Origin of the sequence: Pseudomonas sp. NFACC56-3 (assembly GCF_900100025.1) — a bacterium.
Taxonomy (GTDB): domain Bacteria; phylum Pseudomonadota; class Gammaproteobacteria; order Pseudomonadales; family Pseudomonadaceae; genus Aquipseudomonas; species Aquipseudomonas fluorescens_AA.
In genome coordinates this window covers 57672-140478 of record NZ_FMTK01000016.1, presented here as the reverse complement: position 1 = coordinate 140478, position 82807 = coordinate 57672, and the positions used below count along the sequence as shown (strand labels likewise).

Annotated in this window: 79 protein-coding genes and 1 pseudogene (1 of these 80 running past the window's edge); 44 read left to right on the top strand and 36 right to left on the bottom strand. The window is 61.6% G+C overall.

Annotated elements, in window-relative coordinates; all coding sequences use genetic code 11:
* The 3 genes and pseudogenes from BLO80_RS30345 to BLO80_RS20570 all read right to left on the bottom strand — a co-directional run.
* Window positions 1-117, bottom strand: a pseudogene (locus tag BLO80_RS30345) (IS110 family transposase); the annotation flags it as partial.
* A 232-nt stretch (window positions 118-349) separates the two neighbouring features.
* On the bottom strand, window positions 350-1000 hold the full coding sequence (locus BLO80_RS20575; RefSeq protein ID WP_060739818.1) for an HAD family hydrolase: 651 nt from the start codon (window positions 998-1000) through the stop codon (window positions 350-352).
* An 88-nt stretch (window positions 1001-1088) separates the two neighbouring features.
* The gene (locus tag BLO80_RS20570; protein ID WP_092334373.1) at window positions 1089-1634 is read right to left on the bottom strand and encodes a gamma carbonic anhydrase family protein; all 546 of its coding nucleotides are present in this window, start codon (window positions 1632-1634) and stop codon (window positions 1089-1091) included.
* Window positions 1635-1733: 99 nt separating this feature from the next.
* Here BLO80_RS20570 and prlC point away from each other — a divergent pair, with 99 nt between their 5' ends.
* The 3 genes from prlC to BLO80_RS20555 all read left to right on the top strand — a co-directional run bounded on the left by prlC (window position 1734) and on the right by BLO80_RS20555 (window position 6228).
* The gene (gene prlC / locus BLO80_RS20565) at window positions 1734-3785 is read left to right on the top strand and encodes an oligopeptidase A (protein WP_092258364.1); all 2052 of its coding nucleotides are present in this window, start codon (window positions 1734-1736) and stop codon (window positions 3783-3785) included.
* Window positions 3782-4060 carry a YheV family putative zinc ribbon protein gene (locus BLO80_RS20560; RefSeq protein WP_092204877.1) on the top strand — a complete coding sequence of 93 codons (279 nt, stop codon included), beginning with the start codon at window positions 3782-3784 and terminating at the stop codon, window positions 4058-4060. Before prlC ends, BLO80_RS20560 begins: the two co-directional genes overlap by 4 nt.
* Before the next feature lie 116 nt (window positions 4061-4176).
* Complete coding sequence (locus BLO80_RS20555) at window positions 4177-6228, top strand: M3 family metallopeptidase (RefSeq protein ID WP_092334375.1); 2052 nt, start codon at window positions 4177-4179, stop codon at window positions 6226-6228.
* Here the strand turns inward: BLO80_RS20555 and BLO80_RS20550 are convergent.
* Window positions 6170-6850 carry a phosphatase domain-containing protein gene (locus BLO80_RS20550; RefSeq protein ID WP_092334377.1) on the bottom strand — a complete coding sequence of 227 codons (681 nt, stop codon included), beginning with the start codon at window positions 6848-6850 and terminating at the stop codon, window positions 6170-6172. The genes BLO80_RS20555 and BLO80_RS20550 overlap by 59 nt on opposite strands.
* A gap of 182 nt (window positions 6851-7032) precedes the next feature.
* Here BLO80_RS20550 and BLO80_RS20545 point away from each other — a divergent pair, with 182 nt between their 5' ends.
* The 3 genes from BLO80_RS20545 to BLO80_RS20535 all read left to right on the top strand — a co-directional run bounded on the left by BLO80_RS20545 (window position 7033) and on the right by BLO80_RS20535 (window position 10638).
* Entirely contained in the window at window positions 7033-8091 is a 1059-nt protein-coding gene (locus BLO80_RS20545; RefSeq protein WP_092334379.1) for a PA0069 family radical SAM protein, read from the top strand.
* Window positions 8092-8288: 197 nt separating this feature from the next.
* Entirely contained in the window at window positions 8289-9020 is a 732-nt protein-coding gene (locus BLO80_RS20540) for a carbonic anhydrase (protein WP_092204874.1), read from the top strand.
* Between the two features lie 88 nt (window positions 9021-9108).
* On the top strand, window positions 9109-10638 hold the full coding sequence (locus tag BLO80_RS20535) for a SulP family inorganic anion transporter (protein WP_092334381.1): 1530 nt from the start codon (window positions 9109-9111) through the stop codon (window positions 10636-10638).
* A 391-nt stretch (window positions 10639-11029) separates the two neighbouring features.
* On the opposite strand, the gene BLO80_RS20530 is transcribed toward BLO80_RS20535, so the two are convergent.
* Window positions 11030-11680 (bottom strand): hypothetical protein, encoded by a 651-nt coding sequence (locus BLO80_RS20530; RefSeq protein WP_025211149.1) that lies wholly within the window; start codon window positions 11678-11680, stop codon window positions 11030-11032.
* Window positions 11681-12054: 374 nt separating this feature from the next.
* Between BLO80_RS20530 and coxB the strand changes: the two genes are divergently transcribed.
* The 4 genes from coxB to BLO80_RS20510 all read left to right on the top strand — a co-directional run bounded on the left by coxB (window position 12055) and on the right by BLO80_RS20510 (window position 16452).
* A complete protein-coding gene (coxB, locus tag BLO80_RS20525) occupies window positions 12055-13182 on the top strand; it encodes a cytochrome c oxidase subunit II (protein ID WP_092334156.1) in 1128 nt (375 codons plus the stop codon).
* Between the two features lie 82 nt (window positions 13183-13264).
* Window positions 13265-14857 carry a cytochrome c oxidase subunit I gene (gene ctaD / locus BLO80_RS20520; RefSeq protein WP_092334158.1) on the top strand — a complete coding sequence of 531 codons (1593 nt, stop codon included), beginning with the start codon at window positions 13265-13267 and terminating at the stop codon, window positions 14855-14857.
* A gap of 131 nt (window positions 14858-14988) precedes the next feature.
* The gene (locus tag BLO80_RS20515) at window positions 14989-15540 is read left to right on the top strand and encodes a cytochrome c oxidase assembly protein (protein WP_092334160.1); all 552 of its coding nucleotides are present in this window, start codon (window positions 14989-14991) and stop codon (window positions 15538-15540) included.
* Between the two features lie 24 nt (window positions 15541-15564).
* Window positions 15565-16452, top strand: a complete 888-nt coding sequence (locus BLO80_RS20510; protein ID WP_092334162.1) for a cytochrome c oxidase subunit 3 — start codon at window positions 15565-15567, stop codon at window positions 16450-16452.
* Between the two features lie 7 nt (window positions 16453-16459).
* Here BLO80_RS20510 and BLO80_RS20505 read toward each other — a convergent pair whose 3' ends face one another.
* Window positions 16460-16663, bottom strand: coding sequence for a twin transmembrane helix small protein (locus BLO80_RS20505; RefSeq protein WP_092334164.1), 204 nt, complete (start codon window positions 16661-16663; stop codon window positions 16460-16462).
* A 70-nt stretch (window positions 16664-16733) separates the two neighbouring features.
* On the opposite strand from BLO80_RS20505, the gene BLO80_RS20500 reads away from it, so the two are divergent.
* The 6 genes from BLO80_RS20500 to BLO80_RS20470 all read left to right on the top strand — a co-directional run bounded on the left by BLO80_RS20500 (window position 16734) and on the right by BLO80_RS20470 (window position 21738).
* Window positions 16734-17471, top strand: a complete 738-nt coding sequence (locus tag BLO80_RS20500; RefSeq protein ID WP_092334166.1) for an SURF1 family protein — start codon at window positions 16734-16736, stop codon at window positions 17469-17471.
* Window positions 17437-18030, top strand: a complete 594-nt coding sequence (locus tag BLO80_RS20495; RefSeq protein WP_092334196.1) for a hypothetical protein — start codon at window positions 17437-17439, stop codon at window positions 18028-18030. Before BLO80_RS20500 ends, BLO80_RS20495 begins: the two co-directional genes overlap by 35 nt.
* Window positions 18031-18040: 10 nt before the next feature.
* Window positions 18041-19120: a COX15/CtaA family protein gene (locus BLO80_RS20490; protein WP_092334168.1), complete on the top strand. Its 1080-nt coding sequence runs from the start codon at window positions 18041-18043 to the stop codon at window positions 19118-19120.
* Window positions 19108-20007, top strand: coding sequence for a heme o synthase (cyoE, locus tag BLO80_RS20485; RefSeq protein ID WP_072347596.1), 900 nt, complete (start codon window positions 19108-19110; stop codon window positions 20005-20007). Before BLO80_RS20490 ends, cyoE begins: the two co-directional genes overlap by 13 nt.
* Entirely contained in the window at window positions 20004-20639 is a 636-nt protein-coding gene (locus tag BLO80_RS20480) for an SCO family protein (RefSeq protein ID WP_025211139.1), read from the top strand. The genes cyoE and BLO80_RS20480 overlap by 4 nt, the downstream gene beginning before the upstream one ends.
* Before the next feature lie 736 nt (window positions 20640-21375).
* Window positions 21376-21738 carry a DUF6124 family protein gene (locus tag BLO80_RS20470; protein ID WP_092334172.1) on the top strand — a complete coding sequence of 121 codons (363 nt, stop codon included), beginning with the start codon at window positions 21376-21378 and terminating at the stop codon, window positions 21736-21738.
* A 121-nt stretch (window positions 21739-21859) separates the two neighbouring features.
* On the opposite strand, the gene BLO80_RS20465 is transcribed toward BLO80_RS20470, so the two are convergent.
* Entirely contained in the window at window positions 21860-22048 is a 189-nt protein-coding gene (locus BLO80_RS20465) for a hypothetical protein (RefSeq protein WP_092334174.1), read from the bottom strand.
* Window positions 22049-22334: 286 nt separating this feature from the next.
* Here BLO80_RS20465 and BLO80_RS20460 point away from each other — a divergent pair, with 286 nt between their 5' ends.
* Window positions 22335-22907 carry an AAA family ATPase gene (locus BLO80_RS20460; protein ID WP_092334176.1) on the top strand — a complete coding sequence of 191 codons (573 nt, stop codon included), beginning with the start codon at window positions 22335-22337 and terminating at the stop codon, window positions 22905-22907.
* Window positions 22908-23101: 194 nt separating this feature from the next.
* On the opposite strand, the gene BLO80_RS20455 is transcribed toward BLO80_RS20460, so the two are convergent.
* Window positions 23102-23713, bottom strand: coding sequence for a hypothetical protein (locus BLO80_RS20455; RefSeq protein WP_139197072.1), 612 nt, complete (start codon window positions 23711-23713; stop codon window positions 23102-23104).
* Window positions 23714-24287: 574 nt separating this feature from the next.
* On the opposite strand from BLO80_RS20455, the gene BLO80_RS20450 reads away from it, so the two are divergent.
* Window positions 24288-24983 (top strand): DUF1963 domain-containing protein, encoded by a 696-nt coding sequence (locus BLO80_RS20450; RefSeq protein ID WP_092334180.1) that lies wholly within the window; start codon window positions 24288-24290, stop codon window positions 24981-24983.
* A gap of 44 nt (window positions 24984-25027) precedes the next feature.
* Here the strand turns inward: BLO80_RS20450 and BLO80_RS20445 are convergent, their stop codons facing one another.
* The 3 genes from BLO80_RS20445 to BLO80_RS20435 all read right to left on the bottom strand — a co-directional run bounded on the left by BLO80_RS20445 (window position 25028) and on the right by BLO80_RS20435 (window position 26694).
* The gene (locus tag BLO80_RS20445) at window positions 25028-25321 is read right to left on the bottom strand and encodes an antibiotic biosynthesis monooxygenase family protein (protein ID WP_092259436.1); all 294 of its coding nucleotides are present in this window, start codon (window positions 25319-25321) and stop codon (window positions 25028-25030) included.
* A 31-nt stretch (window positions 25322-25352) separates the two neighbouring features.
* Complete coding sequence (locus BLO80_RS20440; protein ID WP_092334182.1) at window positions 25353-26327, bottom strand: zinc-dependent alcohol dehydrogenase family protein; 975 nt, start codon at window positions 26325-26327, stop codon at window positions 25353-25355.
* Window positions 26328-26391: 64 nt separating this feature from the next.
* On the bottom strand, window positions 26392-26694 hold the full coding sequence (locus BLO80_RS20435) for an ArsR/SmtB family transcription factor (RefSeq protein WP_003177098.1): 303 nt from the start codon (window positions 26692-26694) through the stop codon (window positions 26392-26394).
* A 735-nt stretch (window positions 26695-27429) separates the two neighbouring features.
* Here BLO80_RS20435 and BLO80_RS29535 point away from each other — a divergent pair.
* Complete coding sequence (locus BLO80_RS29535; RefSeq protein WP_139197070.1) at window positions 27430-27636, top strand: hypothetical protein; 207 nt, start codon at window positions 27430-27432, stop codon at window positions 27634-27636.
* A gap of 178 nt (window positions 27637-27814) precedes the next feature.
* On the opposite strand, the gene BLO80_RS20430 is transcribed toward BLO80_RS29535, so the two are convergent.
* The 5 genes from BLO80_RS20430 to def all read right to left on the bottom strand — a co-directional run bounded on the left by BLO80_RS20430 (window position 27815) and on the right by def (window position 32546).
* Window positions 27815-28126 (bottom strand): tetratricopeptide repeat protein, encoded by a 312-nt coding sequence (locus BLO80_RS20430; RefSeq protein ID WP_092334184.1) that lies wholly within the window; start codon window positions 28124-28126, stop codon window positions 27815-27817.
* Window positions 28127-28303: 177 nt separating this feature from the next.
* Window positions 28304-29677, bottom strand: a complete 1374-nt coding sequence (gene trkA, locus BLO80_RS20425; protein ID WP_092334186.1) for a Trk system potassium transporter TrkA — start codon at window positions 29675-29677, stop codon at window positions 28304-28306.
* A 24-nt stretch (window positions 29678-29701) separates the two neighbouring features.
* Window positions 29702-31012: a 16S rRNA (cytosine(967)-C(5))-methyltransferase RsmB gene (gene rsmB, locus BLO80_RS20420; RefSeq protein WP_092334188.1), complete on the bottom strand. Its 1311-nt coding sequence runs from the start codon at window positions 31010-31012 to the stop codon at window positions 29702-29704.
* Window positions 31009-31968, bottom strand: a complete 960-nt coding sequence (fmt, locus tag BLO80_RS20415; RefSeq protein WP_092334190.1) for a methionyl-tRNA formyltransferase — start codon at window positions 31966-31968, stop codon at window positions 31009-31011. The genes rsmB and fmt overlap by 4 nt, the downstream gene beginning before the upstream one ends.
* A gap of 71 nt (window positions 31969-32039) precedes the next feature.
* Window positions 32040-32546 (bottom strand): peptide deformylase, encoded by a 507-nt coding sequence (def, locus tag BLO80_RS20410; RefSeq protein ID WP_003196300.1) that lies wholly within the window; start codon window positions 32544-32546, stop codon window positions 32040-32042.
* Window positions 32547-32715: 169 nt separating this feature from the next.
* Between def and BLO80_RS20405 the strand changes: the two genes are divergently transcribed.
* The 3 genes from BLO80_RS20405 to BLO80_RS20395 all read left to right on the top strand — a co-directional run bounded on the left by BLO80_RS20405 (window position 32716) and on the right by BLO80_RS20395 (window position 35535).
* On the top strand, window positions 32716-33741 hold the full coding sequence (locus BLO80_RS20405; RefSeq protein ID WP_092334192.1) for a LysM peptidoglycan-binding domain-containing protein: 1026 nt from the start codon (window positions 32716-32718) through the stop codon (window positions 33739-33741).
* A gap of 80 nt (window positions 33742-33821) precedes the next feature.
* The gene (gene dprA / locus BLO80_RS20400) at window positions 33822-34916 is read left to right on the top strand and encodes a DNA-processing protein DprA (protein ID WP_092334194.1); all 1095 of its coding nucleotides are present in this window, start codon (window positions 33822-33824) and stop codon (window positions 34914-34916) included.
* A 61-nt stretch (window positions 34917-34977) separates the two neighbouring features.
* The gene (locus tag BLO80_RS20395) at window positions 34978-35535 is read left to right on the top strand and encodes an L-threonylcarbamoyladenylate synthase type 1 TsaC (RefSeq protein ID WP_092205588.1); all 558 of its coding nucleotides are present in this window, start codon (window positions 34978-34980) and stop codon (window positions 35533-35535) included.
* A 671-nt stretch (window positions 35536-36206) separates the two neighbouring features.
* Here BLO80_RS20395 and BLO80_RS20390 read toward each other — a convergent pair.
* Window positions 36207-37184 carry an NADPH:quinone reductase gene (locus tag BLO80_RS20390; protein ID WP_092333409.1) on the bottom strand — a complete coding sequence of 326 codons (978 nt, stop codon included), beginning with the start codon at window positions 37182-37184 and terminating at the stop codon, window positions 36207-36209.
* A gap of 163 nt (window positions 37185-37347) precedes the next feature.
* Between BLO80_RS20390 and hemF the strand changes: the two genes are divergently transcribed.
* The gene (gene hemF / locus BLO80_RS20385; protein WP_092333411.1) at window positions 37348-38262 is read left to right on the top strand and encodes an oxygen-dependent coproporphyrinogen oxidase; all 915 of its coding nucleotides are present in this window, start codon (window positions 37348-37350) and stop codon (window positions 38260-38262) included.
* A 13-nt stretch (window positions 38263-38275) separates the two neighbouring features.
* Window positions 38276-39097: a shikimate dehydrogenase gene (gene aroE, locus BLO80_RS20380; RefSeq protein ID WP_092333413.1), complete on the top strand. Its 822-nt coding sequence runs from the start codon at window positions 38276-38278 to the stop codon at window positions 39095-39097.
* 47 nt (window positions 39098-39144) lie between these two features.
* Here aroE and BLO80_RS20375 read toward each other — a convergent pair whose 3' ends face one another.
* The 3 genes from BLO80_RS20375 to betC all read right to left on the bottom strand — a co-directional run bounded on the left by BLO80_RS20375 (window position 39145) and on the right by betC (window position 43329).
* The gene (locus BLO80_RS20375; RefSeq protein ID WP_092259477.1) at window positions 39145-40713 is read right to left on the bottom strand and encodes a SulP family inorganic anion transporter; all 1569 of its coding nucleotides are present in this window, start codon (window positions 40711-40713) and stop codon (window positions 39145-39147) included.
* Between the two features lie 165 nt (window positions 40714-40878).
* The gene (gene choX / locus BLO80_RS20370) at window positions 40879-41799 is read right to left on the bottom strand and encodes a choline ABC transporter substrate-binding protein (RefSeq protein ID WP_092333415.1); all 921 of its coding nucleotides are present in this window, start codon (window positions 41797-41799) and stop codon (window positions 40879-40881) included.
* Window positions 41800-41814: 15 nt separating this feature from the next.
* Window positions 41815-43329 carry a choline-sulfatase gene (betC, locus tag BLO80_RS20365; RefSeq protein WP_092333417.1) on the bottom strand — a complete coding sequence of 505 codons (1515 nt, stop codon included), beginning with the start codon at window positions 43327-43329 and terminating at the stop codon, window positions 41815-41817.
* A 114-nt stretch (window positions 43330-43443) separates the two neighbouring features.
* Here betC and BLO80_RS20360 point away from each other — a divergent pair, with 114 nt between their 5' ends.
* Entirely contained in the window at window positions 43444-44394 is a 951-nt protein-coding gene (locus tag BLO80_RS20360; RefSeq protein ID WP_092333419.1) for a choline sulfate utilization transcriptional regulator, read from the top strand.
* Between the two features lie 84 nt (window positions 44395-44478).
* Here the strand turns inward: BLO80_RS20360 and BLO80_RS20355 are convergent, their stop codons facing one another.
* Window positions 44479-45138 (bottom strand): NAD(P)-dependent oxidoreductase, encoded by a 660-nt coding sequence (locus BLO80_RS20355; protein ID WP_092200055.1) that lies wholly within the window; start codon window positions 45136-45138, stop codon window positions 44479-44481.
* A gap of 84 nt (window positions 45139-45222) precedes the next feature.
* Here BLO80_RS20355 and BLO80_RS20350 point away from each other — a divergent pair, with 84 nt between their 5' ends.
* From BLO80_RS20350 to BLO80_RS20305, 10 genes are all read left to right on the top strand, one after another.
* Window positions 45223-45561 (top strand): DOPA 4,5-dioxygenase family protein, encoded by a 339-nt coding sequence (locus BLO80_RS20350; RefSeq protein ID WP_092333421.1) that lies wholly within the window; start codon window positions 45223-45225, stop codon window positions 45559-45561.
* Window positions 45562-46011: 450 nt separating this feature from the next.
* Window positions 46012-47319, top strand: a complete 1308-nt coding sequence (locus BLO80_RS20345; RefSeq protein ID WP_092167797.1) for a CitMHS family transporter — start codon at window positions 46012-46014, stop codon at window positions 47317-47319.
* A gap of 75 nt (window positions 47320-47394) precedes the next feature.
* Complete coding sequence (locus tag BLO80_RS20340) at window positions 47395-48162, top strand: TerC family protein (protein WP_092333423.1); 768 nt, start codon at window positions 47395-47397, stop codon at window positions 48160-48162.
* A gap of 357 nt (window positions 48163-48519) precedes the next feature.
* A complete protein-coding gene (locus BLO80_RS20335) occupies window positions 48520-50178 on the top strand; it encodes a Na/Pi cotransporter family protein (RefSeq protein WP_092333425.1) in 1659 nt (552 codons plus the stop codon).
* 185 nt (window positions 50179-50363) lie between these two features.
* The gene (locus BLO80_RS20330) at window positions 50364-51755 is read left to right on the top strand and encodes a M16 family metallopeptidase (protein WP_092333427.1); all 1392 of its coding nucleotides are present in this window, start codon (window positions 50364-50366) and stop codon (window positions 51753-51755) included.
* A gap of 135 nt (window positions 51756-51890) precedes the next feature.
* Complete coding sequence (locus tag BLO80_RS20325) at window positions 51891-52916, top strand: DUF5924 family protein (protein WP_092333429.1); 1026 nt, start codon at window positions 51891-51893, stop codon at window positions 52914-52916.
* A 52-nt stretch (window positions 52917-52968) separates the two neighbouring features.
* Window positions 52969-54117: an ABC transporter permease gene (locus BLO80_RS20320; RefSeq protein WP_092333431.1), complete on the top strand. Its 1149-nt coding sequence runs from the start codon at window positions 52969-52971 to the stop codon at window positions 54115-54117.
* Window positions 54111-54917, top strand: coding sequence for an ABC transporter ATP-binding protein (locus tag BLO80_RS20315; protein WP_092256950.1), 807 nt, complete (start codon window positions 54111-54113; stop codon window positions 54915-54917). Before BLO80_RS20320 ends, BLO80_RS20315 begins: the two co-directional genes overlap by 7 nt.
* 1 nt (window position 54918) lies before the next feature.
* A complete protein-coding gene (locus BLO80_RS20310) occupies window positions 54919-55857 on the top strand; it encodes an MlaD family protein (protein ID WP_092333433.1) in 939 nt (312 codons plus the stop codon).
* Entirely contained in the window at window positions 55854-56486 is a 633-nt protein-coding gene (locus BLO80_RS20305; RefSeq protein ID WP_092333435.1) for an ABC-type transport auxiliary lipoprotein family protein, read from the top strand. Before BLO80_RS20310 ends, BLO80_RS20305 begins: the two co-directional genes overlap by 4 nt.
* Before the next feature lie 5 nt (window positions 56487-56491).
* Here the strand turns inward: BLO80_RS20305 and BLO80_RS20300 are convergent, their stop codons facing one another.
* The 5 genes from BLO80_RS20300 to BLO80_RS20280 all read right to left on the bottom strand — a co-directional run bounded on the left by BLO80_RS20300 (window position 56492) and on the right by BLO80_RS20280 (window position 61025).
* Window positions 56492-57721, bottom strand: a complete 1230-nt coding sequence (locus BLO80_RS20300) for a nucleoside recognition domain-containing protein (RefSeq protein ID WP_072407729.1) — start codon at window positions 57719-57721, stop codon at window positions 56492-56494.
* Between the two features lie 272 nt (window positions 57722-57993).
* Complete coding sequence (gene gltP, locus BLO80_RS20295; RefSeq protein WP_092333437.1) at window positions 57994-59325, bottom strand: glutamate/aspartate:proton symporter GltP; 1332 nt, start codon at window positions 59323-59325, stop codon at window positions 57994-57996.
* Window positions 59326-60028: 703 nt separating this feature from the next.
* Window positions 60029-60493: an inhibitor of vertebrate lysozyme family protein gene (locus BLO80_RS20290; RefSeq protein ID WP_092333439.1), complete on the bottom strand. Its 465-nt coding sequence runs from the start codon at window positions 60491-60493 to the stop codon at window positions 60029-60031.
* Between the two features lie 2 nt (window positions 60494-60495).
* Window positions 60496-60660: a DUF1328 domain-containing protein gene (locus tag BLO80_RS20285; RefSeq protein WP_003177151.1), complete on the bottom strand. Its 165-nt coding sequence runs from the start codon at window positions 60658-60660 to the stop codon at window positions 60496-60498.
* 80 nt (window positions 60661-60740) lie between these two features.
* Window positions 60741-61025: a hypothetical protein gene (locus BLO80_RS20280; RefSeq protein WP_092333441.1), complete on the bottom strand. Its 285-nt coding sequence runs from the start codon at window positions 61023-61025 to the stop codon at window positions 60741-60743.
* 438 nt (window positions 61026-61463) lie between these two features.
* On the opposite strand from BLO80_RS20280, the gene algB reads away from it, so the two are divergent.
* Both algB and BLO80_RS20270 read left to right on the top strand, forming a co-directional pair.
* Window positions 61464-62810, top strand: coding sequence for a sigma-54-dependent response regulator transcription factor AlgB (gene algB / locus BLO80_RS20275; protein WP_053126909.1), 1347 nt, complete (start codon window positions 61464-61466; stop codon window positions 62808-62810).
* A gap of 10 nt (window positions 62811-62820) precedes the next feature.
* Complete coding sequence (locus tag BLO80_RS20270; protein WP_092333443.1) at window positions 62821-64611, top strand: ATP-binding protein; 1791 nt, start codon at window positions 62821-62823, stop codon at window positions 64609-64611.
* Window positions 64612-64628: 17 nt separating this feature from the next.
* Here BLO80_RS20270 and BLO80_RS20265 read toward each other — a convergent pair whose 3' ends face one another.
* The 7 genes from BLO80_RS20265 to BLO80_RS20235 all read right to left on the bottom strand — a co-directional run bounded on the left by BLO80_RS20265 (window position 64629) and on the right by BLO80_RS20235 (window position 71932).
* Entirely contained in the window at window positions 64629-66242 is a 1614-nt protein-coding gene (locus BLO80_RS20265) for an EAL domain-containing protein (protein ID WP_092333485.1), read from the bottom strand.
* Window positions 66243-66317: 75 nt separating this feature from the next.
* Window positions 66318-67097 (bottom strand): N-acetylmuramoyl-L-alanine amidase, encoded by a 780-nt coding sequence (locus BLO80_RS20260; RefSeq protein WP_092333445.1) that lies wholly within the window; start codon window positions 67095-67097, stop codon window positions 66318-66320.
* 103 nt (window positions 67098-67200) lie between these two features.
* Window positions 67201-69264 (bottom strand): GGDEF domain-containing protein, encoded by a 2064-nt coding sequence (locus BLO80_RS20255; protein ID WP_092333447.1) that lies wholly within the window; start codon window positions 69262-69264, stop codon window positions 67201-67203.
* Entirely contained in the window at window positions 69261-70139 is an 879-nt protein-coding gene (locus tag BLO80_RS20250) for an endonuclease/exonuclease/phosphatase family protein (protein ID WP_092333449.1), read from the bottom strand. The genes BLO80_RS20255 and BLO80_RS20250 overlap by 4 nt, the downstream gene beginning before the upstream one ends.
* A 15-nt stretch (window positions 70140-70154) precedes the next feature.
* Window positions 70155-70796 (bottom strand): thiol:disulfide interchange protein DsbA/DsbL, encoded by a 642-nt coding sequence (locus tag BLO80_RS20245; protein ID WP_092333451.1) that lies wholly within the window; start codon window positions 70794-70796, stop codon window positions 70155-70157.
* 187 nt (window positions 70797-70983) lie between these two features.
* The gene (locus BLO80_RS20240) at window positions 70984-71595 is read right to left on the bottom strand and encodes a c-type cytochrome (RefSeq protein WP_092333453.1); all 612 of its coding nucleotides are present in this window, start codon (window positions 71593-71595) and stop codon (window positions 70984-70986) included.
* 46 nt (window positions 71596-71641) lie between these two features.
* Complete coding sequence (locus BLO80_RS20235) at window positions 71642-71932, bottom strand: c-type cytochrome (protein WP_092333455.1); 291 nt, start codon at window positions 71930-71932, stop codon at window positions 71642-71644.
* A gap of 191 nt (window positions 71933-72123) precedes the next feature.
* On the opposite strand from BLO80_RS20235, the gene yihA reads away from it, so the two are divergent.
* Window positions 72124-72765, top strand: coding sequence for a ribosome biogenesis GTP-binding protein YihA/YsxC (gene yihA / locus BLO80_RS20230; protein WP_003196227.1), 642 nt, complete (start codon window positions 72124-72126; stop codon window positions 72763-72765).
* A 436-nt stretch (window positions 72766-73201) separates the two neighbouring features.
* On the opposite strand, the gene polA is transcribed toward yihA, so the two are convergent.
* Complete coding sequence (gene polA / locus BLO80_RS20225; protein ID WP_092333457.1) at window positions 73202-75970, bottom strand: DNA polymerase I; 2769 nt, start codon at window positions 75968-75970, stop codon at window positions 73202-73204.
* Window positions 75971-76044: 74 nt separating this feature from the next.
* Between polA and BLO80_RS20220 the strand changes: the two genes are divergently transcribed.
* Window positions 76045-76332, top strand: a complete 288-nt coding sequence (locus BLO80_RS20220; RefSeq protein ID WP_018602771.1) for a DUF2782 domain-containing protein — start codon at window positions 76045-76047, stop codon at window positions 76330-76332.
* Window positions 76333-76392: 60 nt separating this feature from the next.
* Window positions 76393-77343, top strand: coding sequence for a homoserine kinase (locus BLO80_RS20215; protein WP_092167876.1), 951 nt, complete (start codon window positions 76393-76395; stop codon window positions 77341-77343).
* 156 nt (window positions 77344-77499) lie between these two features.
* On the opposite strand, the gene znuA is transcribed toward BLO80_RS20215, so the two are convergent.
* A complete protein-coding gene (gene znuA, locus BLO80_RS20210) occupies window positions 77500-78429 on the bottom strand; it encodes a zinc ABC transporter substrate-binding protein ZnuA (RefSeq protein WP_092333459.1) in 930 nt (309 codons plus the stop codon).
* Between the two features lie 66 nt (window positions 78430-78495).
* Between znuA and zur the strand changes: the two genes are divergently transcribed.
* Genes zur through BLO80_RS20190 form a run of 4 tightly spaced genes read left to right on the top strand, consistent with a single transcriptional unit; the run spans window position 78496 to window position 81292 of the window.
* Window positions 78496-78978 (top strand): zinc uptake transcriptional repressor Zur, encoded by a 483-nt coding sequence (gene zur / locus BLO80_RS20205; RefSeq protein WP_092200115.1) that lies wholly within the window; start codon window positions 78496-78498, stop codon window positions 78976-78978.
* Window positions 78978-79760 carry a zinc ABC transporter ATP-binding protein ZnuC gene (gene znuC / locus BLO80_RS20200; protein WP_060739886.1) on the top strand — a complete coding sequence of 261 codons (783 nt, stop codon included), beginning with the start codon at window positions 78978-78980 and terminating at the stop codon, window positions 79758-79760. Before zur ends, znuC begins: the two co-directional genes overlap by 1 nt.
* Window positions 79753-80541, top strand: a complete 789-nt coding sequence (gene znuB, locus BLO80_RS20195) for a zinc ABC transporter permease subunit ZnuB (protein WP_092200121.1) — start codon at window positions 79753-79755, stop codon at window positions 80539-80541. The genes znuC and znuB overlap by 8 nt, the downstream gene beginning before the upstream one ends.
* A gap of 37 nt (window positions 80542-80578) precedes the next feature.
* Window positions 80579-81292, top strand: coding sequence for a PA5502 family lipoprotein (locus BLO80_RS20190; protein WP_092333461.1), 714 nt, complete (start codon window positions 80579-80581; stop codon window positions 81290-81292).
* Window positions 81293-81425: 133 nt separating this feature from the next.
* Here the strand turns inward: BLO80_RS20190 and katE are convergent, their stop codons facing one another.
* On the bottom strand, window positions 81426-82807 hold the 3' portion of the coding sequence (gene katE / locus BLO80_RS20185; protein WP_092333463.1) for a catalase HPII. The gene runs 757 nt beyond the window's last position; 1382 of the gene's 2139 nt are visible here — the last part of the coding sequence; its start codon lies beyond the right edge, outside the window; it ends in the stop codon at window positions 81426-81428.

The window sequence follows — 82807 nt, the reverse complement described above, 5'->3', positions numbered from 1 at the left end:
TGCCTTGGTGTTGGGGAGCGCTTCCAGTCGATCTGTTTCTGCGTGATAAATCACCAACTCATCTTTGGCGACATCAACACCCACGATCGGCTTTGCGACAGAAACCGGCATTGCCATTGAAAATCCTCCGGGCTAAGGTTTGAACACTTGAAGGGTTCACCCAGAGGCGCAGGCTTGTTCCTATCGTCGGTCTAGGCCAGATGCATTCTTTATCGGCGCTTGGGTGAAAGGAGGAGGGGTGAAATCTCCCACGGTCTGTACTGCGGCTAACAGTCAGAATCGAGCTTTGTCCCTCCTCCCCCCTTCAAGTCCTACCATACAAGCGAGCTTGCTCGCGATGACGACCCAGTCAGCGCCGCAAAAAAGCCTGATGCAACGCCTCCACCGTCTGGAAGTGATACGCCGGGCGCTCGGTGCTGAGTTCTTCGTGGCTGCCAAACCCATACCCGACCGCTGCCGCATCCAGACCATTGCTGTGGGCGCCGATCAGGTCGTGTTTGCGGTCGCCGATCATCAGGGTGCTGGCCGGGTCGAGGCCTTCTTCGGCCAGCAGGTGGGCGATCAGCTCGACCTTGTTGGTACGGGTGCCGTCCAGTTCGCTGCCGTAGATCACCTTGAAGTGCCGGGCGAAGTCGAAGTGGCGGGCGATTTCCCGGGCGAAGACCCAGGGTTTGGACGTGGCGATGTACAACTGGCGCCCCTGGCCGCCCAAGGTTTCCAGCAGCGGCATCACGCCGTCGAAGACCCGGTTCTCATAAAGGCCGGTGACCTTGAAGCGCTCACGGTAGAAATTCACCGCTTCCCAGGCCTTGGCTTCGTCGAAGTCGTAGAACTGCATGAAGGCCTGCAACAGCGGCGGGCCGATGAAGTGCTCGAGGCGGGTGAGGTCGGGCTCGTCGATGCCCAATTTGCTCAGGGCGAACTGGATCGAACGGGTGATGCCTTCGCGCGGGTCGGTGAGGGTGCCGTCGAGGTCGAAGAGTACAGTCTGGTAATGCATTGCAGTTCCTGGGAGTAGTGGGGCTGCTGTGCAGCCCAGCGGGAGCAAGCTCCCTCGCCACAATGAATAGCGGTGGCAGGCGAACCCGTCAGGCCTGGTCGTAGCCTTCGGCCAGATGCAGGTCCTTGAGCTTCACGTAGTTCGCCGCGCTGTAGGTGAAAAACGCACGTTCCTTGTCCGTCAGCGGCCGAACCTGCTTCACCGGACTGCCCACATACAAAAAGCCGCTCTCCAGCCGTTTGCCCGGCGGTACCAGGCTGCCGGCACCGATGATCACGTCGTCCTCGACCACCGCGCCATCCATCACGATGCTGCCCATGCCGATCAGCACACGGCTGCCCACCGAGCAACCATGGAGCATGACCTTGTGGGCGATGGTCACGTCGTCGCCGACCAGCAACGGGAAGCCATCCGGGTTGAAGGGCCCGGCGTGGGTGATGTGCAGCACACAACCATCCTGGACACTGGTACGCGCACCGATACGGATGCGGTGCATGTCGCCGCGAATGACCGTCAGCGGCCAGACGGAGCTGTCTTTGCCGATTTCGACGTCGCCGATCACCACCGCGGTGCTGTCGACAAAAGCGCCACGGGCTAGCCGCGGGCTGTGGTTCTGGTACGTGCGAAGGGTCACGATAGACTCTCTCTTATCCGGTGATAGGCGCTGCTAGCTGCGGTGAACGCCGATTGTAATTAAGATGGGCCGATGTTTCTTCCAGCCAAGGTGTCGACCGTGAGCGTGAACAACCCTCTTTTGCAGCCCTATGACCTGCCGCCATTCTCGGCGATCCGTGCCGAGCACGTGCAACCGGCCATCGAGCAGATCCTGGCTGATAACCGTGCGGCCATTGCCGAAATCCTCAAGACCCAAGTCCAGCAGCCTACCTGGGCCGGCCTGGTATTGGCGATGGACGAACTCAATGATCGCCTGGGCGCCGCCTGGAGCCCGGTCAGTCATTTGAACGCCGTGCGCAACAGCCCGGAACTGCGCGAAGCCTACGAGGCCTGCCTGCCGGCGCTGAGTGCCTACTCCACCGAACTGGGCCAGAACCGCGAATTGTTCCAGGCCTTCGAAGCCCTGGCGAACAGCCCGGAAGCCGCCGGTTTCGACGTGGCGCAGAAAACCATCCTCGAACATTCCCTGCGTGATTTCCGCCTGTCGGGCATCGACCTGCCGCCCGAGCAGCAGAAGCGCTACGCCGAGGTGCAGAGCAAACTGTCCGAGCTGGGCAGCCGCTTCTCCAATCAACTGCTGGACGCGACCCAGGCCTGGACCAAGCATGTCACCGACGAGGCTGCCCTCGCCGGCCTGACCGATTCGGCCAAGGCGCAAATGGCTGCCGCTGCCCAGGCCAAGGAGCTGGACGGCTGGCTGATCAACCTGGAATTCCCCAGCTACTACGCGGTGATGACCTACGCCGAAGACCGCGCCCTGCGCGAAGAAGTCTACGCCGCCTACTGCACCCGCGCCTCGGACCAGGGCCCGAACGCCGGCCAGAACGACAACGGCCCGGTGATGGAACAGATCCTCGACCTGCGCCAGGAACTGGCCCAATTGCTCGGTTTCGCCAACTTCGCCGAGTTGAGCCTGGCGACCAAGATGGCCGAATCCAGCGATCAGGTCCTCAGTTTCCTGCGTGACCTGGCCAAGCGCAGCAAGCCGTTCGCGGCCCAGGACCTGGAACAGCTCAAGGCCTATGCCGCCGAACAGGGCTGCCCCGACCTGCAAAGCTGGGACAGCGGTTTCTACGGTGAAAAACTGCGCCAGCAGCGTTACAGCGTGGCCCAGGAAGCCCTGCGCGCCTACTTCCCGATCGACAAGGTTCTGAGCGGCCTGTTCGCCATCGTCCAGCGTCTCTACGGCATCGAGATCGCCGAACTGAAAGGCTTCGACAGCTGGCACCCGGACGTGCGCCTGTTCGAAATCAAGGAAAACGGCCAGCACGTCGGCCGCTTCTTCTTCGACCTCTATGCCCGCGCCAACAAGCGTGGCGGCGCCTGGATGGACGGTGCCCGCGACCGTCGTCGCACCTTCGAAGGCGTCCTGCAAAGCCCGGTCGCGAACCTGGTGTGCAACTTCACCCCGGCCGACAGTGGCAAGCCGGCGCTGTTGACCCACGATGAAGTCACCACCCTGTTCCACGAGTTCGGCCATGGCCTGCATCACCTGCTGACCCGCGTCGAACACGCTGGCGTGTCCGGCATCAACGGCGTGGCCTGGGATGCCGTGGAACTGCCAAGCCAGTTCATGGAGAACTGGTGCTGGGAACCCGAAGGCCTGGCGCTGATTTCCGGCCACTACGAAACCGGCGAACCACTGCCCCAGGACCTGCTGGAAAAAATGCTCGCGGCGAAAAACTTCCAGTCCGGCCTGATGATGGTCCGTCAGCTGGAGTTCTCGCTGTTCGACTTCGAGTTGCATGCCACCCACGGCGATGGCCGCAGCGTGCTGCAAGTGCTCGAAGGCGTACGCGACGAGGTGTCGGTCATGCGTCCGCCGGCCTACAACCGTTTCCCCAACAGCTTCGCCCACATCTTCGCCGGCGGGTATGCGGCGGGCTACTACAGCTACAAGTGGGCGGAAGTGCTGTCGGCCGATGCGTTCTCCAAGTTCGAAGAGGACGGCGTGCTCAACGCAGCCACCGGTCGCGCCTTCCGCGAGGCGATCCTGGCCCGTGGTGGCTCCCAGGAACCGATGGTGCTGTTCGTCGACTTCCGTGGCCGTGAGCCGTCGATTGACGCACTCTTGCGCCATAGCGGCCTGACCGAGGACGCGGCAGCATGAGCGAGGGGCCTGTGATTACCAAACGACGCTTCATCGCCGGGGCGGTCTGCCCGGCGTGCAGTGAGCCGGACAAGTTGATGATGTGGAACGAAGACGGCGTGCCGCACCGCGAATGTGTGGCCTGCGGTTATTCCGACACCCTCAACGAGCAGGGCCTGTCGGTGCCCAAGGAACTGGGCACCCGCGTGAACACCCCGGCGCCCAAGGTGCCGGACGCCAAGGTCCAGGCGGTGCAGTTTTTCCCCAACCCCAAGTTGAAGAAAAAAACCGACTGACATCTGCGGCATCACCTTCCGGGCCGCCCGGCCCGGAAGCGATACATATTTACCACCGGGCCCGGGCCCTTCCTTTACAGACTGTCCAGCATGTACAGACTGACAGGAAGGTTCCCATGCTCGACGCTGACAATCCGCTGTTGCAGGCCTATGACCTGCCCCCGTTTGCCCACATCCAGGCCCGGCATTTCGCGCCGGCCCTGGACCGGATCCTGGTGGAAAGTCGAGCCCAAGTGGCCGATATCATCAAGACCCAGACCCCCTTTCCCACCTGGGATGACCTGGTGCTGGCCATGGACGAAATCCATGGGCGCCTGGAGAGCTTCGGCTATCTGCTGCATCTCCTGACCACGACCAGGCCAGGGGCGGCCTGGGCGCAGGCGTCCCTGGAATGCACTGAACGGCTGCATGACTTCCAGGTTGAACTCCAACAACACCCGACGCTGTTCACGCTTTACCAGCGCTTGTCAGACAGCCAGATCGCCGAGCATTTCGCCCCGGCTCGCAAACGGGTCCTGAAGAAAATCCTCGGCCAGTTCCACCAGAACAGGTCGGCAGAGCACCTGTCGGCCGACCTGAATCTGTTGAAGTTGCGCATCGACGAACTCCAGGGGTTATTCCTGGAGAACCTGCACATGGCCAATCAGGCCTGGAGCAAAGCGTTTGACGATGAAGCCCGGTTGAGCGGACTGCCGTCGCGCTTCAAACAACAGATGGCCCAGCGGGCACGTGACGCCGGGCGCCCGGGATGGTTGCTGACGCTCAGCGAAGAATCGTTTGGCATCGTCACTCAATACGCTGACAACCGCGCCCTACGTCAGCAGATGTACGAGGCCTACAGCACGCGCGCATCGGATCAAGGCCCCCAGGCGGGCCATTTCGACAACAGCGACATCCTCAGGCAGCTGCTGGAAGACCGTCATCGGTACGCCACCGCCCTGGGCTATTCGGATTTCGCTCAAATGGCGATCGAGCCCGAGCAAGCCGTGTCCACCGAAGAAGTCCTGGCGTTCCTGCGGGCCCAACTCAAACGACAGCACGGCGCTTTCGAGCGGGACGCGCGCCAGCTCAAGGCCTTTGCCACGCAACAGGGCTTCAACGAACTCCAGCCGTGGGATTACCCCTACCTGGCGAATCAACTTCGCCAGCAGGCCGCGGGCCTTTCCAAGGAGGCGCTGAGCGTCTGGTTCCCCTTGGAGTCCACCTTCGCACAACTATTGCTGATGGCGACGGAGCTGTTCGGGGTGAGCTTCGCTGAGCGACATGACGTGGCGACCTGGCACCCGGATGTGCGCCTTTTCGAAGTCAGCGAATGGGGATCGGTCATTGGCTACCTCTATTTCGATCCGTTTTCGGATGCAAGCCGAGACGGTTACCCCAATACCACCACCCTGCGCAGCCGCCGCATCACCGCCGAGGGCCGCCCGCGACATCCCATTGCGACGCTGCATGCCTGGCTACCGCGCAGCGTAGGGGCGGCCCCGGTCCTGCTCGATCATCTGCAACTGCGCATTCTTTTCCATGAGTTCGGTCATTGCCTGCAGCATGTCCTGACCCGTGCCGAATACCGTGACCTGTCGGGCATCTCTGGCCTGTCCCGCGACACCGCCGAATTTGCCGGGGTGTTGTTCGAGCAATGGTGCTTCTCCAGGCAATGCCTGGTGCGGGTCTCCAGGCACTATCAAACCGGGGCGACGATGCCCGACAAAGTCGCCGGCCAACTGCTGGCCTTTGCCACCACCCAGGCCAGTTGGGAAACCGCCGTCCTGTTGCGCAACGCGTTATTCGATATGGAGCTGCACCGCACCCACGGCGATGGGCGGACCGTCCAGCAGGTGTTCGATCAAGCCAGTGCGCAGGTGGGGCATTTGCCGGTGTCCGCGAACGAGCGCTGGCCCAATGGCCTGGATTACCTGGTGACCGGCTATGGCGCGCGGATCTACGCCTATGCCTGGTCGAAGGCACTGGCCGCCAAGGTGTTCCAGCGATTCCAGCGTGACGGGCTGTTCAACCCGGCAACAGGCCGGGCACTGCGCGAAACCATTTTTGCCCCGGGCGACTTGCGACCATTGGCCGAATCCATCGCCGCCTTTACCGGCACGCCGCCGATCAATGCTGCGGCAGCGCCACCTGGGGGTCGAGGTGCTGCGCCGGCGTCGTTGAATTGACCCAGCTTTCCAGGGAGCAAAGGGCAAAGACGCTGGTGCTGCAATCGCCGTTCGCCAGCGCCGTGCGGAGTTTGTCGATGTCGGCCTGCATCATGTAGCGCACCCCGTCCTTGAAGTGATGACTGTCACCGAAGCCACCTTCGGTCATTTCGTTCAGGGCGTCTTCTTTGCTCCAGCCCTGGACCAACACCCGGTACATGGCGGCCACCAGCCCGGTGCGGTCCGAGCCGTGCTTGCAGTGCATCAGCACCGGCCCCTTGGCTTCGGCCGCCTGGACGGCGCGCAAGGCCCTGAGTATGTCGCTGTCATCGACGTGATTGGTGCGATAGGGCAACTGCACCTGCTCGATGCCGGGGGTGGACAGCCAGCGCTTGTCCGACTCCGGCAGGAAGCTGATGACCGTGCCGATCCTGAGCTTCGTCAGCAAGGGCACCGCCCCGCCGTCCGGCAGGGAGCTGCGGTAGAGCGTGGGGGACATCTGATAGAGGTTGTAGTCCTTTTCCACTGGCTGCGCCCATTCGGCGGGTCTCGTCTCAGGGGAATCGGCCGCTTGGGCGGGCGCTTCGGCCAGCGCGGTGAGCAAGGCCAGGCAGAGCAACGAACGGGAGCAGAACTTGAGCATGCACGGACGACCGAAAATGAAGAAACACGGGAGGCTCAGTCTCGGCTCGCTGCGGTTAAAAGCCTGTGAGCAGAACGTCAAAGCGTTGTGAACGCCGATCCGTTATTTGGGCTGCTGAATGGCACTGGCCTTAATCGAACACAGCGAATACTGTATGCACATACAGCTTTCGGAGTATTCCCATGCCAGCCACCCTTCCACCGCGCGGCCGCGGCACCGCGACCAACCCGCACAACCGCTTCGCCCCGAGTCGCTCGGTGGCCGAAGATGACGGCTGGTATCAGGAAGTCCCGCAGACCCAGGGCACCGAAGTGCGCATCGAAACGGCGAAGACCATCATTACCCGCAACACCTCGTCCGATATCCCGTTCGACCGCTCGATCAACCCGTACCGAGGCTGCGAGCACGGCTGCATCTACTGCTATGCACGACCCAGCCATGCCTATTGGGACCTGTCGCCGGGGCTGGATTTCGAAACGAAGCTGATCGCCAAGACCAATGCCGCCGATGTGCTGGAAGAGCAATTGTCCCGGCGCGGCTATCAATGCGCACCGATCGCGTTGGGGTCCAACACCGATCCCTATCAGCCTATCGAGCGCGAACAACGGATAACCCGCAGGATTCTCGAGGTGCTGCTGCGTTATCGGCATCCGGTGACCATCGTCACCAAGGGTTCGCTGATCCTGCGCGACCTGGACCTGCTGACCGAGCTGGCGCAACAACGCCTGGTGCACGTGATGATCAGCCTCACCACCCTGGACGATGAACTCAAGCGCATTCTCGAACCCCGCGCGGCGGCGCCCAAGGCACGGTTGCGGGCGATCAAGGTCATGCGCGAGGCGGGGATTGCCGTGGGGGTGCTGTGCGCACCGATGATCCCGATGATCAACGACAGCGAGATCGAGAGCCTGCTGGCCGAAGCCCACGCCGCCGGCGCGCAGAATGCCGCCTACGTCATGCTGCGCCTGCCGCTGGAAGTCGCGCCGCTGTTCGAGCAGTGGTTGCAGGCGCATTACCCGCAACGCGCCGCTCACGTACTGAGCCTGGTGCGCCAGAGCCGCGGTGGCGAACTGTATGACAGCCGCTTCGGGGCGCGGATGCGCGGAGAAGGCCCGTTCGCCGACCTGCTGGCCCAGCGATTCGCCAAGGCACTCAAGCGCCTGGGACTGGACCGCCGCGACGGCTACAATCTTGACTGCGATGCCTTCTGTCCGCCGGGCCGACAGATGTCGTTGATTTGATTAAAGTTGAACCTGGAATGGCTCTGGACATGATCTGCGCCAGCGTTTCGCCACCTCTGAAATCATTGTCCTAGAGCCTTCGATTTCAGTTTGAGTTAAGTTTCGGCCGCTACCTTGTTCAGCAAGTGACTGACAGGTCGAACACCCGACCTGGACGTATTTTAACCAGCCACTGGCGTCTCAAAAGAGGATGAATCATGAGTGACAAGGATAAACAGCCGTTGGCTGCGTCGGCTTCAGCCCAACCCGAGGCGGAAACCGCCGATGCAGCGCTGCAGCATATTGTTGACGGCTTTTTGCATTTCCATCACGAGATCTTTCCGCAACAGGAAGAACTCTTCAAGAAACTCGCCACCGCCCAGGCACCCCGGGCGATGTTCATCACCTGCGCCGATTCGCGCATCGTGCCCGAGTTGATCACCCATAGTTCCCCCGGCGACCTGTTCGTGACCCGTAACGTCGGCAACGTCGTACCGCCTTACGGGCAGATGAACGGCGGCGTCTCCACCGCCATCGAATACGCCGTGCTGGCCCTCGGTGTGCAACACATCATTGTCTGTGGCCATTCCGACTGCGGCGCCATGCGTGCCGTGCTCAACCCCGACACCCTGGAAAAAATGCCCACGGTCAAGGCCTGGCTGCGCCACGCCGAAGTGGCCAAGACCATGGTCCATGACAACTGTCCGTGCGGCGACGAAAAACAGACCATGCCCGTCCTCACCGAAGAAAACGTGATCGCGCAGCTGCAGCATTTGCGAACGCATCCCTCGGTAGCGTCGCGCATGGCCAGCGGTCAGTTGTTCATCCATGGCTGGGTGTACAACATCGAGACCAGCGAGATCAAAGCCTTTGACGCGGACCAGGGACGTTTCCTGCCGCTCGATGGCAGCCATCCGATACCGGTGGCGACGCCCAAAGCGCGCTTCTAACCACTCTTAAACTTGTGTGGTTCAAGCCTTGCCGCCATTTGCGCGGCAGGGCCTCGCCATGCCTGAAGAAAACTTCGGGAGAGTTGCCATGCGTGCTGCTCAATTAAAAGCTGTTCTGCCACGGGAGCTGTTGGCTTCGGTGGTTGTGTTTCTGGTGGCCCTGCCTTTGTGCATGGGTATCGCCATCGCCTCTGGCCTACCGCCGGCCAAAGGTTTGATTACCGGGATCGTCGGTGGTCTGGTGGTGGGTTTCCTGGCCGGCTCGAAGCTGCAAGTCAGCGGCCCGGCCGCCGGCTTGGCAGTGTTGGTGTTCGAGCTGGTGCGCCAGCATGGCGTGGCGATGCTCGGGCCGATCCTGTTGCTGGCCGGTCTGCTGCAATTGTTGGCCGGGCGTTTTCGCCTGGGCTGCTGGTTCCGGGTCACCGCGCCTGCCGTGGTGTACGGCATGCTCGCGGGTATCGGCGTACTGATCATCCTGTCCCAGGTCCATGTGATGCTCGACGCCGCGCCCAAGCCCTCCGGGCTGGATAACCTGGCGGCGTTCCCGGCGGCGGTGGCCCAGGCCCTGCCGTCCTTCGGCTGGCAGGCGGGCCTGCTCGGTCTGTCGACGATTGCGGTGATGTGGCTGTGGGAAAAGTTTCGCCCCCACCGCTTGCGCTTCATTCCTGGCGCCTTGCTGGGTGTCGGCCTGACAACCGTCGCCAGCCTGCTGCTGGCCTTGCAGGTCAAGCGTGTGGAAGTGCCGGAGAACATGGCCGAAGCCATTGATTGGCTGCGCCCGGCGGACCTGCTGAACCTGGCCGACCCGACGCTGCTGATCGCCGCGTTCGCGGTGGCTTTCATCGCCAGCGCCGAAACCCTGCTGTCAGCGGCCGCCGTCGATCGCATGCACAGCGGTGAACGTGCGGACTTCGACCGGGAGCTGTCGGCGCAAGGTGTCGGCAACATGCTCTGCGGCCTACTCGGCGCTCTGCCGATGACCGGCGTGATCGTGCGCAGCTCGGCCAACGTCCAGGCCGGGGCCACCACGCGGATGTCGACGATTTTCCACGGCCTGTGGTTGCTGCTGTTCGTATTGTTCCTGTCCAGCGTGCTGCAAAGCATTCCGGTGGCGAGCCTGGCGGGTGTGCTGGTGTACACCGGTTTCAAACTGGTGGACCTCAAGGCGTTTCGCAGCCTGGGCCGTTATGGCCGGATGCCGATGTTCGTTTACGCCGCGACGGCGTTGGCGATCATCTTCACCGACCTGCTGACCGGCGTGCTGATCGGTTTCGGCCTGACCCTGGCGAAACTGGCCTGGAAAGCCTCGCGCCTGAAAATCAGCCTGATCGACCTGCCCCAGGAAGGCGAGATGGAACTGCGCCTGGTCGGGGCGGCCACCTTCCTCAAGGTGCCGGCATTGACCCAGGTACTGAGCACCATACCCACCGGCGCGACCGTGCATGTGCCGCTCAATAACCTGAGCTACATCGACCACTCGTGCCTGGAGTTGCTGGAAGAATGGGGCCGGGCGAACGCCAGCAAGGGTTCGAAGCTGCTGATCGAATCCCGTGGGCTCAAGCGCAGGTTGGAGGGGCGGCTGCGCACGACCGTGGGGGTTGGCGCGGCGTCCGCCTGACACCCAAGAAACCCTGTGGGAGCGAGCTTGCTCGCGATAGCGGTGTGTCAGGCAACTGTGATGTTGCTGGTCCAATGCAATCGCGAGCAAGCTCGCTCCCACAGTGGACTGTTGCTGGACACACGCTTTATGAACAACCCGGATTCAATGTGGGAGCGAGCTTGCTCGCGATGGCGGTGTCAGGCAACTGTGATGTTGCTGGTCCAATGCAATCGCGAGCAAGCTCGCTCCCACAGGGGCTGTTGCTGGACACCTATTTTGTGAACCACCCGGATTCAATGTGGGAGCGGGCTTGCTCGCGAAGGCGTAGTGTCAGGCACCTCATTCGCTAACCGATACACCGCTTTCGCGAGCAAGCCCGCTCCCACAGGGGTTATGTGTTTCGGCCGAATCAAGCCGCCGGCTGATCCAGCTCCAATCCCACGCCCAGACGACGGGACATGCACGGCCAGCGCTTCCAGGCCGCGCCGGTTTCCGGGCTGCTGAGCTTCTCGCGGTAGGTTTCTACCGACTCCAATGCAAACGTCTCGTCGTTGAGCATCTCATCGAACGTGTGATGGACCACTTCATCGAGTTGGTTGGCAAATGCCTCACCGATCAACTGGTGGGCGATCAGATTGGCGACCGTCATGTCCAAGGGGATCAATGGCTGGCCGAAATGCTTGATGTACAGGTCGTTGACCTCTTCGACGAACCGATGCGCCAGGTAGGCTTCGTCCAGGAGGCTGTCGAGCCCGACATGCCCGGCCATGATGGTCGGCGGCTGGAGGAAGTACTGTTCGGCAATCTTCAGTACCGGTTTGATCTGCGACTCGATACCCGCCTCCCTGGCGACATCATTGGCTGCATCCAGCAGGTCGGGGACCTCATCAATGTAGGCGGCGACAAAACGCGCCAGGACGTCGTTGGCGTTCGCGTCCGGCAATTGAATGGCTCGGTGCAGGTTCGGCAGTTGGGCCGTCAACTGACGGGTCAACTGGCCGGTCTCGGCTTCGTGTTGTTGGGCTTTTTGGATCTGCTCGCGCAATGCGGCGGTGTTCATGACAACTCCAGGAAACAAAGGCAAAGAAATAGGGAAGACATAACTTAGCTGGCCCAAAAACACTCCTAAGACCTATTTTTCATAACCGCCTCGTCCTTGCTGCGTCGCAGTTATATCGGTTTGCCATCACTCAGGCTCGCATCCTTCTCCATTCGCGGGCTCTAGCGCAAGCCCCGGCTGTTTCAAACGATTTACGCCATCGCGTTGCGAGGTTGCAGGTGCTGTCTATACTCGGGTTGGAATGGAGTTAGCTGATGACACCCGATTGCATGTGCAGCAAGGCGCGGCGGTTCAAGTTGGTAGTCTGAAGTAGCCGATCCCTTGCCGCAGGCGTTACGCCTACGGGATAACAAGAACGATAAGGGGAACCCGCAATGACGCGACATCCACACGTATGGATGGGCCTCCTGTTGTGGTCGATTTTCAGCCAGGCACAAGCGGCCTGGACTGTGAATATGGCGCCTGGAGCCACACAGATCAGCAACGCAGTGTTCGACCTGCACATGACCATCTTCTGGATCTGTGTGGTCATCGGCATCATCGTCTTCGGCGCCATGTTCTGGTCGATGATGATGCACCGCCGCTCAACCGGCCAGAATGCCGCGCATTTCCACGAAAACACCCGCGTTGAAATCCTCTGGACCATCGTGCCCTTCGTGATCCTGGTGCTGATGGCGATTCCCGCCACCGCCACCCTGATCAAGATGTACGACTCCAGCGAGTCGGACATCGATATCCAGATCACTGGCTATCAATGGAAATGGCACTACAAGTACCTGGGCCAGGACGTCGAGTTCTTCAGCAACCTGGCGACCCCCGCCGAACAGATCCATAACCAGAGCGCCAAGGGCGAGCATTACCTGCTGGAGGTCGACAAGCCACTGGTGCTGCCGGTCGATGCCAAGGTGCGCTTTCTGGTGACCTCCGCCGACGTGATCCACTCCTGGTGGGTACCAGCCTTCGCGGTCAAGCGCGATGCGATCCCCGGGTTCGTCAACGAAGCCTGGACCCGTGTCGACAAGCCCGGCCTGTACCGCGGCCAGTGCGCCGAGCTGTGTGGCAAGGACCACGGTTTCATGCCGATCGTGGTGGAGGTCAAGAGCAAGCCCGACTATGAGAAATGGCTGGGCGAACGCAAGGCCGAAGCCGCGCAGCTTAAAGAGCTGACCAGCAAGGAATGGACGCGCGAAGAACTCGTTGAGCGCGGCGACAAGGTCTACCACACCACCTGCGTGGCCTGTCACCAGGCCGAAGGCCAGGGCCTGCCGCCGATGTTCCCGGCACTCAAGGGCTCGAAAATCGCCACAGGGCCCAAGGCCGATCACCTGAGCATTGTCTTCCACGGCAAGCCGGGCACCGCCATGGCCGCGTTCGGCAAACAATTGTCGGAAGTCGATATCGCCGCGGTCGTGACCTATGAACGTAACGCCTGGGGCAACAACAAGGGCGACATGGTGACGCCGAAAGAAGTGCTGGAACTCAAACAGGCGGAAAGCCAATGAGCCGGCCTGACGCTTGTTCCCGCAACCGGTCGGGGCTCATTGCCCCGCGCCGTCCAGCCCACTCGTTCGAAGGAGACAGGACATGAGTGCTGTGATCGATGACCACGGTCATGCCGGCGCCGACCACGCCCACGGCCCCGCCAAGGGCCTGATGCGCTGGGTGCTGACCACCAACCACAAGGATATCGGCACGCTGTACCTGTGGTTCGCCTTCTCGATGTTCCTGCTGGGCGGCTCGTTCGCCATGGTGATCCGCGCCGAGCTGTTCCAGCCGGGCCTGCAGATCGTGCAGCCGGAATTCTTCAACCAGATGACCACCATGCACGGCCTGGTGATGGTCTTCGGCGCGGTGATGCCGGCGTTCGTCGGCCTTGCCAACTGGATGATCCCGTTGATGATCGGTGCGCCGGACATGGCCCTGCCGCGCATGAACAACTTCAGCTTCTGGCTGCTGCCGGCCGCGTTCCTGATGCTGGTGTCGACGCTGTTCACCCCGGGGGGCGGGCCGAACTTCGGCTGGACCTTCTATGCCCCGCTGTCCACCACCTATGCGCCGGAAAGCGTGACGTTCTTCATCTTCGCCATCCACCTGATGGGCATCAGCTCGATCATGGGCGCGATCAACGTGATCGCCACCATCCTCAACCTGCGCGCCCCCGGCATGACCCTGATGAAAATGCCGCTGTTCGTCTGGACCTGGCTGATCACCGCGTTCCTGCTGATCGCGGTGATGCCAGTGCTGGCCGGCTGCGTGACGATGATGCTGATGGACATCCACTTCGGCACCAGCTTCTTCAGTGCCGCCGGTGGCGGTGACCCGGTGCTGTTCCAGCACGTGTTCTGGTTCTTTGGCCACCCCGAGGTGTACATCATGATCCTGCCGGCCTTCGGTGCCGTCAGCTCGATCATCCCGGCGTTCTCGCGCAAGCCGTTGTTCGGCTACACCTCGATGGTCTACGCCACGGCCGCCATCGCGTTCCTGTCGTTCATCGTCTGGGCGCACCACATGTTCGTGGTCGGCATTCCGTTGGTGGGCGAGCTGTTCTTCATGTACGCCACCCTGCTGATCGCCGTGCCCACCGGGGTGAAGGTGTTCAACTGGGCGAGCACCATGTGGCAAGGCTCGCTGACCTTCGAGACGCCGATGCTGTTTGCCGTGGCGTTCGTGATCCTGTTTTCCATCGGCGGTTTCTCCGGGCTGATGCTGGCCATCGCCCCGGCGGACTTCCAATACCAGGACACCTACTTCGTGGTCGCGCATTTCCACTACGTACTGGTGCCCGGCGCGATCTTCGGGATCTTCGCCTCGGCCTACTACTGGCTGCCGAAATGGACCGGCCACATGTACGACGAAACCCTCGGCAAGCTGCACTTCTGGCTGTCGTTCATTGGGATGAACATGGCGTTCTTTCCGATGCACTTCGTCGGGCTGGCGGGCATGCCCCGGCGGATCCCCGACTACAACCTGCAGTTCGCCGACTTCAACATGGTCTCGTCCATTGGCGCATTCATGTTCGGCACCACGCAGATCTTCTTCCTGTTCATCGTGATCAAGACCATCCGCGGCGGCCCACCCGCACCGGCCAAGCCTTGGGACGGTGCCGAAGGGCTGGAGTGGAGCGTGCCGTCGCCGGCGCCGTATCACACCTTTACCACGCCGCCGGAAGTGAAATGAGATGACACAGAGGACCTGTGTGGGAGCGGGCTTGCTCGCGAATCAGACGACGCGGTCTAACAGAAACACCGCGTCATCGTTCTTCGCGAGCAAGCCCGCTCCCACAGGGTTCGGTGCAAGGAGCCGCGTCCATGGCTGATTCGATTTCGATGAAAAAACTGGTCACCCGCCTGCTGGTGGTGGTGGTGGCCATGTTCGTCTTCGGGTTTGCCCTGGTGCCGATCTACGACGTGATGTGCAAGGCGTTCGGCATCAACGGCAAGACCGCCGGGCAATACGAAGGCGAGCAGACCGTCGATGAATCGCGCCAGGTTCGCGTGCAGTTCCTGTCGACCAATTCGGTGGACATGCCCTGGGACTTCTACCCCAAGGGCGATCAGTTGGTGGTCCAGCCGGGGGCGGTGAACGAAATGGTGTTTGTCGCCCACAACCCCACCGACCGGCCGATGAGTGCCCAGGCGGTTCCGAGCATCGCACCCAGCACCGCGGCGGCGTATTTCCACAAGACCGAATGCTTTTGTTTTACCCAGCAAGTGCTGCAACCCGGCGAACGCATCGAAATGCCCATGCGCTTCATCGTTGACCGGGACATGCCCAAGGAAGTGAAGCATCTGACGCTGTCCTACACGCTGTTCGACATCACCGCTCGTCATCCACCGGTGGCTTTAAACACTGACCGATAGCGTGCCCGATAAGGAGAACAATAAATGGCAACTCACGAACACTATTACGTTCCGGCCCAGAGCAAATGGCCGATCATCGCCACGGTCGGGATGTTCGTCACGGTGTACGGCCTGGCGACCTGGTTCAATGACCTGAAAGCCGCCCGGCCCGAATCCCACGGCCCGCTGATCTTTTTCGTCGGCGGCCTGTTGGTGGCCTACATGCTGTTCGGCTGGTTCGGCGCGGTGATCAAGGAAAGCCGCGCCGGGCTGTACAGCGCCCAGCTCGACCGCTCGTTCCGCTGGGGCATGAGCTGGTTCATCTTTTCCGAGGTGATGTTTTTCATCGCGTTCTTCGGCGCCCTGTTCTATGTGCGCATGATCTCCGCACCGGGCTTGGCGGGCGAAGGCACCAAGGGCCTGTCACACATGCTCTGGCCGAGCTTCGAGTTCGCCTGGCCGCTGCTGAACAACCCCGACCCGAAACTCTTCCCGGCGCCCAAGGACGTCATCAGCCCCTGGGGCTTGCCGCTGCTCAACACCATCTTGCTGGTCAGCTCCAGCGTCACGGTCACCATCGCCCACCATGCCCTGAAAAAAGGTCATCGCGGCGCGCTAAAGATCTGGCTGGCCATCACCGTCCTGCTGGGTTGTGCCTTCCTGGGCTTCCAGGCCGAGGAATACATCCACGCTTATAAAGAACTGGGCCTGACCCTGGGCTCCGGCGTCTACGGCGCGACCTTCTTCATGCTCACGGGCTTTCACGGCGCCCACGTCACCATCGGCACGATCATCCTGTTCGTCATGCTGATGCGCATCATGCGCGGGCACTTCGACAACGAGCACCAGTTCGGCTTCGAGGCGGCGAGCTGGTACTGGCACTTCGTCGATGTGGTGTGGATCGGCTTGTTCATCTTCGTCTACGTGCTCTGAACAGCCCTCACCAAGGCACGTGAGACACCAACTGGCCGCTGAAGAAACCCCAGGCGATCAAGCCGACGGTGACAGCGGCCAGGCTGACCCGCACCGCCAGGGCGATAACCAGGCGATTGGAATCGCTGTCGTCCTTGACCAGAAAAAACAGGCCACTGAACAGGCTGGCAATCGTGGCAATCAGCATCAGGACGATGGCTGCTTTTAGCATCAGGAACACTCCGGAGGGACGCGATGCACGTGAGTATAGCTATCCCGATGAACCGCTTTCGGACGGCGCCATGAAAGGTTTCCGGCCGGGCATCGTGCCGTCTTTGGTGGTGGCCGTGCTGGTGCCGGTGATGGTGTGCCTGGGGTTCTGGCAATTGAGCCGGGGCGAACAGAAGCGTGTGCTCATGGACACTTACGCCGAGCGCCGCGTGGCGCCGCCGATGGACAGCACCGAGCTGGCGCACACCACCGACCCGGCCTTTCGAGCGGTCACGCTGCAGGGCCAGTTCGACGCCGAACACAGCATCCTGCTGGATAACCGCCAACACGACGGCAAGGTCGGCGTCGAGTTGCTGCAACCGTTCCTCGACCACCGGACCGGGCTCTGGCTGCTGGTCAATCGCGGCTGGCTGCTCTGGCCGGACCGGCGCACCCCGCCGGTCTTCGACACGCCGGAACAACCCGTCAGCCTCCAGGCCTGGGTCTATGTCGCACCGGGCGCGACGTTCCAGCTCCACCCCGACCCGACGGGCGCCCCCTGGCCGCGACTGGTTACCGCCATCGAGCCGGACAAGCTCTGGGCCGACCTGGGTCGCAGTGGCTTCGCCTATGAAATGCGCCAACAAAACGGCCCCGGCGCCTACCGCACCGATTGGCCGGTGGTAGCCATGAGCCCGGAAAAACACCTCGGTTATGCCGTGCAGTGGTTCGCCATGGCGGCGGCCCTGTTCGGCCTTTTTCTTTATCTCGGATGGCACAACGCAGGGAGACACCATGGGAAGCACCATGAATCCAACCAACACGTCTGAGGCGCCCGCGGCACACAACCGTCGCAAGGGCCGCGTGCAATTGCTGCTGATCTTGCTGGGGGTGATCGGCCCGATGATCCTGGCCACCGGCATGTACAAATTCCAGTTTTGGGTGCCCGACAGCCGCAGCTACCACGGCGAACTGATCGGCACCGGCCAGACCCGCGCCGAGATTGGCGTGCAGGCCGATGAACAGCGCTGGCAGATCCTGGTCACGGCGCCACAGGAATGCTCGGTGGATTGCCGGCAATTGGTGTACCTGGCCCGGCAAGTCCAGATCGGCCTGGGCCGCGAAGCCTCTCGCGCCAGCCATGCCCTGGCGGTGGCGCAACCGTTGGACGCCGAGTACGACGCTCAACTGCAACGCGAATACCCGCAACTTCAACGCTACCCACTGGACCTGCCGGCCTATCAGAAAGGCGCCCAGGGCTCCGGTGGCGCCCAACTGTGGATCATCGACCCCCACAGCAATCTGGTGCTGCGCTACGACGCCCGGGTCAAGGGCAAGGACCTGCTCAACGACCTGCGCCACTTGCTGAAACTGTCGAACATCGGATGAGGGCATCGACATGGCCAAACCTGGATTTCGCCTCGCGCTGTTTGCCACGCTGCTGGCACTGATCGTCGTCCTGCTGGGCGCCTACACCCGGCTCACCCACGCCGGCCTGGGTTGCCCGGACTGGCCCGGTTGCTACGGGTTCATCAGCGTGCCCAAGAGCGAAGCCCAACTGGCCCATGCCGAGTTGCACTTTCCCGATGCCCCGGTGGAAGCCCACAAGGGCTGGAACGAGATGGTCCATCGCTACTTCGCCGGGACCCTGGGCTTGATGATCGTCGCGTTGGCGGCACGGTCCTGGATGAACCGCCACCGCCCGGGCCAGCCATTGAAGTTGCCGTTGTTCCTGCTGGCGGTGGTGTTTGCGCAAGCCGCGTTCGGCATGTGGACCGTGACCCTGAAACTGTGGCCGCAGGTGGTCACCGGACATTTGCTGGGCGGCTTCGCGACGTTGAGCCTGCTGTTCCTGCTGACCTTGCGATTGTCCGGCGTGCTGCCGGCGCTGACCGTGCCCAAACGCCTGCAACACTGGGCCACCGCCGGGCTGTTGCTGGTGATCGGCCAGATTGCCCTCGGCGGCTGGGTCAGTTCCAATTACGCCGCCGTGGCCTGTATCGATTTCCCCACCTGCCACGGCCAATGGCTGCCACCGGCCGATTTTGCCAACGGCTTCCACCTGACCCAACACATTGGGCCGAACTACCTGGGCGGGCAGCTCGACAGCGACGCCCGCACTGCCATCCACCTGACCCACCGCATCGGCGCCTTGCTGGTGACGGTGGTGCTGATGGGGCTGGCCTGGCAATTGAAGACCGTCGGCATGACCCGCCTGGCCGGGCTGGTGCTGACGGCACTGGCCGCGCAGATCACCCTGGGCATCAGCAACGTGCTGTTCCATCTGCCGTTGCCGGTGGCCGTCGCCCACAACGCCGGGGGCGCCGCGTTGCTGCTGACCCTGGTATTGGTCAACTATCACGCCCGTACCAGCCTGGTCCGGGTCAAGCATCAAGTCCCGCTGCGCTGGCGGTTCAACCCGCATAAACACGGCGCCAGCCCCCTAACAATAAAAGGAGAGATGCCATGGCAACCTTGACCGGTGAACGCCACAGCCAAGCGATATGGCGCGATTACCTGGAGCTGACCAAGCCCAAAGTGGTGGTGCTGATGCTGATCACCTCACTGGTGGGCATGTTCCTCGCCACCCGCGCCGGCGTGCCGTGGACGGTGCTGGTGTTCGGCAACCTGGGCATCGCCCTGTGTGCCGGCGGCGCGGCGGCGGTCAACCATGTGGTGGACCGGCGCATCGACGCAGTCATGGCCCGCACCCACAAACGGCCACTGGCCGAAGGGCGAATCTCCCCCGCCGCCGCACTGACCTTCGCCCTGGCCCTGGCCGTGATCGGCCAAGCCTTGCTGCTGGCCTTCACCAACCCACTGACAGCCTGGCTGACCCTTGCCTCACTGCTGGGTTATGCGGTGGTCTATACCGGCTTCCTCAAACGCGCGACGCCGCAGAACATCGTCATCGGCGGCCTCGCCGGCGCGGCGCCACCGCTGCTGGGCTGGGTGGCGGCCACCGGGCATGTCAGCGCCGAACCGCTGCTGCTGGTGCTGATCATCTTCGCCTGGACCCCACCGCACTTCTGGGCCCTGGCCATCCACCGCAAAGAGGAATACGCCAAGGCCGACATCCCGATGCTGCCGGTGACCCACGGCGAGCACTACACCAAGATCCATATCCTGCTGTACACCCTGGTGCTGCTGGCGGTGAGCCTGATGCCGTTCGTGATCCATATGAGCGGGATGCTCTATCTTGTTTGCGCGCTCGTACTGGGCGCCCGGTTCCTGCAATGGGCCGTGGTGTTGTACCGTGGCACTCGGCCGCACGCGGCGATCAATACGTTCAAGTACTCTATCTACTACTTGTTCCTGCTATTCATCGCCCTGCTTGTAGATCATTACTTACTGTTGAGCCTATGACTCGAACCCAGAAAACCGTCTTCATCCTTGTGGCCGTGATCGCGCTGATCCTCGGCCTGACCATCAACAAGGTGCTGTCCGGCAAAGGCCAGGGCGACCCGACCGCGCTGATCGACGCCGGCATCATCCTGCTGCCCCAGAGCCGCAACCTGCCGGACGTGAAAATGACCGACCAGGACGGCCAGCCCGTGGCAATCGATGGTTTGAAGGATAAATGGAGCCTGCTGTTCTTCGGCTACACCTTCTGCCCGGACATCTGCCCCACCACCCTCGCCCAACTGCGCCAGATCAAGAGCGAGTTGCCGAAAGAGGCTGTGGATAAGTTGCAGATCGTACTGGTCAGCGTCGACCCGAACCGCGACACGCCCAAGCAGCTGAAGCAGTACCTGGGGTACTTCGATCCTCAGTTCATCGGCCTGACTGCCTCGTCTGTCGAAGACCTGCAGAAACTGGCGAATGCGGTGAGCATTCCGTTTATTCCGGCGGATACCAGCAAGCCCAACTACACGGTTGATCACAGTGGCAACCTTGCGGTGATCGGGCCGGACGGCACCCAACGCGGGTTTATTCGTGCGCCGTTGAATAATCAGAAGCTGGTGGCGCAGTTGCCGGAGATGCTGAAGCGCAAATAGCCCTCCCAGGGGCATGCCGCTCAGCTAAGCCATGCCGATTCCTTGTGGTGAGGAAATCCATTGTGGCGAGGGAGCTTGCTCCCGCTGGGCTGCGCAGCAGCCCCCAAAAAGCGGAACACGATCAACATGGCACAACGCGATGGCCGGGTTCAGAGCGAGGGGCGAGAGGCCTCCAGCCCCCAATCTCTCTGTGGGAGCGGGCTTGCTCGCGAAAGCGGCGGGTCAGCTTGCATCAATATTGAATGTGCCGCCTTCTTCGCGAGCAAGCCCGCTCCCACACCGGGTGGTGGTGAACACAGCATCTGCAACAGCTCCCAATCCCTGTGGGAGCGAGCTTGCTCGCGATGAAATCGACACGGTTCCAGACCAAAACAAGTCTCCCGCATCGCCGGTAAACCCGGCTCCTACAGCCCCCACCTACACACCTCCACCAACCCACGCATCCTTGCGCCTTTGCCTACAACTACGCCAGAATCCGCCCGCTTGTGCGCCTTGTCCCGGGGTTCTATTGTTTCCCTGCCACTGCCCATCAGTGGTCGGGTTTAGTAGCCCGGTTCACACCTCGGTTGTACAAGTCTCATCAGTCAGGCATTTGCCTGTTCTTGATGGTGGCTGTGCGCATGGCGCCTTCGGGCGCGCCGGTTTTGGTGTGATTCGCCGGTCTACTAACTTGCGCACAGCCGCCACCCTTCCGTTTAGTAGCGAGATGGAGCGGCTCCTTACGAGGATCACACCAATGTTCAAAGCTACTCCGAATCCCCCAGAAGCAGATTCCACAGCACAGTCCGCAAAATCCAAAGCCAAGCAGCAAGACGAAACCACCAAACGCGTGCTCGATCACTACTTGCTACCAAAATCGGAAAAATCTCAAGACGACACCAAACCGGGCCAACTCTTCACCGTCGTGAAAGGCCTCGATGACGAATGCTTGCTCGCTAATCTCAGTGAGACGCTGGCTTCCGCTGATGCGATGGTGAGTGATCTGGCGTTTGATCTGGATGGATCGAGGCGTCATGTGGCTCAGGGGATTCAGCAGTTGATTGAGCTGAGTTCGTTGTTGGCGAATCGGGTGTTGGATAACGTAGAACCGCGCCAATAGTATTTTGTTCGCTAACGAGAAACCCGACGCCTTGCGTCGGGTTTCTCGTTTTTTCGTCCCTGGAAGCGGACGAATAGGCTCTAAATATCCTCCATTTCTTAGCCCTTGCCCGATATGACGACTAAGGCTCGGGGGTCGTCTTCGGCTTGAACGGGGTCTTTGCCAGGCCCTTGAAATCCGGAACGACCGCCTCCGGCTTGACCGTAGCCTCCGCCTCGCCCTCGGTATCCGAACTTTCCGCCTCCGGGTGGAGCTTAGCCTCCGATTGACCTTTAAAACCCACATCGACCTTTTTGTCTTTTGAGCTCATGACCCTGCACTCCCATGCAGTAAATGAACCTAGAAAGTGCCGGACTCGGTCGTATCTGACTACTGTCAGAATTGTCAGTTTTTTATATTGTTTCCGAACTTACATGTTCTGCGAGCTTCCATAAAGCCATACCCTTAGGAACATTAATGACGTAAAAAGCGTAAAAGTAAAAAGGGGACGCATTTATTTTCTGACATTGTCCCTTTTTTCAACTTGATGAGGGAGCCTGGATGATGATCCCACGGCCCCGTATTATCATCAGGAGGTTAAAAGAGCAGGAGCTCCCATGCAGCGCGTCATGATCGTCGGCCAGCCAGGATCAGGAAAAAGTACGCTGGCTCGGGAAATGGGCAAACACACCGGTCTGCCAGTCATCCATATCGACACGATCCATTGGCAACCGGGCTGGGTCGAGCGAAACGCAGATGAGAAGACCCGCCTTTGTCACGAGGTCGAGGCTCGCGATCAGTGGATTTTTGAAGGCGGTCATTCGGCCACTTGGGACAACCGGATTGCCAGAGCCGATCTCTTAATATGGATTGATCGATCACCGGTGCTTCGGTTTTGGCGTGTGCTTCTCAGGACTTTGATCCAGCGAGGCCGCCCTCGCCCCGACCTTCCGGAGGATTGCCCAGAGCAGCTAGGGAAACTCCCGGAATTTTTCAACTTCATGTGGACTACCCGTAAATCGGCGCGTGCCAAGATGAAGCAGCTCGCGGCAACGGCCCCATCAACCTGTCGTGTCGTCTGTCTACGATCCAATCGCCAGACCCGGCAATTTCTGTCGAGTATTGGGGAGGCGCCTTGCGTGAATTCGTCGCGAAAAGTCCAGGTTCCGGCAAAACCGCTGCGTGATTAACAATTCAGTCTGCCTCCTTCTTCTCCTCAGCCAACCGACTCAAACCTCCGCCGCTTCATGACCTACCCCATCCCCAGCGCATAATCGTGGTCTGTCCCCGATGCAGAACTACTTAGCCTGTCTTCAGTCGACCCTGTCCACCAGAATCCCCCTAAGAACTCCTGGATCACATCGGTTTCATCGTGTGTTGCGCTCTAGAAATTGCTGTCCTCAACAACGATCTTTAGAGACGGGAACCCACTCAGCGAGAACATCCATGAAAGCGAATCGCCTAGTGCCCTCACAGCACTCTGCCCGCCATCTGAATGTAGCTCTGCCGTAATGGTCAGGTTGACTAGCTTCTTTGGTAACTCGCGACCAGGCCCGGCAAGGGGCGCCATCGACACTAGGTATGCCGCTTTTGCCACATCCTCCAAAAAGGAGTAGACCAGCCCCGTACCACGACTGCTATTGGCGAGATACACCGCATCTAGTGTGACAGTGAGATAGATTTCGTCAGAGAACTCCATGCCGGAGAAACCCAGCACAGCAACGCCGGCCAGCGAACCTTTGGTCCAGAGCTCATAGCAAGGACGACCGAGAAAATTCGAAGGCTGCAGCAAATCCCCTTCTGGCCTTTTCCTACGAAAAAGCCCTTTGATCTGCTGGTCAGTGGCGAGGCGATAAGTGACCTGGTAAGGCTGATCGCGTCCCGAATCCAGGAGGTGCGCACTGGCGGCCAAGCTGCGGGACTCAGGCTCCGGGAAGACGAGATCACTGCCCTCATCCTCCAACTCTTCAGCTATGTCCGGGGAGTGAACGTCCATTTCTCGTCCTTGGCTATCAATAAAAAACTCAGGCTGGTAAGGGGCATCGCCCCCCCTGTATAGGCTGGGGACGACCTGCATGCTGTTATTTATAGGGATGGGGAGTCAACCCAGTGTCCGCTTCTGGCCGATTCTGTTGAAAAAGTCGTTCCTGGTTTCCACGGTTGAATAAGGGAATAAGGGAACAGATTTATTTTCATATTTACCCGTTCAATAGCATTCGCATGGATGCTTGCTCCTTCTTTGGGCCAAGCCAGGACCTGAGCACTGAACCTCCAAGCCACGTATCCCCGCGCCTTTGCCTGCAACTGCACCAGAATCCGCCGACTTTGCAGCCTTGCCCTCGGGCTCTATCGTTTCCTTACCACTGGCCGAGCCGGTATCGATAACACTCAGGTACGCTAGGAGCCCTCGGGAAAGTCATTGGCCCGAGGGAGTGGAGGAAGGCCCACCCTCTTATCCGTGAAGAACGCTAATGCGGCCTAGCCTGGGCAGAAAAGCGCTGCTATCCACCCTCGTACACTGCCAATCTGCGGCCTTAATACCTGTAGTAAAAAAGGAGGTTTACATCGCCATGGACATCCAGGAAATCAAGCAACGCCTGGCCCGCCCCGCCGTGAAGCTCATTGCCGGCGGCTTTCGTCCTGCCGGCACCGATGAGGAAAGCTGGCTGGGCAACGTCTTTCTGTTCCGGCCTGATGAAGATGTACCCACCAATCAGGCGGGGCAACCGTTGCTCCCCTATGCGCAGTTTTACCTGCCTGCCCTGCCCGTCCACAGCCCGCTGCTGGCGGGAGTTCGTGTATTGACGGTGTTCATTTCAAACCCGTTCCCCGAGCACTTTGAGCCAATGGGGAATAATTGGGTCATCCGCGAATATGGGCCAGATGATGTGCTGGTGCGCAAGTCTTTGCCGGTGGAAGGTACATTCCTCAAACCCTTCCCGCTGACAGCGCAAGCGGTGCCGGAGGACTTTCCACTGTGGGATGGCGGTGGTGTCCCGGAGGACCTCGAGCAAGCAATCCTCACGCTGGAACGCGCGGGCGAGATACAGAGCTATTACGACTTGGTCACCCACACCTACGAACACAAGTTCGGCGGTTACCCTTCATTTTGCCAGTCGGGTGTTGATCCGGGTGAAGGCTTCGAGTTTGTGTTCCAGATCTCATCGGATGCGAAGATCAATCTGAATGTGGTCGACAGTGGGAGCCTGATGTTCTGGAAGCACAATGAAACTGGGGAGTGGGCGCTTTATTATGATTTTTACTAAAAAATAGGGGGGCCAGATTTATTTTCTGCCCCCCTTCGTCAGCCCTAAAAGCTGCCCCCTTCAACATGGTAAACCTTCGGCTCCTCCGAAAAATATTCCTCCAACCCCATCATGAATAGCCGATGGTCTTCACTCGCTTCGAAGCCCGGTGTGTGGTCTTCCAGCGATTGCCACCGCACGATCAGGTTGAACTGCTCGGGGGTTTCGATCCCTTGCGCCAGCATGTGGCCGCCGTACCCCTTGGCGCGGGTGAGCAATGGAGCGACCTCGGCAAATGCGCGGCGGAACGTTTCAATGCGTTCTTTGTGAACAGGAAGCACAGCGATTTCGTAAACCATGACGCACCTCTGAATGGGTTAAAGTCCGCACTTACGGAATGAGCGATGGCTCGACGGCAATCGCGATTTTTCCTCGAAGACCGTTGTTGGGGCTTTCCAGCCGGGCATGGGCCAGGGGAATGTCGGCCAGCGAATAGACGGCGCCGACATGTGGGCGCAACTGACCGCGGGCTATCAATGCGCTCAGCTCATCGAGCTTGCCGCGGTTTTGGCGGGTGAACACGAAGTGATAGCTCGCGTTCTTGCCCCAGGCCTGGACGAGGTTTTGTGGCTGGGCGATGTCCACGATCGAGACGACGCGGCCCAGTTGGGCGAGGACCTCGGGGCTGCGGGACAGTGTGTTGCCGCCAATGGTGTCGAATACAACATCCACGCCGCGGCCAGCGGTTTCCCGAAGAACAGCGTCGACATAATCTTCTTTTTCGTAGTCGATGATCACGTCGGCGCCCAAGTTGCGGGCAAACTCAGCGTTTGTTTCGCGCACAGTCGTGAACACCCGGGCGCCCATGGCTTTCGCCACTTGGATCGCGACATGCCCGACGCCTCCAGCGCCGCCGTGGACAAGAATGCTCTCGCCGACCCTGAGCGCCGCGCGCACCACCAGCGCTTCCCACACCGTCCCGCCCACCAGGGTCAGGCTTGCGGCCTCAAGATGGCTCAGCTCGGGCGGTTTCTTTCCGACGATGCTTTCAGCCGCGACGTGGTACTCGGCATAGCTGCCTGACCCTTCAAAAATCTGCGGGGTGTACCAGACTTCGTCTCCAGGCGCGAAGGCGGTCACACCGGGCCCGACGGCTTCGACCACGCCGGATACGTCGTGGCCGGTGATGGCCGGCAGTGGCACCAGGTCGGGATAGTCGCCGCGTCGAATCTGGTAATCCAGCGGGTTGATGGAAGTGGCGTGTACGCGGACCAGAACTTGCCCCGCTTGCGGAACGGGCTTGGGCACGTCGCGGAGTTCGAACGATTCAGGACCGCCGAATGATTTAAGCATCATCGCTTTCATAGTAAATCCTCGTATCGACAAAAAGGGATATCGGAATATCTCGATATCCTATGGTAAAAAAACGCTACAGGTCTTTCCCAATGATCTCGGCGAGAGCACTGATGGTTGCTTCATTGCGTTTGTAATAGGTCCATTGGCCGATGCGCCTGACTTCGACCAGACCCACCCGTTGCAACGTAGCCAGATAACCGGACACCGTCGACTGCGACAGGCCGATCCCTTCTTGGATACTGCTGACGCAAACGCCGACCGTGTGAACGTCACCCTCATCCTGCGGGGGGAAGTTCTTTGCCGGATCCTTCAAACCTTTCAGGATTTGGAGACGTGTCGGGTTTGAGAGGGCTTTGAATATTTCGAGTAGGTCCATGTGGCGAGGATATCGAGATTTTCCGATATGTCAATACGTGAATTGGGATAGCTGCTTCGCAGCCTGGCGGGGATGAATCCCCTCGCCACAGGATGGCATGAGCACCAAACTTCTATCCGTATACCTTAAAAGCGGTTGCTTTGATCATGCATTGAACACCGCATAGGCGACCCAGCGCCAAAAGGCCAGTGGAGTCGTCACGTTTGATTTGCATCCAAGCGTTTGAACCGTTCGTCACTACTGTTATCTCTGACAGGAGACGGCGGCTTTCCTTTAATCTTGAATGAGGGTGCACAGCAAAAAAACCCTATATAGAGCGTTTCTGTCCAGGGACAGAAAGCTTGTGCTTAAAGACCAAATCCAACCAGTGAGGAATTTAAAATGAGAGTGGTTCTGAGAGCCCCAAATCAAATCCCAATTGACAGTTCCGCCTTCATTAGCTGGATGCTACCCAGCCCTGGAGATAAGGTCTGGGGATATTGGGGAAATGCAACATATACAGTCAAAGAGAGAACATATGTTTTCTCTAAAGAGGGCACAGGCTCTAACATTTCTATTGAGCTTCAATAGAATTAACCGCTATCGGTTAAGCCCAGGAGCGCTACAATATGGAAAGCCATGAAAATTGGATGCATCAGCGCATAGCATAGAGAACTCCGGTTCACAGTGGCTTCCTTCAAGGTTTGGAAAGGTTGTACCAAAGATAATCACAACCCAACTCATGAGGAGCTGGAAATGCCTAATAAAATCACGTTGGCTTATGTAGAGCCTAATAAAGATAAATATTATGACACCGCTGCTATCAGCGATATGATTCCATGTCCTGGCGATATCGTTACGGGATTTTGGGGAGATAAATCGTACCGTGTAAAAGAGCGAAAACAAATATTTGATCCGTCAGGGACAGGTTCCCATACTGAAATTCAACTAGAATATATATAACCGCCTATTCGGGAGCAGACGCTCTACGATGTTGCCAACTATCCCGAAACCCAACTTCATTGCTTGCAATCTTTGTTCTGGCTAAAAGCGGCCAGAGGGTTGGCCGCTTTTTTTTATGGGTGCTGCGCACTCAAGCGGGAGCAAGCGCCCTCGCCACGAAAAGCGGTTTTGTGTGGATTCAGGGATGGCGATCCAGTTTCTTCAGGAACACCGTCATTTCCTTCTCCGCCTGCTTGTCGCCGTGGGCGCGGGCGGCTTCGAGGCCTTGTTCCCAGGCTTGGCGGGCGGCCGGTAGGTCGCCTTGGCCTTGGTGGGCTTTGCCCAGGAGTTTCCACGCGGCTGAGTATTTGGGATCGAGTTCGACGCAGCGTTGGAGGTGTTCGGCGGCGCGGGGGAATTCGCCGAGGTCCAGGTAGCCTTTGCCCAGGCCGAAGCGCAGCAGGGGGTTGTCCACGCCTTTGGCGAGCATTTTTTCCAGGGAATCGAGCATGGCGGCGTCCTTATTTGTTGTGTCAGGGGGTGATCGGTTGGCTGCTAGATAGCTACCGCGAGCAAGCTCGCTCCCACAGGGGGTTGGGGTTGCTCACGACATTTGTGAGCAATGACGATCCTCTGTGGGAGCGAGCTTGCTCGCGATGAGGCCCTTTCTGTCACTGCACATCCCAGATCAGAAGAAACTCAACCCCACATGGAACAGCTTCTCGACATCGCGAATGTGCTTCTTGTCCACCAGGAACAGGATGACATGGTCGCCGGTCTTGATCATGGTGTCGTCATGGGCGATCAGGACTTCTTCGTCGCGGATGATCGCACCGATGGTGGTGCCAGGAGGCAGGCCGATGTCGCGGATGGCCTTGCCGATCACTTTGCTGGACTTGGCATCGCCGTGGGCAATGGCCTCGATGGCTTCGGCCGCGCCGCGGCGCAGGGAGTGGACGCTGACGATGTCGCCGCGGCGTACGTGGGCCAGCAAGGTGCCGATGGTCGCCAGTTGCGGGCTGATGGCGATGTCGATGTCGCCGCCCTGGATCAGGTCGACGTAGGCCGGGTTGTTGATGATGGTCATCACTTTCCTCGCCCCCAGGCGCTTGGCCAGTAGCGACGACATGATGTTGGCTTCGTCATCGTTGGTCAGGGCCAGGAAGATGTCGGCGTCGGCGATGTTTTCTTCCAGCAGCAGGTCGCGGTCCGAGGCGCTGCCTTGCAGCACCACGGTGCTGTCGAGGGTGTCCGAGAGGTAGCGGCAGCGGGCCGGGTTCATCTCGATGATCTTGACCTGGTAGCGGCTTTCGATGGCTTCGGCCAGGCGCTCGCCGATCTGCCCGCCACCGGCGATGACGATGCGCTTGTAGTTCTCGTCGAGGCGGCGCATTTCGCTCATCACCGCGCGAATATTCGCCTTGGCGGCGATGAAGAACACTTCGTCGTCGGCTTCGATCACCGTATCGCCTTGGGGCAGGATCGGCCGGTCCCGGCGGAAAATCGCCGCGACCCGGGTTTCCACGTTAGGCATGTGTTCGCGCAATTGGCGCAGTTGCTGGCCCACCAACGGCCCGCCGTAGTAGGCCTTGACCGCCACCAGTTGCGCCTTGCCTTCGGCGAAGTCGATCACCTGCAGGGCACCGGGGTGCTCGATCAGGCGCTTGATGTAGTTGGTCACCACCTGCTCGGGGCTGATCAGCACGTCCACCGGGATCGCTTCGTTGTCGAACAGGTCGGCGCGGGTCAGGTAGGCGGCCTCGCGCACCCGGGCGATCTTGGTCGGGGTGTGGAACAGGGTGTGGGCGACTTGGCAGGCGACCATGTTGGTTTCGTCGCTGTTGGTCACGGCCACCAGCATGTCGGCATCGTCGGCACCGGCCTGGCGCAACACCGTGGGCAACGAGCCCCGGCCTTGTACCGTGCGGATGTCGAGGCGATCACCGAGGTCGCGCAAGCGTTCGCCGTCGGTGTCGACCACGGTGATGTCGTTGGCCTCGCTGGCCAGATGTTCCGCCAGCGAACCGCCGACCTGCCCTGCGCCGAGGATGATGATTTTCATCCAGTCACTCCTATCGAATCGGTCTTAACCGCGTGCGGCGGCGATCTTGATCAGCTTGGCGTAGTAGAACCCGTCGTGACCGCCCTCCTGGGCCAGCAACTGGCGACCATGGGACTGCTTCAGCCCGGCCTGGCTGGCGATGTCCAGTTCCCGGGCGCCCGGAGTGCGGGCGAGGAAGGCCTCGATCACGTCGGTGTTCTCGGTGGGCAAGGTCGAACAGGTGGCGTAGAGCAACATGCCACCCACTTCCAGGGTCTGCCACAGGGCATCGAGCAATTCGCCCTGCAACGTGGCCAGTGCGGCGATGTCGTCCGGCTGGCGGGTGAGCTTGATGTCCGGGTGACGACGGATCACGCCGGTGGCCGAGCACGGCGCGTCCAGCAGGATGCGCTGGAACGGTTTGCCGTCCCACCAGGTCGCGGTGTCGCGGCCGTCGGCGGCGATCAGTTGAGCGTCGAGGCCCAGGCGTTCGAGGTTTTCCTTCACCCGCACCAGTCGCTTGGCTTCCAGGTCCACCGCCACCACGCCGGCCAGCTGTGGCTCGGCCTCGAGGATGTGGCAGGTCTTGCCACCCGGCGCGCAACAGGCGTCCAGTACCCGTTGCCCGGGCGCCAGCTCCAGCAGGTCGGCGGCCAGTTGCGCGGCTTCGTCCTGGACGCTGATCCAGCCTTCGGCGAAGCCTGGCAGTGCTCGTACGTCGCCGGGGGTTTCCAGCACGATGCCGTCGCGGCTGTACTGGCACGGGATGGCCGGGATGCCCGCCTCGCCCAATAGCGCCAGGTAGGCGTCGCGGGTATGGTGGCGGCGATTGACCCGCAGGATCATCGGCGGGTGGGCGTTGTTGGCCGCGCAGATGGCTTCCCATTGCTCGGGCCAGAAGGCCTTCAGGGATTTCTGCAACCAGCGCGGGTGGGCGGTGCGCACCACCGGGTCGTGTTCCAACTCGGCCAGCAGGGTTTCGCTTTCCCGTTGGGCACGGCGCAACACGGCATTGAGCAGGGCCTTGGCCCAGGGCTTTTTCAGCTTGTCGGCGCAGCCCACGGTTTCGCCGATGGCGGCGTGGGCCGGGACGCGGGTGTAGAGCAGTTGATAGAGCCCCACCAGCAGCAGCGCTTCGACGTCGGCATCGGCGGCCTTGAATGGCTTCTGCAACAGCTTGGCCGCCAGGGCCGACAGCCGCGGCTGCCAGCGGGCAGTGCCGAAGGCCAGGTCCTGGGTGAAACCGCGATCACGGTCGTCGACCTTGTCCAGTTGAGTCGGCAGGGAGCTGTTCAGCGAGGCTTTCCCGCTGAGTACCGCGGCAAGGGCCCTGGCGGCGGCCAGACGCGGGTTCATGAGGCGTCCGTCGCTTGGCCGAGGACGGTGCCGACGGCAAATTTCTCACGGCGGCTGTTGAACAGGTCGCTGAAGTTCAGCGCCTTGCCGCCGGGCAGTTGCAGGCGCGTCAGGCACAACGCCTGTTCACCGCAGGCAACGACGAGGCCGTCCTTGCTGGCGCTGAGGATTTCACCCGGTGCGCCCTTCCCTTCGGCATGGCTGGCCGCCAGCACTTTCAGGGCTTCGCCGTTCAGGGTGCTGTGGCAGATCGGCCACGGGTTGAAGGCCCGCACCAGGCGCTCCAGCTCGACGGCCGGACGGCTCCAGTCGATGCGGGCTTCGTCCTTGTTCAATTTGTGTGCGTAAGTGGCGAGGCTGTCGTCCTGCACTTCGCCTTCCAGGGTACCGGCAGCCAGGCCGGCAATGGCCTCGACCACGGCCGGCGGGCCGATGAGCGCGAGGCGGTCGTGCAGGCTACCGCCGGTGTCGTCGGCACTGATGGGGGTGCTGACCTTGAGCAGCATCGGCCCGGTGTCCAGGCCGGCTTCCATGCGCATCACGGTCACGCCGCTCTCGGCATCGCCGGCTTCCACGGCGCGCTGGATCGGCGCCGCACCGCGCCAGCGCGGCAGCAGCGAGGCATGGCTGTTGATGCAGCCCAGGCGCGGGATATCCAGCACCACTTGGGGCAGGATCAGGCCGTAGGCGACCACCACCATCAAGTCCGGCTGCAGCGCCGCCAGTTCGGCCTGGGCCTGCGCGTCCCGCAGGGTCGGCGGCTGCAACACCTGGATGCCGTGTTCCAGGGCAAGCTGCTTGACCGGGCTGGGCATGAGTTTTTGCCCGCGACCGGCCGGCCGGTCCGGCTGGGTGTAGACCGCGACGATGTCGTAGTGGCTGGCCAGCAGGGCCTTGAGGTGTTCGGCGGCAAATTCGGGAGTGCCGGCAAAGACGATGCGCAGGGGCTCAGTCATGGGAAGCTCTCAATTACAAAGCAGTCGCAAAAAGAAAAAGGCTTGCCGCGGCAAGCCTTTGAAGGGAGGCATCAAGCATTCTGGCGATGAAGTTTTTCCAGTTTTTTCTTGATCCGGTCACGCTTGAGGGTAGACAGGTAGTCCACGAACAGCTTGCCGTTGAGGTGGTCGCACTCGTGCTGGATGCACACCGCCAGCAAGCCTTCGGCGATCAGTTCATAAGGCTGGCCGTCACGGTCCAGGGCCTTGATCTTGACCTTCTGTGGACGGTCGACGTTTTCATAGAAGCCTGGCACCGACAGGCAGCCTTCCTGGTACTGGTCCATCTCGTCGGTCAGGGTTTCGAACTCGGGGTTGATGAACACCCGCGGCTCGCTGCGGTCTTCGGAAAGGTCCATCACGACGATACGCTTGTGCACGTTGACCTGGGTCGCGGCGAGGCCGATGCCTGGTGCCTCATACATTGTTTCAAACATGTCATCGACCAACTGACGCACTTCGTCGTCCACTACCGCCACCGGTTTGGCGATAGTGCGCAGGCGCGGGTCCGGAAATTCGAGAATGTTCAAAATGGCCATAAGCTTGATAAATGCACGTGTGAGGTAAAGTCGGGTGGCTGGCCTGGCGTGTCTTGGGATGCAGGCTACCGTTGTAAAACGTTGCCCTTGGGAAAACAGCTCCGCAGGGCGGCGAGCCATGGGGGCTCTGGCGTTTTACGCGAACGCACATAATAAAGGGATTCACCGCATGAGGAAATCACTACTCGCCCTGCTGCTCCTGGCTTCGGCCGGTATCGCGCATGGGCAAGTGCAACTTCGGGAAGGTTTTCCCCAGCAATACACGGTGGTGACGGGGGACACATTGTGGGACATTTCCGGCAAATACCTGCGCGAGCCATGGAAATGGCCCGAACTCTGGCAGGCCAACCCGCAGATCGAAAACCCTAACCTGATCTATCCGGGCGATACCCTGTCGCTGGTCTACGTCAACGGCCAGCCACGCCTGACCCTCGATCGCGGCGCCTCCCGCGGCACCATCAAGCTGTCGCCGCGCATTCGCAGTTCGCCGGTGGCCGACGCCATCCCGAGCATTCCGCTGCAAGCCATCAACAGCTTCCTGCTGAGCAACCGCATCGTCGACACGCCTGAGGATTTCGACAAGGCGCCCTACGTCGTCGCCGGCAATGCCGAGCGGGTGCTCAGTGGCATGGGGGATCGGGTCTTCGCCCGTGGCACATTCGACTCGAACCAATCGGCCTACGGCATCTTCCGCCAGGGCAAGGTCTACACCGACCCCGAGACCAAGGAATTTCTAGGCATCAACGCCGACGACATCGGTGGCGGCGAAGTGGTCGCCACCGAGGGCGATGTCACCACCCTGGCCCTGCAACGCACCACTCAGGAAGTGCGCCTGGGTGATCGCCTGTTCAGCGGCGAAGAGCGCTCGATCAACTCGACCTTCATGCCCAGCGCGCCAAAATCGGACATCAACGGGTTGATCCTGGACGTGCCTCGCGGCGTGACCCAGATCGGCGCGCTGGACGTGGTCACCCTGAACAAGGGCCGCCGCGATGGGCTGGTCGAAGGCAACGTGCTGGCGGTGATGAAGACCGGTGAAACCGTGCGCGACCGCATCACTGGCGAGCCGGTGAAAATCCCCGATGAGCGCGCCGGCCTGCTGATGGTGTTCCGCACTTACGACAAGCTCAGCTACGGCTTGGTGCTGTACGCCTCGCGCTCGCTGTCGGTGCTGGACAAGGTCCGTAATCCATAACGGGTCTCACAAGTTACCAACAGAGTTATCCACAGCTTGTTCCCGTTTGTACGGGATTTACAACGGTCAAGGATGATCGCATGTCATTACCTGAATCTGCTCCGGTTTCCCCTGCGGAACTGGAGGCCCGGCTACGCCTTCACCGCTTGCCGGAACTCGGTCCCAAGCGTTTCATGACCCTGATGGAGGCCTTCGGCTCGGCCTCCAAAGCCATCAGTGCACCGGCCAGCGCCTGGCGAGCGCTGGGCCTGCCCATCGCCTGCGCCGAGGCGCGACGCAACCCGGATGTGCGTGACGGCGCCGCCCACGCATTGGCTTGGCTAGAGCGTGCGGGCCAGCATTTACTGATGTGGGACCAACCCGACTACCCGGCGTTGCTGGCACAGATCAGCGACGCACCGCCGCTGCTGTTCGTCGCTGGCGACGCCACCATTCTGGAAAAACCCCAGCTGGCGATGGTCGGCAGTCGCCGGGCATCGCGGCCGGGCATGGACACCGCGGCGGCGTTTTCCCGCAGCCTGGCCGGGGCCGGTTTTGTCATCACCAGCGGCCTGGCCCTGGGCATCGATGCGGCGGCCCATCAGGCGGCGCTGGACGTTGGCGGACGCACCGTCGGCGTGTTGGGCACCGGCCTGGAAAATTTTTATCCACAGCGCAATCGTCGGCTGGCGGACGCGATGATTGCCCAAGGCAGCGCGGTGCTGTCGGAGTTTCCGTTGGACGCGCCGCCCCACGCCAGCAACTTTCCGCGTCGCAACCGGATCATCAGCGGCTTGTCCCTGGGGGTGCTGGTGGTGGAAGCCAGTGTCGCCAGCGGCTCGCTGATCACCGCCCGATTGGCGGCGGAACAGGGCCGCGAGGTGTATGCCATTCCTGGATCGATCCATCACCCCGGCGCCCGGGGCTGCCATCAGCTGATCCGCGACGGTGCGGCGCTGGTGGAAACCGTCGAGCACATCCTCGAAGCGTTGCGCGGTTGGCAGCAGTTGCCGCTGGCCGTAACGCCTGAGCCGGTGACCCATCCGCTGCTGCGCCTGCTGCATGCCGCGCCGTTGAGCAGCGAGGCCTTGGCCGACGCCAGCGGCTGGGGCTTGCCCAAAGTGTTGGCGGCGTTGACCGAGCTGGAAATGGAAGGACGCGCCACCTGTGACAACGGGCGCTGGTTTGCGCGCTAGGTTTTATGGGGAAGATCGGTAAACTGCCCACAGCCTTATTTGCGTTGCGGGAGAATCTTTCATGGTCAACAGTTGGCGTGTGCAACAAGCCGCGCGAGAAATTCGCGCCGGGGCGGTGATTGCCTATCCAACCGAAGCGGTCTGGGGCCTGGGTTGTGACCCGTGGAACGAGGAGGCGGTGGAGCGTCTGCTGGCGATCAAGTCGCGGCTGCCCGACAAAGGCCTGATCCTGGTGGCTGACAACATCCACCAGTTCGACTTCCTGTTCGAAGACTTCCCCGAAACCTGGATGGACCGCATGGCCAGCACCTGGCCGGGCCCCAACACCTGGCTGGTGCCGCACCAGAACCTGCTGCCGGAATGGATCACCGGCGTGCACGACACCGTCGCGTTGCGGGTCAGCGACCATCCCACCGTGCGCGATTTGTGCTCGTTGGTCGGGCCGCTGGTGTCCACCTCGGCCAACCCCCAAGGTCGCCCGGCGGCGCGCACGCGGATTCGCGTCGAGCAGTATTTCCGTGGGCAGATCGATCTGGTGCTGGGCGGCAACCTGGGCGGGCGCAAGAACCCCAGCGTGATTCGCGACCTGGCCAGCGGCAAAGTGGTGCGACCGGACTGAGCCGGGATACAAATTCTGCATCTTGCACAAAACCACTGTGGGAGCGAGCTTGCTCGCGATAGCCTCAGGTCAGCAGCATTGATATTGACTGACACACCGCTATCGCGAGCGAGCTCGCTCCCACAGAGATTTGTGGCGAATGCCGGATCTGTGGACACTGCAAAACCCTTGCTCGCGATGGCGTCAGGTCAGCGAGCATTGATATTGACTGACACACCGCTATCGCGAGCGAGCTCCCACGGAGATTTGTGGCGAATGCCGGATCTGTGGACACTGCAAAACCCTTGTGGGAGCGAGCTTGCTCGCGATGGCATCAGCTCAGCCAGCATTGATGTTGACTGACACACCGCTATCGCGAGCAAGCTCGCTCCCACAGAGATTTGTGGCGAATGCCGGATCTGTGGACACTGCAAAACCTTTGTGGGAGCGGGCTTGCTCGCGATAGCTTCAGGTCAGCAGCATTGATATTGACTGACACACCGCTATCGCGAGCAAGCTCGCTCCCACAGAGATTTGTGGCGAATGCCGGATCTGTGGACACTGCAAAACCTTTGTGGGAGCGGGCTTGCTCGCGATAGCTTCAGGTCAGCAGCATTGATATTGACTGACACACCGCTATCGCGAGCAAGCTCGCTCCCACAGGTTCTGCAGGACACCTTCGTCCCTGTAGCTCAAGGCAGGAGAATGGTCGACCCCGTCGTGCGCCGCGCCGACAGTTCGGTCTGGGCCTTGGCCGCTTCCGCCAGTGGATAACGCTGGTTGATATCCACTGTGAGCTTGCCGCTACTGATCATCCCGAACAGTTCATCGGCCATGCGCTGCAGGTTTTCGGCATTGTTGGCGTACGTCGCCAGGGTCGGGCGGGTGACGTACAGCGAACCCTTGGCCGAGAGAATCCCCAGGTTTACACCCTCCACCGCCCCCGAGGCATTGCCGAAGCTCACCACCAGGCCACGGGGGGCGACGCAGTCCAGGGAAGTCAACCAGGTGTCCTTGCCAACGCCGTCGTACACCACGGGCACCTTCTTGCCGTCAGTCAATTCCAGCACGCGCTGTGCGACGTTTTCCTTGCTGTAGTCGATGGTTTCCCAGGCGCCATGGGATTTGGCGATGGCGGCTTTTTCCGGCGAGCTGACGGTACCGATCAGCTTCACGCCCAAGGCCTTGGCCCATTGGCAGGCCAAGGAGCCCACGCCACCGGCGGCGGCGTGGAACAGGATGGTTTCGCCACCCTTGAGTTCGTAGGTCTGGCGCAACAGGTATTGCACGGTCAGGCCCTTGAGCATCACGCCGGCGGCCTGTTCGAAGCTGATGGATTCGGGCAGATGCACCAGGTTGGCTTCGGGCAATACATGCACATCGCTGTAGGCCCCCAGCGGCCCGCTGCCGTACGCCACCCGGTCGCCGACCTTGAACCGCGTGACGCCTGAACCGATGGCCTCCACCACGCCCGCGCCCTCGGCGCCCAGGCCCGAAGGCAGCGCCGGTGGCGGATAAAGACCGCTGCGGTAGTAGGTGTCGATGAAATTCAGGCCGATCGCCTTGTTGCTGACGCGTACCTGCTGCGGGCCCGGCTCGGCCGGCTGATAGTCGACGTACTCGAGCACTTCGGGACCGCCGTGGGAACTGAACTGGATACGTTTGGCCATCTTCACTTTCTCCTTGTCGCGTATCGGTTACCAAGCCTGCTATCGGACTCCTAAGCTTGACCTTCGTCAACTGTGGCGTGGGCAAGTGCGGTGTTATCCTGTGCGCCCATTTGCCACCGGCCCGCTATACGCCGCGTAGCGTAGCCCTGATCAAGGTGACGTCATGTCCACTCGTACCGAGGCCGTGAAAGCCTATCTGCTCGACCTGCAAGACCGAATCTGCGCCGCCCTGGAAACCGAGGACGGCGGCACGCGCTTCGTCGAAGATGCCTGGGCCCGGCCGGCCGGGGGTGGCGGTCGCACGCGGGTGATCGAAAACGGCACGGTCATCGAAAAGGGCGGCGTCAACTTTTCCCACGTATTTGGCAGCGGTCTCCCACCCTCGGCCAGCGCCCATCGGCCGGAACTGGCCGGGCGCGGCTTCGAAGCCTTGGGCGTGTCGCTGGTGATCCACCCGCACAACCCCCACGTACCGACTTCCCACGCCAACGTGCGTTTCTTCATCGCCGAAAAGGAAGGCGAAGAAGCCGTCTGGTGGTTCGGCGGTGGCTTCGACCTGACGCCTTACTACGGCGTCGAAGAGGACTGCGTCCATTGGCACCGCATCGCCGAGCAAGCCTGCGCGCCGTTCGGCCCCGAGGTGTATCCGCGCTACAAGGCCTGGTGCGACAGCTACTTCCACCTCAAGCATCGCAACGAGCCCCGGGGCATCGGCGGCCTGTTTTTCGACGACCTGAACGAGTGGGGTTTCGACACCTGCTTCGCCTTCATCCGCGCCATCGGCGACGCCTATATCGATGCCTACCTGCCCATTGTGCGTCGCCGCAAGCAGGACGCGTTCACCGCCAAGCAACGGGAATTCCAGGAATATCGCCGTGGGCGCTACGTGGAATTCAACCTGGTTTACGACCGCGGCACCCTATTCGGGCTGCAATCGGGCGGGCGTACCGAGTCGATCCTGATGTCCCTGCCGCCGCAAGTGCGCTGGGGCTACGACTGGAAAGCCGAGCCGGGCAGCGAAGAGGCGCGGCTGACCGAGTACTTCCTGCAGGATCGCGATTGGCTGGCAACGGCCTGAACGGGGATATTCCATGGATCGCTATGTTGTAATGGGTAACCCGATTGGCCACAGCAAGTCGCCGTTGATCCATCGCCTGTTCGCCGAGCAGACCGGGCAAACCCTGGACTACAGCACGCTGCTGGCACCGCTGGAGGATTTCTCCGGTTGCGCCCGGGCATTTTTCCGCGAGGGGCGTGGGGCGAACGTCACGGTGCCGTTCAAGGAAGACGCCTTTCGCCTGGCCGACACCCTGACCGAGCGGGCCCAGCGGGCCGGGGCGGTCAATACGTTGAGCAAACTGGCCGACGGGCGTCTGTTGGGTGACAACACCGACGGCGCCGGGCTGGTCCGGGACCTGACCGTCAATGCCGGCTTCAGCCTCCAGGGCAAGCGCATCCTGTTGCTGGGGGCCGGCGGCGCGGTGCGCGGCGCCCTGGAGCCGCTGCTGGCCGAAGCGCCAGCCTCAGTGATCATCGCCAACCGCACGGTGGAAAAAGCCGAAGGGCTGGCCGAGTCGTTCGCCGACCTGGGCCCGGTCTCGGCCAGTGGGTTCGATTGGCTGCAAGAGCCGGTGGACCTGATCATCAACGCCACCTCCGCGAGCCTGTCGGGGGAGGTACCGCCGATTGCCGCCAGCTTGATCGAGCCCGGCAAGACGGTCTGCTACGACATGATGTATGGCAAGGAATCGACTTCATTCTGCCGTTGGGCCAGTGCGCACGGGGCGGCGGTGGCGATGGATGGCCTGGGCATGTTGGCCGAGCAGGCGGGCGAAGCCTTCTTCCTGTGGCGCGGGGTGCGCCCGGACACCGCGCCGGTGCTGGCCGAGTTGCGCCGCCAGCTCGCGCTGTAGGCTTGAGGCTGTTGTGGTGTGTATCTGCCTCCAGTCCCCTACAGTTTTTAATCCTCAAAATGGATCGGGCAATGCTCCGGTCCTTCCAGCTTCAACAACTCCTCCACCACCTGGGGCCTGGCCTTGCGCAAGGTCAGGCTACGCCCCTGGCCGCGCAGGCGCCGGGCTTCCTGGTGGAGCATTTCCACCCCGGAATAATCGATGAAGTTGATCTGCTGGGCATCGATGACCACCCGTTGCGCCTGCAACCGTTGCAGGCGTACTTGCAGGTAATGGCTGGCGCCGAAAAAGATCGAGCCCCCCACCCGCAGGATCTCCGCCTCCCCCTCGCGAAAGTGCTGCACCCGCGGCTGTGAGGTGCGCTTGAGGTAGAAGAACAGCGAAGCCAGTACGCCGGCGTAAATGGCGGTCTGCAGTTCCAGCAGCAACGTAGCCAGGCAGGTCAGGCTCATCACCATGAATTCGGCGCGGCTCACGCGGTACAACGCCCGGATACCACGGTGGTCCACCAGCCCCCAGGCGATCAGCAGGATGCTGCCGGCCATGGCCGGAATCGGGATGTGTGCGATCAGTTTCGCCCCGGCGACCGCGAACAACGCCACCCACAAGGCCGAGAACACCCCGGCCAGGGGCGAGCAGGCGCCGGCTTCATAGCTGAGGCCGGAACGGGTGAAGGAACCGGCCGACAAGGATCCGGAGAAAAATCCGCCAACGAGGTTGGAAAGCCCCTGCGCCCTCACCTCCTGATTCGCATCGAGCAATTGCCCGGAACGTACCGACAACGAACGGGCGATGGACAGGCTGGTGACCAGCCCGAGCATGCCCACCGCGACGGCCCCGGGCAGCAAGCGCAGGATCAGTTCCAGGTCCAGCGGCAGCAGCGTGAGCGGCGGCAGGCGCCCGGCGAAGGCGCTGACCAGCGCCACATGCCCGAACATCGCCGGCCACAACCAGACCACCAGGCTGCTGATGACCAACGTTATCAACAGGCTCGGCCAGCGCGGCAGCAAGCGCTTGAGCACCACGCCCAGGAGCAGCGTGCCCAAACCCAGCAGCAATGACGGTTTATCCACAGCCTCGATATGGCTGACCAACGTCAGCAGGCCCTTCAATGCCGTGGCTTCATTGGGCAAATCGAGGCCCAGCAGGTTCGGCAACTGCCCCAATGCGATCACCACCGCCGCCCCCAGGGTGAAACCCAGCACCACTGAATGGGAGACGAAATTCACCAGCGCGCCGAAACGCAACAGCCCCAGCAGCCACTGGAAAATCCCCGCCAGGACTGTCAGCAGCAGGATCAAGGTGATGTAGTCCTGGCTGGCGGGCACGGCCAGAGGGCTGACGGTGGCGTACAAGACGATGGAGATCGCCGCCGTGGGGCCACAGATCAAGTGCCAGGACGAACCCCACAGGCAGGCGATCAATACCGGGACAATCGCCGCGTACAAGCCATATTCAGGCGGCAACCCGGCAATCAGTGCGTAGGCAATGGACTGCGGCAACGCCAGAATCGCGCCACTCAGGCCGACGATCAGGTCACGGCCGACACTGGCGCGAGTCTGTCGAGGCAGCCAGCTCAGGAAGGGAAAGAGTGAATGGCGCGTGGGGATTGCCATGGGGCCTCAAAGATGGGGTTTGGCGCAAGAGTATCAGGCGAGTGATCACCCGTGGCGAGGGAGCTTGCTCCCGCTCGGTCGCGCAGCGGCCGCAAAAAAATTGGGACCGCTGCGCAGTCCAGCGGGAGCAAGCTCCCTCGCCACAAAAGCCACTCGCCATTATGCCTAGAGCTTGGCCTTCACCGCCGCCAACGCATCCTTGCCATCCAGGGTCTTCACGCCGTCCAGCCACTTGTCCAGCACCGCCGGGTTGGCCTTGATCCAGGCCTTGGCCGCATCGGCGTTGCTGACTTTGTTGTTCACCACCTCGGCCATGATGCTGTTCTCCATTTCCTGGGTGAAACTCAGGTTGGTCAACAGCTTGCCAACGTTCGGGCAGGCCTGTGCATAACCCTTGCGGGTCAAGGTGTAGACGCTGCCGGTGTCGCCGAAGTATTTCTCGCCGCCCTTGAGGTAGTGCATTTTCAATTGCACGTTCATCGGGTGCGGCGTCCAGCCCAGGAAGGTCACGAACTTCTGTTTCTTCACCGCCCGGGAGACTTCCGCCAGCATCGCCTGCTCGCTGGACTCCACCAGTTTCCACTCGCCCATGCCAAAATCATTGGTCTTGATGATTTCTTTCAGGGAGAGGTTGGCCGGGGCGCCGGAGCCGATGCCGTAGATCTTCTTCTCGAACTTGTCGGCGAATTTGTTCAGATCGGCAAAGTTATGCACACCGGCGTCCCAGACGTAGTCCGGGACCGCCAGGGTGAATTCGGTGCCGTCGAGGTTCTTGGCCAGTTGCGTGACATCGCCCGTGGCCACGAATTTGTCATAGAAGCCCTGCTGCGCCGGCATCCAGTTACCCAGGAACACATCCACCTGGCCGTCCTTGAGGCCACCGAAGGTGATCGGCACCGCGAGGGTGTCGACCTTGGCCTTGTAACCCATGCCATCCAACAGGAAACCGGTGATGGCGTTGGTCGCGGCGATGTCACTCCAGCCAGGGTCAGCCATTTTCACGGTCTCGCAGCTCTGCTCGGCCCACGCCGAAACACTGCTCAACGCCAACAGCCCAGCGGCCAGTACTGTGGATAACTTTTGCATGTGCTTCCCCTTACGTTATTGGTTTTGGCAGGGTTGTGGATAACGGGCCTTGCGCTCCAGATCGTCGAGATCGATGTGGTTACGCATGTACTGCTGGCTGGCGTCCACCAGCGGCTGGTGGTCCCAGCTCTTGAGTTTGCCCAGGGTCAGCGCCTGGGCGACAAAACGGCGGCGGCGCTGGCTGGCGAGCACCTGTTGGTGAATAACCGGAATATCCCACTTGGCGCGCGCCTCGGCGAGAAAATCGGCGAACAGGGTTTGATGCTCGGTAGATTGGCTGAGATCTTCCAGCTCCTTGGGATCGTTGCGCACGTCGAACAGCAGGCACGGGTCATCTTCGCTGTAGATGAATTTCCACGGGCCACGACGGATCATCATCAACGGGCTGATGGTGCCTTCGGCCATGTATTCACCGAAGACTTCGTCATGCCCGTCCTGCCCTTGCAGATGCGGCACCAGCGAACGGCCATCCAGTGGCAAGCCGGGTTCCAATGTACCGCCGGCCAGCTCCACCAGGGTCGGCAGCAGGTCGGCGGTGGACACCGCCGCACCCACCCGGCCGCTGGCGAACTGCCCCGGTGCGCTGATGAGCAACGGTACGCGGGCAGCCATTTCGAACCAGTGCATTTTGTACCATAGGCCTTTTTCGCCGAGCATGTCTCCATGATCGCCGGAGAAGACGATGATCGTGTCGTCCAGCAGACCGGTATCTTCCAGGGTTTGCAGCAGCTTGCCGACGTTGCTGTCGATGTAGCTGCACGCGCCGAAATAGGCGCGGCGGGCATCACGGATTTTATCCACAGGCAGTGGCTTGTCCCACAGGTCATAGACCTTCAGCAGCCGCTGGGAATGTGGATCGAGGTCCGTTTGCGCCGGCGTCTGCGGCAACGGAATGTCGTTGTCGTCATACAAATCCCAGAACGCCTTGGGAATCGTGTACGGGTCGTGTGGGTGGGTCATCGACACGGTGAGGCAGAACGGCTGGTCGCCGTCTTCGCGGATGTGGTCGAACAGGTACTGTTGGGCCTTGAACACCACTTCTTCATCGAAATCCAGCTGGTTGGTGCGCACGCAAGGGCCGGCCTGCAACACCGACGACATGTTGTGGTACCAGCTCGGCCGCACGTCCGGCTCGTCCCAGTTCACTGCCCAGCCATAGTCGGCCGGGTAAATGTCGCTGGTCAGGCGCTCTTCGTAGCCGTGCAGTTGGTCGGGACCGCAAAAGTGCATCTTGCCGGACAACGCCGTGCGATAGCCGAGGCGACGCAGATAATGGGCGTAGGTCGGCACGTCCGCAGGAAAATCCGCCGCATTGTCGTAGGCGCCGATCTTGCTGGGCAACTGGCCGCTCACCAACGTGAAACGCGACGGCGCACACAGCGGGCTGTTGCAATAGGCGGCGTCGAACACCACGCCCTCGGCGGCCAGGCGCGACAGGTTCGGCAGCTTGATCGGCGAAGGACCGTAGATCGGCAACATTGGCGCGGCCATTTGATCGGCCATGATGAAAAGAATGTTCTTGCGCTTCATGTATTCGCGGCATTCCATAGTAGACAGTTATGCGATATTGCTGCGATCGAGCATGTAGCCCCCGGGTTTTGGGGTAAAGCCCATGCAGGATAATGACTAGGATAAGCACAGCTTATGTATGACGCCCTGGGTAACCTGTCCTTGGAACTGTTCCGTGCCTTTGAAGCCGCGGCCCGCCAACAAAGCTTCACGGCGGCGGCGATTGAGCTGGGCACCACGCAACCGGCCATCAGCCAGCAGATCAAGCGCCTGGAAGAACAGCTAGGTACACGGCTGTTCGACCGGATCTACCGCGGCATCGAACTGACCGAGGCCGGGACGATCCTGTTCGAGCAGGTGCAGGCCGGTTTGCAAAGCATCGATGCCGGGCTGAGCGCGATCACCGCCCAACACCAGCATGAGGTGCTGCAGGTCGCCACGGACTTCGCCTTCGCCGCTTACTGGTTGATGCCGCGCCTGCATCGCTTTCACGCCGCCAACCCCCAGGTGGACGTGAGCCTGGTGACCAGCGAACGCAACCACAACATGCTGCGGACCGATATCGACGTTGCTGTGCTGTTCGGCGACGGTCGCTTCAAACAAGGTGAAAGTCGTTGGCTGTTCAGCGAAGAAGTCTTTCCGGTGTGCAGCCCGCTGCTGCTCAAGGAACGTCCCCTGCCCTTGCCCCCCCAGACCCTGGCGGAATTTCCATTGCTGCACCTGCGGGCGGGCAACAGCAACAGCTGGTTCGACTGGAGCGGCGTATTCCGCGAGCTGGGCATCACCTCGCCGCCCGCCCCCGGACAATTGCGCTTCGACAACTACACGCTCCTCATCCAGGCGGCGATTGGCGGCCAAGGCGTCGCCATCGGTTGGCGGCACCTTGTGGATAACTTATTGGCCCAGGGGCTGCTGTGTCGTCCGATCGCCGAAACAGTGCTGTCGCGGCTGGGGTATTACGTGGTCTTGCCCCAGCGTAAACGGCGCGGTGTGCTGATCAGGCAATTCGTCGATTGGCTGATGGAAGAACAGGCCAACAGTGCTGAATCGCTCACGGGGTTGCCGTTGCCTTCGATTGCGGTTTGAGGCCGTGGCGAGCGCCATGTTTTTGGGGCTGCTTCACAGCCTAGCGGGAGCAAGCTCCCTCGCCACGGATGTGGATGTCGACAGCTAGTGGGCGGCGACAAAGCTGACATGCTCGCCCACATGCAGGTTCAAGTGCAGTTCGTCAGCGATGCCGACCGCCACGCGGTTGAGCCGCTCCAGGGATTCGGCCATGCCGGGTTCCAGGCTGGTGCTGACCTGGCTGAAATGCTCGATGCCCAGGCCTGGCGCAGCGTAAGGGGCGTTGACCAAGGTCCATTGCAAGGTGCTGTTCTTGAGGGCGTCGAGCACTTCTTCGGCGGCATGGCGCTGCAAATCGTCGTCGGCCTGCTCTTCGTCGAGCACGGCGAAGTCGCCGATCAGGAACAACCGGGGCACGTTCACCGCCTGCATGCCGGCGATCAGGGCATCCACCGCCAGGACTTGCTCCACCGGGCCGGGAATCAAGGTGCGCTCCACTTGTTCGCTATTCATCGGCAACCCTGGCGCGTTCAACAGACACACCACGGCGCTGGCGCCGGCAACGCTTTGCTTGACACGCTCCGGATCGAAAAGATCACCGGTCTTGGTCCGCAGGCCCGGGCGTGGAGCCAGGGCGGTAAGATCGTCGAGAATGGCAATGACCTCATGCTGGCGCCGCAACATTTCAGCCATCAACGCACTGCCGAGGCTGCTCATGGCACCATAGAGCACCACTTTGATGACCGGGGTTTCAGCGTTTTTCATGGCTGTTTTCCTCTTTAACGCGCATGTAAAGGCTCTGACCCGCAGCAAACGGCGAGGGTTCGGCCTCTTTTCCAAGGAGTACAGATGCAGCAGATCAAGGGCTACCACGCCCATGTGTATTTCGACGCCAGCACCCTCGACCAAGCGCGGACCCTGTGCGAGGAAGCGGCGCGGCTGTTCCCGCTGAAAATGGGCCGTATCCATCAACGTCCGGTCGGCCCGCACCCGGACTGGAGTTGTCAGTTGGCGTTCGATCCACAGTACATCGGCGTGGTCCTGCCGTGGCTGGCGCTGAATCGCAAGGGTTTGGTGATTTTCCTGCACCCGGAGACCGGCGATGACCTGACGGACCACACCGAGCATGCGATCTGGATGGGCGCGGTGCGGCCGTTGAATCTTTCAGCGCTTAAAGCAAGCACCTGATTGCTTTGTTTAGACCAGAGACAGGGTTCTGTGGCGAGGGGATTTATCCCCGCTGGACTGCGCAGCAGGCCCAAAGGGACAGAATGCACTCTCCAGATATTGCAGGATGACGGGTTTCAGGGCCGCTTCGCGCGCCAGCGGGGATAAATCCCCTCGCCACAGGAGTGCTGCTTAAATAGGTCATCATCTGCGGCTCGTCGCCCATTTACCCTGCGAAAGCTTGCTGAAAGCTAGCGCGATTAGGATCACCGCACTTCCGGCAAAAGACCGGTCGGCCAAAAGCGAGCGTTCAAGGCTCGTTCGGCCCTTTTAACAACAACAATGGTGATTCTGATGTCCGCTGCTACCCGTCCCGTCGCACCCACTCCATCCGTCCCCCTCGTGCTTTGCATTTCGCGCTGACCTGTCCGGTTCGCCTTTCATAGCCGCGCTACGCCTGGAGTATTCCCCATGCTGACTTTCCTTGGCTTCGCCATGGTCATCACGTTCATGTTCCTGATCATGACCAAGCGCCTGTCCGCGCTGATCGCCCTGATCATCATCCCGATCCTGTTCGCCCTGTTCGGTGGCTTCGCGCCGAAGATCGGCCCGATGATGCTCGAAGGCATCACCAAACTCGCCCCGACCGGGGTGATGCTGATGTTCGCGATTCTGTATTTTGCCCTGATGATCGACTCCGGCCTGTTCGACCCGGCCGTGCGCAAGATCCTCAAGCTGGTCAAGGGCGACCCGTTGAAAGTTTCGGTCGGTACCGCCGTTCTGGCGCTCGTCGTTTCCCTCGATGGTGACGGCGCGACCACTTACATGATCTGCGTGGCCGCGATGCTGCCGCTCTACAGCCGCATCGGCATGAGCCCACGCATCATGGCCGGCCTGATCATCCTTGCCGGCGGCGTGATGAACATGACCCCGTGGGGCGGCCCGACAGCCCGGGCGGCCAGTGCGCTGCATGTGGACCCGTCCGACATCTTCGTGCCGATGATTCCGGCGATGCTGGCCGGTGTCGTGGCGATCCTGGCGATCGCCTACATGTACGGCAAACGCGAGCGCGCACGCCTGGGTGAACTGCACCTGGCCGGCGACGAGATCGACCACAGCGAAATCAGCGTGTCCCAATTCCCGGATGCCCGTCGTCCGAAGCTGATCTGGTTCAACGGCGCGCTGACCCTGGCCCTGATGTGCACCCTGATCGCCGGCCTGTTGCCGCTGCCGGTGCTGTTCATGGTGGCCTTCAGTATCGCGATGATCGTCAACTACCCGTGCCTGCAACAGCAGAAAGACCGTGTCGCGGCCCACGCCGGCAGTGTGCTGGCAGTGGTCGGGCTGATTTTCGCGGCGGGGATCTTCACCGGCATCCTGTCCGGTACCGGCATGGTCGATGCCATGTCCAAGAGCTTGCTGGCGGTCATTCCCGAGTTCCTCGGTCCTTACCTGGCGGTCATCACTGCGCTGGTGAGCATGCCCTTCACCTTCTTCATGTCTAACGATGCATTTTATTACGGGGTGTTACCGGTTTTGGCCGAAGCCGCCAGCCATTACGGCATCACCGCCGTCGAAATGGCCCGTGCCTCCATCGTCGGCCAGCCCGTCCACCTGTTGAGCCCACTGGTTCCGTCGACCTACCTGCTGGTAGCCTTGGCCGGGATCGAGTTCGGCGATCACCAGCGCTTCACCTTGAAGTGGGCAGTACTGGTTTGCCTGTGCATAATGTTCGCCGCCTTGCTGATGGGGATTTTTCCGCTGTTCAGCACTCTATAAAAGCAACGCTCGCTCTGCCGTGCCTGTCTGACAAGAAGGCGCGGCTCGGCCTAACACTCGCTCAAAGGAACTCACATGGAATGGCTGACCAACCCGGAAATCTGGGTTGCCTTCTTTACCTTGACCGCCCTGGAAATCGTCCTGGGTATCGACAACATCATCATGATCTCGATCCTGGTCAGCCGCATGCCCAAGCACATGCAGGCGCGCACCCGGATCTTCGGCCTGGCGCTGGCCATGATCACGCGGATCCTGTTGCTGCTGTCCATCACCTGGGTCATGCGCCTGACGGCGGATTTGTTCGAAGTGTTCGGCCAGGGCATCTCCGGTCGCGACCTGATCCTGTTCTTCGGTGGCCTGTTCCTGCTGTGGAAAAGCTCCCAGGAGATGTACCACGCGCTGGAAGGCGAAGATGAAAGCAACGACGAGCCTTCGGGCAAGGGCGGCAATTTCATCTACACCATCATCCAGATCGCGATCATCGACATCGTGTTCTCCCTGGACTCGGTCATTACCGCGGTCGGCATGGTCTCCCATGTACCGGTGATGGTTGCCGCCATCGTCGTTGCCGTACTGGTGATGATGCTGGCTTCGGGCACCATCAGCACGTTCATCGACAAACACCCGTCGCTGAAGATGCTGGCGCTGTCGTTCCTGCTGGTGGTCGGTACCGTGCTGATCGCCGAGTCGTTCGACGTGCACGTGCCAAAAGGCTACGTCTATTTCGCCATGGCGTTCTCCCTGGCGGTGGAAGCGGTCAACATCAAGATGCGCACCGCGATCGCACGCAAGCGCAAGCAGCAGGATCCGGTGAAACTGCGCAAGGACGTACCGGGTCAGTAACGGCACGGGGCAATGAATGAAGGGGCTCTTTGGAGCCCCTTTTTCATGCTGGTATGAAAGTGGCCTAGTGCATGACCTGTGGGAGCGGGCTTGCTCGCGAAGAGGCCAGAACAGTCAATCCTGTGTCGCCTGACAGAATGCATTCGCGAGCAAGCCCGCTCCCACAAGTCCGCGCTTGCCTGATCGATAGGAGGCTTCAAGATCGTCGGGGTGTTTTTTATGACAGTTTTGTTTCAAACGATTCTTTAGCTGTGCAATGCTGGCGCCCGAACCATTCGCCAACTACAGCTTAAGTACAAGAAAGAAGCATGTGGCATCGTCAATTTGTTCCTTTGGAACGCTAACAGGGGGCCTCTCATGCTGACCCTGCTGAATTTGCTCTCCGCCGTGGCCCTGCTGATCTGGGGCACGCATATCGTGCGTACCGGCATCTTGCGGGTCTACGGCTCGAACCTGCGCCATGTCATTGGGCAGAACATGTCCCGGCGCTGGCTGGCGTTTATCGCAGGGATCATGGTCACGGCCATGGTCCAAAGCAGTAACGCCACGGCCATGCTCGTCACCTCGTTCGTCGGCCAGGGCCTGATGGCGCTGACGCCGGCCCTGGCGACCATGCTGGGCGCCGATGTCGGCACCGCGCTGATGGCACGGGTACTGACCCTGGACCTGTCGTGGCTGTCGCCGCTGCTGATTTTCCTCGGGGTGATTTTTTTCCTCTCGCGCAAACAGACCCGCGTCGGGCAAATGGGCCGGGTCAGCATCGGCCTGGGCTTGATCATCCTGGCCCTGCAATTGATTGTCGAAGCCGCCGCGCCCATCACCCATGCCCAAGGCGTGAAAGTGATCTTCGCCTCGCTGACCGGCGACATCCTGCTCGATGCGCTGGTCGGTGCGCTGTTCGCGATGATTTCCTATTCCAGCCTGGCCGCCGTGCTGCTGACCGCGACGCTGGCCGGTGCCGCGGTGATCAGCCTGCCGGTGGCCATCGGCCTGGTGATCGGCGCCAACATCGGCAGCGGCGTATTGGCGTTCCTCAGCACCAGCATGCAGAACACCGCCGGACGCCAGGTGGCGCTGGGCAGCCTGCTGTACAAGCTGATCGGGCTGTTGTTGATCATTCCGGTGCTCGATCCGCTGGTGGGCTGGCTCGACAGCCTGGATTTCAGCCCCCAGGAAACGGTGATCGGTTTCCATCTGCTCTACAACACCGTGCGGTGCCTGCTGCTGCTGCCCAGCGTCGCCCCGATGGCCAGGCTCTGTACCTGGCTGCTGCCGGAACGGCCCGAGACCAACGGTACGGCCAAGCCCCGCCACCTCGACCCCACGGCCCTCGCCACCCCGAGCCTGGCGCTGGCCAACGCGGCCCGTGAAACCCTGCGCATTGGCGACCTGATCGAAAACATGCTCGAAGCCATGCTGGACGTGCTGCGCGGCCAGCAAACCGCGGTGACCCAGGAAGTACGGCGCATGAGCGATGACGTCGAGGCACTGTGCAGTGCAATCAAGTTGTACATGGCGCAAATGCCCCGTGAAGACCTCAGCGAACAGGACAGCCGCCGCTGGGCCGAGATCATCGAACTGGCGATCAACCTGAAGCTGGCCAGCGACCTGATCGAGCGCATGTTGCGCAAAGTCCAGCAACAGAAGACCTCGCAGCGCCGCTCCTTTTCCGATGTGGGCCTGGAAGAGTTGGCGGGGCTGCATAGCCACTTGATCGCCAACCTGCGGCTGGGGCTGTCGGTATTCCTCAGCGCCGACCGGGAAAGCGCCCGTCAATTGCTGCGTGAAAAACGTCGTTTTCGGGCGCAGGAACGGCGTATGGCCCATGCCCATGTCAGCCGCCTGCAACGCAAAGTCGTCCAAAGCCTGGAGACCAGTTCCCTGCACCTGGAGCTGATTGCCGACATGAGGCGCCTCAATTCGCTGTTTTGCGGCAGCGCCTATGTGGTGCTGGAGACGGCCGAGATCGGTGCGCTGGCGGCGGATGAAATTAGCGACATTACCCATTCGCCTTGAACAACTGGCGCATTGGTCAGTCAGTAACAATGGCTCGGGCCTGAAACCGTTCAGCGGCCCGCCTGCTCCCGTTGTCATGAATACTGCATAGATTCGATAGGGGGAGCGAGCCAACTCCGGGCGCGATCCGCCGATGACGGCCTGCCCGGCACCATGGACCTCCACCCAGCCGCCAGGAAGCCCTTATGCGTTGTCTGTTGCTCGCCTTTCTTTTGCTCGGCTCACTGCCCGTGGTTGCCCTGGACCGGTTCCAGGTCGAAGGCTATACGCTGCCCAACGGCATGCAGCTGATGCTCAAGCCCGGCACCGAGCGCGGGCATGTGGCGATCCGGCTGGTGGTCGGCGTGGGCCTGGACGACTTCAGTTGCGCCGACAAGGAACTGCCGCACCTGCTCGAACACCTGCTGTTCAGCGGCGTCGACGACAGTGGCGAAGGTGGCCTGGAAGAGCGCATGCAGGCCTTGGGCGGCGAGTGGAATGCCTTCACCAGCAACGCCGACACCACGTTCGTCATCGAGGCGCCGGCGCGCAATCAACGCAAGGTGCTGGACCTGCTGCTGACGCTGTTGACCCGCACCCGTATCGATGAAAAAGCCCTGGAGGCGGCCAAGCGGGTGGTGGAGCGCGAGGACGGTGGTCACTACACTCGCCTGCAACGCTGGCTCGATCACCAGGACTTGGGCCACAAGGCCAGCAACCAACTGGCAGTCGAGTTGGGCCTGCGCTGCGCGGAACGGGCCGAGGTCCAGCGCCATACCCTCGCCCGCCTCGAACAAGTGCGCAAGACCTGGTATGCGCCGAACAACATGACGCTGATCGTGGTCGGGGATCTCGACCGACTGCTGCCCGCCTACCTGGAACGCGCCTTTGGCGAACTCGAGCCGGTGGAGCCCAGTGCCCACGAGGCGCTGCCGCAGATCCGCTACAAGGCGGTCACCAAGCGCAACCTGATCCGCGGCCTGGCCGGAGACAGTGCCAAGCTCCACTGGCTGTTCCCGGAACCGGTGCTGGACGAGCAGCATGACGAAACCTTCGACCTGCTCAAGGACTACCTGGATTGGGCACTTTATCGCCAGCTGCGCCTGGCCCGCGGCCTGTCCTACGGGCCGTGGACCGAGCGCGAAGTGTTCGGCGGCGTCGGCTTCTTCAGCCTGAATGCCGACCTGTCCCGCGAAGACCTGCCCGAAGCCGAACAGGCGCTGGAAGAATTGCGCCAGACCTTGCTCAAGGATGGCCTGGACCCCGCCAGTTTCGTGCGCATCAAACGTGCGGCCATCGCCCATCAGTCCTGGGCGGTTCAAGGTAACAGCGCACTGGCCGATTACTACTGGGGCGCCTTGGGCGATTACGAAGACGGACGCTTCGCCAACCCGGCCGTGCGCCTGCAGGAGGTGAGCCTGGAACAGGCCAACGTGGCCCTGCGTGAACTGCTCAAGGACCCGGGTTACCTGCGCATCGAGAAGCCGTTGCTCAGTGACGATGAGCTCGTCTGGGGGCTGGGCGGCTTGCTGGGGTTGTTGCTGCTCGGGTTGGTGATGTGGCAGGTACGCCGGCGGGCCCGACCGAACGAAGACTGAAAGACCGCATCGCGTCCGTCGCGGGCAAGCCTTGCTCCCACAGAAAAATCCCTCACCACAAGAGTGCTCGTCACATCGATGTCCTGGCGATACTCTGTCAGGGATATTTCCCACGACTTACTGTGAAACTACCGAATGCAAAACCTGACGGTGTATATCCAGCGCATCCTTGAATTGATGAAGCGCTATCCAGGGGTCATTGCGCTCGGTGGTTTCATCTCCGGGGTCGGCAGTTTCATGCTGGTGGACCGCCAGCAGGGCCTGGCGACCTGGATTGCCGTCATGATGCTGGTGAGCTGGCTCTGGCTGATGGTCGAGAACAGCATGACCCGGCTGTTCACGCGGATTTTCAAACGAGAGATCCCCCAGCCGCTGTTGCGCTACGCCACGCAGATGATTCACCAGGAAAGCCTGTTTTTCGTCCTGCCGTTTTTCTTCATCACCACCACCTGGAACAGCAGCCAACTGATTTTCACCGGCCTGCTGAGCATCGCGGCGCTGATCTCGATCACCGATCCGCTGTACTACAAATGGCTCGCACCGCGGCGCTGGGCGTTCCTGGCGTTGCACACACTGACGCTGTTCGCCGCCCTGCTCACCGCGTTGCCGGTCATCCTGCACCTGACCACCGACCAGAGCTTCAAGCTGGCCCTGGGCATTGCCATGCTGCTGTCGTTCCCGAGCCTGGCCTCGATCTTTCCGATCCGCACCGTGCGCAACGCCGTGGCCATTTTGTGTATCACCGTCGGGATTGGCGCCGCCGGCTGGGTGCTGCGCTCCTGGGTGCCGCCAGCGACATTGTGGATGACCGAGGTGGCGATCAGCACCCAACTGGAAGACCGCACCCCCGGTGCCAGCCTCAAGGAAGTCAGCGCCGCCCAGATCCGCGGCAACGGCCTGTACGCCTATACCGCGATCAACGCGCCACGCGGGCTCGACGAGCGGATCTATCACGTCTGGCAGTTCAACGGTAAGGAAGTGGATCGTATCGCCCTGGACATCCATGGCGGGCGCAAGGAAGGCTATCGCGCCTGGACGCACAAACAGAATTTCCCGGACGACCCGACAGGCAAATGGCAGGTGCGGGTGCTGACGGAAAATGGCCAGATGATCGGTGTGCTGCGTTTCAACGTGAGCGCCGCTGCACCCGAAGCAAAATAATGGCGATTGTGCTATCAGGTAGCGCTGTTCAAGCCGAACGAGCATGGAACTTATGACCCCCAGCCCCCACATGGGCAGTGCCCGACTCGACACGTCCGGCTCGCCGGCGCAGCTGTGGATCAGCGGCGACTGGACGCTGGCCCATTACCCCCAGCTCAAGCGCCTGGGCGAATCGCTGCGCGGCCGGTACGACGAAAACACCCGGATCGACCTCAACGGCCTCGGTGCCCTCGACACCGCAGGGGCCTCGTTACTGGTGGAACTGCTGGGCTCCGAACGGCTGGGCAAGACCACCGAACACCCGGACTGCAGTTTGCCGGCAGCCGAGCGCGCGTTGTTGCAGACGGTGTACTGCTCGCTGACGGATTTCTGCGTACCGGACAAAGAACCGAAAGTCAGCGTCGTGACCCAGTTGCTGACGCGCATCGGTCGCGCCGTGGAGAAGGTCTGGCAGGACACCCTGCAATTGCTCGGTTTCGTCGGACTGATCCTGGAAACCCTGGCCCGCGGGCTGTTTCACCCGCGGCGCTGGCGCATTACGCCAATGGTCGTGCACATCGAGCAGACCGGCCTGGACGCGGCGCCCATCGTGGCCTTGCTGACGTTCCTGGTGGGCGCGGTGGTGGCCTTTCTCGGGGCGACGGTGCTGGCGGATTTCGGCGCCAGTATCTTTACCGTGGACCTGGTGGCGTTCTCGTTCCTGCGCGAATTCGGCGTGTTGCTGACGGCGATCCTCATGGCGGGCCGCACCGCCAGCGCGTTCACCGCGCAGATCGGCTCGATGAAAGCCAACGAAGAAATCGACGCGATCCGCACCCTTGGCCTCGACCCCGTCGAGCTGCTGGTGGTGCCGCGAGTGCTGGCCCTGCTGGTGGCGCTGCCCATGCTGACGTTCGTGGCCATGCTCTCGGGCATCATTGGCGGCGGTGTCGTGTGTGCGCTGTCGCTGGGCATCTCCCCGGCCATGTTCCTGTCACTGCTGCAATCGGACATCGGTGTGCAGCACTTCGTGGTGGGGATGGTCAAGGCGCCGATCTTCGCCTTCCTGATCGCTGCCGTGGGCTGCCTGGAAGGCTTCAAGGTCAGCGGCAGCGCCGAATCGGTCGGGGCCCACACCACCTCCAGCGTGGTGCAGTCGATTTTCGTGGTGATTGTGCTGGATGCCGTGGCCGCGCTGTTTTTCATGGAGATGCAATGGTGAGTCCGGCTTCCCGACCGCCCGCCGAGGCGGTGATCCAGGTGCGCGGCCTGTGCAATCGCTTTGGCCGCCAGAGCGTGCATGAAAACCTCGACCTGGACGTCTACAAGGGCGAGATCCTCGCCGTGGTGGGTGGCTCCGGCAGTGGCAAGTCGGTGCTGCTGCGCAGCATCGTCGGCCTGAACCAGCCCAGCGAGGGTTCGGTGCGGGTGTTCGGTCAGGACTTGCCGAGCCTGTCCCAGGAGCAGCGTTCGCGGGTGGAACGGCGCTTTGGCGTGCTGTTCCAGAAAGGCGCGCTGTTTTCGTCCCTGACCGTGACAGAAAACGTCGCCCTGCCCCTGATCGAGCACGCCGGCCTCAGTCGGGCCGATGCCGAACACCTGGCGGCGGTGAAACTCGCCCTGGCCGGGCTGCCGCTCTCGGCCGCGGACAAATACCCCGCCTCGCTGTCCGGCGGCATGATCAAACGCGCCGCCCTCGCCCGTGCGCTGGCCCTGGACCCGGACATCCTGTTTCTCGACGAACCCACCGCCGGCCTCGACCCCATCGGCGCGGCGGCGTTCGACCAGTTGATCCTGACGCTGCGCGACGCCCTGGGCCTGAGCGTGTTCCTGGTCACCCATGACCTGGACACCCTCTACACCATTACCGACCGGGTGGCGGTGCTGGCGCAGAAAAAAGTGCTGGTAGCCGATGTCATCGACAAGGTGTCGGAAACCGACGACGCCTGGATTCATGAATACTTTCATGGCCCTCGCGGCCGCGCGGCTTTATCCGCCGCTACACAGTCCAACGAGGTTTGACATGGAAACCCGAGCCCATCATGTGCTGATCGGCCTGTTCACCGTCATTGTGGTGATCAGCGCCCTGCTGTTCGGCCTCTGGCTGGCCAAGTCCAGCGTGGACAGCGAGTTCAAGGATTACGAAGTGGTGTTCAACGAGGCCGTCAGCGGCTTGTCCAGGGGCAGCTCGGTGGAATACAGCGGCATCAAGGTCGGCGACGTGGTGAACCTGCGCCTGGACCCGAACGACCCGCGCCGGGTGCTGGCGCGGGTGCGCTTGAGCGGTGAGACCCCGATCAAGCAGGACACCCAGGCCAAGCTGGCGCTGACCGGCATCACCGGCACCTCGATCATCCAGCTCAGCGGCGGCACGCCCCAGAGCCCGCCATTGACCGGGCACGACGGCGAACCGCCGGTGATCATCGCCGCGCCCTCGCCGATCGCCCGCCTGTTGAACAACAGCGATGACTTGATGACCAGCATCAACCTGCTGCTGCACAACGCCAATGAGGTGTTTTCCTCGGACAACGTCCAGCGCCTGAGCAATACCCTCGATCATCTGGAGCAAACCACCGGGGTCATCGCCGATCAGCGTGGCGATATTCGCCAGGCCATGCAGCAATTGGCCTCCGTCGGCAAACAGGCCAGCGCCACGCTGGAGCAGACCACGGCGTTGATGCGCAATGCCAATGGGCTGCTCAACGACCAGGGCAAACAGGCCTTCGGCAGTGCCGGCCAGGCCATGGATTCTCTGGCCCGCAGCACGGCGACCCTCGACAAACTGCTGAACGACAACCGCGATTCGCTGAACAACGGCATGCAGGGCCTCAATGCCCTGGCGCCAGCCGTGCGCGAGCTGCGGGAAACCCTGAGTGCCCTGCGCGGTATATCCCGACGCCTGGATGCCAACCCCAGCGGCTATTTGCTGGGCAATGACAAGGACAAGGAATTCACGCCATGAAACCGTTCCATCGATTCGTCTGTCCGGGCCTGGTGCTGGCGGGGTTTATCCTGTTGGCCGGTTGTTCGATCCTGCCCAAGGCCGAGCCCTCGGACATCTATCGCTTGCCCGCCGCCCAGGCACCGGCCTCCGCCGGCACGCCGGTGAGCTGGTCGTTGCGCCTGGCCAGCCCGCAGGCCAGCGAAGTGCTCAACAGCCCGAAAATCGCGGTCATTCCCCAAGGCAACCTGTTCAGCAGCTACGCCGCCTCGCGCTGGAGCGACCCTGCCCCGGTATTGGTGCGCAACCGCCTGCTCGACGGCTTTGCCCAGGACGGGCGGGTCCGGCTGTTGAGTGTCGCTGACAGCAACCTGCAGGCAGACCTGGAGCTGGGCGGGCAATTGCAGGCGTTCCAGACCGAGTACCAGGGCAGCGCCGCCAGCGTGGTGGTTCGCCTGGACGCGTTGCTGGTGCGAGGGTTCGACCAGCGCATCCTGGCCAGCCGCCGTTTCGAAGTGCGCCAGCCATTGAACGATGTGAAGGTGCCGGCGGTGGTGGACGGCTTTGGCCGGGCCAGTGACCGGCTGACCGCCGAGGTGGTGAACTGGACATTGGAGCAGGGCCAGCGTTTCGCAACGCCGACCCCCTGACGGCCTCAGCCAAAGAACCAGTAGCAGACCCCGATCGCCGACAGGACGCCCGCCAGTTCGGCCAACAGCGCGCAACCCACGGCGTGGCGCGCCCGCTGGATGCCCACTGCGCCGAAGTACACCGCCAACACGTAGAACGTGGTCTCGGTGCTGCCCTGGATAGTCGCCGCCACCAAAGCCGGGAAGCTGTCCACGCCGGAGGTCTTCATGGTCTCGATCAGCATCGCCCGGGCGGCGCTGCCGGAGAACGGCTTGACCATGGCCGTCGGCAAGGCATCGACGAATCGCGTATCCCAGCCGGCCCATTGCACCAGGTGGCGGATGCCGTCCAGGCCGAAATCCAGCGCCCCCGATGCCCGCAGCACGCCGACGGCGCAGAGCATCGCCACCAGGTACGGCAGCAGGTTCTTGGCAACGTCGAACCCTTCTTTCGCGCCTTCGATGAAGGCCTCGTACACCTTGACCTTGCGCAGCGCGCCCACCACCAGGAACAGGATGATCAGGCCAAACAGGGTCAGGTTGCCCAGGATCGATGACAACCCCGCCAGGGCCGTGGCCGAGAGCGTCGCCAGCAACGCCATGAAGCCGCCCAGCGCCAGCGCCCCCGGGATCAGGTAGGCCAGCACCACCGGGTCCCAGAGGCGCAGGCGCTGCATGAATGCCACGGACAACAACCCCATCAGGGTCGAGCCGCTGGTAGCGATCAGGATTGGCAGGAACACCAGGGTCGGGTCCGGCGCGCCTTGCTGGGCGCGGTACATGAAGATGGTCACCGGCAGCAACGTCAGCGACGAGGCGTTGAGCACCAGGAACAGAATCTGCGCATTGCTGGCGATGGTCGGGCTCGGGTTGAGGTCTTGCAGGGCACGCATGGCCTTGAGGCCGATGGGGGTGGCCGCATTGTCCAGCCCCAGGCCGTTGGCGGCGAAGTTGAGGGTGATCAGGCCGATCGCCGGATGCCCGGCCGGCACTTCCGGCATCAAGCGCAAGAACAGCGGGCCGAGGGCCTTGGCCAGCCAGTCGACGATGCCGGCCTTTTCGGCGATGCGCAGGAAGCCCAGCCAGAGGGTCAGGGTGCCGAACAGCAGGACCATGACCTCCACCGACAGCTTGGCCATGGCGAAAATACTTTCCACCATGGCCGCGAAGATCCCGGCGTTGCCGCCAATCAGCCACTGCGCCAGCGCCGACACGGCTGCCACGATAAAGAAGCCAAGCCACAGGCCATTGAGCATCGGTTAACCCCCCCGGAAGATGCGGCGAATGATAGCGGGGCTGGCAGAAACGACAAACCCCGGATTTCTCCGGGGTTTGATAGTCACTGCGCAGGGACTACCAAATCTCCTAGGGCAGATACTGTGGGAGCCAGGGTTGTTCAGAATCTTTGCGCCTGACAAAAATTCCTGTGGGAGCGAGCTTGCTCGCGATGGCGTCGGATCAGTCAGCATGGATGTTGGCTGACACTCCGCAATCGCGAGCAAGCTCGCTCCCACAGAGGGGGTGCGCATCAGCGGCTGGAGATTTCTCCCGCCGGCAGCGGCTCCTTGCTGCGCCAGTGCGGCAGGGAGTTCCAGTAGCGCTGGCCCTTGGCATCGTCGTACATGCCTTCCCAGCGGGCGATGACCAGCACCGCCAGGGCGTTGCCGATGACGTTCAGCGCGGTACGGGCCATGTCCATGATGCGGTCGACACCGGCGATGAAGGCCAGGCCTTCCAGGGGAATGCCCACGCTGCCCAAGGTAGCCAGCAGGACCACGAAGGACACGCCCGGTACGCCGGCAATACCCTTGGAGGTGACCATCAGGGTCAGCACCAACAGCAATTGTTGGCTGATGGACAGGTCGATGCCGTACAGCTGGGCGATGAAAATCGCCGCGATGCTCTGGTACAGGGTCGAGCCGTCGAGGTTGAACGAATAACCGGTGGGCACCACGAAACTGCAGATGGCTTTCGGAGCGCCGTAGGCTTCCATCTTCTCGATCACCCGCGGCAGCACGGTTTCGGAGCTGGCGGTGGAGTAGGCCAGCACCAGCTCATCCTTGAAGATGCGCATCAGCTTGAGCACCGAGAACCCGAACAGGCGGGCGATCAGGCCCAGCACCACGAAGGCGAAGAAGGCGATGGCGACGTAAACCAGGATCACCAGTTTCGCCAGCGGCAACAGGGATGCGAAGCCGAAGTTGGCGACCGTCACCGCGATCAGGGCGAACACACCGATTGGCGCGTATTGCATGATCATGTGGGTGACCTTGAACATGCTTTCCGACACGCCCTGGAACATTTTCACCAGCGGTTCGCGCAGGTCCGATTGCAGGCTGGACAGGCCCAGGCCGAACAATACGGAGAAGAAGATGATCGGCAGCATCTCGCCACGAGCGACCGCGGCAAAGATGTTCGACGGGATCAGGTTGAGAATGGTCTGGATGAACGCATGCTCATGCTGGACTTCAGCAGCGGTGGCCTGGTACTTGGAAATATCCACCGTGCCCAGGGTGCTCATGTCGATGCCGCTGCCCGGCTGGAAGAAATTGGCCAGCAACAGGCCGACGACGATGGCGATGGTGGTGACGATTTCGAAGTAGAGAATGGTCTTGAGGCCGATACGCCCGAGTTTCTTCGCGTCGCCGACCCCGGCAATGCCGACGATCAGCGAGGAAATCACGATCGGGATCACGATCATCTTGATCAGACGGATAAAGATGTCGCCCGCCGGTTGCAGCACATTGCTGATCCACCAGGCCTTTTCGGCACTGAAATGGTTGAGCAGCGCGCCCAATGCAATCCCGAGCACCAGACCGATGAGGATCTGCCAGGCGAGGCTTAGTCGTGCCTTCTTCATATCGTTACCCTTACTTCAGTTGGACTCGGGCAGTGGCGCGAACGGCTCGTCGCTGGCGAAAAGACATTCGCGCCACTGCCCCCGTATAAGGTCACCCCGAGCGCATGAGCGGCTTACTGGCAGGCGAAAAAAGGCGCAACTATTGCGATGCCAGGGGGGCTCGTCTAATGCCGTAAACGCCTACCCTATGCCGAATCGGCATGAGAATTTCCAAATGAAACCCGTATTACGAGCGGTTCGAATGCGACATTTTTGCAGGCATAAGTGCCGTGAGCCGGCCGTTTCAGCGTAGCCGGGCTTTTTCTTCCAGGCATGAGGAGGCGATGAAACGACAACGGGTCGAGACGCGACCCACGAGTGAAATCGTCTCGGTATTCTCCGATATACGGTCAGGGAAAGGGTAATAAATTGGCGGAAGGAGACAAAATGCCGCATCGCGGCCTGCTTGCGACGCCAGAATCGAGCAACCGCTCTGGCCCATGCATGGTGTGATACGAAGCTCTACGCAAGTTCGCCAAGCCGTGAGGGCTTTGCGAACTTGCGTCACAGCTTTTACCTGACCCGGCCCTTTCGCAGGCACCCCTTGTGCCCGTAGGTCACTCCGACGCTCATCCGTCAGAGCATCCCGGCCCCCTGGTCATGCACCGGCCCTCCTCGGGCTGTGCAGCAGAGAAAAGCAGGGCTGCTTTTCTCGTTTTCAGAATCAGTACCAGTTCGGATCTTTCTTGAGTTGTTCCATTAACAGTTTCTGCATACCTTCATCGGGATCACCGAGAAACCGGTAGTCGGCATGACGGGTCGGCGACTTGTCGGCCGGCAGTCCGGCAGGGACCTCCACCAACATGGCATAGGCCTCGTCCTTGTCGAAACTGAAGGCGACGATCAGGCGCTTGCTGCGACACGTGGCCTGGGTTTCGCACAGCGGCCCCACCAAGTACTTGTCGCCGTCCTCCTCGACAGCATTCATCTGTTCCGAATCGCCTGACAGGTTCATCACCCATTCGGGCAGGCGTTCTTCTTTTTTGACGACGTGCTGCCAAGTCTCGCGGTATTGCGGGTCCGCCTCCAGCAACTGGTTGGCGCGCATCTGTCCGTCATTGGCAGCCATTGCCACGGCACTGCCGCCCAACAACAGGGCGGCGGCCAGTCCTTTGATTGAAACGCTCATGGTCAGCCTCGACCGCGACGGCCAAAGAAGAAGGAAGCGATGAACATCACCAGAAACACGACAAAGAGAATCTTGGCGATGCCCGTGGCGGTGCCTGCGATACCACCGAAGCCCAGTACGGCGGCGATGATGGCAATGATCAGGAAAGTAATTGCCCAGCTCAACATGGTGATTCTCCTTACGCTTTTCTATTTAGTGAGGGTCTCGCGGTGATGGTTCCGGCACAGTGGACGACCGGTACCTCGAGTTAAAACACCCAACGCTCTTCACGCGGCATATCGGTCACTGGCTGAGCCTGATCGACATCCATCATGCGCATCGAAGCGGAAGCTTCTGCGACGCTGACGGCGCTGAAATGGGTTTGTGGGGCACGGTAAACGGACACCTGGGGCGCTTCTGGCTGTTGACGTTCATGCCAGAGCAACCATTGCTGGCCAATCACGAGCGTGACCAGCAATGCCAAGGCAGCCCATAAGCCCTGCTGGACGTTCAAGGAAGAGAGTCGAAACTGCACGGCACATTGACGATTCATCCTGAAATTCCTCCCCACCCGGGTGTGGTGATCTGGTTGAGGCGCTCTTACGCCACGTTGACCAAAGCATTGCAGCCGGCGTGCCAGGATTTTTTAAGCATTAAATCCATTTAAAATCAAATAGTTAGCAAATGATTGAAAGACATGGGGAACGCATCCTGCACGATGGCCCACGCGCACGTCGTGCGTATTGCACGAATGGGAAGGAAAAGGCGTAAGGTTGTTTTGGAATTTCCTGTCAGACGCAGCCGTCGGAATCAGCGACGCGAACCGTCCGACCCTTATAAATAAGAAAAAAAGGAACTCAAATCAGTCTTTTAGGAGTCAGACGTCCACAGAGGCAGGTTCGGTGGGTAATATCCCCTCAGAATCGACCATGCAACTTGCCCGATTTTTCTGACACTAACCCACATCATTCATTAAAGGAGCGTAGGAAAAATGGAATCCGCCACTGAGCACCAAGGCCGCATTCTGCTGGTAGACGATGAGTCCGCCATCCTGCGTACGTTCCGTTACTGCCTGGAAGACGAAGGTTATACCGTCGCCACCGCCAACAGCGCCGCCCAGGCCGACACACTGCTGCAACGCCAGGTGTTTGACCTGTGTTTTCTCGACCTGCGTCTTGGGGAGGACAACGGCCTGGATGTCCTGGCACAAATGCGTATCCAGGCGCCCTGGATGCGGGTCGTCATCGTCACCGCCCACTCGGCCGTCGACACCGCAGTCGATGCGATCCAGGCCGGGGCCGCCGACTACCTGGTCAAGCCTTGCAGCCCGGATCAACTGCGCCTGGCCACCGCCAAGCAATTGGAAGTGCGCCAACTGTCGGCGAGGCTCGAAGCCCTGGAAGGGGAAGTGCGCAAACCCAAGGACGGTCTCGACTCCCATAGCCCGGCGATGAAGGTCGTCCTGGAGACCGCCCGCCAGGTCGCCAGCACCGACGCCAATATCCTGATCCTTGGCGAATCCGGTACCGGTAAAGGTGAGCTGGCCCGGGCGATCCATGGCTGGAGCAAACGCGCGAAAAAGTCCTGCGTCACCATCAATTGCCCGTCGCTGACCGCCGAATTGATGGAAAGCGAGTTGTTTGGCCACAGCCGTGGGGCCTTCACCGGCGCCAGCGAAAGTACCCTGGGGCGGGTCAACCAGGCCGACGGCGGTACGCTGTTTCTCGACGAGATCGGCGATTTTCCCCTGACGTTGCAACCAAAGTTGTTGCGGTTCATCCAGGACAAGGAATATGAGCGGGTAGGGGACCCGGTCACCCGTCGCGCCGACGTGCGGATTCTCGCCGCCACCAACCTCAACCTCGAAGACATGGTGCGCGACGGGCGCTTTCGCGAAGACCTGCTGTATCGCCTGAACGTCATCACCTTGCATCTGCCACCGTTGCGTGAGCGCGCCGAAGACATCTTGACCCTGGCCGACCGCTTCCTGGCCCGCTTCGTCAAGGAATACGCGCGCCCGGCCCGGGGCTTCAGCGACGAGGCTCGCGAAGCGCTGCTAGGCTACCGATGGCCCGGCAACATCCGCGAACTGCGCAACGTGGTCGAGCGCGCCAGCATCATCTGCCCGCAGGAAAAAGTCGAAATCAGTCACCTGGGCATGGCCGAGCAGCCAGTCAACAATGCACCGCGCATCGGTGCCGCACTGAGCCTCGACGAGCTGGAAAAAGCCCACATCGGGGCGGTGCTGGCCACGGCTGACACGCTCGATCAGGCGGCCAAGACCTTGGGTATCGATGCTTCCACGCTGTATCGCAAACGCAAGCAGTACAACCTGTGAGCGACACCTTATGAAACTTGCGATGAAGCTGCGCACACGACTGTTTCTCAGTATCTCGGCCCTGATCACCGTGGCATTGCTGGGATTGGTGCTTGGCTTGGTCAGCGTCATGCAAATGGCCAATACCCAGGAACAATCGGTACGCGACAACTTCATCCTGCTGGACCTGGGCCTCAAGCTGCGCCAGACCCTCGGCGATCAGTTGATCATCATGCTCGACGACAAGCCCGACCTGGCCGCCCTGGAGGCATCCGAACGGCAATACCTGGCGCTGATCGACCAAGGGATCGCCCACGAAAGAAAGCTGGACAACACGGCCGTCAGCTTCAGCAGGGCCAAGGCCGACTACGTTGAATTTCTCGAGGCCTTCACCGCGTCTCGCCAGCAACCGAGACAGCTCACGGGCATCAAGGACCTCACCGAAAAATTCAACGTGCTGCGCAATGGACTGATCGACAGCTATCGCCAGGCCCTGACCAAGATCGGTGAAACCCAGGACCGCGCGCGCGAACGCGCCTTGTGGATTTCCGGGCTGCTGGGGCTGGTGGGGTTTGCGGTCCTGGTCATCGGTTTTATCACGGCCCATGGCCTTGCCCGGCGTTTCGGCGCACCGATCGAGGCGCTGGCCGCGGCGGCGGATGACATCGGCCAGGGCAATTTCGAGGTCACGCTGCCCGTTTCTTCCGCCGCCGAGTTGAATTTGCTGACCCGTCGTTTCGGGGTCATGGCCCAGGCACTGCGCGAGCATCAGGCCACCAATGTCGACGAACTGCTCGCCGGCCAGCAACGTTTGCAGGCGGTGCTCGACAGCATCGACGACGGCTTGCTGATGATCGATCGCCAAGGCCAACTGGAGCACCTCAACCCGGTGGCCCAGCGTCAATTGGGCTGGGATGAGGCGCGCCTGGGCCAAGGGCTCGGCGAGGCGCTGGGACGCCTGGAGCTGGATGAAGAATTGCACCTGGTGCTGCGCGGTGGAACCTTGGAGCGGGCGCCGGAAGACCTGAGCATCGAGGTCGATGGCGAGTCGCGGGTGCTGACCTACAGCCTCACGCCGGTCAGCCACACCCAGGGCCACATCCTCGGCGCGGTCATGGTGCTGCATGACGTCACGGAACAGCGTGCCTTCGAACGGGTGCGCAGCGAGTTCGTCCTGCGTGCCTCCCATGAGCTGCGCACGCCAGTGACAGGCATGCACATGGCATTCGGCCTGTTGCAGGAGCGCCTGCACTTCCCCCCGGAGTCCCGCGAGGCGGACCTGCTCAACACGGTCACGGAAGAAATGCAGCGGCTGATGCAACTGATCAATGACCTGCTGAATTTCTCTCGCTACCAGAACGGTCTGCAAAAGCTGACCCTGGCGCCTTGTTCCATCGACGACCTGTTGGAAGAGGCCCGGCTGCGGTTCGCCGAGCAGGCCCAAGCCAAGGGTATCGAGCTGCTGGTGGCGATCCAGGGCCCATTGCCGCGGCTGCATGCCGACGCTGCGCAACTGGAGCGGGTGCTCGATAACCTGATCGACAACGCCATGCGCCACACCGGCGAAGACGGCCAGATCCGCCTGCAGGCCCGACGCCACGGCGAGCGGGTGATCATCAGTGTCGAAGACAACGGTGAAGGCATTGCCTACGGCCAACAGGGAAGGATCTTCGAGCCTTTCGTCCAGGTCGGACGCAAGAAGGGTGGCGCCGGCCTCGGTCTGGCCCTGTGCAAAGAGATCGTCCAGCTCCACGGCGGACGCATGGGCGTTTATTCAAGGCCGGGGCAGGGCACGCAGTTCTACATGGCGCTGACGGTCTGAGCGCAAGGCCCGGGAACCTAGGCTTCATCATCAAGACGACGTCCACGCAGGCGTCGGCCACGGGTAATCAATTCGATGAGCTGGACCGCGCTGAGGGCATGGGCGAACAGCCAGCCCTGGCCGAACCTCACCCCTTCGCTGCTCAAATAAGAGGCCTGGGCTTCATGCTCGATGCCTTCGGCGATCACCTTGAGCTGCAGCGCGTGAGCCATGCGGATGATGTGCGGGGCCACGCCGCTGCTAGCGGCATCGTGGCCCAAAGCATCGATGAAGGCCTTGTCGATTTTCAGGCAGTCCACCGGCAGGGTTTGCAGGTAGGCCAGGCTGCAATAACCGGTGCCGAAATCGTCGATCAGCACCTGATGCCCCACGTCGCGCAACGATTGCAGGTTATCCCGGGCAACCAACACATCGATCAGCCCGCGCTCGGTCACTTCGAAGGCAATCTGGTGCGCCGAAACCCGATGCAACGCCAGCAGGCGAGCGATCACTTCGCCAATACGCGGCACCATCACATCGCAGGCCGCCAGGTTCACCGAGATATACAGCTGCGGATTGGTTCGCAACAGCTGGCCCAATTGATCGAACAGCCGCTGCAGCACGAAATCGGTGATCTGGCGGATCTGCCCGGTGTTCTCGGCCATCGGGATAAACAAGTCCGGGCTGGTCAGGGTGCCGTCCGGTCGTCGCCAGCGCAGCAAGGCTTCGGCACCGACGCAGTTGCGGCTGTCCAGGTCGAAAATCGGCTGGTACAGCACCTGCAATTCACCGCGCCGGATGGCCCCGTGCAGTTCGGCGTCCATGGATTGGCGATGGCGCGCCAGCAGAAACACCTGGAAACCAATCCCCAGGCCCAGCACTAGGCTGATGGGCAACATCCACCAGGCATAGGCCGGCACCTTGAAACCGTTGCGCTGGGCGATCAGCACCAGTTGATATTCCGGGCTGTCGGTGGGCATCCGATAAATCAGCCGGGTCTGCGTCACCTGCAAGGCATTCTGGCTTTTCGGTGGCCAAGGCTCTGTGGGCGGCCAGTATTGTTGGGTGCCCAACACGGGAATGGCCCGCGTGCCGTGATCCAGGACCACCAGCAGGCTGCTGCCCGGTGGCAGGTCGACCACGTCGGCCAAATGCCCCCGGGAGGTGGCGACTCGGAAATTGCCACGGCCCAGCATCAACGCAGCGCGGTCTTCGTTGGGTTCGGTGGTGGTATTGAGCCAATAGCTGTAGGTGGGGCCTCGAAGATCGGGCGGCCGGGCCACCGACAACCCGCTCTGGCGCGGACGATTGGAGCAGACGCCGCTGCCATCGATGTACACCGCTTCATAAACGAAACGGTAATTGAAGCTGACTTCTCGCAAGGTCGCGATCATGTCATCGTCGCAGCCGCGCAACGGCTGGTTTTGCAGGTCGTCGAGGCCTTCACGCAATTGCCCGAAAAGCTGTTCCAGCCGTTGCAGAAAGCGCTCGCCCTGGGCATTCATCTGGTCGCTTTCACGCTGCTGGATTTGCTCCACGACCACGAACAGACTGCCCGTCAGCAGCAGGAACGTACTCAGGGCAGCCGCCATCATCGCCAGGAACAGGGGGCGATGGAGCCAGCTCTGTAAGGTTTCGCGCGCAGCCGTCATCATGGGTAATCCGAAAGTTACCAATGAGTTATAGCTTCTGATTTGAATTTGGCCCGATTCGTCGGACGGGCGTCATTATTTTGTCTGGTTGAGTACCTGCAGAATCGCCGCGCTTTGCGGGTCCGGCATGCCATCGAAGCGGGTCGGCCGGTAGTGCATCTGAAAAGCGGCCAGCACGTGGTGGGTGGCTACGTCCCATTCACCGGTCTGGGGCGTCGGGTAGCCCAGACGGGCCAGCTCGGCCTGGAACCAAGTGGCCGGCGGTAGCTGCGTTGCGAAGAAAACCTGCTGGCGTGCGACGGCCTGTTCATCCGGCCAGACCCCCAAGCCCGCTTGCGCCAGACGCTTCCAGGGGAACAGCGGCCCCGGATCGAGCTTGCGCAGGGGCGCGATGTCACTGTGGCCGATAATGCTGCGCGGGCTGATCCCGTTGCGCTGGATGATGTCCTTGAGCAAGACGGTCAAGGCCTGGACCTGAGCTTCGCTGTAGGGATACCAGCGGCGCCCGGTGGGCGTGTCGACGAAACCCGGATTGACGATTTCGATGCCGATGGAGCTGGAATTGAGCCAGGTCCGGCCTTCCCATTCACTTTCCCCGGCGTGCCAGGCGCGCTGGCTTTCATCCACCAGCTTGTAGATGGTCGCGTCTTTATCGTCGCCAATCAGGTAATGGGCACTGACTTCACCATGGGTCAGCAGGGCCAGCGAACGCTCCAGGGACGCCGAGGTGTAATGCACCACCACGAATTGAATGCGGTTGTCATGGTTGACGGAGGGGTGGCTGGTGTCGAACCGAGGGCCGCTGGTGCAGCCGGCCAGGATAAATAAAGAAACAATGAGCGAGAAAAATTTCATAGCGGAAGGCATTACACGCTGGAGGTAATGCAACAGTGTAACGTATCGCCTCGCGATGATCCGGTGCGTGGGGCGATATTAAACAAATTGGAACAATTAGCCCTCAGCCCAGCTCCACGCGATTGCGTCCGGCATTTTTGGCCCGGTACAGCGCCTGATCGGCTCTTTTAAGCACCGAATCGCTGTGTTCCCCCGACTTGAAAGCCGTCATGCCCACCGAGACCGTCACCGTCACCGGTTCGCCCTTGAAATGAAACGGGCAGGCTTCGATGGCCAGGCGCAGCGCCTCGGCCAGCTTGGCGCCAGCCGCCAGGGGCGTATCCGGCACCAGCAGGACAAACTCCTCGCCACCAAAACGCGCAATGAAATCTCCGCCACGCAAGCGTTTGCGCAGGACCGAGGCGATCAGTTTCAACACCCGGTCCCCGGCCAGATGGCCGTAGTTATCATTGATGCGCTTGAAATGATCGAGATCGAGCATGGCCAGCAGCAAGCTGTTGCCGTGCTGCTGCCACTGAACGACTTCATGCTCCAGACGCTCGGACCAGGCGGCGCGATTGGGCAACCCGGTGAGCGGATCGACCAGCGCTTTCTGCCGCTGTTCCTCGAGATTTTCCCGCACGACCTGGGCGTCCTGCTCCATCAGCGCGACGCGATCGGACAGGCTTTTCAGGCGCGTCGAGACTTCCTGCTCGCGTTGATCACGTTGCCGGCGGTGCTGGTCCATTGTCCCGAGCAAGCCTTCGAGGTGATTCTCAAGCACCTGCTTGAGGCCTTCCAAGTCATCGGCTTGTTGCACGCTGCTTTGCAGGCCATCCACCTGTTCGCGAATCTGGGTGTCCATTTCCCGGGAGGCCGAGAGGTGGTCGGCGTGGTCTTCACTGGCGGCCTGCAGGCTGTTCTGGAAGGACTCGAGACGATCATTGAGGCGTTGCAGGTACGCTTCGAATTCATGCTGCCCGGTGTCGGTGATGGCCAGCATCAATACCGCCAGATCATCGAGGATCGGTAGCAGTTCGTACCAGTTCAAGCCATTTCGCAACCGCTCACCCATGGCTTCGGCTTGTGGTCGATGACGCTCGGGCAAGGTCAGGTCGCCCAACAGGCCCAGCAAAGTGTCTTCGATGTGCTTGGCGACCGAGCTGTAGGACGGTTCAGGCGAGTCGGGCAGGGCGTATTGAGCGTCAGCCACATCGGCGGCGGCCAAGGGCGCGAGCGCGGGCGCGTCAAGCTCGGCTTCTGCTGGAGGCGCCGAGGGGTCGGAGAGGGCCTGTGGCGCCTCCTCGGGCATCAGCTCGTCGGGATTTTCCAGGGTAGGTGCCGCTACCGAGAGCTCGTCGGCGACCACCGCTGGCAAGGGGGCTGGCTGGGCGGCTTCGTCCGGCTCGCCGATCGGCTGAGCCACTTCGGCTGCTGGTGCCAGGGCGGGCGCGGGTTCGGCCTGCGGCGCAACCTGGTCGACCGGTTCGGGCGTTACCTCCAATGTGGGTGCTTGTTCCGCTACCGACGGTGCTGGTGCTGGTGCTGGTGCTGGTGCTGGTGCGGCGGATGCTGCGTGCACTACCGGCTCAACGACTACGTCTGCCGCAGGCGCCGCGCTACCCTGGACAGGCTCGTGAGGCTGGGGCGGCGCGTCCTCATGGCCTTGGCCACCAAACAGACGTTGCAGCAATCCGGGGCGGCTCGGTTCGACAGGGGCGTCCAGAACCCTCAGGGCCTTGCCTTGCAAACCGCTCAATTCGCTGAGCAGCAGCGGAATCTCCCGGGCCTGGCCGACCCGCTCCTCCAACTGCTTGGAAAATTTCTTCAGGGGCCGGCTGACTTCCTTCGGCAGCGGCAGGCTTTGCAACTGGGCCACCAGGGCCGTCAATGCGGTGCTCATCTGCTCGATCCGGGTTTCGCGGCGCTGCTCGGAATCGAGTACGGCTTTCTCCAAGCGTGGCAGCAGGGCGGCGAGGCCGGCGTCCATGTCATCGGTGCGCAGCACCTCGCGCATCTCTTTCATGCATTGGTCGACGACCCGATCAGTGCCCTCGGCGGCCAGTGTGCTGCGCACCAGGCCACGACGCAGCAAGTCGAGCCGAGCATCCCAACGGCGCTCGAGCTTTTCCTGCTGTTCGATACTCTTGAGGTATTTCTCTCTCCAGCGTTCGGCTTCGTCGCTCATTCATCGGATCCGCGAGGGGCAGTACTCAGCGCGGGGAATGCATCGACCGTGAGCGAACCCGGCAAACGAATTTCTACCGCGACCGGCAGGTGATCGGAAATGGGTTGGGCCAACACTTCGACACGTTCGAGGGTCAGGGTCGGGCTCAACAGGATATGGTCCAGGCAGCGCTGGGGGCGCCAGCTGGGGAATGTCGCTTCCAGTTGTGGTGCGAGCAGACCGAGATCGCGCAGGGGCGAGGTCTGCAGCAGGTCGTTGGCGTGGGTGTTCATGTCACCCATCAGTATCTGGTGCTTGTAGCCGCCGATCAGCTCGCGAATGTACGCCAGCTGCATCGTCCGGGTGCGCGCCCCGAGCGCCAGGTGCATCATGACCACGACCAGCGCCTCCGGACCTTCGCCGAAACGCGCGAGAATCGCCCCGCGTCCCTTGGGGCCCGGCAGCGGATGGTCCTCGATTGCCCAGGGACGCAAACGACTCAACACACCATTGCTGTGCTGGCCGAGACGTCCGAGGTTGCGATTGAGTTGCTGGTACCAGTAGGGGAAGGCGCCCAATTGGGCCAGGTGTTCCACCTGATTGACGTAGCCTGACCGCAAGCTCCCGCCGTCGGCCTCTTGCAGGGCTACCAGGTCGAAATCCTTGAGCAGGTCGCCGATTTTCTGCAGGTTGCCGGCACGCCCGGTGTGCGGCAGCAAATGTTGCCAGCCGCGGGTCAGGTAATGCCGGTAGCGTTCGGTGCTGATGCCCACCTGGATATTGAAGCTGAGCAATCGCAGGCGGCTATCGGCAGGCAGGCCCGTGGACGTGACATGGTGCTCGTTGACCCGTGGTTCATGCAGGCCAACGATGCGTTCGCTACTCCAGCGGGCCATGGGCGTGGGCCGCGCTTAGTTGGCGGCAGCCTTGGTGGCCGCTCGCTCTTTGGCGATCAGTTGGTCGGCCAGTTGCAGCGCTTCATTGGCGCCGCCGGCGGAGCCGATGTCAAAGCGATATTTACCGTTGACGATCATGGTCGGTACACCCGTGATCTCGTACTTCTTCGCCAATTCCCTGGCCTTGTTGATCTGGCCCTTGATGGCGAAGGAGTCGAAGGTGGCCAGGAACTTGTCCTTGTCTACGCCTTGGGTCGCCAGAAAGTCGGCCATGTCATCTTTGTCGGTCAGCTTCTTGTGTTCTTTCTGGATCGCGTTGAAAACGGCAGCGTGAACCTGGTGCTCGACGCCCATGGCTTCGAGGGTCAGGAACATCTGGCCGTGAGCGTCCCATGGGCCACCAAACATGGCGGGGATGCGGACGAAATTAACGTCCGACGGCAGTTTCTCGACCCATGGGTTGATGACCGGTTCGAACGCGTAGCAATGCGGGCAGCCGTACCAGAACAACTCCACGACTTCGATCTTGCCAGGCACTGCCACCGCAACGGGGTTGGTCAATTCGACATAGGGGGCGGCGGGCTTTTCAGCCGCTTGGGCAGTCATGCCGAACAGGCTGGCGGCGACGAGCGCGGCGCTGATGATCAGATTACGCATGCTTTACTCCTGGACAATGAGGGGGCCTCGCACGGCCTGTTTCTAAGACAGACCGTGGCGGGTTCAAGTTCTCTAGTGTAACGGCAGCGGCCACAAAAAAGGGCGGCCAAAGCCACCCTTTTGATGCTCGCATCGACAGATTAATCGAGCGTTAACGTTGCAAGAGGTGTATCCCCTCGCAACGGCCTTAGTGCAGGCCCTGGATATAGCTGGAGACTGCCGCGATATCTTCGTCGCTCAGCTTGCGGGCAATGGTGCGCATGGTCATCGCATCGCCGTCATTGGCACGACCGCCTTCTTCCTTGCGGAAATCGGTCAGTTGCTTGGTGATGTACTGCGCGTGCTGGCCGCCCAGATGCGGGAAGCCGGCGGCGGCGTTGCCCTTGCCGTCAGGAGAGTGGCAGCCGGTGCAGGCAGGCAAGCCCTTGGCCAGGTTGCCACCACGGAACAGTGCCTCACCCCGTGCCACGAGTTTTGGATCGGCGGCGCCGACGCTGCCCTTCTGGCTGGCGAAATAGGCTGCGATGTCCGCCAGGTCTTGATCGTTCAGGTTGTTCAGCAGGCCGGTCATTTCCAGCACGACACGCTTGCCGTCCTTGATTTCCTTCAACTGCTTGACCAGGTAACGCTCGCCCTGGCCCGCCAGTTTCGGAAAGTTGGGCGCCATGCTATTGCCATCTGGGCCGTGGCAGGCCCCGCATACGGCCGCTTTCGCCTGACCGGCAGCGGCATTGCCAGCGGCGTGGGCTACACCGGATATCCCCAAGGTCAACAGCAGACTCACGATCAGTTTGTTCATCAGCTAATCCAACTACGGCTAAGGGTTAAAGAGTTATGGACCGGGTTTACTCGCTCATCCACTGGATGATGGCTCGGTAATCCTCGGCACTGCAGTCCATGCACAAACCACGCGGCGGCATCGCCTTGAAACCCTGGGTCACGTGTTGCACCAGCGTCCCCATACCTTTCGCCAACCTCGGCGTCCAAGCTTCCTGATCACCCTTGCGGGGCGCCATGGGGAGTTGGCCGGAATGACAGGCACCACAAACACGGTTGTACACAGCTTCCGGATCCTGTGTAGCCTGAGCGCTGTAAAGCGGCATCAAGACACCGGCAGCTAGCAGCCATTTCGTCATAAAACGACCTTTTCAGGGTTGGGAACGAGCTGCGTTCTAATGCGCAATTTCGGTCGGTCGCTCCCGTGAGCCTCATCCTACGCTGGGACAAAGCGCACACAAAATCTGCGGCATTATATACTGGCGTCACTGAAACGGAAACGACACAGCTTGCCGCGTCCATTCCCGACGCCGCCCACATCGGAAATCCCATGCAACTGAAGAACCCCATCCTTGGCCTGTGCCAACAGTCCACCTTCATGCTCAGCGCCGCCAAAGTCGATCAATGCCCAGACGACGAAGGCTTCGAAGTGGCTTTTGCCGGGCGTTCCAATGCCGGCAAATCCAGCGCGCTGAACACCTTGACCCATGCGAGCCTGGCGCGCACCTCGAAAACCCCGGGTCGCACGCAGCTCTTGAACTTCTTCAAGCTAGACGATGAACGACGTTTGGTCGACCTGCCCGGCTACGGCTACGCGAAAGTACCGATCCCGCTCAAGCAACATTGGCAGCGCCACCTGGAAGCGTACCTGGGCAGCCGCGAGAGTTTGAAAGGCCTGATCCTGATGATGGACATCCGCCATCCGATGACCGACTTCGACCTGTTGATGCTCGATTGGGCGGTCGCCAGCGGCATGCCGATGCACATCCTGCTGACCAAGGCCGACAAGCTCACCTACGGCGCGGCGAAAAACACCTTGCTCAAAGTGCAGTCGGAAATTCGCAAGGGCTGGGGCGACGCGATCACCATCCAGTTGTTCTCGGCGCCCAAGCGCATGGGCCTGGAAGAAGCCTACACGGTGCTGGCCGACTGGATGGAATTGGCGGACAAGGGCAGCGAAGAGGCCGAATAAGCCAAATCGCAGGCAAAAAAAACCCCGGACTTCTTATGGGGAGGGGGAAGTTCGGGGTCCAAGTTCCGGACCGCTAGGGCGGGGTCCAGATATCTGCCAACACTTAACACAACATAGGAGCATTGAAGGGCTTCACCAGCCATTCAGAATCTCTGAGTGGCGATTCACGGGTTTAGTTCAGATTATTTTTGGAAATAACCGTAGGAATTTTCCGAACTAAAGACATCATCCCTGGGTTTTCAGTGAGCCAATGTGGCATGGGGTAGCTGGGCCGATGCTATCGCGAGCAAGCTCGCTCCCACAGGGATAGGTGTCGGGCTCGGATTCGGCTCGACACAAAACCCATTGTGGGAGCGAGCTTGCTCGCGATGACCATCTTTCATTCCCCGCAGCGGTATCCGCCGCCAAAAGAGCCCTCGACCTCAGGGCTTGGGAATCAGTGCGCCTCATCCCAGTTATTGCCCACGCCCACTTCCACCAACAGCGGCACGTCCAGCGTGGCGGCGGTGCTCATGTGCTGGCGGATTTCTTCGCGCACCTGATCGACCAGGTCTTCACGCACTTCCAGCACCAGTTCGTCGTGGACCTGCAGGATGACCTTCGCATCCAGCCCGGACGCCGTCAGCCAGCGGTCCACGGCGACCATGGCTTTCTTGATGATGTCGGCCGCCGTGCCCTGCATCGGCGCGTTGATGGCGGTGCGCTCGGCGCCTTTGCGCAGGGCCGGGTTTTTCGCGTTGATGTCCGGCAGGTACAACCGGCGACCGAAAATGGTTTCGACAAAACCTTGCTCGGCCGCCTGGGCGCGGGTGCGTTCCATGTACGCCAGCACACCTGGGTAGCGAGTGAAGTAGCGGTCGATGTAGGCCTGGGACTGCTTGCGATCGACGCCGATCTGCTTGGCCAGGCCGAACGCGCTCATGCCGTAGATCAAACCGAAGTTGATCGCCTTGGCGCTGCGGCGTTGGTCATGGGTAACTGCGTCCAAGTCGACGCTGAACACCTCGGCGGCCGTGGCCCGGTGCACGTCCAGGTCATTACGGAACGCATGGAGCAACCCTTCGTCCTTGGCCAGGTGCGCCATGATCCGCAGTTCGATTTGCGAATAGTCCGCCGCCAGCAGCTTGTAGCCTTTCGGCGCGACGAACGCCTGGCGGATGCGTCGGCCTTCGGCCGTGCGAATCGGAATGTTCTGCAGGTTCGGGTCGATGGATGACAGGCGCCCGGTCGCGGCGACGGCCTGCTGGTAATTGGTGTGGACGCGGCCGGTGCGGCTGTTGATCTGTTCCGGCAGGCGATCGGTGTAGGTGCTCTTGAGCTTGCTCAGGGAGCGGTACTGCATCAGCACCTTGGGCAGCGGATAATCCTGCTCCGCCAGCTCGGCGAGCACCGCTTCGGCGGTGGACGCCTGGCCCTTGGCGGTTTTGCTGAGCACCGGCAAGCCGAGCTTTTCGTACAGGATCACGCCCAATTGCTTCGGCGAACCCAGGTTGAATTCCTCGCCGGCGATGGCAAACGCCTCACGCTCCAGTGCCACCAGTTTTTCCCCCAGCTCGACACTTTGCACGCCCAGCAGGTTGGCATCGACCAATGCCCCCTGGCGCTCGATGCGGGCCAGGACCGGCATCAGCGGCATTTCGATGTCGTTGAGCACCGGGGCCAGGCTTGGCGTGGCGGCCAGCTTTTCCTGCAAGGCCTGGTGCAGGCGGAAGGTCACGTCGGCGTCTTCGGCGGCGTAAGGGCCGGCCAGTTCCAGGGAGATCTGGTCGAAGGTCAGTTGCTTGACCCCTTTGCCAGCGATGTCCTGGAAATCGGTCTTGCTCTGGCCCAGGTACTTGAGCGCCAGACTGTCCATGTCGTGGCGGGTCGCGGTGGAGTCCAGCACGTAGGATTCGAGCATGGTGTCGAAGGCGATGCCCTGGACCAGGATGCCATTGTTCTGGTCGCCACCGATGGCGCAGTTGGCCAGGATGTTGGTTTCGAACTTGGCGTGCTGGCCGATCTTGAGCTTGTTCGGGTTTTCCAACAGCGGTTTGAGCGCCGTGAGCACCGTGTCGCGGTCCAGTTGCTCCGGCACGCCCATGTAGGAGTGGGTCAGCGGGATGTAGGCCGCCTCGAAAGGGGCCACGGCGAACGACAGGCCGACCAGTTGCGAATGCTGGGCATCACCGCCGTTGGTTTCGGTGACAAAAGCGAACAGCGGCGCTTTGTCCAGTTTCGCCAGCCACGCCTCGAAGCGCGCCTGCTCGAGAATGACCTCGTACCTGGCCTCGGCGGCGCCGGGCTGTTCTTCAGCCACTTCGACGATCTCCTGGCCGGCACGCTTGGCGTCCCGCTGGTTTTCCTCGAACCAGCTCTTGAACTCCAGCAGCGTGTACAGCTCGGCCAGCTTCTCGTGATCGGGTGCGCCCATTTGCAGGTCGTCAAGGCCGATGTCCAACGGCACGTCGGTCTTGATGGTCGCCAGCTCGTAGGAAAGAAACGCCATTTCCTTGTGCTCTTCAAGCTTGGCGGCCAGGGTCTTGGCGCCACGGATCGGCAAGGTGGCAACAATGTCCAGTTGCGCGTAGAGCTCGGTCAGGCCGCCATTGACGCCCACCAGCAGGCCGGAAGCGGTCTTCGGTCCGATGCCCGGAACGCCCGGGATGTTGTCGGATGAATCGCCCATCAGCGCCAGGTAATCGATGATCTGCTCTGGAGCGACGCCAAACTTCTCCTTCACGCCAGCCACGTCCAGGGCGCTACCGGTCATGGTATTGACCAAGGTAATGTGCCCGTCGACCAACTGCGCCATGTCCTTGTCGCCGGTGGAGATCACCACCGGGCGGTCGGCCGCGGCGCTGCTGCGGGCCAGGGTGCCGATCACGTCATCGGCTTCGACGTTGTCCACGCACAGCAGCGGGAAGCCCAGGGCCTTGACGCTGGCATGCAGCGGCTCGATCTGTACGCGCATGTCGTCGGGCATGCTCGGGCGGTTGGCCTTGTATTCGGCGTACAGCGCATCGCGAAATGTCCCACCCTTGGCGTCGAACACCACGGCGAACGGACTGTCCGGATACTGCTTGCGCAGACTCTTGAGCATGTTCAACACGCCTTTGACCGCACCGGTCGGCAGGCCTTTGGACGTGGTCAGCGGTGGCAGCGCGTGGAAGGCGCGGTACAGATAAGAAGAACCGTCCACCAGGACGAGGGGGGCTTGGCTCATGAGCAGGATCAACCTTTTCGGCGGGTCCGGGGCTAGAATAGCGGGACCGTTGACGACAAAGGGACAAGGTTATCATGCGTACACTAAATCGCCTGTTACTGGCTGGCTTGTTTGCAATCACCCCGTTGGCCGTCATGGCGGCCGACGACGCCCCCTCGGCGGACCCGGATGTCACCATCCGCACCGAAGGCGATAAAACCATTCAGGAGTACCGGCAAAACGGATTTCTGTACGCGATCAAGGTCACGCCCAAGAACGGCAAGCCTTATTTCCTGGTGCGGGCCGACGGTACCGATGCAAACTTCATCCGTTCGGATCAGCCGGATATGCTGATTCCGTCGTGGAAAATCTTTGAGTGGTAATACCGCTCTGCACTTCAACCGGCGCCCGCTGAAGGGCGCCCGTACTGGCAGTTTTTAACCATGTCTGTGTTCACGCCCCTGGCTCGGCCCGAGCTGGAAACCTTTCTCGCCCCTTATGGGCTTGGCCGCCTGCTTGATTTCCAGGGGATCGCCGCCGGCAGCGAAAACACCAATTTCTTCATCAGCCTGGAGCAGGGCGAGTTCGTCCTGACCCTGGTCGAGCGCGGCCCGGTGCAGGAAATGCCGTTCTTCATCGAACTGCTGGACGTGCTGCATGACGCCGACCTGCCGGTGCCTTACGCCTTGCGCACCACCGACGGCGTCGCGCTGCGGGAGCTGGCGGGCAAGCCGGCGCTGTTGCAACCGCGCCTGGCGGGCAAGCACATCAAGCAGGCCAACGCCCAGCACTGCGCCCAGGTCGGGGAGTTGCTGGCGCATCTGCACTTGGCGACCCGCGACAACATGATCAAGCGCAAGACCGATCGCGGCCTGGACTGGATGCAGGAGGAGGGCGCCAAGCTGCTCTCGCACCTCGACGCTGAGCCGCGTCGGCTGCTCGAAACGGCGCTGGATGAAATCGCGCAGCAGAAGGTTGGCATCCTGGCGCTGCCGCGCGCCAACATCCATGCCGATCTGTTCCGCGACAATGCGATGTTCGAAGGCACGCACCTGACCGGCTTGATCGACTTCTACAACGCCTGCTCCGGGCCGATGCTGTATGACGTCGCCATCGCCTTGAATGACTGGTGCTCGGATGACAACGGTGTGCTCGATGGCCCGCGGGCGCGAGCTTTACTGGGTGCCTATGCGGCGCTGCGGCCATTCACCGCCGCCGAGGCCCAGCTATGGCCAACCATGCTGCGCGTGGCGTGCGTGCGGTTCTGGCTGTCGCGGTTGATCGCCGCCGAGTCGTTCGCCGGACAGGATGTGTTGATTCACGATCCGATGGAGTTCCAGCAGCGCTTGGCGCAGCGGCAGACGGTTCACGCGTTGTTGCCGTTCGCCCTGTAACAGCAGGCAAGCGCGAAGCTAAATGCTTTTGTGGCGAGGGAGCTTGCTCCCGCTCGGTTGCGCAGCGACCGCAAGATCTTGGGGCTGCTCCGCACCCCAGCGGGAGCAAGCTCCCTCGCCACAGGATCCATGTTCGGCAGGAGAGACGTGCCGGGGTCACAGCGACTCCAGGCACCCCGCCAGATCATTCCCCAACTTCTCCAACAACTGCTCATACCCTTGCGCCGTCGCCGGGGTATAGCCACCCAGTGCATCCAGCTCCGCCAGTTTCACCGGCAACCCGGCCACCAGGGTTTCGGCCAGGCGCGGTCGCAACGGCGGTTCGCTGAAGACGCAGGTCTTGCCCACCGCTTGCAAGCGCGTGCGCATCGCCGCCACGTGCTGGGCGCCGGGCTGGACTTCGGCGGCCACGGCGAACACCCCGGCGTGCTTGAGGCCGTAGTTGTCTTCGAAATAGTCGAACGCTTCGTGGAACACGAAATACGGTTTGCCCGCGACCCCGGCCAGACGCGTCTTGAGGCGCGCGTCCAAGGCATCGAGACGCTGGTTGAAACCCGTGAGATTGCTCTGGTAGCGAGCCGCATTCGCCGGATCCGCCGCGCTCAGGTCAGCGGCCATTTTCGCGGCGATCACCCGCGCATTGTGCGGCGATAGCCACAGGTGGGCGTCCACGGTGCCGGGGCGGTGGTCGTGATCGTGCTCATCGCCGTCATGGTCATCGTCCTCGTGGGACGCGCTGTCCTGGGCGAAGTGACGCAACTTGAGCCCCGGCAGCGCCTGCACCGCGACCGACGGCAGCGTACGACCGTTCAACACGCGCGGCAGGAAACCTTCCATGTCCGGCCCAATCCAGTACAGCAAGTCCACCGACTGCACCTTGCGCACGTCCGATGGCCGCAACGCATAGTGATGCGGCGAAGCCCCTGGCGGCAGCAACACTTCCGGAACGGCCACGCCGTCCTGCACGGCGGCGGCAATCAACTGCAACGGCTTGATGCTGGTGAGGACCTTGACCTCGGCCTGGGCCGGGCCAATCAGTAGAAAACTTGCGATAAAAGCGACAAAGAGCGAAAAAAATCGGGACACGATGACCACTCGAAGAGGCGAGAACGGGTAACATAATAACGTCTCTCACTAAACTCGTCGCTGCCCATGCCTATTACGCCCCTTGCCAGTCGTCCCCACGATCACTCCCACTGCGTGCACACCGCGCTGTCCGAGGCCGACGCCATCTGCGCGCGCCAAGGGTTGCGCCTGACCGCCCTGCGGCGGCGCGTGCTGGAATTGGTCTGGCAAAGCCACAAGCCGCTGGGCGCCTACGACATCCTCGCCGTGCTCAGCGAGCAGGACGGTCGCCGTGCCGCGCCGCCGACGGTCTATCGGGCGCTGGATTTCCTCTTGGAAAACGGCTTGGTGCATCGCATTTCGTCGCTGAACGCCTTCGTCGGCTGCAACCATCCGGAGCACGCCCACCAGGGCCAGTTCCTGATCTGCCGCGAATGCCACGCCGCCATCGAGCTGGAACAGAAGTCCATCAGCGATGCCATCATCGCCAGCGCCAAGGACGTCGGCTTCGTGGTCGACACCCAGACCGTCGAGGTGGTCGGTCTCTGCTCCGGCTGTCAGGGGGCCTGATGAGCAATGCGTTGATCCGCCTCGAGCAGGTGGCCGTGACGTTCGCCGGGCAGAACGTGCTGGACAACATTCATCTGAGCGTCGAGCCGGGGCAGATCGTCACCCTGATCGGCCCCAACGGCGCTGGCAAGACCACCCTGGTGCGCGCCGTGTTGGGTTTGCTCAAGCCCGACAGCGGCAGCGTCTGGCGCAAGCCCAGGTTGCGCGTCGGCTACATGCCGCAGAAACTTCACGTCGATCCGACGCTGCCGCTGTCCGTGCTGCGCTTCCTGCGCCTGGTGCCTGGCGTGGACCGCGCACGGGCCTTGGCCGCGCTCAACGAAGTCGGCGCCGAACAGGTGATCGACAGCCCGGTGCAAAGTGTTTCCGGGGGCGAGATGCAACGCGTGCTGCTGGCCCGCGCCCTGCTGCGCGAGCCTGAATTGTTGGTGCTCGACGAGCCGGTGCAAGGGGTCGATGTGGCGGGGCAGGCCGAGCTGTACAGCCTGATCACGCGCCTGCGCGACCGCCATGGCTGCGGCGTGCTGATGGTGTCCCACGACCTGCACCTGGTGATGAGCACCACCGACCAGGTGGTCTGCCTCAACCGCCACGTCTGCTGTTCCGGGCATCCCGAGCAGGTCAGCGGCGATCCGGCCTTTGTCGAGCTGTTCGGAAAAAACGCACAAAGCCTGGCGATTTATCACCACCACCATGACCACGCCCATGACCTGCATGGCTCGGTGGTCAGCGCCCCTTCCGCTTCCAATCATGTTCATGGAGATGGCTGCAAGCATGGCTGATTTTCTGTTGTACGCCCTGCTCGCAGGCCTGGCACTCGCCTTGGTCGCCGGCCCCCTGGGTTCGTTCGTGGTCTGGCGGCGCATGGCCTATTTCGGCGACACCTTGTCCCACGCCGCATTGCTCGGCGTGGCCTTGGGGTTTCTGCTGGATGTCAGCCCGGCGGTAGCGGTGACCGTCGGTTGCCTGTTGCTGGCGGTGGTCCTGGTGACCCTGCAACATCGCCAGCCGCTGGCGTCCGACACGTTGTTGGGCATTCTCGCGCCGAGCACCTTGTCCCTCGGGCTGGTGGTGCTGAGCTTCATGCATGACGTGCGCATCGACCTGATGGCCTATCTGTTCGGCGACCTGCTGGCGATCAGTCCGACGGACCTGTCGTGGATCCTGGGCGGTAGCGCGGCGGTGCTGCTGTTGCTGGTGGCGCTCTGGCGGCCATTGCTGGCCGTCACCGTGCACGAAGAGCTGGCCCGGGTCGAAGGCTTGCCTGTGCTGGGTTTGCGACTGGCGTTGATGCTGCTGATTGCGGTGGTCATCGCCGTGGCGATGAAAATCGTCGGTGTGTTGCTGATTACGTCATTGCTGATCATTCCGGCGGCTGCGGCACAGCGTCACGCCCGCTCGCCCGAGCAGATGGCGCTCGGCGCGAGCGTGCTGGGCATGCTCGCGGTGTGTGGCGGCTTGGCACTTTCCTGGTTCAAGGACACCCCGGCCGGCCCGTCGATCGTGGTCAGCGCCGCTGCGTTGTTTCTGCTGAGTTTTGTCCTGCCTCGTCGAGGGGTGTAGACTTGCTCGCTTTTTGCGCAAATAGAGAGTCGCAGGAATGAAGCCGTTCGCCTCCCGTTATCTGCTCCTTGTCGCATTTTCCCTGCTGCTGGGCGCTTGCCAGAGTACACCGCCGGTCACCCAGGCTCCCGATACGCGGGGCCCGGCCATCGCGCAGCTCGAGCAAAGCCTGGCCAGCAATGAGCTGGCCACCGCTGAAGACCAGTTGGCCGCCTTGCAAGCCCAGTCGCCCGAAGACCGGTCGCTGGAACCCTACCAGCGGCAATTGGCCGAGGCGTATTTGCGCCGCAGCCAGATCGACTTGCAAAAAGGCGACGTAAACGCCGCAGCCACCGCCCTGAGCCGTGCCCGGGCGTTGATGCCCAAGGCCCCGGCCCTCACCGGCGAGGTCAACAGCGCCATTGCCGAAGCCCGCAAGGCCGACCTGGACAAAGCCGAGGCCGACCTCAAGGCCGCCGAAGCCAAACCGGTCGCCAAAGTGATCGACCCGAGCGCCCCCAGCACCACGGTTGCGCTCAACCTCGCCGATATACAGCAAATGCGTCGGCAACTGGATGCCATTGCCGCGGATGTGGTGAATTACCAGTGCGACGTCAGCATCCAGGCGCCGCGCACCGATGATTATCCGTGGTTGGCGACGTTGCTGACCAAGCGGGTCAAGAAGCTTGATCCCGGGTTTGATCTGAAATTGCAGAAGAAGATTGTGCGCAGTGTGCCGGCGCAAGTCGTGCTGACTCCGCGCACCCCCTAAAAGCATCGCGAGCAAGCTCGCTCCCACAGTAGTCAGTGTCGATCACTAAACTGTGATCACCCTAGATCCAATGTGGGAGCGAGCTTGCTCGCGATAGCGTCTTACTCAGCAACAAATCTCTTTCAGACACCCATCAAGCCGGAATCGCCTTCGCTTTAGGTTCCCGCGCCCACACCCGATGCTGGGCAATCGCATCGAAGAACGCCTGGAACTTGCCAGCATCCGCGTCAGGAATCAGCCCCGCATCCGCCTCCAGTTTCAACAACACCAGTAACTGCCGCGCTTCGCCATTCAGCGCGATGGCCTTCAGGTGCTTGTAGGCTTCCAGCAGGTAATGCAACGCCACACCATCGCCGCTCAAGGCCTTGATCGATTCCGCGCCACCCGGTACGAACACCGCGTCGAAGGCAATCGACGGCAACCCTTCCATGGACGCATCCACCGCCAGTTCCTGCCCATCGGCCGTGGTGACCGGTGCCGAGGTCGGCCCCAGCACTTTGGCATGGGCGCCCTCGGCCTCCAGGGCCTGCTTGAGGGCATCGATGATCGCCCCATCGACACCGTTGGCCACCAACACCGCCACTTTGCGCGTCTTGATGTCGCCGGACAGCAGGTTCGCCTGGCTCAAGGCCGGGGACTCCTCCAACGATGGCGTCGGAACATCGACAGTACCCGCGGTCGGAGCTGGCAAGCCGAGGTTTTTCGCTACCCGCCCAGCCAGTTCCAAGTCGATGTTGGCGAGAATCTCATTGACCTGCCGCGCCCGGATGAACTCCCGCTCCACCTTGCCCAACTCAAAGCTGTAGGCAGCAATGATGTGCTCTTTTTCGTGGGGGCTCATGCTCTTGTAGAACAACCGCGCCTGGGAGAAATGGTCGGCGAACGAATCGCTGCGTTGGCGGATCTTGTAGGCGTCGATACGCTCTGGATAACTTTCGAAGCCGCCATCTTCCGGGCCGGGCGGGGTTTCCTTCGGCCAGCCGCCATCGATGGAGTTCGGCTCGTAGGACGCGCGCCCCTTGTCGATGGTGGTGCGGTGCATGGCATCCCGTTGACCGTTGTGCACAGGCGTGATGGCCCGGTTGATCGGCAGCTCATGAAAATTCGGCCCGCCGAGTCGGCTGATCTGCGTATCGGTGTAGGAAAAAAGCCGACCTTGCAGCAATGGGTCGTTGGAAAAGTCGATGCCCGGCACGATATGCCCGGGGCAGAACGCAACCTGCTCGACTTCGGCGAAGAAGTTGTCCGGGTTACGGTTGAGCACCATCTTGCCCAGGGGAGTAATGGGCACCAGCTCTTCAGGGATGATCTTGGTCGGGTCGAGCAGGTCGAAGTCGAACTTATGCTCGTCTTCCTCGGCAACGATCTGCACGCCGAACTCCCATTCCGGGTAGTCGCCCATCTCGATCGACTCCCAGAGATCGCGACGGTGGTAATCGGTATCTTTACCCGCCAACTTCTGGGCTTCGTCCCACACCAATGAACACGTCCCGGCTGTAGGGCGCCAGTGGAATT

Excerpts from the sequence above, each read along its gene's own strand:
- BLO80_RS20575 (WP_060739818.1), bottom strand. The coding sequence starts at position 1,000 with ATGCATTACCAGACTGTACTCTTCGACCTCGACGGCACCCTCACCGAC.
- BLO80_RS20560 (WP_092204877.1), top strand. The coding sequence starts at position 3,782 with ATGAGCGAGGGGCCTGTGATTACCAAACGACGCTTCATCGCCGGGGCG.
- BLO80_RS20555 (WP_092334375.1), top strand. The coding sequence starts at position 4,177 with ATGCTCGACGCTGACAATCCGCTGTTGCAGGCCTATGACCTGCCCCCG.
- BLO80_RS20550 (WP_092334377.1), bottom strand. The coding sequence starts at position 6,850 with ATGCTCAAGTTCTGCTCCCGTTCGTTGCTCTGCCTGGCCTTGCTCACC.
- BLO80_RS20545 (WP_092334379.1), top strand. The coding sequence starts at position 7,033 with ATGCCAGCCACCCTTCCACCGCGCGGCCGCGGCACCGCGACCAACCCG.
- BLO80_RS20540 (WP_092204874.1), top strand. The coding sequence starts at position 8,289 with ATGAGTGACAAGGATAAACAGCCGTTGGCTGCGTCGGCTTCAGCCCAA.
- BLO80_RS20535 (WP_092334381.1), top strand. The coding sequence starts at position 9,109 with ATGCGTGCTGCTCAATTAAAAGCTGTTCTGCCACGGGAGCTGTTGGCT.
- BLO80_RS20530 (WP_025211149.1), bottom strand. The coding sequence starts at position 11,680 with ATGAACACCGCCGCATTGCGCGAGCAGATCCAAAAAGCCCAACAACAC.
- coxB (WP_092334156.1), top strand. The coding sequence starts at position 12,055 with ATGACGCGACATCCACACGTATGGATGGGCCTCCTGTTGTGGTCGATT.
- ctaD (WP_092334158.1), top strand. The coding sequence starts at position 13,265 with ATGAGTGCTGTGATCGATGACCACGGTCATGCCGGCGCCGACCACGCC.
- BLO80_RS20515 (WP_092334160.1), top strand. The coding sequence starts at position 14,989 with ATGGCTGATTCGATTTCGATGAAAAAACTGGTCACCCGCCTGCTGGTG.
- BLO80_RS20510 (WP_092334162.1), top strand. The coding sequence starts at position 15,565 with ATGGCAACTCACGAACACTATTACGTTCCGGCCCAGAGCAAATGGCCG.
- BLO80_RS20505 (WP_092334164.1), bottom strand. The coding sequence starts at position 16,663 with ATGCTAAAAGCAGCCATCGTCCTGATGCTGATTGCCACGATTGCCAGC.
- BLO80_RS20500 (WP_092334166.1), top strand. The coding sequence starts at position 16,734 with ATGAAAGGTTTCCGGCCGGGCATCGTGCCGTCTTTGGTGGTGGCCGTG.
- BLO80_RS20495 (WP_092334196.1), top strand. The coding sequence starts at position 17,437 with ATGGGAAGCACCATGAATCCAACCAACACGTCTGAGGCGCCCGCGGCA.
- BLO80_RS20490 (WP_092334168.1), top strand. The coding sequence starts at position 18,041 with ATGGCCAAACCTGGATTTCGCCTCGCGCTGTTTGCCACGCTGCTGGCA.
- cyoE (WP_072347596.1), top strand. The coding sequence starts at position 19,108 with ATGGCAACCTTGACCGGTGAACGCCACAGCCAAGCGATATGGCGCGAT.
- BLO80_RS20480 (WP_025211139.1), top strand. The coding sequence starts at position 20,004 with ATGACTCGAACCCAGAAAACCGTCTTCATCCTTGTGGCCGTGATCGCG.
- BLO80_RS20470 (WP_092334172.1), top strand. The coding sequence starts at position 21,376 with ATGTTCAAAGCTACTCCGAATCCCCCAGAAGCAGATTCCACAGCACAG.
- BLO80_RS20465 (WP_092334174.1), bottom strand. The coding sequence starts at position 22,048 with ATGAGCTCAAAAGACAAAAAGGTCGATGTGGGTTTTAAAGGTCAATCG.
- BLO80_RS20460 (WP_092334176.1), top strand. The coding sequence starts at position 22,335 with ATGCAGCGCGTCATGATCGTCGGCCAGCCAGGATCAGGAAAAAGTACG.
- BLO80_RS20455 (WP_139197072.1), bottom strand. The coding sequence starts at position 23,713 with ATGGACGTTCACTCCCCGGACATAGCTGAAGAGTTGGAGGATGAGGGC.
- BLO80_RS20450 (WP_092334180.1), top strand. The coding sequence starts at position 24,288 with ATGGACATCCAGGAAATCAAGCAACGCCTGGCCCGCCCCGCCGTGAAG.
- BLO80_RS20445 (WP_092259436.1), bottom strand. The coding sequence starts at position 25,321 with ATGGTTTACGAAATCGCTGTGCTTCCTGTTCACAAAGAACGCATTGAA.
- BLO80_RS20440 (WP_092334182.1), bottom strand. The coding sequence starts at position 26,327 with ATGAAAGCGATGATGCTTAAATCATTCGGCGGTCCTGAATCGTTCGAA.
- BLO80_RS20435 (WP_003177098.1), bottom strand. The coding sequence starts at position 26,694 with ATGGACCTACTCGAAATATTCAAAGCCCTCTCAAACCCGACACGTCTC.
- BLO80_RS29535 (WP_139197070.1), top strand. The coding sequence starts at position 27,430 with ATGCCTAATAAAATCACGTTGGCTTATGTAGAGCCTAATAAAGATAAA.
- BLO80_RS20430 (WP_092334184.1), bottom strand. The coding sequence starts at position 28,126 with ATGCTCGATTCCCTGGAAAAAATGCTCGCCAAAGGCGTGGACAACCCC.
- trkA (WP_092334186.1), bottom strand. The coding sequence starts at position 29,677 with ATGAAAATCATCATCCTCGGCGCAGGGCAGGTCGGCGGTTCGCTGGCG.
- rsmB (WP_092334188.1), bottom strand. The coding sequence starts at position 31,012 with ATGAACCCGCGTCTGGCCGCCGCCAGGGCCCTTGCCGCGGTACTCAGC.
- fmt (WP_092334190.1), bottom strand. The coding sequence starts at position 31,968 with ATGACTGAGCCCCTGCGCATCGTCTTTGCCGGCACTCCCGAATTTGCC.
- def (WP_003196300.1), bottom strand. The coding sequence starts at position 32,546 with ATGGCCATTTTGAACATTCTCGAATTTCCGGACCCGCGCCTGCGCACT.
- BLO80_RS20405 (WP_092334192.1), top strand. The coding sequence starts at position 32,716 with ATGAGGAAATCACTACTCGCCCTGCTGCTCCTGGCTTCGGCCGGTATC.
- dprA (WP_092334194.1), top strand. The coding sequence starts at position 33,822 with ATGTCATTACCTGAATCTGCTCCGGTTTCCCCTGCGGAACTGGAGGCC.
- BLO80_RS20395 (WP_092205588.1), top strand. The coding sequence starts at position 34,978 with ATGGTCAACAGTTGGCGTGTGCAACAAGCCGCGCGAGAAATTCGCGCC.
- BLO80_RS20390 (WP_092333409.1), bottom strand. The coding sequence starts at position 37,184 with ATGGCCAAACGTATCCAGTTCAGTTCCCACGGCGGTCCCGAAGTGCTC.
- hemF (WP_092333411.1), top strand. The coding sequence starts at position 37,348 with ATGTCCACTCGTACCGAGGCCGTGAAAGCCTATCTGCTCGACCTGCAA.
- aroE (WP_092333413.1), top strand. The coding sequence starts at position 38,276 with ATGGATCGCTATGTTGTAATGGGTAACCCGATTGGCCACAGCAAGTCG.
- BLO80_RS20375 (WP_092259477.1), bottom strand. The coding sequence starts at position 40,713 with ATGGCAATCCCCACGCGCCATTCACTCTTTCCCTTCCTGAGCTGGCTG.
- choX (WP_092333415.1), bottom strand. The coding sequence starts at position 41,799 with ATGCAAAAGTTATCCACAGTACTGGCCGCTGGGCTGTTGGCGTTGAGC.
- betC (WP_092333417.1), bottom strand. The coding sequence starts at position 43,329 with ATGAAGCGCAAGAACATTCTTTTCATCATGGCCGATCAAATGGCCGCG.
- BLO80_RS20360 (WP_092333419.1), top strand. The coding sequence starts at position 43,444 with ATGTATGACGCCCTGGGTAACCTGTCCTTGGAACTGTTCCGTGCCTTT.
- BLO80_RS20355 (WP_092200055.1), bottom strand. The coding sequence starts at position 45,138 with ATGAAAAACGCTGAAACCCCGGTCATCAAAGTGGTGCTCTATGGTGCC.
- BLO80_RS20350 (WP_092333421.1), top strand. The coding sequence starts at position 45,223 with ATGCAGCAGATCAAGGGCTACCACGCCCATGTGTATTTCGACGCCAGC.
- BLO80_RS20345 (WP_092167797.1), top strand. The coding sequence starts at position 46,012 with ATGCTGACTTTCCTTGGCTTCGCCATGGTCATCACGTTCATGTTCCTG.
- BLO80_RS20340 (WP_092333423.1), top strand. The coding sequence starts at position 47,395 with ATGGAATGGCTGACCAACCCGGAAATCTGGGTTGCCTTCTTTACCTTG.
- BLO80_RS20335 (WP_092333425.1), top strand. The coding sequence starts at position 48,520 with ATGCTGACCCTGCTGAATTTGCTCTCCGCCGTGGCCCTGCTGATCTGG.
- BLO80_RS20330 (WP_092333427.1), top strand. The coding sequence starts at position 50,364 with ATGCGTTGTCTGTTGCTCGCCTTTCTTTTGCTCGGCTCACTGCCCGTG.
- BLO80_RS20325 (WP_092333429.1), top strand. The coding sequence starts at position 51,891 with ATGCAAAACCTGACGGTGTATATCCAGCGCATCCTTGAATTGATGAAG.
- BLO80_RS20320 (WP_092333431.1), top strand. The coding sequence starts at position 52,969 with ATGACCCCCAGCCCCCACATGGGCAGTGCCCGACTCGACACGTCCGGC.
- BLO80_RS20315 (WP_092256950.1), top strand. The coding sequence starts at position 54,111 with ATGGTGAGTCCGGCTTCCCGACCGCCCGCCGAGGCGGTGATCCAGGTG.
- BLO80_RS20310 (WP_092333433.1), top strand. The coding sequence starts at position 54,919 with ATGGAAACCCGAGCCCATCATGTGCTGATCGGCCTGTTCACCGTCATT.
- BLO80_RS20305 (WP_092333435.1), top strand. The coding sequence starts at position 55,854 with ATGAAACCGTTCCATCGATTCGTCTGTCCGGGCCTGGTGCTGGCGGGG.
- BLO80_RS20300 (WP_072407729.1), bottom strand. The coding sequence starts at position 57,721 with ATGCTCAATGGCCTGTGGCTTGGCTTCTTTATCGTGGCAGCCGTGTCG.
- gltP (WP_092333437.1), bottom strand. The coding sequence starts at position 59,325 with ATGAAGAAGGCACGACTAAGCCTCGCCTGGCAGATCCTCATCGGTCTG.
- BLO80_RS20290 (WP_092333439.1), bottom strand. The coding sequence starts at position 60,493 with ATGAGCGTTTCAATCAAAGGACTGGCCGCCGCCCTGTTGTTGGGCGGC.
- BLO80_RS20285 (WP_003177151.1), bottom strand. The coding sequence starts at position 60,660 with ATGTTGAGCTGGGCAATTACTTTCCTGATCATTGCCATCATCGCCGCC.
- BLO80_RS20280 (WP_092333441.1), bottom strand. The coding sequence starts at position 61,025 with ATGAATCGTCAATGTGCCGTGCAGTTTCGACTCTCTTCCTTGAACGTC.
- algB (WP_053126909.1), top strand. The coding sequence starts at position 61,464 with ATGGAATCCGCCACTGAGCACCAAGGCCGCATTCTGCTGGTAGACGAT.
- BLO80_RS20270 (WP_092333443.1), top strand. The coding sequence starts at position 62,821 with ATGAAACTTGCGATGAAGCTGCGCACACGACTGTTTCTCAGTATCTCG.
- BLO80_RS20265 (WP_092333485.1), bottom strand. The coding sequence starts at position 66,242 with ATGACGGCTGCGCGCGAAACCTTACAGAGCTGGCTCCATCGCCCCCTG.
- BLO80_RS20260 (WP_092333445.1), bottom strand. The coding sequence starts at position 67,097 with ATGAAATTTTTCTCGCTCATTGTTTCTTTATTTATCCTGGCCGGCTGC.
- BLO80_RS20255 (WP_092333447.1), bottom strand. The coding sequence starts at position 69,264 with ATGAGCGACGAAGCCGAACGCTGGAGAGAGAAATACCTCAAGAGTATC.
- BLO80_RS20250 (WP_092333449.1), bottom strand. The coding sequence starts at position 70,139 with ATGGCCCGCTGGAGTAGCGAACGCATCGTTGGCCTGCATGAACCACGG.
- BLO80_RS20245 (WP_092333451.1), bottom strand. The coding sequence starts at position 70,796 with ATGCGTAATCTGATCATCAGCGCCGCGCTCGTCGCCGCCAGCCTGTTC.
- BLO80_RS20240 (WP_092333453.1), bottom strand. The coding sequence starts at position 71,595 with ATGAACAAACTGATCGTGAGTCTGCTGTTGACCTTGGGGATATCCGGT.
- BLO80_RS20235 (WP_092333455.1), bottom strand. The coding sequence starts at position 71,932 with ATGACGAAATGGCTGCTAGCTGCCGGTGTCTTGATGCCGCTTTACAGC.
- yihA (WP_003196227.1), top strand. The coding sequence starts at position 72,124 with ATGCAACTGAAGAACCCCATCCTTGGCCTGTGCCAACAGTCCACCTTC.
- polA (WP_092333457.1), bottom strand. The coding sequence starts at position 75,970 with ATGAGCCAAGCCCCCCTCGTCCTGGTGGACGGTTCTTCTTATCTGTAC.
- BLO80_RS20220 (WP_018602771.1), top strand. The coding sequence starts at position 76,045 with ATGCGTACACTAAATCGCCTGTTACTGGCTGGCTTGTTTGCAATCACC.
- BLO80_RS20215 (WP_092167876.1), top strand. The coding sequence starts at position 76,393 with ATGTCTGTGTTCACGCCCCTGGCTCGGCCCGAGCTGGAAACCTTTCTC.
- zur (WP_092200115.1), top strand. The coding sequence starts at position 78,496 with ATGCCTATTACGCCCCTTGCCAGTCGTCCCCACGATCACTCCCACTGC.
- znuC (WP_060739886.1), top strand. The coding sequence starts at position 78,978 with ATGAGCAATGCGTTGATCCGCCTCGAGCAGGTGGCCGTGACGTTCGCC.
- znuB (WP_092200121.1), top strand. The coding sequence starts at position 79,753 with ATGGCTGATTTTCTGTTGTACGCCCTGCTCGCAGGCCTGGCACTCGCC.
- BLO80_RS20190 (WP_092333461.1), top strand. The coding sequence starts at position 80,579 with ATGAAGCCGTTCGCCTCCCGTTATCTGCTCCTTGTCGCATTTTCCCTG.